The 84,525-nt window shown below is 54.2% G+C and carries 64 protein-coding genes and 1 pseudogene; 39 read left to right on the top strand and 26 right to left on the bottom strand.

Annotated features, from left to right (window positions below; all coding sequences use genetic code 11):
* Positions 1-612: 612 nt before the first annotated feature.
* From CLV58_RS22900 to CLV58_RS22890, 3 genes are all read left to right on the top strand, one after another.
* Positions 613-1,083, top strand: coding sequence for a hypothetical protein (locus tag CLV58_RS22900; RefSeq protein WP_106140167.1), 471 nt, complete (start codon positions 613-615; stop codon positions 1,081-1,083).
* Between the two features lie 233 nt (positions 1,084-1,316).
* Complete coding sequence (gene thrA / locus CLV58_RS22895; protein WP_106140166.1) at positions 1,317-3,788, top strand: bifunctional aspartate kinase/homoserine dehydrogenase I; 2,472 nt, start codon at positions 1,317-1,319, stop codon at positions 3,786-3,788.
* A gap of 47 nt (positions 3,789-3,835) precedes the next feature.
* Entirely contained in the window at positions 3,836-4,432 is a 597-nt protein-coding gene (locus CLV58_RS22890) for a methyl-accepting chemotaxis protein (protein ID WP_106140165.1), read from the top strand.
* 135 nt (positions 4,433-4,567) lie between these two features.
* Here CLV58_RS22890 and CLV58_RS22885 read toward each other — a convergent pair whose 3' ends face one another.
* Positions 4,568-5,527, bottom strand: coding sequence for a glycoside hydrolase family 43 protein (locus CLV58_RS22885; protein WP_106140164.1), 960 nt, complete (start codon positions 5,525-5,527; stop codon positions 4,568-4,570).
* A 328-nt stretch (positions 5,528-5,855) separates the two neighbouring features.
* On the opposite strand from CLV58_RS22885, the gene CLV58_RS22880 reads away from it, so the two are divergent.
* From CLV58_RS22880 to CLV58_RS22870, 3 genes are all read left to right on the top strand, one after another.
* The gene (locus tag CLV58_RS22880) at positions 5,856-6,971 is read left to right on the top strand and encodes a retropepsin-like aspartic protease (RefSeq protein ID WP_170108771.1); all 1,116 of its coding nucleotides are present in this window, start codon (positions 5,856-5,858) and stop codon (positions 6,969-6,971) included.
* A 228-nt stretch (positions 6,972-7,199) separates the two neighbouring features.
* The gene (locus tag CLV58_RS22875) at positions 7,200-10,550 is read left to right on the top strand and encodes an efflux RND transporter permease subunit (protein ID WP_106140162.1); all 3,351 of its coding nucleotides are present in this window, start codon (positions 7,200-7,202) and stop codon (positions 10,548-10,550) included.
* Positions 10,519-11,673, top strand: coding sequence for an efflux RND transporter periplasmic adaptor subunit (locus CLV58_RS22870; protein WP_106140161.1), 1,155 nt, complete (start codon positions 10,519-10,521; stop codon positions 11,671-11,673). The genes CLV58_RS22875 and CLV58_RS22870 overlap by 32 nt, the downstream gene beginning before the upstream one ends.
* A gap of 104 nt (positions 11,674-11,777) precedes the next feature.
* On the opposite strand, the gene CLV58_RS22865 is transcribed toward CLV58_RS22870, so the two are convergent.
* Complete coding sequence (locus tag CLV58_RS22865) at positions 11,778-12,644, bottom strand: hypothetical protein (protein WP_106140160.1); 867 nt, start codon at positions 12,642-12,644, stop codon at positions 11,778-11,780.
* Positions 12,645-12,788: 144 nt separating this feature from the next.
* Between CLV58_RS22865 and CLV58_RS22860 the strand changes: the two genes are divergently transcribed.
* The 5 genes from CLV58_RS22860 (at position 12,789) to CLV58_RS22840 (ending at position 17,449) form a co-directional block, all read left to right on the top strand.
* Complete coding sequence (locus tag CLV58_RS22860; RefSeq protein WP_106140159.1) at positions 12,789-14,387, top strand: McrB family protein; 1,599 nt, start codon at positions 12,789-12,791, stop codon at positions 14,385-14,387.
* A gap of 254 nt (positions 14,388-14,641) precedes the next feature.
* Positions 14,642-15,673 (top strand): galactitol-1-phosphate 5-dehydrogenase, encoded by a 1,032-nt coding sequence (locus CLV58_RS22855; RefSeq protein WP_106140158.1) that lies wholly within the window; start codon positions 14,642-14,644, stop codon positions 15,671-15,673.
* A gap of 69 nt (positions 15,674-15,742) precedes the next feature.
* Positions 15,743-15,958 carry a hypothetical protein gene (locus CLV58_RS22850; RefSeq protein ID WP_106140157.1) on the top strand — a complete coding sequence of 72 codons (216 nt, stop codon included), beginning with the start codon at positions 15,743-15,745 and terminating at the stop codon, positions 15,956-15,958.
* A 2-nt stretch (positions 15,959-15,960) separates the two neighbouring features.
* Positions 15,961-16,371 (top strand): PIN domain-containing protein, encoded by a 411-nt coding sequence (locus tag CLV58_RS22845; RefSeq protein WP_170108770.1) that lies wholly within the window; start codon positions 15,961-15,963, stop codon positions 16,369-16,371.
* 1 nt (position 16,372) lies between these two features.
* On the top strand, positions 16,373-17,449 hold the full coding sequence (locus tag CLV58_RS22840; RefSeq protein WP_106140171.1) for a Gfo/Idh/MocA family protein: 1,077 nt from the start codon (positions 16,373-16,375) through the stop codon (positions 17,447-17,449).
* 74 nt (positions 17,450-17,523) lie between these two features.
* On the opposite strand, the gene CLV58_RS22835 is transcribed toward CLV58_RS22840, so the two are convergent.
* The 3 genes from CLV58_RS22835 to CLV58_RS22825 form a co-directional block, all read right to left on the bottom strand.
* Complete coding sequence (locus CLV58_RS22835) at positions 17,524-18,744, bottom strand: PQQ-dependent sugar dehydrogenase (RefSeq protein ID WP_106140155.1); 1,221 nt, start codon at positions 18,742-18,744, stop codon at positions 17,524-17,526.
* Positions 18,745-19,004: 260 nt separating this feature from the next.
* Complete coding sequence (locus CLV58_RS22830) at positions 19,005-20,306, bottom strand: RagB/SusD family nutrient uptake outer membrane protein (RefSeq protein ID WP_106140154.1); 1,302 nt, start codon at positions 20,304-20,306, stop codon at positions 19,005-19,007.
* A 30-nt stretch (positions 20,307-20,336) separates the two neighbouring features.
* Positions 20,337-23,558, bottom strand: a complete 3,222-nt coding sequence (locus tag CLV58_RS22825; RefSeq protein ID WP_106140153.1) for a SusC/RagA family TonB-linked outer membrane protein — start codon at positions 23,556-23,558, stop codon at positions 20,337-20,339.
* A 279-nt stretch (positions 23,559-23,837) separates the two neighbouring features.
* On the opposite strand from CLV58_RS22825, the gene CLV58_RS22820 reads away from it, so the two are divergent.
* The 7 genes from CLV58_RS22820 to CLV58_RS22790 all read left to right on the top strand — a co-directional run bounded on the left by CLV58_RS22820 (position 23,838) and on the right by CLV58_RS22790 (position 36,902).
* A complete protein-coding gene (locus tag CLV58_RS22820; RefSeq protein ID WP_106140152.1) occupies positions 23,838-26,069 on the top strand; it encodes a S9 family peptidase in 2,232 nt (743 codons plus the stop codon).
* Between the two features lie 221 nt (positions 26,070-26,290).
* Entirely contained in the window at positions 26,291-28,759 is a 2,469-nt protein-coding gene (locus CLV58_RS22815) for a zinc-dependent metalloprotease (RefSeq protein ID WP_106140151.1), read from the top strand.
* Between the two features lie 178 nt (positions 28,760-28,937).
* A complete protein-coding gene (locus tag CLV58_RS22810) occupies positions 28,938-29,576 on the top strand; it encodes a TetR/AcrR family transcriptional regulator (RefSeq protein ID WP_106140150.1) in 639 nt (212 codons plus the stop codon).
* 26 nt (positions 29,577-29,602) lie between these two features.
* Complete coding sequence (locus tag CLV58_RS22805) at positions 29,603-30,967, top strand: TolC family protein (RefSeq protein WP_106140149.1); 1,365 nt, start codon at positions 29,603-29,605, stop codon at positions 30,965-30,967.
* A gap of 12 nt (positions 30,968-30,979) precedes the next feature.
* The gene (locus CLV58_RS22800) at positions 30,980-32,056 is read left to right on the top strand and encodes an efflux RND transporter periplasmic adaptor subunit (RefSeq protein WP_106140148.1); all 1,077 of its coding nucleotides are present in this window, start codon (positions 30,980-30,982) and stop codon (positions 32,054-32,056) included.
* 115 nt (positions 32,057-32,171) lie between these two features.
* Entirely contained in the window at positions 32,172-35,321 is a 3,150-nt protein-coding gene (locus CLV58_RS22795) for an efflux RND transporter permease subunit (RefSeq protein ID WP_106140147.1), read from the top strand.
* 159 nt (positions 35,322-35,480) lie between these two features.
* Positions 35,481-36,902 (top strand): hypothetical protein, encoded by a 1,422-nt coding sequence (locus tag CLV58_RS22790; protein ID WP_106140146.1) that lies wholly within the window; start codon positions 35,481-35,483, stop codon positions 36,900-36,902.
* 75 nt (positions 36,903-36,977) lie between these two features.
* Here CLV58_RS22790 and CLV58_RS22785 read toward each other — a convergent pair whose 3' ends face one another.
* Positions 36,978-37,637 (bottom strand): hypothetical protein, encoded by a 660-nt coding sequence (locus CLV58_RS22785; protein ID WP_106140145.1) that lies wholly within the window; start codon positions 37,635-37,637, stop codon positions 36,978-36,980.
* A 302-nt stretch (positions 37,638-37,939) separates the two neighbouring features.
* On the bottom strand, positions 37,940-38,875 hold the full coding sequence (gene mdh, locus CLV58_RS22780) for a malate dehydrogenase (protein ID WP_106140144.1): 936 nt from the start codon (positions 38,873-38,875) through the stop codon (positions 37,940-37,942).
* Between the two features lie 223 nt (positions 38,876-39,098).
* On the opposite strand from mdh, the gene CLV58_RS22775 reads away from it, so the two are divergent.
* From CLV58_RS22775 to CLV58_RS22750, 6 genes are all read left to right on the top strand, one after another.
* Positions 39,099-39,557, top strand: a complete 459-nt coding sequence (locus CLV58_RS22775; protein ID WP_106140143.1) for a YkvA family protein — start codon at positions 39,099-39,101, stop codon at positions 39,555-39,557.
* A 69-nt stretch (positions 39,558-39,626) separates the two neighbouring features.
* Complete coding sequence (locus CLV58_RS22770) at positions 39,627-39,842, top strand: Sec-independent protein translocase subunit TatA/TatB (RefSeq protein ID WP_425443549.1); 216 nt, start codon at positions 39,627-39,629, stop codon at positions 39,840-39,842.
* Between the two features lie 193 nt (positions 39,843-40,035).
* A complete protein-coding gene (gatA, locus tag CLV58_RS22765) occupies positions 40,036-41,460 on the top strand; it encodes an Asp-tRNA(Asn)/Glu-tRNA(Gln) amidotransferase subunit GatA (RefSeq protein ID WP_106140141.1) in 1,425 nt (474 codons plus the stop codon).
* A 111-nt stretch (positions 41,461-41,571) separates the two neighbouring features.
* Complete coding sequence (locus tag CLV58_RS22760; RefSeq protein WP_106140140.1) at positions 41,572-43,170, top strand: lytic transglycosylase domain-containing protein; 1,599 nt, start codon at positions 41,572-41,574, stop codon at positions 43,168-43,170.
* A 58-nt stretch (positions 43,171-43,228) separates the two neighbouring features.
* Complete coding sequence (locus CLV58_RS22755) at positions 43,229-43,576, top strand: hypothetical protein (protein ID WP_146141512.1); 348 nt, start codon at positions 43,229-43,231, stop codon at positions 43,574-43,576.
* 2 nt (positions 43,577-43,578) lie between these two features.
* On the top strand, positions 43,579-44,874 hold the full coding sequence (locus tag CLV58_RS22750; protein WP_106140138.1) for a hypothetical protein: 1,296 nt from the start codon (positions 43,579-43,581) through the stop codon (positions 44,872-44,874).
* A 77-nt stretch (positions 44,875-44,951) separates the two neighbouring features.
* Here CLV58_RS22750 and CLV58_RS22745 read toward each other — a convergent pair whose 3' ends face one another.
* Together CLV58_RS22745 and CLV58_RS22740 are read right to left on the bottom strand one after the other, a co-directional pair.
* A complete protein-coding gene (locus CLV58_RS22745) occupies positions 44,952-46,556 on the bottom strand; it encodes a S8 family peptidase (protein ID WP_106140137.1) in 1,605 nt (534 codons plus the stop codon).
* Positions 46,557-46,632: 76 nt separating this feature from the next.
* Positions 46,633-47,655 (bottom strand): DUF3500 domain-containing protein, encoded by a 1,023-nt coding sequence (locus CLV58_RS22740; RefSeq protein WP_245882425.1) that lies wholly within the window; start codon positions 47,653-47,655, stop codon positions 46,633-46,635.
* Positions 47,656-47,865: 210 nt separating this feature from the next.
* Between CLV58_RS22740 and CLV58_RS22735 the strand changes: the two genes are divergently transcribed.
* Positions 47,866-48,912 carry an LBF_2804 family protein gene (locus tag CLV58_RS22735; RefSeq protein WP_106140135.1) on the top strand — a complete coding sequence of 349 codons (1,047 nt, stop codon included), beginning with the start codon at positions 47,866-47,868 and terminating at the stop codon, positions 48,910-48,912.
* Between the two features lie 203 nt (positions 48,913-49,115).
* Here CLV58_RS22735 and gldE read toward each other — a convergent pair whose 3' ends face one another.
* The 3 genes from gldE to mutY form a co-directional block, all read right to left on the bottom strand.
* Complete coding sequence (gldE, locus tag CLV58_RS22730; RefSeq protein ID WP_106140134.1) at positions 49,116-50,453, bottom strand: gliding motility-associated protein GldE; 1,338 nt, start codon at positions 50,451-50,453, stop codon at positions 49,116-49,118.
* 31 nt (positions 50,454-50,484) lie between these two features.
* Positions 50,485-51,021: a single-stranded DNA-binding protein gene (locus CLV58_RS22725; RefSeq protein WP_106140133.1), complete on the bottom strand. Its 537-nt coding sequence runs from the start codon at positions 51,019-51,021 to the stop codon at positions 50,485-50,487.
* A 72-nt stretch (positions 51,022-51,093) separates the two neighbouring features.
* A complete protein-coding gene (gene mutY, locus CLV58_RS22720; protein WP_106140132.1) occupies positions 51,094-52,182 on the bottom strand; it encodes an A/G-specific adenine glycosylase in 1,089 nt (362 codons plus the stop codon).
* A 142-nt stretch (positions 52,183-52,324) separates the two neighbouring features.
* Here mutY and CLV58_RS22715 point away from each other — a divergent pair, with 142 nt between their 5' ends.
* The 3 genes from CLV58_RS22715 to CLV58_RS22705 all read left to right on the top strand — a co-directional run bounded on the left by CLV58_RS22715 (position 52,325) and on the right by CLV58_RS22705 (position 55,419).
* Positions 52,325-52,627: an HU family DNA-binding protein gene (locus tag CLV58_RS22715; protein WP_106140131.1), complete on the top strand. Its 303-nt coding sequence runs from the start codon at positions 52,325-52,327 to the stop codon at positions 52,625-52,627.
* A 32-nt stretch (positions 52,628-52,659) separates the two neighbouring features.
* Positions 52,660-53,511 (top strand): tetratricopeptide repeat protein, encoded by an 852-nt coding sequence (locus CLV58_RS22710; RefSeq protein ID WP_106140130.1) that lies wholly within the window; start codon positions 52,660-52,662, stop codon positions 53,509-53,511.
* Positions 53,512-53,856: 345 nt separating this feature from the next.
* Positions 53,857-55,419 (top strand): Rne/Rng family ribonuclease, encoded by a 1,563-nt coding sequence (locus CLV58_RS22705; protein WP_211300894.1) that lies wholly within the window; start codon positions 53,857-53,859, stop codon positions 55,417-55,419.
* A gap of 92 nt (positions 55,420-55,511) precedes the next feature.
* Here the strand turns inward: CLV58_RS22705 and CLV58_RS22700 are convergent, their stop codons facing one another.
* Genes CLV58_RS22700 through CLV58_RS28495 form a run of 4 tightly spaced genes read right to left on the bottom strand, consistent with a single transcriptional unit; the run spans position 55,512 to position 57,218 of the window.
* The gene (locus tag CLV58_RS22700; protein WP_106140129.1) at positions 55,512-56,624 is read right to left on the bottom strand and encodes a lysophospholipid acyltransferase family protein; all 1,113 of its coding nucleotides are present in this window, start codon (positions 56,622-56,624) and stop codon (positions 55,512-55,514) included.
* 26 nt (positions 56,625-56,650) lie between these two features.
* Positions 56,651-56,812, bottom strand: a complete 162-nt coding sequence (locus CLV58_RS28505) for a hypothetical protein (protein WP_170108769.1) — start codon at positions 56,810-56,812, stop codon at positions 56,651-56,653.
* Between the two features lie 39 nt (positions 56,813-56,851).
* A complete protein-coding gene (locus CLV58_RS28500; RefSeq protein WP_170108768.1) occupies positions 56,852-57,010 on the bottom strand; it encodes a hypothetical protein in 159 nt (52 codons plus the stop codon).
* A gap of 46 nt (positions 57,011-57,056) precedes the next feature.
* On the bottom strand, positions 57,057-57,218 hold the full coding sequence (locus tag CLV58_RS28495) for a hypothetical protein (protein WP_170108767.1): 162 nt from the start codon (positions 57,216-57,218) through the stop codon (positions 57,057-57,059).
* Positions 57,219-57,553: 335 nt separating this feature from the next.
* Between CLV58_RS28495 and CLV58_RS22695 the strand changes: the two genes are divergently transcribed.
* Positions 57,554-58,411 (top strand): LytTR family DNA-binding domain-containing protein, encoded by an 858-nt coding sequence (locus tag CLV58_RS22695; protein WP_245882424.1) that lies wholly within the window; start codon positions 57,554-57,556, stop codon positions 58,409-58,411.
* 3 nt (positions 58,412-58,414) lie between these two features.
* On the opposite strand, the gene CLV58_RS22690 is transcribed toward CLV58_RS22695, so the two are convergent.
* A complete protein-coding gene (locus CLV58_RS22690; RefSeq protein WP_106140127.1) occupies positions 58,415-59,110 on the bottom strand; it encodes a LuxR C-terminal-related transcriptional regulator in 696 nt (231 codons plus the stop codon).
* A gap of 408 nt (positions 59,111-59,518) precedes the next feature.
* On the opposite strand from CLV58_RS22690, the gene CLV58_RS28820 reads away from it, so the two are divergent.
* Positions 59,519-59,734, top strand: a complete 216-nt coding sequence (locus CLV58_RS28820) for a hypothetical protein (protein WP_245882423.1) — start codon at positions 59,519-59,521, stop codon at positions 59,732-59,734.
* Positions 59,735-59,924: 190 nt separating this feature from the next.
* Here the strand turns inward: CLV58_RS28820 and dnaG are convergent, their stop codons facing one another.
* The 4 genes from dnaG to bamJ all read right to left on the bottom strand — a co-directional run bounded on the left by dnaG (position 59,925) and on the right by bamJ (position 65,314).
* The gene (dnaG, locus tag CLV58_RS22680; protein ID WP_106140125.1) at positions 59,925-61,988 is read right to left on the bottom strand and encodes a DNA primase; all 2,064 of its coding nucleotides are present in this window, start codon (positions 61,986-61,988) and stop codon (positions 59,925-59,927) included.
* A 63-nt stretch (positions 61,989-62,051) separates the two neighbouring features.
* Positions 62,052-62,291: a hypothetical protein gene (locus CLV58_RS22675; protein WP_106140124.1), complete on the bottom strand. Its 240-nt coding sequence runs from the start codon at positions 62,289-62,291 to the stop codon at positions 62,052-62,054.
* Positions 62,292-62,348: 57 nt separating this feature from the next.
* Positions 62,349-64,427, bottom strand: a complete 2,079-nt coding sequence (locus CLV58_RS22670) for a carboxy terminal-processing peptidase (protein WP_106140123.1) — start codon at positions 64,425-64,427, stop codon at positions 62,349-62,351.
* 113 nt (positions 64,428-64,540) lie between these two features.
* Complete coding sequence (gene bamJ, locus CLV58_RS22665; RefSeq protein ID WP_211300893.1) at positions 64,541-65,314, bottom strand: BamJ family beta-barrel-assembly machinery protein; 774 nt, start codon at positions 65,312-65,314, stop codon at positions 64,541-64,543.
* Positions 65,315-65,660: 346 nt separating this feature from the next.
* Between bamJ and atpA the strand changes: the two genes are divergently transcribed.
* The 4 genes from atpA to CLV58_RS22645 all read left to right on the top strand — a co-directional run bounded on the left by atpA (position 65,661) and on the right by CLV58_RS22645 (position 69,474).
* A complete protein-coding gene (atpA, locus tag CLV58_RS22660) occupies positions 65,661-67,235 on the top strand; it encodes a F0F1 ATP synthase subunit alpha (protein ID WP_106140122.1) in 1,575 nt (524 codons plus the stop codon).
* A gap of 109 nt (positions 67,236-67,344) precedes the next feature.
* Positions 67,345-68,229, top strand: coding sequence for an ATP synthase F1 subunit gamma (atpG, locus tag CLV58_RS22655; protein WP_106140121.1), 885 nt, complete (start codon positions 67,345-67,347; stop codon positions 68,227-68,229).
* 309 nt (positions 68,230-68,538) lie between these two features.
* Entirely contained in the window at positions 68,539-69,108 is a 570-nt protein-coding gene (locus CLV58_RS22650; protein ID WP_106140120.1) for a DUF4136 domain-containing protein, read from the top strand.
* Between the two features lie 102 nt (positions 69,109-69,210).
* Complete coding sequence (locus tag CLV58_RS22645) at positions 69,211-69,474, top strand: hypothetical protein (protein ID WP_106140119.1); 264 nt, start codon at positions 69,211-69,213, stop codon at positions 69,472-69,474.
* A 1-nt stretch (position 69,475) separates the two neighbouring features.
* Here CLV58_RS22645 and CLV58_RS22640 read toward each other — a convergent pair whose 3' ends face one another.
* Positions 69,476-70,810, bottom strand: coding sequence for a M23 family metallopeptidase (locus CLV58_RS22640; protein ID WP_342748945.1), 1,335 nt, complete (start codon positions 70,808-70,810; stop codon positions 69,476-69,478).
* 93 nt (positions 70,811-70,903) lie between these two features.
* On the bottom strand, positions 70,904-72,361 hold the full coding sequence (locus CLV58_RS22635) for an APC family permease (protein ID WP_106140118.1): 1,458 nt from the start codon (positions 72,359-72,361) through the stop codon (positions 70,904-70,906).
* A 497-nt stretch (positions 72,362-72,858) separates the two neighbouring features.
* On the opposite strand from CLV58_RS22635, the gene CLV58_RS22630 reads away from it, so the two are divergent.
* Positions 72,859-74,373 (top strand): alpha-amylase family glycosyl hydrolase, encoded by a 1,515-nt coding sequence (locus tag CLV58_RS22630; protein ID WP_170108766.1) that lies wholly within the window; start codon positions 72,859-72,861, stop codon positions 74,371-74,373.
* 161 nt (positions 74,374-74,534) lie between these two features.
* Here the strand turns inward: CLV58_RS22630 and treS are convergent, their stop codons facing one another.
* A complete protein-coding gene (gene treS / locus CLV58_RS22625) occupies positions 74,535-77,891 on the bottom strand; it encodes a maltose alpha-D-glucosyltransferase (protein ID WP_106140116.1) in 3,357 nt (1,118 codons plus the stop codon).
* Positions 77,892-78,156: 265 nt separating this feature from the next.
* Here treS and CLV58_RS22620 point away from each other — a divergent pair, with 265 nt between their 5' ends.
* From CLV58_RS22620 to CLV58_RS22605, 4 genes are all read left to right on the top strand, one after another.
* Complete coding sequence (locus CLV58_RS22620) at positions 78,157-80,376, top strand: bifunctional alpha,alpha-trehalose-phosphate synthase (UDP-forming)/trehalose-phosphatase (RefSeq protein ID WP_106140115.1); 2,220 nt, start codon at positions 78,157-78,159, stop codon at positions 80,374-80,376.
* Between the two features lie 344 nt (positions 80,377-80,720).
* Positions 80,721-81,398 (top strand): response regulator transcription factor, encoded by a 678-nt coding sequence (locus CLV58_RS22615; RefSeq protein WP_106140114.1) that lies wholly within the window; start codon positions 80,721-80,723, stop codon positions 81,396-81,398.
* Entirely contained in the window at positions 81,395-82,762 is a 1,368-nt protein-coding gene (locus CLV58_RS22610; RefSeq protein WP_106140113.1) for a sensor histidine kinase, read from the top strand. Before CLV58_RS22615 ends, CLV58_RS22610 begins: the two co-directional genes overlap by 4 nt.
* A 101-nt stretch (positions 82,763-82,863) precedes the next feature.
* Entirely contained in the window at positions 82,864-83,046 is a 183-nt protein-coding gene (locus CLV58_RS22605) for a hypothetical protein (RefSeq protein ID WP_106140112.1), read from the top strand.
* A gap of 10 nt (positions 83,047-83,056) precedes the next feature.
* On the opposite strand, the gene CLV58_RS22600 is transcribed toward CLV58_RS22605, so the two are convergent.
* Positions 83,057-83,926 carry a hypothetical protein gene (locus CLV58_RS22600; protein WP_106140111.1) on the bottom strand — a complete coding sequence of 290 codons (870 nt, stop codon included), beginning with the start codon at positions 83,924-83,926 and terminating at the stop codon, positions 83,057-83,059.
* A gap of 242 nt (positions 83,927-84,168) precedes the next feature.
* Positions 84,169-84,525 (bottom strand): annotated as a pseudogene (locus CLV58_RS22595) (hypothetical protein); the annotation flags it as partial.

Raw genomic sequence — 84,525 nt, 5'->3', positions numbered from 1 at the left:
GAGGCCGAAAGCGTGTCATCTGACTGAATTCACTCATTTTGTTGGGGGTTGTGTCACCAAATTTACTCGTTTTCAAAACCCCTACAAGATTAGCCCTGAAGGGGGAACGATTTAGTTGCGGAATGCTCCCCCTTCAGGGGGCTGGGCCGTTAAGTTCTGTTCCGCCCTACCCCCCAGCCCCCTAAAGGCTAATCTTGTAGGGGTTTCACGTCCTGTACTTAACTGGCTTTATGGACAGGCTTTTTTACCCCTAAATCCCCTGAAGGGGACTTTACTCGCACTTAGAAAAAGTCCGGCAGCGGCCGACCGCCCTTCAGGGGATTTAGGGGTAAAAAAGCTCCTTTGCGAAGTGCTCGGTTTTGAAGGCTCAAAACCCCTACAAGGTTAGCCCTTTAGGGGGCTGGGGGGTAGATGGACTAGAACTTAACAGCCCTGCCTTCGAATGGGACTTGTGCTGGTTGCCGGCCTGCATACTGGCTTCATCTGGTAGCTAGTACCGAGGCCGCTACGGGAGCCGTCGGAATCTATTTCTTTCGGGCATCTAAACACAGATAAAGTCACGAATCATCGTAGTTTAGCTCAGTCGATAATCGACAAAGCGCTCTGAAATTCATGAAACAGCCACACATCTACGTAACACTAGGCATCGTTTTCCTGCTTTCGGCCGTAACGTCAACCTATGCCTGCACCTGCGTCAGACCCAAGAACTGGACGCTCAAATACGAGCTGAGCAAGGCAACCATTGCCGTCAAAGGACGAATTATCAGTGGAACCGATTACAATGATCCCGATTTCCAATGGTCCTTGAAACTGTTCAAGCTCGTTGTTGACAGGCGCTACAAAGCACCCGCAGGCACACCTGATACCCTATCGATCCTCACAGGTCGGGATAGCGGCCTTTGTGGCTATGCGTTCAAACTTGGCCACGACTACATTGTCTATGCCACCGACTGGAATCCGACGGGTGCTATGCCTGACAAATCAAAGTCAGGTCCGAACGCAATCTTCCAGACGGATATCTGTACAGCCACGAAGGAATCCAATCGAAAAGAACTGGCTCAGTTAAGGCGACTGACCCGTTGAACGCTTCCAGTTTCGCCAGCGCGCCACGAAACAGACTTGCTGGTAACGGTATGGCGTCTGTCAGCTGTCAGTCTGCTACGGTTGAAAAGCGCGTTTAGCAACCGGTAAACTGTCGTAGACCCCTATCTTTGCTATCCAGTTACACGCATCAACGTCCTTCTGATTAGTTTGTGAAAAGTGGCCGATACCAGTCGCTCTTTCGCTCATTCACTCTTTCGCTCTTTATTTCCCTGATGCAGGTTCTCAAGTTTGGCGGCACCTCCGTAGGTTCCGTAGAAAGTATCAAGCAGGTTATTCAGATCATCGACAGCTATCGCCGGGACGACGGTTCGCAGCCGGGCGATCTGATTACGGTGGTGTTTTCGGCCATGGGTGGCGTTACCAATCAGTTGATTGAGATTGGGCGAATGGCCACAACCGGTAACACCGATTACATGGAGCTGGTCCGGCGGATTGAAGACCGGCACTTCAACGTAATCAAGGCGCTGATTCCGGTAAAGGAGCAGAGTAAGGTGTTTGCGCAGGTCCGGGGCGTTATCAACGAACTGGAAGACCTGCTGCGGGGTGTGTCGCTCATCCGCGAACTGTCGCCCCGCACCCTCGACCTGATTACCAGCTTCGGCGAACGCCTGTCGACCGCTGTTATTACCGAATGCATTCGTAGTCGCGGTATCTCAGCGCAGTTCCTCGACGCCCGCACGATCATCAAAACAGACGACCAGTTTGGACAGGCTGAAGTCAATTACCCACTGACGAATCAGCTGATTCAGGATCACTACGCCAACGTCAGCGCGTTACAGCTGGTAACCGGCTTCATCGGCTCGACGGACAAAAACGAAACGACCACACTGGGTCGGGGCGGGTCCGACTATACGGCCAGTATTCTGGGGGCGGCTTTGAACGCTGACATCATCGACATCTGGACCGACGTCGACGGTATGATGACGGCCGACCCGCGCAAGGTGACCAACGCCTTCAACATTCCGACCATCACCTACGCCGAAGCCATGGAGCTGAGCCACTTCGGCGCGAAAGTGATTTATCCGCCCAGCCTGCAACCGGCTTTCGCCCGCAACATACCGGTGCGGGTGCTGAACACCTTCAACCCGACGCACGAGGGTACGCTCGTCAGCCGGACGGCGGAACGGCGGCAGTATACGATTACGGGTATTTCGAGCATCGACGACATTTCGCTGGTCAACGTACAGGGGTCGGGCATGATCGGTGTTGCAGGGGTATCGGCCAAGCTGTTTGGCGTACTGGCCGCGCACAAAATCAGCGTTATCCTGATTTCGCAGGCATCGTCGGAACACTCGATCTGTTTCGCCATCGATCCACGCGGTGCCGAGAACGTAAAAGCGATTCTGGACACGGAGTTTGCCACCGAAATTGCGCACGGTCATATCGACAACATTTCCATCGAACGCGACCTGTCGGTCATCGCGACTGTAGGCGAGGGCATGCGCAAGTCATCGGGTATCGCCGGTAAGCTGTTTTCGGTACTGGGCAAAAACGGGGTCAACATCGTCGCCGTCGCCCAGGGATCGTCGGAGATCAACATCTCGGTGGTCATCAACAAAAACAACCTGTCGAAAGCCCTCAACGCGCTGCACAACATCTTTTTCCAGTCGGAAGCGCGGGTGCTGAACCTGTATCTGGTTGGAACGGGGCTGATCGGCAAAACGCTGCTGCAACAGGTTGCCAAACAGGCCGAATACCTGCGCACGGAGAAGCTGCTGAAAGTGTGTGTGGTGGGGATGACCAATACCCGCAAGATGCTCCTCGACCCGAAAGGCATCAACCTCGACGACTGGGCCGAACGGCAACTGGCGGAAGGCGTCACAACCTCACTGCCGGCCTTTGTCGAGAAAATCAAAGATTACAACCTGCCGAACTCGGTCTTCATCGACTGTACGTCGGACAAAGACGTGGTGCAGTTCTACGAGTCGCTGCTCGACGCAAACATTTCCGTCGTAACGCCGAATAAGGTAGCTAACTCCGGTTCGTATGCCGAGTACCGCCGGTTGCAGCGCACAGCCCTGAACCGGGGGGTTAAGTTCCTCTACGAAACGAACGTCGGCGCGGGTCTGCCCATCATCAATACGGTACAGGGTCTGATGACGGCGGGCGATCAGTTCCTGAAAATCGAAGCCATTCTGTCGGGTACGCTGTCGTTTATCTTCAACACCTTCACCGCCGGTACGTCCTTCGCCGACGTGGTACGCGAAGCCAAGGCAAAAGGCTATACCGAACCCGACCCGCGCGACGACCTGAGTGGGCAGGATGTGGCCCGTAAGATTCTGATTCTGGCCCGCGAAGCTGGTTTCCCGCTTGAACCGTCGGACGTCACGATCAACAACCTGCTGCCCCAGTCGTGTCTGGACGCGCCGACGGTGCCCGCCTTCTTCGACGAGCTGGAACGCAACAACGATTACTTCGAAAACCTGCTCGCATCGGCCGATGCGAAGGGCGGGAAGCTGCGTTTTGTGGCCAGTTTCGAAAACGACAAAGCGGTGATCGAGCTACGCGCCGTTGGGCCGGAGCATCCGTTCTATCAGCTTACCGGTGCCGATAATATCGTCTCGTTCACGACGGAACGATACAAAGACCGGCCCCTCGTCGTGAAAGGCCCCGGCGCTGGTGCCGAGGTGACCGCTTCCGGTGTTTTCGCCGACGTCGTCAGCATCGGCAGTTACCTGGCATAAAGTTTTTTGTCATATGATATTTCTATCCAAGTCTTATCTTTACCTATATGACACCAGATAAACGCCTTGACCAGTTGGAGCCGCTCGTTGCCGATGTTCTTCAAAAAGTAGATCGGCTGATCGAGGGACAGGGGAAATTAGTTGAACTAGTTACTGGTACACACGAACTAGCCACCAATGCCAACGAGCTAGCTACCAATGCCAACCAGATAGCCACTAACGCCCACGAGCTGGCTACCAACTCCTACGAACTAGCCACTAACTCCCATGAGCTGGCCACTAACTCCTACGAGCTGGCTACCAACTCCCACGAACTGGCTACCAATGCTTATACGCTGGCGGTTGATGTCCATGCATTAGCCACCGACAACAATAAGGTGGTTACGGATCTCGCAGCTGAGGTAAAGCAGGTGAAACGGACAGGGGAAATTACCGCCAACGGTCTGGCTACGTTAACCAATGTTGTACAGACTGGTTTTACTGACATTCATCAGCAGATGTCCGATGTTCGTCAGCAGGTGTCCGACGTTCGTCAGCAGGTATCCGATGTTCGTCAGCAGATGTCAGATATTCATCAGCAGATGTTCGACGTCAAATCCGGGCAAAATCTGATTCTTCGGTTATTACAGGAGAAATTGCCTTGATTGCAGTTGTCACTGACTATGTCGTTTGCTGACAATATCAGCAAATCAGTATTCCGTAGGCGTTGGGGCTACCAGTTGAAAAACTGGTAGCCCCAACGCCTTTTTCATACCAAAAAGAGTCTGGAAGTAAACACCTTATTCAACCACAATCGGGCCGGGCCGGAGGTGGGCAGAGGGTTTGTTACCGGCGATAAACGGCCACCCGTCGGCGGTGTATTGAACGCGGTCCATGCACATTTTTCGCAGGAATCGGTCCGTATCGGGTACGTACCGATCCGTCGCGTCAACGGCATGGTAGATGATCCAGTCCTGACCGGCCGCGTCGGTGACGATGCAGTTCTGGCCGGGCGAGTCCCACTCGGCACCCGGTTGCAGAATCACGTGCTGATCGGGAATGGGCTGAAAATTCGTCAGCGGGTTATCGGACCAGTAGACACTAATTGCGTAGCCCCCTGCCTCCCACGTATTGTCGCCCGACACCCACATGAAGTACCGCTTCGACTCCAGCCTGTATACCACAAACGCACCCTCACGCAGCGTTTCAAATTTGACACCCGGTCGTGGCGGTAACACGTCGACGGGATCACCGATAAACGTAAAGCCGTCCCGCGCTACTTCATAGGCCCGGATCGGTTCATGCGCTGAGCCGTAATACAGGTACTGTTTTCCCGTCTGCGGATCGGCAAAAAAATGCGGATCGATCATGGTGTACCCCCCACCCATCTGCGTTGTCAGGGGCTTACCGATGTCCACGAAGTTATCGGGCGTCTTCGATGTAGCCAGCGCCAGCTGCATGTCGTCGCCATTGTCGGGTTTGGCTGCGTAGTAAAGCCGGTATTCATCCTCGACCAGCACTACCTGCGGGCACCAGAATTCCCGACAGTGCCTGGCCCAGACCGGCGGTTCGACCAGCGCACCCACCGGCTCCGACCAGTTGACCAGATCGGTCGAATGGCTAAGCTGGATGTTGCACGTAGTCGGTGAGAATTTGTCGTGGGTGGCGTAGGCATAATACCCACCCGTCGGAGCGGCAATGACGGATGGGTCCGGGAAATCGGTAGGTAGGAGCGGATTTTGGTAACGGGTCTGTTTCATAGTCGGAAAACGGGATGTGCGACGGCCGGGAACGAGTAAGCGATATGCATCACTACCTTCACCAATGTTATAGTAAGCAATTTGCCCACACCACAGTTTTAACCGACCGTATTTTAGTATGCTACAGCAACGCAGTCCTCTTCTAACCAACACAACCTATTTGATTCGTTATCATCGTATTGATTTTGTCATTCCGAGCCTGCGAGGGATCTTCAGTGACGAACTTTTTGTGTCACCTAGGAAGATCCCTCGCAAGCTCGGGATGACAACGTGTGTCCTCAGCAGTTCAACAGCGTGTTGCAGCCGACATAGCACGATTATCCTGTGGTTGCTAGCCCTGCTACTGACGTGCTCCGCTCGCGCAACGCCAGTACGAACAGACTCGATTACCCACGATTACAAACAAGCCGTCGATTACTGCCTGTTTCGGCAGTACGACCGGGCAGAACCGGCCCTGCTGAGCATTATCCGACAAGTCAACCATCCGGCCCGGCAGGCGGCAATTTTTCTGCTGGCGGAAGAGGTATACCTGTGGCGTGGGCAGTATACGCGGTACGTCGCGCTGTCCGACTCGCTGGGGTATCGGGGCTACAACTACGAATTGGCCCAACGGATGCGCTCCCAGCCGGCGATGGTACTAACACTGCCCGACAGTGTCCACCAGTCGTTTAGGCTACAGAAGCGCGGGCACGTTGTCGTAACCTTGTTCGTCAACGGCCGGCCGAAACGCTTTCTGATCGACACCGGTGCGCAGCGAACCATGCTCTCGACCCGCCTGGCTGCGGAACTGGGGTTGTCTACACTTATCGACACCAAGGTTGATAACTCGCTGGGTCAGGCACTTCCCTCGTCAGTTGCGCTGCTGGATTCAATCCAGTTTGGGGCGTTACAGGTCAACCACATCCCGGTTTTTGTCCAGTCGCTGTGGGGTTTCAACGCCGACGGGGCACTGGGCTGGGACATTCTCCGTCAGTTTCGCATAACCATCGACTACGTTAACCGCACCATTACGCTGACAAATCCGACGGGGCCAGGTAGCCCGGTTCCGAATCTGCTGGGCGGTAGTCGACCATTGCTACAGGTGCAGAACAAGACGGGCGGTTACATGACCCTATTCTGCGACACGGGTGACAACGGACAAGTCACCCTAACACCACAGGGGAAGGCAAAACTAACCGACGGTCAACCCGGACACACGCTGAGTTTTGACCTCGGTTTTGGTGGACGCCTGCGTCTGCGCCGTACCAACGCCATGAAACAATTTACCATTCAGGCTGACGGGCACGCGCAGCAGCTACGCAAGCAATCCGCTGAACTTCCGGCCGAGCAGATCAGCAGCGTATTGATCGATGGTCGTATTGGCAGCGGTTTCTTTCGGCACGGTAGACTTACCCTCGATCCGGCCCGTAATCAGTACGACTACCAGCCTATACAGCGACCGTAAGCCAATAGCGGCATTCTCATTTTTCAGCACCGGATAAACGGCATTCGCACCTACTTTCTGCCTGATTAGCCCGGATAGTCAACCCGCTTTACTGCTAAAATTTGTAAATTTTAGGAGCGAAATGCGCTAAGTATGACGTATTGGCTAAAAAATTGGGTTTTGCCTCTTTGTCATTCCTGATTGGCCTTACGTCGGTCCTGTGACACGTTACTTCTGCTCAACAGCCCTATGGATTTAATCCGTTCTGCCTTACGGAAACCGATCACGATTCTGGTTCTGGTGGCGAGTTTATTCTTCTTCGGAATCAATGCCGTTCGCAACATCAAGATCGACATTTTTCCGAACCTCAATCTACCCGTTATCTACATCTCCCAACCGTTTGGGGGCTACACGCCCAACCAGATGGAGTCGTTTTTCGGGAAACAATACGTCAACCTGCTCCTGTATGTATCGGGGGTAAAAAGCATTGAAACCAAGAACATTCAGGGCCTGACGCTCATTAAGCTATCGTTCTACGAGGGCACCAACATGGCGCAGGCGGCCGCTGAGGTGTCGGCGTACTCCAACCGGGCACAGGCCATTTTTCCACCCGGCTCCCAACCGCCGTTCATTCTTCGTTTCGACGCATCGACGCTGCCGGTCGGTCAGTTGGTGTTGAGTAGCCCCAAACGGACGAACAACGAGTTACAGGACCTGGCCAACGTCTACGTCCGGGCGGGGTTCAGTTCGATTCCGGGGCTGGTAGCGCCTGCACCCTTCGGCGGTAACTCGCGGACCATCGTGATTCGGGCCGACCCCGAACTGATGCGCTCGCACAACCTGACCCCCGATCAGCTGGTGGCGGCCCTGCGCGTCAACAATCAGGCAACCCCGGCGGGCAACGTGCGTGTCGGCGACCTCAACTATTTCACACCAGCCAACACGACGATTCGAAACCTGCAGGACTTCGGCAATATTCCGCTTTACACCGGCGGGGTACAGAACCTGTATTTGAAAGACGTTGCCACGGTCGAGGATGGGGCCGACATTACGCAGGGCTATGTGCTGGTCAACGGGAAGCGGTCGGTCTACCTGCCCATCACCAAATCAGCCGATGCGTCGACCTGGGAGGTGGTGCAAAACCTGAAAGCGGCCCTCCCCAAGTTTCAGGCCTTGTTGCCCGAAGACGTGCAGTTGACCTACACCTTCGACCAGTCGGTTTACGTCATCAACTCGGTTGAAAGTCTGCTGACGGAGGGGGCTATCGGGGCTATCCTGACGGGGCTGATGGTCCTGCTTTTCCTGGGTGATCTACGCGGTGCGCTGATCGTGATTATCACCATTCCGACCTGTATCATTTCGGGCGTCCTGTTTCTGTCGCTGTTCGGGCAGACGATTAACATTATGACCCTGTCAGGACTGTCGCTGGCCATCGGTATTCTGGTCGATGAATCGACGGTGACGATCGAAAATATTCACCAGCACATGGACATGGGTAAGCCCAAAGCGCTGGCCATCTGGGACGCCTGTAAGGAAATTGCCTTCTCCAAACTACTGATTCTGTTCTGTATTCTGGCCGTTTTTGCCCCCGCCTTTACCATGACGGGTATTCCGGGCGCACTCTTTTTACCACTGGCGCTGGCAATCGGCTTCTCGATGATTACCTCCTACGTCATGGCCCAGACACTGGTACCGGTTCTGGCCAACTGGATGATGAAGGAACACAACCACGGACAGAGCGGCCATGCCAACGGTACGAATCTGAACGGCAAACTCGCCCCCAGCAACGGGCACGCAAACGGCCACGTCAACGGAAAGAACGGCGTCGTTACCATGACCGGAACGAATACCGACGACGATATTGTCGCGCAGAAGCAGCAACTGGCTCACCAGAAAGACCTGGACAACGACGGCAAGATCGGGCTGTTCGAGCGGGTGCGGATTCGCTTCGTCCGGTTCATCAACCGGGCGCTACCCTACCGCCGACCCATCGTGTTGCTGTACGTCGTTGGGGCGCTGGGACTGGCCGGTCTGCTGATCTCGCTGATCGGCCGCGACGTACTGCCCAAAGGCGACGCGGGCCAGTTTCAGGTTCGGCTCCGCTCGCCGGACGGCACCCGATTGGAAAAGACCGAAGCAACCATGCTCAAGGCGCTCAATGTACTGAACGGCATCGTTGGGAAGGAAAACATCGAAATCTCGTCGGCGATGGTAGGGATGCACGGGTCGCAGTTCTCGACCAGCCCGATCTATCTGTTCATGGCCGGACCGCAGGAAGGCGTCCTACAGGTCAGCCTGAAACACGACTACGACACCGACATGGACGCGTTGAAAGACGAGTTCCGGGCCCGGATGCATAAGGCGCTGCCCGACGTAAAAATGTCGTTCGAACCCATCGAGCTGACGGAGAAAATTCTGAGTCAGGGATCGCCGACGCCGATTGAGGTGCGGCTCTCCGGCAAGAACAAAAAGCAGAACGAGGAGTACGCCAACAAGGTCATCGCCAAACTACGGGAGATCCCCTACCTGCGCGACGTACAGATCGGCCAATCGACCAAATATCCGACCATCGACGTCACCATCGACCGGACGCGGGCCGCGCAGCTGGGTACCGACGTATCGAACATTTCCCGCTCGCTGATTGCGTCGACCTCGTCGTCGCGTTTTACCGAGAAAAACGTCTGGATTGACCCCAAGTCAGGACAGAGTTACAGCGTGCAGGTACAGATTCCGGAGAACCAGATGCGCAGCGTCGACGACCTGAGCGAGATTCCGGTATCGCCCAATAACAACCGGCCGGTACTGGGCGACGTAGCAACGATTCAGAAAGGCGTAACCTACGGCGAAAACGATAACCTCGGGGCCATTCCGGTCCTGTCGGTAACGGCGAACCTCAACGACATGGATCTGGGCACAGCCGCCCACGACGTACAGAACGCCATCAATTCGCTGGGTGAACTACCCCGTGGTCTGACCGTCAAACTGCAGGGGCTGAGCGAAGTGCTGATCGATACACTAAACAGTTTGCAAACCGGCCTGCTGACCGCCATCGTGGTTATCTTCCTGATGCTGGCAGCCAACTTCCAGTCGTTCAAAGTGTCGCTGGTGGTGTTGTGTACGGTACCGGCGGTACTCGTCGGCTCACTGGTGTTACTGATGCTGACCGGCTCGACGCTGAACCTGCAATCGTACATGGGCATGATTATGTCGGTCGGTGTGTCGATTTCCAACGCCGTACTGCTGGTCACCAATGCCGAGGAGCTTCGACTGAAAAGTGGGAACGCTTTACAGGCGGCCCGTGAAGCGGCATCGGTCCGGCTCCGTCCTATTCTGATGACCAGCGTAGCGATGGTCGTTGGGATGATTCCGATGGCATCCGGACTGGGCGAAGGCGGTTCGCAGGCGGCTCCGCTGGGCCGGGCCGTTATCGGCGGGCTGATTGCGTCTACCTTTGCGGCCCTATTCATCCTGCCACTGGTATTCGCCTGGGTACAGGAAAAAACCACCACCGAGTCGGTATCGCTCGATCCTGAAGACAAAAACAGTAAGTTCTATAGTCCCGCAACGTATGAATCGGCTACCCAAAAAGACATGGTTTAGTCTGCTGGCGGCAGGCAGTATTATTTTGTTCAGTTCGCTATCCGGCTGCCAGTCGTCTGAAGGAAAAGAAGAACGAGAAAAGAAAGCCGAATCAGCCAAAGCCGTCGAAGGAGCAGCCACCGTGGAAACGGCCGCTGTTGAAACCTTCGCCCTTCAGCGCGGCAAACTGGCCTCCGCCCTGCACATTCCGGGTGAACTGGTTGCTTACCGCGACGTCGATATCTACGCCCGCGTAACCGGCTACATCAAGAAACTGAATGCCGACGTCGGCTCGGAAGTGAAGCAGGGGCAGTTGCTGGCGCAGGCCGAAGCGCCCGAACTCAACGCTCAACTGGCGTCGGCCGAATCGAAACTGAAAGCGCAGGAAGCCCTGTCGATTGCCAGTCGGGCCAACTACGCGCGGGTGGCCGAAGCCGCCAAAAACCTGCCCGGCGCGGTCTCGAAGAACGATGTCGATCAGGCACTGGCCCGGCAAAACGCCGACCTTGCCCAACTGGCAGCGGCCAAATCGGCCTACCGCGAAGTTGCCGACCTGCGGCAGTACCTGCAAATCCGCGCGCCGTTCGACGGCATCATCAGCGCCCGTAACGCCAGCACCGGCGCGTACATCGGGCCAGCGGGCAAAGGCTCCGAATTCCCGCTGTTCGTCCTGACGGAGCAACGGCGGCTGCGTCTGGTGATCTCGGTACCGGAAGCCTACACCGGCTACGTGAACACGAACGACCGGGTTTCATTCAACGTCCGGGCCTTCCCTGACCGCAACTTCAGCGGACAGGTAAAACGCGAAGCCGGTGCGCTTGACAAGAAACTGCGTTCGGAACGGGTGGAAGTCGACGTACAAAACGACGACCGGAAACTGCTGCCGGGTATGGTCGCCGAAGTAAACGTCCCGCTACCGACGAGCAACAACGCGCTGATCGTGCCGAAGTCAGCCATCATCAATTCATCGACGGGCGTCTTCGTCATTCGGGTCAATCAGCAGAAAGCCGAATGGGTGCCGATCAAGCGTGGCCTGGAAGCCGACGAGAAAGTAGAAATTTTCGGCGCGCTCAAGGAAGGCGACAAGCTCGTCACCGAAGCCACCGAAGAAATCCGCGACGGCTCGCCGGTTAGCGTAAAGTAGAGACGCGATCGCACCGGCGACCCGGCCATCACGTCTCAGCACGCGTCAGCAACACCATCCGTCAACAACACCATCCGGTTCCTGAGACGCGAAGGATCGCGTCTCTACTCACACGAATACCCGAAGGTCTGGCGGTTCTTTTTGCTGATGGGGGTCGGGACGCTGGACTGATAGAGCAAGGCCGTCTGCTCGCGGGTGGTCAGTTTGTTGTCGGCGTCGTAGGTGAGGGCGAAGGTGCTGTTTTCGCGCATGGTGGCCCGGCTGCCGTCGCTGTTCAGGTTATACGACAGCAGCGCGGTAGGTGCCAGTTGGTGCCAGAATCGGCCCGGCACCGTTTCCATATCCGTGGCCAGTGCTACCACCGTCAGCAGCGGGCGATAGGCAAAGCGGATATAGGGCGACGGCCGCGTGTCGAACGTGAATGTTGCTTCCTGAGCGAGTGTCAGCCCGTCGCGCAGCGTAAATACATCGCGCTCCGCCGTCAGGTTTCCCGCAGCATCGTAGGTAAACGTGTACTCGCGCTGACGGGTCAGGGAATTGGCGGGTAACACCTGTCGGCTTTCGACGATACGCGTCAGCACACCGCCCGCGCCGTATTGCATGGTGAAGGTCGACTGTACCGTACCACCCCGCGCAAATGTCGCACTAACGGGTAGCGAACTCATGCCATAACTCATTGCAATCACGTCCTGGCCACTGACGGCGCGGGCGGGCAGGTTGTCGCTCAGCTCAATACCGAACGTAGCCGTCTGACTGGCCGTGCGGGTCGTTATCGTGTTGACTCCGTCCGTACCGTAGGTCGCCGACCAGCTGGTTTCGTCGGTCAGTTTACCGCTGGTTTCGACCAGTTGATCGGTTACGCTGCTCAACCGGCAGGTATCCGTGGCCACCGGGTTATCGGGATGGCAACCAGTACCGAGCACTACCCCCGTAATAAACAGCCCGAAGCAATGAAGTAAACGGTGTATCATAGTCATTTCTGGTAACAAACAAATATACGTCCAGCCACCACGACAACGACGGGCGTACGCGCGAAAAGTTGTAGTTTCGCTATCCCTGACACCGGCTAAATCGTTATAGCATACGGCCCATCCTATCCGTTGAATTTTCCATCTGTGTTACTCGATACCACCCAGCAGTTGCTCGTCGAACGTATCCGCGACATCGGTCACCCCGAAGCCGTCCGCCGTTTTTTCGGGTTACTGAAAGAACTGATCGACGTCGTCAATCTGCCCAACGGTGACAGCCGGCTGGCTTTTACGATTCGCAAAGATCAAAAAGCCATTACCGCCAACGTCAACTTTTTCTGGGCCTTGCGTCTGGTCAAACCCCACCGGGGCGAACCCGAATTCTGGCTAACGATCAAGAAGTCGGCGCAGGACCAGCTTACCGATTTTCCTGAAATCGATTTCAGCGGTGTCAGCCAAAAATCAGGCTACATAGCGGCAGTTATCGGTCAGTCGAGCGCGCACCTGCTTTATCAGCCGACCGTTCAGCAATGCTGGCTCGACTGCCTGCCCGAATTGGTCGAAACCGGCAAACGCGGTCCGCACTCGGCCCGGCACAACCCCGACGTCTACCGCGCGGCCGAAGACGAAGCCTTTCTCAGCGAACTGATCCGGCTGGCCGACGACCCGTCGCTGGGCGAACGCCACCCGAACGGGCATACCGTCGAAGAACCCGGTGCCGACTACGAAACACCTGCCCGCAACGTTCCCGACAATCAGCCGCACAACCTGATTCTGTACGGTCCGCCGGGTACGGGCAAGACCCACGCGCTGCAACCGTACCTGCGCGACGGGCGGGCCAGTCTGATTACGTTTCACCCGGCCTACGGCTACGAAGAGTTTGTCGAAGGCATTCGACCGGAAGTAGTAGGTAGTCAGGTCAGCTATAAAGTCAGAAAAGGTATTTTCCATAAAGCCTGCGTATCGGCGGTTCAGTTGGCCGGGTACGCTACACTAGCCGACTGCCTGAACGATTCGCCCGACAACCGGCAGCGCAAACTGACGCAGGCCCCCGCTCACTTCCTGCTGATCGATGAGATCAACCGGGCAAACATCGCCAGTGTGTTCGGCGAACTAATCACGCTGCTCGAAACCGACAAGCGGCTGGGAGCCGAACATGAACTCTGGCTGACGCTCCCCTACTCGCAGGAGCGTTTCGGTGTACCGGCGAACCTCTACATCGTCGGCACGATGAACACGACTGACCGGTCGATTGCCCTGCTGGACATTGCGTTGCGTCGCCGGTTTTCGTTCCGCGAACTCCGCCCCGACCCGTCGGTACTCCCCGTTGTCGAAACCGTCGATTTGGCGCAATTGCTGCGAACGCTCAACGAACGCATCGAATACCTGCTCGACCGCGATCATCAGCTCGGCCACGCCTACCTGCTCACCGTCTCGACGCATGCCGAGTTATGCGACGTCTTCCGCGACCGAATCATTCCGCTACTACAGGAATATTTTTTCAACGATTGGGCGCGGATACAGTTGGTGCTAGGTGACAACCGGACGTGGGGCAAAGAGCCGGATCAACGGCTGATCTGGGTGCGGAAGACGTATACCAGCACGGCCACCACCAACCTGTTCGGCGACATTCCCGACACGGTCGATGAGGTTGTCAGCTACGAAATCAACCCGCATTTGCTGGCGCATGAGTATGAACAGGTACCCCCCGCTGCTTTTGTCCGTATCTACCAAAAATCAGTGTAGCCTGACAGCGCTGTAGCATAGTACAAATGTAGCCTAGGCGTCCATATCCGGGTATCCGTCAGGGCAACTATTCGTGGCGGTAACTGTATTGGTCGCTCTCGCGCCCACCCGGACGTAGACGTCCAGGCTACAGAATAACGTGTAGCCCAGACCTCCAGGTCTGGTAGCCGTTAGGCTAACCGTTATCGTCGGCAACTTTTTAGCCGCTACCGCGGCTACCAGACGTAGACGTCTGGGCTACAAAACATACCCTTATGAAAGCACTCGTTCTGACCGAATACAATCACTTTGAACTACAGGACCTTGACCAGCCGACACCCGGCCCGAACGAGGTACTGGTACGCGTACAGGCTGTGGGCATCTGCGGCTCCGACGTGCACGGCATGGATGGCAGCAGCGGGCGACGGATTCCGCCGATGGTGATGGGCCACGAAGCGTCTGGGGTCATCGCCGAAGTGGGCAGCGACGTCCGCGACTGGGCCGTCGGCGACCGCGTCACCTTCGATTCGACCGTGTATGCACTCGATGACTGGTATAGTCGCCGGGGACAGTACAACCTCAGCGACGGCCGCGAAGTAGTGGGCGTGTCGACACCCGATTTCAAACGGCAGGGCGCGTTCGCCGAGTTCGTAACCGTACCGCAGCATATCCTGTACGCCATTCCCGATAATGTCAGTTTCACGCAGGCAGCTCTGGTCGAGCCGGTGGCGGTGGCGCTGCACGCACTGAGTCTGACACCCGTTCAGGTCAACGATTCGGCGGCTGTCGTTGGGGCAGGGATGATCGGCTTGTTTATCATTCAGGCGCTGAAACTGGCGGGCTGCTACCCCATCATCGCCATCGACCTCGACGACGACCGGCTTGCGCTGGCGCAGAAACTTGGTGCCACACACGTCATCAACGCCAAAACGGCCGACGTGCCGCAGCAGGTACAGGCGCTGACACACGGGCGCGGAACCGACGTTTCGTTTGAAGTCGTCGGTGCCGGACCAACCGTTAAAACGGCTATCGACTGCGTACGGAAAGGGGCAACAGTCACGCTGGTGGGCAATCTGGCACCAACTGTCGAACTACCCTTGCAGGCGGTCGTGACGCGGCAATTGCGGTTACAGGGGTCGTGCGCCATCAACGGCGAATACGAAGCTGCTCTGGCCCTGATTTCGTCAGGACGTATCAATGTCGAAGCCATCCTCAGCGCCGAAGTACCACTCGCTGAGGGTGCCGACTGGTTCAGACGTCTGTACGCCAAAGAAAAAGGCCTGATAAAAGTGGTATTGAAGCCCTGATATTGCATCGCTGTGCGATCACGTCTCTACCCGATAACCCGCTACTTTGCGTATCTTGTAAAAAAAAGTATGAACGCTATCAACATTCAGAACCAACCTGATCGATACGTCATCAGTATTGACAAAAACTCCGTAAGTAGTGAATTCATGATCGACTTGCTTGAGCGGCTCCAGCTAGAGCAACTCGCTCAGAAGATCGACTTCGACGATTCCATTCTGGAGATAGGTCAAGAAATCAATGCAACTTGGTGGCAACAGAACAAGCAGCGTTTTATTGGTGAATAATTGTGAGAAAGATCATCATCGACCACAACATTCTGTTCGCAGCTATTCACACGAAAACCTCACTGACCCGACGTCGGCTACTCGATAGTCCGTTTAGTTTCTATACCCCTAATTATCTGGTAACGGAGCTGTTCAAACATCGACAACGAATTGTTGAAAAATCAAAAGCGGCTGAAGAGGACGTATTTAACTACTTGAATCAGGTTATTCAGAAAATTCACTTCTTCAATGAGGAATTAATTAGCCTGGAAAACTTCTTTGAAGCCTATCACCTTTGCAAAGACGTTGACGAAAACGATACAGCCTATATCGCGCTAACCCTTGAGCTGAGAGGTGAACTGTGGACGCGTGACGAAGTATTAAAGGCTGGCTTGCGCCAACGAGGTTTCGACCGATTTTTCGATGAACATTGACATGTCCGCTCCCCTTCGTATTGCCATCATTGGCCCCGGCAAAGTTGCTCATTTGCATGCCAAAGGCGTGCTACAAACACCCGACACCGAACTTGTAGCCGTGTACGGCCGCAACGCCGACAAAGCCTCGGACTTTGCGCAGGTCTATGGCATCCCGTCTTATACAGACATTGCGGAGATGGTCAGTCGGGAACAGGTCGATTTATGTCTGGTCTGTACACCGCACCCCGCCCACCGTGAGCCGACGGTAGCCGCGCTGAACGCGGGCGCACACGTACTGGTCGAGAAACCGCTGGCGTCGTCGCTGGAAGACTGCGACGCTATGATCGAAGCAGCCCAGCGTAACGATCGGCAACTGGGTGTCATCAGTCAGCGCCGGTTTTACGCTCCCTGCCAGCGCATACGGCAGGCCATCGATGCGGGCGATTTAGGAAAACCCGCGCTGGGCGTCGTCCAGATGTACGGCTGGCGCGACGAAGCCTATTACCGAAGTGATCCATGGCGGGGTTCGTGGGCGGGCGAAGGCGGGGGTGTACTGGTCAATCAGGCACCGCACCAGCTCGATCTGCTGCTTTGGTACATGGGTGAGGTCGAATCGGTGTACGGCATCTGGCAAAACATCAACCACCCCTACATCGAAGTCGATGATACGGCGGTGGCCATCGTCCGGTTCAAAAACGGCACGCTGGGAAATATCATCGTCAGCAATAGTCAGCAGCCGGGTTTGTACGGCAAAGTACATATCCACGGCAGCAGTGGCGCGTCGGTCGGTGTACAAACCGACGGCGGGGCCATGTTCATCGCTGGTCGGTCGAGTATTGCCGAACCACCCGTCAACGACCTCTGGACCATACCCGGTCAGGAAAAGCGGCTGGCAGAATTTATCAACGAAGACACCGACTTTTTCAACCAGATCGACGCGACGAGTTATTTCTTCGGCCTGCAAATCGCCGACTTTCGCGATGCCATCCGTGACGGCCGCCCCCCACTCGTTACCGGCGAAGACGGCCGCCGGGTCGTGGCCTTGTTTCAGGCAATCTACGAATCGACACGAACGGGCAAAGTTGTTGGATACTAGAATGATTGAATGATTGAATAAGCTGACGCATGTAGCATTCAGTCATTCTATCACTCAATCATTCCGTCATTCAATCATTGCCCATATTTCACCCGATAGATGACGCCGTTATTGTCTTCGCTGAAGATAATCGATCCGTCGGGGAGCGTGGCCAAACCGACCGGTCGGCCAAACTGGGCCCGGTTGTTATCGACCAGGAAGCCGGTTACGAAATCGTCGACGCGGGTAGGCTTGCCGTTTTCGAAGTGTACCCGAACGACTTTGTAGCCCGACGGTTTTGTCCGATTCCACGAACCGCGCATCGTCACGAATGCATCGTTCTGATACTCAGCCGGGAACTGGCTTTTCGTGTAGAACTGCCAGGCTAACGGGGCCGCATGGGCTTCGTATTCCAGCAACGGCTCCGTCGATTTGGCAGCATACTCAGCATACGTGCCTTCGGCCGGACGGGGACGAGGATTGTATTTGCTTTTGCCGTAGATGTGCGGCCATCCGTAGTCAGCGCCCTGCTTGATCAGGTTGATTTCCTCGCCCTGCTCCTCATCGCCCAGCCAGTCGATACCGTGGTCAAAGCCGAACAGTTCGCCCGTTTGTGGATGCCAGCCAAAGCCGATCGTGTTGCGTAGTCCTTTCGCGAAAACAGTGCGGTTTGTCCCGTCCGGGTTGAGCCGTACGATCGTGGCGTGTTCGGGGTTAGGTTCTATACAGGCGTTGCACGTACTACCGATACTCAGGTAAAGCAGACCATCGGGACCAAACGCCATCGTCTTGTTCGGGTGCTGACCAGCATCAGGCAGATTGTCGACTAGAAGTCGGGGTTGGCTGAGCGTACCATCCGTTGTATTCATGTCGGCCACGTACAGCCGCCGGTCGGTGACGATGTACAACTGATTGCCCCGCATGGCCAGACCGTGTGCCTGCGTCAGCGTAGCTACCGTTTGTTTCGAGTCAGCAACGCCGTCATTGTTCGTATCCCGCAGCAGCATAACTGTACCGGCCGTCCGATCGGTTACGTATACATGACCTGCCGATGTCACTAGCAGTTGCCTGGGTTTTCCCAGTTGGTCAGCATACTTCGTGATAGTGAATCCCGTTGGTACCTTGAGCTGACTGATCCGCTCAGCCGTTGCTGCCACCAGTGCCGGCTCAAACACATTACCCGTTACCACGGCCGACGTAGGGTCCTGGTTGGTTTCTGGAATACCGACTTTGTTGACTTCGTCCTGCTTACAGGCGACAAGGGCCGCAACCAGCAATGCCCCGGACAGGAGGCCAGATAAACGTACGGTGCGCATAAAAGGAAAAGTTTACGTGTTGAGTTGATTAGCTGGCCTATGAATAGAGTATCAATCGACCAGACACATTAAAAACTGATTAATGAGCCAGTCAGTTTTCAGCTAGTCATTTTTACTTACTTAATGGGCATTCCATTACAACCAGAAGGGGCGCTACACATTGTAGCGCCCCTTCTGGTTGCAGTGAAGACTGTACGTATTGATCCGCTATTCACAGACCTAAAAGGTTTTTGAAAACCTTTTAGGTCTTCAAAAAAACGCTAGTTCGGATCGGTAGCGGGTGTACTGCTATTATTGTCGCGTTCGGTACGGGGGTACGGCATGAAATTACGATTGCGTTCACCCGTCGCGCTGGGACCGGACCGGCCAAACCGGCGGCTGTCCTCCAGCCGAAACCCCTGAAATGCCAGCTCGATCTGTCGGTTGCGGTAGATCTCCGTCAGCACGGCATCGGCGGTTACATCACCCGCATAAGCGGATAGGTTGGCCCCCACGCCCCAGGCGTCGGACGCGGCCGTTTTGGTCAGTACCCGATTCAGGTATAGAACGGCATTGGTCAGGTCGTTTTTACGGGCGTACGCTTCCGCCTGAATCAGCAGGATTTCGCCGGGCAAGTATACCGGAATCGGTGCCGAATTCGCCGTGTAGAAACCCGTACCGAGGTTTTGAGTACTCGCCGGATTCGAGCGAATGTAAAACGCAATTCGTCCGTCGCCCGTAGCCGGTGTCAGCCCGGCAGGTAGACCGAGTGCGGTGTTGGCCGGTTCAAATACGTTACGGTTACCGAAGGCATACTGAAAAATCGGGTTGCGCGTGTTGTCGTCGAAAGCGAAATACGACCGGCTGCTCAGACTGACTTTGGCCGCAGCGGCCAATGCTTTGTCGTAGTTTCCAGCCATCAGGCTATACCGGGCAATCAGCGCCTGTACCGTATTGGGCAGGTCGATACCGGTTACGATTTTCTGCGTGAATACGCTCGACACCGGCGCTGCGGCCAGTTGGGTAGCGGCAGTTTCCAGTTGAGCGACGGCTTCGGTCAACAGTTGCGCACGGGGCACAAACGGGGCATTCGTACCCGATGTCAGCGGTGCCTGTTCGAAAAACTGCGCCAGTGTACCCAGCGCCAGCGCCCGAAACACCGACGCGTACCCGATAACCCCACTGCGGACGCCAGCATCCGTTGCCGCGCCCGGATTTGCCAGTATAATATCGGCGTTCGACCGTACGAGCTGGCAGGTTGTCCAGAGGTTACGTACCACGGCGTTGGTGTTGCTCACGTTGCCCAGCCCTTTGCTCAGGTTATCTTCATCGACGTTACCCGCGTTGAGCACGACCAATTCACGGGTCGTCAGCCCACCGGCTGCAACGGCGTTGTAGAGGGCGCTAACCGAGTTGTTACCAGTGTACCGGTATTGCAGTCCGTTGCAGAGGGCAATCAGTCCATCGACCGAACTAACGGCCTGCTGCTGACTCACCGCACTGGGGTTGAGGTATTCCTGCGTACAGGCCTGCTGCGCCAGCAAAGCCCCGGTCAGGATTGTTAGGGAAAGAAGTCGTTTCATCTGTTTGCTAGCTGTTGTCAGGTCCGTGATTTAGAAAGTGGCCGACAGGCGGAGTTGATAGGTACGGGGAATGGGCACGTTACCAAAGTCGACGGCCCGTAGCAGGTCGGTCGTGCCGCCCGCATTGGTTTCAGGGTCGAAGCCACTGTATTTATCCCACGAATAAAGGTTACGGCCCACCAGCGACACGCTCAGATTACTGATGGCTTTCGTCAGCGGAGGCAGTTGGTAGCTCAGCGATACTTCGCGCAGCTTCGTGTACGACCCGTCGTCGATGCGCCACTGCTGCGTGTTGTAGATGCCGAAAATGTACCCACGGGGCAACTCACCGCGCAGTTCTTTCTCTGCATAGTCGCCGATCCCTACCCCCTGCCGGGTACGTTTGTCGGCGTTGAATACGTCGACACCCTGCACTGCGTCGAGCAACAGATGCAGCCCCAGTTTGCGGTACGAGACGTTCGTGCTGAACGAGCCCGTCCAGTTCGGATTCGGGTTGCCGATGATGATGTTTGCCGGGTTGTATCGCGTGTCGGGTTGTCCTTCGGCCGTGCGGGCCGGCACGTAATCAATCGACCCCGTCGGCTGCGACAGTGCCCGCTCCGATTGGGGGAAACCCGACGAGGTCAGCAGCAGTGAGCCATCGGCGTTGTAGGCGTATCCGGTTCCGTAGAATACACCGGCCGGTTGCCCTTCCAGCAGGTAAACCGGCGCGCCAGCCACGTTATCGATTGAGATGGCGGGCGTTCCCAGCGACAGAACCTTATTTCGGTTCCGGTTAAAAATCACCGTAAAGTCCCAGTTGATGTCGCGCGTTTTCACCGGCACCACGTCGAGTACCAGTTCAAGGCCCCGGTTTTCCATCGTACCGACGTTGTTGACAATACTGCTTCCCCCCGTCGACGGGGCCAGCGTCCGGTTGACGACCAGATCGTTGATTTTCTGATGATACAGCGTGACACCCAGACTGAGCCGGTTATTCAGGAATGCCAGATCGACCCCGCCTTCCAGTTCGGTCATGCGCTCCGGTCGCACCCGCTCGTTGGCCAGCGTCGTACCCGGCACAACCGTATTTTTCCCGAGGAACGGCACCGGTGTAAATTGGTAAAACCGGCTGTACGTCCCGACACCCGACAGGTTACCGGCTTCACCGTAAGACGTACGCAGTTTCACGCTACTGATCGCCGACGACAGTCCGGCATCTTTCCAGAAACCCAGGTCCGACAAGACGAACGAGCCGCTCAGTTTGGGATAAATCTGGTTGGTTTCGGAAGCCGAGAATTTTGATGACCGGTCGCGCCGGACGGCGGCCGTCAGAAAGGCGAGGTTCCGGTAGCCAACGGTAGCCTGCCCGAAGTAGCCGCTCAGGTTATACCGATCGAGGGCGTAGCTGCTCTGCACTGTTGTACTGGTGGCACCGTTGACAGTCTCGATAAACGGGGCCAGCCCACGTCCGCTGGAAATGGTGTAGTCCTGCCGGCTGTACTGGTAATTGAACCCGGCAATCACGTTCAGTTTAATGTCCGTTGTCAGTTGCCGTTCGTAGCTGGCGTTCAGGTCGGAGTTGAGCAGCAGTACCGAATTGTTGGCCGTCGCGGCAAAACCGTCCGGATACCGGGCGTCGGGCAAACCCGCCTGCGCCTGATAGGGGTACGGCCGGATGTAGTTCTGACCAATCTGCGCGTAGGTATCGACGCCCAGAATGTAGTCGATGCTCAATCCCTTGATCGGTGTCAGGTTTAGCTGTACGTCGCTGATCGTCCGGTTTACCGACTGCGTGAACTTCATATCCTCGATGGTCGACAGCGGATTCACGCGGGTCGGCTCGACGGCAAGCAGGTTCCCGCCCGCGTCGCGCTGCGTAATGTCATAGATGTTGTTGGTGATGTTGACCGCGTTGATCGGGCTGTAAAACACGTTACCGTTGGCTTTCTCGTTGGAAAAGCTGTTGATGTAGCTTAGCCCAGCCGAGAGTTTGGCCCAGTTGGTCAGCCGCTGATCGACGCGGGCGCGGAGATTGTAGCGGGTAAAATCAGTGCCCTTGATGATCCCCTGATTTTTGAGGTACCCCGCCGACACATAGTATTGCGTATTGTCGCGACCACCCGATACCGACACGGCATTGTCTGTACCGTAGCCTGTCCGGAAAATCTGGTCGAAATAGTTGTACCGCGTTACATCGACCAGGTTGGTCCTAACATATGCTCCCGCTCCATCACGAACGATTCGGGCAAATGTTTCGCCAGCCTGTGGTACATAAGCTCCAGGCTCCTTATTAATCATGTTATTGTATTGCTTGTCATCTAGCGCAGCAATAGGATTCAAACGAAGAGCCGCGAAACCAAACTGCTTACCGTACGTATTGATGGGAACGCCCCTACGCAATTCGTTGACGTTGACCGAAGTCGATACCGTGACGCGGGGGGCTCCCGACGTGCCACGCTTGGTCGTAATCAGCACCACGCCGTTAGCCGCCCGCGACCCGTACTGCGCTGCGGCAGCCGCCCCGTTGACGACGTTGATACTGGCAATGTCATTCGGGTTCAGATCCGACAGCCGATTCTGCCCCGCATTGGCCGAGCCGATGTCATTGGCCGATGCCAGTTGGGACACGTTCGTACTCTGGTTGCTGACGATCACCCCGTCGATCACGTACAGCGGGTCTGACGAGCCAGCCAGCGATTTTATACCCCGGAGCCGAATGCTGATCCCACCGGCCGGGTCGCCGGAGTTCTGCGTAATCTGCGCCCCCGGCACTTTGCCCTGTAACGAATTAATCAGGTTGGGCGAACCCGACTGTGTCAGGTCAGCACCACGAATAGTACTGATGGCATTCCCCAGTTCGCGCCGGGTCGTGGTAATTGTCGACCCCGTCACAACGACCTCATCCAGGTTGGCCACGTCTTCTTTTAGTTGCGCGTTGGTGGCGATGGTTTCGTCGCGACCCAGCGTAACCGACTGATTGACCACACCATAGCCTATGGCGGTGAACGTCAGCGTGTACGTACCGGGTGTAACGGTGGCGCTGAAACTGTAATTACCATCGGCATTCGACGCGGTACCGTTCAGGCCGGCAGCGGTACCGGTTAGCTGAACTGTCACGCCCGGCAAAGGTTGCCCGGTAGCGTCAGTGGTCCGGCCGGTAAAGGTGTACCGGGTACCTTGTCCATACGTAGTGGTGTGGAAGAAAAGGATCAGTCCGAGCAGCCAACACAGGCAGCAACGCGGACTAACGCGTGTGTAACGGTTGTTCATAGACGCACGTTTAAGAGTATAAAAACAGAATTATGCTTATATGAACGCGAAATATAGCTAGAAAAAATACGGATTAATAAACGATTAAGGCACGTATGTTTGGTTTTTCTGTAGAGACGCGATCGCACCGGCGACCCGGCCTTCGCGTCTCAGCACGCGTCAGCAACACCTGCCGGCGGTAGCCATCCGGCGGTGAGACGCGAAGGGTCGCCGGTCCGCCGGTGCGGTCTCTACATTGGTTTTCGTAGCTTTGATGATTCAATTCATTCGAATCATCACATGAACTATCGTATTTCAGTCGGTTGGCTGCTGAGTGCGTTGGCCCTGACCGTTCAGGTCGTGACAGCCCAGACAACGACGTCGGGCAAACAACGGTATACCAGTCTGCAACAGGCCCTGTTTGCCAGTGGTCAGCTGAGCGGTTCGTCGGGACCGCGTAACGTCAACTGGATCGACGGCGGCAACCGCTTCTCGTACATCGCCGACCAGAACACCATTAAATCACTGTCGCCCAAAGACCAGAAAGAAAGCCTGATTTTCGACGGTAGTCAGCTGCGGTTCCCCGGTACCAGCAAGCCGTTTACCTACGACGAATTTCAGTGGTCGAAAGACTCAAAGAACATCCTGTTTCAGGCCAACTTCCGGCCCGTATACCGCCGGTCGGGTATCTCCGATTACTACGTATATTCGGTGGCAGACAAAAGCCTGAAACTGGTCGCCAAAGATGCACAGACGGCCGAACTGGCCCCCGACGGCCGTAAGGTAGGCTACGAGCGCGGTGGCGACCTGTTCGTGTTCGACTTCGCAACGCAGCAGGAAACCCGCCTGACCAACGACGCGAAACCGGCTTTCTATAATGGTCGGTTCGGCTGGGCGTACGAGGAAGAATTTGGGCTGGCCCAAGCCTGGTACTGGTCGCCTGACAGCAAGTTCATTGCCTTCTGGCAGTCGGATGAACGGCAGGTGCCCATCTACCGCCTGACCGATTACGCCGGTTTCGACGAGACCTACGATTCGCTCCCCTACCCCCGCGTCGGCGACAAAAATCCAACCGTTCGCATCGGCGTGATCGAGCTGGCAAATCAGCACAAGGAGTGGATGAACGTTGACCTCGGCGACGGCTACATTCCCCGCATCTACTGGACCTCGCAGGAAGGGCAGCTGGCACTCGTTCACCTCAACCGGAAGCAGAATCATATGCGCCTGTTCATGACCAACGGACGCACGGGAGCTGCGAAACAGATTATGGAAGAAACGGCGACCAAATGGATCGACGTCTTCGATTTTTTCGCCAACATCAACCACCTGCTTTATTTCCCGGCGGGCGTGCAGGAATATTACTGGGTATCGGACCGCGACGGCTTCGCGCATCTGTACCGCTACGATTATTCGGGCAAGCTGCTTAACCCCGTTACGAGTGGCAAATGGGAAGTGACCTACGTACATCATATCGACCCGAAAACACGTAAGGTATATTTTACCTCGACCGAAGCCGCGCCCACCGAACGGCAACTGTTTTCGATCGATACCGACGGCAAAAACAAACGGCGGCTGACGACCGTACCGGGTAAGCACACGGTCGACTTTTCGCCCAACGGCCAGTATTTCATTGACCAGTATTCAAACGTACAGACGCCTACGCAAGTCGAACTCCGCGACGTATCAGGGAAGCTGATCAAGACGCTGGAGACTAACGAGTCGGTAAAACAGTACATTGCCGGTCATACCTACGCGCCCAAAGAACTCACCAGCTTTACCACCAGCGACGGACAGAAAATCGACATCTCGATCATCCGCCCCATCGATTTCGACCCGACGAAGAAGTACCCCGTTATGCTCGATATCTACGGCGGGCCGGGTGCGCAGTCGGTGTACAACGAATTCAACACGCAGGGCTGGCACCAGTGGCTGGCACAACAGGGCTACGTTATTGTCGGCGTAAACAACCGGGGATCGGGTGGCTACGGCCGCGATTTCGAGAAGATCGTGTATGAGCAACTGGGTAAGTACGAGAGTCTGGACTTTTCCGAAACGGCGGTTTATCTGGCTAAACAACCCTGGGTCGACGGGAAGCGCATCGCCATTCGGGGCCACTCGTATGGTGGTTACATGAGCAGTTACACCATGCTGACCCACCCCGGCGTATTCCGCGTGTCGCTTGTCGGTGCGCCCGTTACCGACTGGCGGTTGTACGACAGCATTTACACCGAGCGGTACATGGGCCTACTGCCTGAGAACGAAGAGAAATACAAAGCCAGCGCCGTAACGACCTACGCGAAAAACCTGGCCGGTAAGCTGTTCGTCGCGCACTCGACCATGGATGAAAACGTCCACGTCCGCAATACTTTCCAGTTGATGAAGGCGCTGGAAGATGCGGGCAAAGATGCCGACCTGCGCATTTATCCGCCGGGTACACACCGCGTCTCGTACAGTGCCACTAGCTACGTGTTGCTCCACCAGCAATACACCGATTATCTGGCTGAGCATTTAAAAGGCGAGCCAGCCAACTAAGGACAACGAGCGCCGGGAGTAATCCTGGCGCTCGCTATTTTCGGACAGGGGTACGGTGCCGATCGGCCTGGTTGCCTTAATAGCCAGTTACCTTTCTCTGTTCGCGTTTTCACTCAAAAACCAACAGTTTTTATCGATTTCAGCTCTATCACAAAACAATTGATGGGCAACACCGGCATTTTCAGCTTATCTTGGGAGTTCATACAACCGACCAACCTGGAATGCGCCGTTTCTATTTATTGCTGACCTGTTCGTTACTGACAGGGTCGACCCTCTTCGCGCAGGCCCCCACGCCAGCGCCAGCGTCCACGACGACAATCGACGCCTTTACCAAAGGTATGGAGCGTAACCCCGGTTTTCTGACCTATTACTGGGATGCCAAGAAAGGCAAAGTCTGGCTCGAAATCGACAAGTTCGACACCGAGTTGCTCTACTACCCTACCCTGGCCCAGGGGGTTGGCTCCAATGACATCGGTCTCGATCGGGGTAGGCTGGGTCAGGAACACATCGTAAAATTTCAGCGCAGTGGCAATAAGGTGCTGATGATCGAGCCCAACTACGCTTACCGCGCCCTGAGCAACGATCCACTCGAACGCCGGGCCGTCGAGCAGTCGTTTGCCCAGTCGGTACACGCAGGTTTCGAGATTGCAGCCGAAGAAAACGGGAACGTACTGGTCGATATAACGCCGTTTCTGCTTCAGGATGCCGTCGGAGCCGCGCAGGACATTGCCCGGACCCGGCAAGGCAACTACCGCTTCGACGCCACCCGCTCGGCCATGTACCTGCCGATGTCGAAGTCGTTTCCGCAGAATACTGAGTTTGAGACCATCATCACCCTGACCGGCGATCAGGCCGGGCCGTACCTGCGCGAGGTCGTACCGACGCCTGCCGCCGTGACCATGCATCAGCACCATTCGTTTGTGCAGCTGCCCGACAGTAACTACAAGCCCCGGCTGTTCGATCCGCGCATCGGCTACGGCGGTATCGAGTTTTTCGATTACGCGTCGCCCGTCAGTCAGCCGATCATGAAGCGGTATATTTCGCGGCACCGGCTGGAAAAGAAAGACCCGAACGCGGCCGTCAGCGAAGCCGTCAAACCCATCGTTTACTACCTCGACCCCGGTACGCCCGAACCCATCCGCTCGGCGTTGATGGAAGGTACCGCCTGGTGGAATCAAGCGTTTGAAGCGGCTGGCTACAAAAACGCGTTTCAGGTGAAACTGCTCCCGCCCGACGCTGACCCAATGGACGTGCGCTACAACCTGGTACAGTGGGTTCATCGGTCGACACGCGGCTGGAGCTACGGAGCCAGCATTGTCGACCCGCGCACGGGCGAGATCATCAAGGGGAAAGTAACCCTGGGGTCGCTACGGGTCCGGCAGGATTATCTGATTGCCCAGGCCCTGACCGGCAGCTTTGGCGCTGACACGACGCAAAAAATGGCTAACGACCCGATGATGACGATGTCGCTGGCCCGACTCCGGCAACTGGCGGCTCACGAAGTGGGGCATACGCTCGGCCTGCCGCACAACTACATTGCCAGTACGCAAAACAGAGCGTCGGTCATGGACTATCCGACCATGCTGGCAACAATCAAAGGCAACGCCATCGACCTGTCGGACGCTTATGCAACGGGTATCGGCGCTTACGACAAATGGAGCATCCGCTACGGCTACGAACAGTTTCCCAAGGGTACTAGCGAAAAGCAGCAGCTCAATAAACTGGTCACCGATATGCACAAGGCGGGGCTGACATTCCTGACCGATCAGGATGCACGGCCTGAGGGTTCGGTCCACCCGGCAACGCACCTGTGGGACAACGGTGCCAACGCCGTTGATGAGTTAAAACGGGTGATGGACGTTCGGGCGCTGGCCCTGCGCAATTTCAACGAAACGAAAATTCCAGTTGGTACACCCATGGCAACGCTGGAAGAAGTGCTTGTCCCCGTCTATATGTTTCACCGGTATCAGGTCGAGTCAGCGGCTAAAGTCATTGCCGGACAGACGTACACCAACGCGCTGCGGGGCGACGGTCAGCCCATCGTAGCAACCGTACCGGCGACAGAACAGAAGCGGGCACTGGACGCGCTGCTAACCACCCTGGCCCCCTCGGCGCTAGCCGTTCCCGATGCCGTACTGAAGCTGCTGCCACCCCGCCCCTTCCGTTATTCCCCCAATCAGCGTGAAGTATTCAAACGCCACACGGGGCTGGCTTTCGACGCGATGGCCCCCGCCGAAGCCGCTGCGGGTATGACCTACCGAATGCTGCTGAATCCAGAGCGTTGCGCCCGACTGGTGCGTCAGCATGCCCTCGACCCAAGCCTGATGGGGCTCGACGACATGCTGAACGCGCTCAGTAAGCAGGTGGCCACGACCACAACCGGTGCTACCTACCTACAGGCCATCAATCAGCAGAACGAGCGGTTGTACGTCGATGCACTTATCCGGCTGGCGAGCAATAAGGAAACCGATGGCAGTGTCAAAGCTGTCGTCCACAATGCATTGACAACTATGAGTCAACGGCTTACGACTGCGCCCAAGAGTAGCCAGTCGGCTTACTTACGCTGGGCGATCGGTCGCTACTTCGATGACCCCGATCAGATTTCCACGCCAGCGACTATGAGTCCGCCCGATGGCGCGCCGATCGACCCCGGTCAGGCGTGGCTCGATCCATCCTGCGACGTTCACTAAAATTGCATTTTTTAACGAATTAATTTTTCAGTAAAATATATCGAAGGCCAACCCGACTATGCTGTAGGGTTGGCCTTTCGTCATTTAAAGATACCGTTCATCACAAAGAAAAAATTTGCGAATTAGACGAAACTTATAAAATCTATCTTTGTTAGGTTTTTTGAAACAGGTTAGATGAATGAGTACAACCGAACGTAGAGTCCGTCAGAAAGCCGAAACGCGCCAGCGCATTCTGGACGCAGCCCGGCTGATCGCGCGGGACAAAGACTGGAATGCCGTGACGATACGCAGCATTGCCGATGCCATTGAGTATACGGCACCTATTGTATACGAGCATTTTGAAAACAAAGAAGACGTCCTGCACAGCATTGTCCGGCAGGGCCACGAAGAGATCAAGGCCGCCTTCGACAGCGTATTGGCCCAGCCTATGGACGCCAACGAAAAGCTGGTGCAGCTCTCAATGGTGCAGTGGAACTTCGCCACCAGTCAGCCGGAGGTATTCCGGTTGATGCACAACCCCGAGCGGATGGCCCAGCAGCGCGAGCAGATGCGCGACGAAATGCACGAAGCCCGCTGCCGGATGAACAGTCTGTTTAGCGAGCTGGGTGTACGGGAGCAACTAGTCCCGGAAGCCATTTTCAACTGGTTCTGTCTGATAACGGGCTATATCAACCTGATTACCAACGTAAAACCCGATGAAGCCGAACGGCATTTGAAAGCACTCAACGACCCGGCTATGGCCGCCCTGTTCAAGGATACGACATCGCTGTACGAGCGCGCCATCCGACGATTCCTACACAACCTCAGTTCCCTATAAGTCAGACGATTACAACCACCATACACATGAGAAAGCGTATTATTTTGTGTCTCCTTTTGGCGCTGCTGATGCCCACCGTCAGGGCGCAGCTAGCGCCCCCCAGCGATGGGTTTACGCTGGCTCAGTGCGTTGCCTACGCGCGGGCTAACAACCCGAACATCAAAATTGCCCGTATCAACGAGCAGATATCAGGTGTGCAGGTCAAGCAGGTTATCGGCCAAAACTTACCACAGGTTGGCATATCCGGGTCCGTAATTGACAACTACAAACTTCCCGTTCAATTATTGCCTGCCCAGTTTTTCGGGGGAGCGCCGGGCGAATTTGTACCACTGCGATTCGGAACCCAGTACAGTACGACCTTGACAGGACGGGTCGATCAAAAACTATTCGATCCAACGCTGGGTCTGGCACTGAAAGCGGCCAAACTACAGATCACTCTTCAATCCAAAGTGACGCTTCAAGCTGAGCAGACGCAGGCCTATAACGTGGCGCAGGCGTATTATCAGGCGCTGGTCATTGATCTGCAACGAAGGCTTATCACCCGTAATTTAGGTTCGTCGGATACACTGATGCGCCAGGAACTGGTAAGGCTGAAAAATGGAACAACGCGCGAAATTGATTTTGGCCGCATTCAACTGAATCGTAACAATCTGCAATCGCAGTTGGAGCAAACCAATCGAAACTTTAGCCAGGCATTGAACCGGTTGAAATTTCAGATGGGTATGCCCATCGACCAGCCTCTTTCCTTGCAGGCGCTTGAAATCGAGAATGAACTGCAAGTCGTCGAACTTGTCGAAACGAATGCAAACTTCGTCGAAAATCGCCCTGACTTTCAGCAGTTACTTATCAATACCCAGTTGGCCAATCTGAACCGGGAGGCCAACAACCGAGGCTATCTGCCTTCCTTCGGGTTGTATACTACATACGGCACCAACGCCCAGCGGGAATCATTCAACTTCCTGAATAATGGTTTACCCTGGTTTCAGAGCGGAGCCGTCGGTGTAACCATGAGTTGGAACCTTTTCGATGGTAATCAGCGCCGGTATCGCGATCAGGAGAACCGGCTGAATCTGGAAACCCTTCGGCTTCAGCAGATTCTGACCCGCGAGTCGGCCCAACTGAACCTGAGCAATGCGCAGGTGAGTTATCAGAACCTGGTCAGCGACATTCAGCGCGAACGGGATAACATTACGCTTGCTCAGCGGATTCTGACCGTAACTGAACTGGAATACAAGGAAGGCATCGCGACGTCGGTTACCCTCATCGATTCGAAAGACGCCCTGACGACTGCCCAGAACAACCTTGCCAATAAACTCATCAGCCTGTATCAGGCGCGGCTCGACTACGAAAACGCGCAGGGTACGATCATCGATTACGTGACAAAAAAATAAGACAAGCCACTCATGAAACGAATTCTCATAATACTCGGTGTCGTTGCGCTAATCGGGCTGATTGCGTTCCGGCTCATCGACAATAAAAAAGAAATCGACGCGGCCAAGACGCCGAAAGTAACGTTCCAGACGACGCCTGTCGTTGAAATTCAGCCGGTAACGTTCGAGAAACTGGACCAGAATCTGTCACTGCTCGGAACAGTCGAAGCCCGAAACGAAGGCAACATCATCGCCGAAACGCGGGGTAAGCTGACGGGTTTCAACCTGGTGCTGGGTTCGCAGGTCGGTAAAGGCCAGCGGGTTGGGTACATTCAGGACGAAGTACAGGGCATCGTCGTTCAGAATAGTCAGACGGCGGTCGACAACGCCAAACGCGAAATGGAACGCTACGAACGGCTGTATCAGGGCGGTGCCGTCACGCAGGAAGCGTACCAGAAACTGAAAGACCAGTACAACAATACGCTGATCAGCGAGAAGCAGCAGAAGCGGGTACTGGGCAATGGTGCAGTAGTAGCGCCGATCAGCGGCTATGTCTACGACAAGAAAGTAGAGAACGGCGAGTACGTACAGGTCGGGGCGGTGCTGGCATCAGTAATCAACCTGAGTCAGCTGAAACTGGTTGTGAACGTACCGGAGCAGGCCGTCTATCAGCTTAAAATTGGCGACCGGGCCAACGTGACGGCGCAGGCCTTTCCGGGTGTCGTCTTCACGGGTGCAGTACATTACATCAGCCCGAAGGGCGATGCACTGCACAACTATCCGGTGGAAGTGTACCTGAACAACAACGCGAAGAATCAGCTGAAAGCCGGTACGCTGGCCAACGCAAACTTCACCTTCAAGCAGGGCGTCAGTGGTCTGTTTATCCCGCGTCGGGCGCTGGTCGGCGGGGCCGACAGTGCAAGCGTATACGTGGTTCAGAACGACGTAGCCCGGCTGCGTCGGATCAAACTCGGTTACGACAACGGTGATCAGTACCAGGTACTCGACGGGCTGCAACAGGGCGAACCCATCGTCGTCAACGGGCAGCTCAACCTCAGCAACGGATCGAAAGTAACGGTCAGCAACAGTAAACAGGTTAGTAGTTTGTAGTTCGTAGTTTGTGGTTAGGCTGACGCAATCCCGGTAGCGAAAGCGAATGGTGTATCGTAAACGACCTGACTTAAACTCCGAACAACAAACCACGAACTACAAACTACAAACTCATATGTCAGTAACAGAGATTGCCATTAAACGACCGACGCTGGTTGTCGTGGCCTTTACCGTGCTGGGGCTGCTGGGGTTCATCTCGTACAAGAGCCTGAACTACACCCTGCTGCCCAAATTCGACGCGTCGGTGGTGACGATTCTGACGACGTATCCGGGCGCTGCGGCCGGTGAGGTAGAAAACTCCGTCACCCGGAAACTCGAAGACGCCGTATCGTCCATTGAAAACCTGAAAAACATCAGTTCCACCAGTCAGGAAGGGCTGTCCACCATTCAGGTAGAACTCAACGCCAGCGCCGACCCCAATCAGGCGCTGGAAGACGCGCAGCGAAAAATCAACGCCGTTCTGTCGCAGTTACCCGACGAAGTAAATTCGCCGACACTGCTCAAATTCTCGACCGACGACCTGCCTGTTCTGCGGATGGGCGTCCGGGCGAACCTCGAACCGACCAAACTCTACGACCTCGTCGACGATCAGATTCGAACCCAGTTGACCAAGGTCGACGGGGTCGGACAGGTATCGCTGACGGGTGGCCGCGAGCGCGAAATTCGCATCGGTATCGACCCGAACAAGCTGAAGAATTTCAACCTGTCGGTAGCGCAGGTCAGCCAGGCTATCAACGCGGCCAACCTCGACTACCCGACGGGTAAGATCGAAACAGACCGGGCGCAATACGCCATCCGGCTATCGGGTAAGTTTACCAGCATTGATCAGATACGGAACGCTGCGCTCAGAACCTCGCCCGACGGCACCAAGATTCTCCTGAGCGACGTAGCCACTATTACCGATGGCGCTGCCGACGCCACGACGATTAACCGGATCAACGGCCGCGAGTCGGTCGGGATAACGATTCAGAAGCAAACCGATGCCAACGCCGTCGAAATCAGTCAGCGGGTACGGGCTATTCTGGGCAACATTGAAAAGCAGTATGCCAACATCGGCCTGAAGTTCGAAGTTACCAGCGACTCATCGACATACACACTGGCTTCGGCCGAGGGAGTGATTTTCGACCTTGAATTTGCCGTTGTGCTGGTAGCACTGGTGATGCTGCTTTTCCTGCATAGCCTGCGGAATGCGTTCATCGTGATGGTCTCGGTACCGGCGTCGATTATTTCGGTGTTCGTACCAATGTACCTGCTGGGCTTTACGCTCAATCTGATGACACTGATGGCCCTTTCGCTGGTCGTCGGTATTCTGGTCGATGACTCGATTGTGGTCCTGGAAAACATTTATCGGCACCTGGAGATGGGCAAAAACCGTCGGCAGGCATCGCTCGACGGACGGAACGAGATTGGCTTTACGGCTGTCGCCATCACGATGGTCGACGTAGTGGTATTTCTGCCGCTGGTGTTCGTACAGGGCCTGATCGCCAACATCATCCGGGAGTTCTCGCTGGTCGTCGTATTCTCGACGCTGATGTCGCTGATCGTTTCGTTTACGATTACGCCCCTGCTGGCGTCGCGCTTCGCCAAAGAAACCGACCTCAACGGCCCCGGTCTTGGTAAGCGGTTCCTGAAAGCGTTCGAGCACCAGTTCGATTCGCTGAAAGACGGGTATGCCAAGCTGTTGCGCTGGGGCTTGTTCCACAAACGGTGGGTATACCTGACCGCTATCGTGCTGTTCGTCGGCTCGATCGGGCTGGTAGCCGGTGGCTTTATCGGAACGACGTTCTTCCCGCAGAGTGACCAGGGTGAATTCATCATTCAGGTCGAGGGTGAGCCATTCAACAGTCTGGCTGAAACCAACCGGATCTGTCAGACCATCGAGAAGCAGCTGATGGCCAATCCGCTGGTCACGAAGGTCAACAGCAACGTAGGCTACTCCAGCTCATCGCAGGGCGGTGGCCTGGGGTCGACGCCCTACCACAAGGCGGAGATTACGGTAACCATCGTCCCCAAGGATCAGCGGAGCATCACCATCGACCAGTTTGCGGCTGAACAGAAAGCGCAAATCATGAAAATCGCCGGGCTGAACGTTAAATCGGCACCGGTCGGGATTACGGGTGGTGCCAACGCGACGCCGATTCAGATTCTGCTCCAGGGCAATTCACAGGCAGACCTCGAAAAGTCGGCCGCAATTGTGAAGAAAATCGTGTCGTCGGTTAGTGGTACGACTGATGTCGAACTATCGGTCGATGATCCTAAACCAGAGCTGAAAGTCAACCTCGATCGCCGGAAGATGGCGCAGTATGGTGTATCGGTGGCAAACGTCGGGGCTACGCTGCAAACGGCTTTCTCGGGTAATACGGACAGTAAATACCGCATCGGCAACCGCGACTACGACATCCGCGTCGAGCTGGACCGGTTCAACCGGCAAAGTAAAAATGACGTTGGTAGCCTGACCGTCCCCGACGCACAGGGTAACCTGATCGAAGTCGACCAAATCGCCGATCTCACGCTGGGTACCGGCGCTACGCAGCTCTCACGCTACAACCGGGTCGGTTCGCTATCGGTCAACTCCAACGTCGTTGGTCGGCCGATTGGTACGGTCGGTGCCGAGATCGACGCTATTCTGAAAAAGACGGAGTTGCCAGGCGGTGTTACGTACGCCCTGAAGGGTGATCTGGAACGGCAGGCCGATGCCTTCGGTAGCCTGGGTATTGCGCTCGGACTAGCCATTACCTTCGTTTACCTGCTGATGGTGGCGCTGTATAACTCGTACTTCCGTCCGTTCGTCGTCCTGTTCTCGATTCCGATGGCCGTCATCGGTGCCTTCCTGGCGCTGGCCCTGACCCGTGAGTCGATTTCGTTCTTCGTAATGCTGGGTATGATTATGCTGATCGGTCTGGTCGCGAAAAACGCGATTCTGCTGGTCGACTTTGCCAACGCGCAGAAAGAGGAAGGTAAGAGCACAATCGAAGCACTGATTGAAGCCGGTCGTGAACGGATTCGTCCGATTCTGATGACAACGATCGCGATGGCTATCGGTCTGTTGCCCATGGCACTGGCTACCGGCGACGGCTCCGAATCGAAAAACGGACTGGCCTGGGTAATCATCGGCGGTCTGATCAGTTCGCTGCTGCTGACGCTGGTGCTCGTTCCGACGGTATACCTGACGTTTGAGAATGGATTCAATGCGGCAGGGCGCGTCTGGAACCGGATTTCCGGCAAGAAGAACAAACCCGTTACCCGCGAATCGGCCGAAGTATAGGCCGGTATGGTCGGCTCGTTATCAGAAGGGACTGCTCGTCGGGCAGTCCCTTTTTGTTTTTGAGAAACGTCTGTTCAGGCAGTATCCCGTCATTGCTCATCATCCGGGCTTACTTTTACCGACGCGTTTACCGCTTTACGCTCCGTTTAACCATCGCCTATGCTTTCATTTTCCAGAACAATAGGGTTGTGTATTTTACTGTTCATCAGCCAGATCAGTGTTGCGCAACGGGCCGTCAACCCGACGACTGACAGTCTGCCATCACGCGATCCGGCGATAGCGGCCACACCGGCGGGGGTCGACAAGAACGAACTCAAATACAGCCTCAACGCGTCGGGCACGCACTTCATCAAGGCTACCTTTCTGAATCAGGCCTGGCTACGAGTCAACCAGAGTAATCCCGGCTCGACGGTTATTCAGGAACCCAACACCAGCACGGTCGACATCGGACTGCGTCGGACCCGGATGCAGCTATTCGGTCAGCTCAGCGATCACGTCTTTATTTATTTTCAGTTCGGGCTGAACAACTTCAACTACCTCAACGGCGGCTTCAGCCCGACGGCCACGTCGAACCGGAAGGTTCAGCCGTTCTTTCACGACGCCGTGGGCGAATACCTGGTCTTCAAAAACCGAAACCTGCTCAACATCGGCTATGGCCTGACCATCGTCAACGGTCTGTCGCGGTTTAGCGGCCCCAGCGTGGCAACCATCATGAGTATGGACGTACCCGTTTTCGCCCAGGCGACCGTCGACCAGACGGACGAGTTTGCCCGTAAGTTAAGTCTGTACGCCCGTGGGCAGGTTGGTCGGCTCGACTACCGGATCGCTATGTCTGACCCCTTCCCGATCCAGACAAGCGGGGCGGCTTTGCCCAGCTACAGCCAGAATGCCCAGTTTGCGTTAAAGGGTCATCGGAAGCAGTATCAGGGCTTTTTCATGTGGCAGTTCTTCGACAGGGAAGCGCATCAGACACCCGGCTACAACACTGGTACGTATCTCGGTGCCCGCAAAATCGTCAATCTGGAAGCGGGTTTTATCACACAGCAGCAGGCAACGGCAACCACCGTTGGGGGCGATACGCTGTACCACCCGATGAACCTGTGGTCGGTAGCCTCGTTTCTCGACATGCCGCTCAACAAAACGAGGGGTACGGCCATCAATGCTTACCTCGGTTATTTCAGCACCAACTACGGCCCCAACTACCTACGATTCAACGGCATTATGAATCCGGCGAGTGGTATTGCGGCTGGTTTTCCGGCGGGCACGCAGGGCAACGCCTTTCCCATGTTCGGCACCGGCAGCGTCGTCTACGGACAGGTCGGTTATCTAATGAAACGGAATCTGTTTGGTAGCGGTCGCGGTACGCTGATGCCGTATGCCCAAGCACAGATTGCTACTTACGACCGCATTACGCAGCCGCTGGGCGTCTATAACCTCGGGGTCAACTACCTGATCAACGGCCATAACGCCAAGTTCACGCTGGACTATCAAAACCGCCCGTCTTATCGCGCCGACGGCAATCTGTTCACCCCGGCCGGTCGCCGTGGCCAGCTCACGTTACAGTATCAGTTGTTCATCTAGCTTCAGTAATCGTTCTCGCATCAACGAAAAAGCCCGTCAACTGCTGACGGGCTTTTTCGTTGGGCAGGCGGTGAACTAATCCCGGTAATCTTTGTCGTAAGGCAGTTGCCGCGACGCTTTCCGCATAATGGTCGTGATGATCGTACTGGTGTTGCTACCGAACCCACGCGACAGCGTCTTGTCGTATTTCCAGAGCAGGTCGCCCGTTTTACCGTCGTTGATGCTGATCGTCGTTTTACCCGTATTCGTCGGACCGGCAAACCCAACGGCCAGCGACATGGCAATGGCTGCTCCGTTCGACATGGGCTGCGTGCTTTCGAACGTTCCGGAAACAATACCATCGACGCCCAGCATTTTCGCCAGTTCTTCGGGCATAAAACTCGACAGCGTTTCGTAGGTCACCGCGTTTCGCTCCAGTAATGCGTTGGTCCGGTTGACGTCCTGCACGTCGACGATCAGGTCTTTGCTTTCTTTTCGCTTGAGGAAATACGAGTGAACAGCGCTCTGTACGTCAAGTCCTTCGCGTTTTTCCAGCGCGGCAACACCCGCCGGACCGCCGTTTTTCTCCACTTCTTTGGGTCGTAGCTGGAGTGTCGTTTTGAAGGGGAGTACCGCCAGCACCTTGTGATCTTTGGCCAGCGTTTTGAAATTGGCGTTGGTGTAAATCTCACGGGTCTGTGCCGTGCTCAGCGTGGTCACGGCTACGAGAGCCGCCAACAGGGTAAACGTTTTCATTGCTTTAGTGAAGTTACGTGCCCCCAAAGCTGCATCCGCTACCGCTGATTAGCAATAGCCACCCAGTGAACGAGCGGTAGTACTTCGTGAACGGTAGTTCAACGCGCGTTGGCCAAGCACTGCGCTGGGGCTGCAAATTACCTTTCTCTACGCCAGGAGCGGCTTTCGACTTGTTGAGCTTCCTCCATTTACAGCGCGCCGTTTTGGGTACGTCACCAAATGCCAGTAGGTATCAGCAAAAGAGCGGTAGGCGGATATTACATCTGCCCACCGCTCTTACCATGACCTGAGCATTGTAAACCTTACACGTTCAGCGTACTCAGTACACCGTTCATGCTCCGGACGGCATCAGCCGATTTGTTGAAGGCGGCCTGCTCCTCATCGTTCAGTTTATAATCGATGATTTCTTCCCAGCCATTGCGGCCCAGCACCACCGGCACGCCCAGACAGATATCCGACTGACCGTATTCGCCTTCGAGCAGGACGCAGGACGGAATGACCCGTTTCTGGTCGCGCAGGATACTCTCGACCATATACGCGCCGGCCGCACCGGGTGCGTACCAGGCCGACGTTCCGATCAGGCCCGTCAGGGTAGCCCCGCCCACCATCGTGTCGGCCGCTACTTTTTTCAGCGTTTCTTCGTCCAGGAAATTACTGACCGGCACACCGCCTTTCGTAGCCAGCCGGGTCAGCGGAATCATCGTCGTGTCGCCGTGACCACCGATTACGGACGCCTGAATATCGTTGGGCGAGCAGTTCATGGCGAGCGACAGATACGTTTTGAAGCGGGCCGAATCGAGTGCTCCGCCCAGACCGATTACACGATTTTTAGGCAATCCCGACGATTTCAGCGCCAGGTACGTCATGGTATCCATTGGGTTGGAGATAATGACGAAAATCGCGTCTGGCGAGTGTTTCAGGATGTTTTCGGTAACCCCTTTTACGATCCCGGCGTTGATACCAATCAGGTCTTCGCGGGTCATTCCAGGTTTGCGCGGCAGACCCGATGTTATGACGACAACATCCGAACCGGCTGTTTTTTCGTAATCATTAGTAGAGCCCGTCAGCTTAATGTCGCAGTCGAGCAGCGTTGACGCCTGGAGCATGTCGAGCGATTTACCCTCGCTAATGCCTTCCTTGATGTCCAGCAAAACGACTTCGTGTGCTAATTCCCGGCGGGCAATGTTGTCGGCGCAGGTAGCCCCAACGGCTCCGGCTCCTACCACAGTCACTTTCATACAGCAATCTGGATTAAAGGGTTAACGATTACGGGCAAAGTAAGGCGCTGCCCGCCGACAAACCAACTGAGTCGTGCGCAAACTTAGACGCCCTTTGGTGAGTTTGTAGATTATTTAAAGAATTATTTTGTTACGATGACGAACGAAACGAGTACCACTCACTGGACCGGCTTAAACAAAACACTCCGGCCGTTGTCTAACTGGTAACGATCATCACGACCAAATGGCAAATAAAAGTCTCATAACTCGTATCCTCACGTCACTGTTTTTTAAACGTGCCAACATCGGCGCGGTTCGGTATGCTCGTAACACCCGCAGCCTGTATCAGCTGATCCGCGAGGCACTGGACAAAAGTGGTGGCCTGTCGGGTAAGAACATTGGCGTCTTTCGCGAGCAACTCAGTATCGTAACCCGATTGCTGAAGGCATACGCGTCGGGCGATTACCGGCAACTCCCCTGGAAAACCCTGATTCGGGTCATTGCCGTACTGATTTACTTTGTGTCGCCAATCGATATTTTGCCCGACTTTCTGCCGGTTGTCGGGATAACCGACGATATTGCCCTGATGCTGTGGCTGTTTAGCGGCATAAAAGATGACATAGAGAAGTTTCGGCAATGGGAGCTGACGGCGCAGCCCACAGCCGAAACCGCCGGGCAGTCGCAGGTAATTAAGATTGGTTAATTCAGCCTAGTCTGCTAGGGTAGTTTAGCAGAGTTTTTTACTTTTGTACATAGTCAAATCCTAACGATCATGGTTTCAAGCATTTTTGCAGTATTGGGTTTGGGCAGTCAGGAGATGATCCTTATTTTCCTGGCACTGCTCCTGCTGTTCGGCGCGAAGAAGATCCCCGAACTCGCACGGGGTCTTGGTAAAGGCATCCGCGAGTTTAAGGACGCGACGAAAGATGTTCGGGAGAACATCGAAGACAGCCTTAAAGAAACGGATACGCACTCGCACTCGAAGTAGTCGGGTTCACAGCATAAAAACGGACAAGCAGCTCATTCCAAACCGGAGTGATCTGCTTGTCCGTTTTTATTTTATTCCGTTCTTTGCGTGAGTGTCAGCCGGTTTGTTCTGTTTGTAGTAGCCTGTCGTAGCAAAATAGCTACTCGACCAACGGACAAACGGCCGCTCTTCGTTAACCAATCGTTCGTTTGTTTTGACTGAATACCGCTCCTTTGCCGCCGTACAGACCGATCTGAAAGCCGGATCGATCACCTGCCGCCAGTTAGTCGATCACTATCTCGACCGCATCGCCGAACAGGCTCACCTCAACGTATTCACGCAGGTGTATACCGATGAAAGCCGGGTACAGGCCGAACAGGTCGACCGGAAACTGGCCAATGGTACGGCAGGGCGCTTGGCCGGTATGGTCATTGGATTGAAAGATGTTCTGAGCCATGCCGGGCATGGGTTACGGGCGGGTAGCCATATCCTCGACAATTTCACCGCTCAGTTTACCGGTACCGCCGTCGAACGACTGCTGGCCGAAGATGCCATCGTTATCGGCCGGCAGAACTGCGACGAATTTGCCATGGGTTCGTCGAATGAAAATTCAGCTTTTGGCCCCGTTCGGAACGCAGCTGACCCAACGCGGGTACCGGGCGGATCGAGTGGCGGATCAGCCGTAGCCGTGCAGGCTGGGTTGTGTCTGGCCAGTATCGGTTCAGACACCGGCGGCTCCGTCCGCCAGCCGGCAGCGTTCTGTGGCGTGGTGGGCCTGAAACCGACGTACGGGCGCATCAGCCGCTGGGGACTCGTTGCCTACGCATCGTCGTTCGATTGCATCGGTCCCATAGCCAACACCCTCGCCGACGTAGCCCTGCTGCTGGAAATCATGGCCGGTCCCGATGGGTTCGACAGCACCGTGTCGACACAGCCGGTTGGCGCGTATACGCAAGCCGTAACAGCCCCGGTCAAGCCGTTGCGCGTGGCGTATCTGCGCGAAGGCATCGATAGCGAAGGCGTCGATCCGGCCATCCGCGAAGCCACCCGGCAGAAACTGGATCAGCTCCGCGCGGCCGGCCATCAGGTCGACGCTGTCGACATCAGTCTGCTGAAATACCTGCTTCCTACCTACTACATCCTGACAACCGCCGAAGCATCGTCGAATCTGTCGCGTTTCGATGGGGTTCGTTACGGCTACCGCAGTCCCGATAGTACGGACCTGATTACGATGTACAAGCGCAGCCGGACGGAAGGCTTCGGCGCGGAAGTGCGTCGGCGGATTCTGCTTGGTACGTTTGTCCTCAGTGCCAGCTACTACGACGCGTATTACACAAAAGCACAACGCGTTCGCCGACTCATGCAGCAGGAAATGGAGCGGCTGTTTACCCAATACGACGTCCTGCTATCGCCGACTACGCCAACAACAGCTTACCGGCTCGGCGAAAAAACCAGCGATCCGCTCCAAATGTACTTAGGCGACATTTTCACCGTTCTGGCTAATGTAGTCGGCTATCCGGCCGTGTCGATTCCGAACGGGCATGACGGTAGCGAACCGGCCCTGCCCATTGGCCTGCAACTGATGACGCCCCCCTTCGCTGAGGAGCGCCTGCTAACTGTGGCCCAATCGTTGCAGTGAGCGCCTGATGAGTAAGTAAATGGCTATTGGCTATTTTAACTGAATACCCATTACCTGAACCGTCGATGTGGTTGCCTGCGGGCCATCGACCAGTCAACAACAGTAAATCGTATGCGTCTGAACCAGTATCTGCGGCAAGCGTTGCTAATTTGTAGCCTGACAGGCCTGTTTCTTACCTCCTACGCGCCCAGCCGGGCTCAAACCACCGACAGCACCGCTACCCGACGGGACACGGTTGCCGCCGTCCCGACCGTTCCCGATACGCTGCTGAAGCTACGGCTGGCCAAACTCCAGAAAGACATTCCGCTGAACTATCATAAAGCGGTTCAGGCGTACGTCGATTATTTTACGTTTCGCCGGGCCAGCACGACCAAACTGATGCTTGAGCGAATACCGCTGTTTTTTCCGCTTTACGAAAAAATGCTGGCGCAGTACGACATGCCCGACGAGTTGAAATACCTCTCGGTCGTTGAGTCATCGCTAAACCCACGGGCGGTGTCACATGCGGGGGCGGGTGGTCTGTGGCAGTTCATGCCCGGTACCGGCCGCGACATGAAACTGTACCAGGACGATTATGTCGACGAGCGTATGGACCCGGTAAAAGCCACCGAAGCGGCCTGCAAATACCTGCGCGATCTATATACCATTTTCGAGGACTGGGAATTAGCCATGGCCGCCTACAACTGCGGGCCGGGCGTCGTCAAACGAGCGATGCGCCGGACGGGCGGTACGACGTATTACGCCATCTACGACGCACTACCGAAGGAGACGCGCGGTTACGTACCGCAATTTGTGGCGTTTACGTACATCCTTAACCACGCAGCCGACCACGGCATCGTCGGCGAAAATTTCCAGTACCCCATCCCGACGGACACAATGCAGATTACGGGTTATTTCAATCTGGAAACGTTTGCCAAACACGGTCGTGTCCCGCTGGCCGAGTTGCAACGGATGAACCCGGCTGTCACGACAACCATTCTACCCGAGTACACCGATCACTATCCGTTGCGCGTTCCCCGGCAGCATGTTGCCTACGTACGCAGTCATCGCCAGGCCATCATGGATTCGGCCAGTCGCATGCCGGTCGTTATGGACCATATGCTGATGGCGAAGGGTGAAGACGTTCGCTATGGCAACGATTCGATGAGTGGCTGGAACCGGCTTGGTGCCAACGGGCTCGCACTTGCGTCGCCGACACCCATGACTGGTGAGGAAGAGCCCGGCACGGAGTCGGCGCGAAAAGCAGCCGTAGCGGCTAAACTCGCGGTGGCAGAACCAGCCGATGAGACCGACGAAGACATCGAAACGGTCGTGCTGAAGAAGCCGAAGAAACAAACGTACGTCGTCAAACGGAAAGACAATCTGGGCGATATAGCCGACCGGTATCATGTCGACCTGTACGACCTGAAACGCTGGAATCACCTCAAATCGAACACACTACAGCCGGGTCAGACGCTGACGATCCTGAAAGAAGCGGCTGAAACCCGCTCGGAGCGACTGGCGGAGCAGGGCACGGCCAAAGCACGTCATAAAGCGGAAGCTGTTGCCAAAACAAGACACATCAAACCCCGGTACCACCGCGTCCAGGATGGCGACACACTCTGGAATATTGCCCAGCGTTACGACGGTCTGACCATCGACCGGCTAAAGAAGCTTAACAACATCAAAACCACGTCGTTACGGCCGGGGCAGAAGCTGATCGTAGGGTAAGTGGGCCGTTCACGAACGTAAGCTTGCTGATACACAGTCTTTTCGTAGGTTTACGGTTATGCGCGACTTCACTAGCTCCTTACTCGTAGACTTATCAAGTTACCCCGCTACTCAGCCGGTCCTGTTGACCATACGTGGGGGCGATGGCGACGTTAACTACACGGTTTTCAAGGATTTTACGGGCCGGTACGCCTACGGCAACATCGTCAACTACGCACTTGGCCACCCGGCCGAGCTTCGGGGTAAATCGTTACTGACGGTTACGCTGGTTACGGATACCAATCCCTTTACGAACCGCACCAGCCTTTGGTTTGTGGTCAACGATCATCGGTTCGCCCCGTTCACTGCCGACGCCGATGCCGATAACGGTACCGTCAGTTACAGCATCACCCTTTCCTTCGTCTGACCATGCGCCACTCCTCCTTTCGCTGGCTGCCCGGACTGGTCGCCCTCCCCTTACTGGTCAACGCGCAGGATCTGCGGGTCGATGATCTACACGCGGTTTCGTCGCCCGCCACGACAATCCTCGGCGTTCAGCCCGCAGAAATTGCCCGGCCGAAAAGTTACAAGGCGCTCGAAACAGCCTTGCTGACGAATTTCAGTTCGGGTAGCTCCTGGCAAATTCCCGTTAATTACGCGCTGGAGGTTACGCCCTACTGGTTTAAGCCACGCGACATCAGCGTACGGCAGCTGATGAACCCGACGACGGGAGCCTCATTGAAACAGTCGTTTTCGATTTCGGTAGCTACCGGTCGCCGGGCTAGCCTGTTCGACTCGACCCGGACGATTCAGCAAGTAGGCTTCGGTCTGCGGGCAACGCTTTTCCCCGGTCAACTGACAACGGCTTTCGATACTGATCTGGCCGCCCTGACGAGTCGAATTGCTATCATTGCCCCAGCCCGCTACATTCTGGAAGCCGGTCGGGGCAAGACCTTTGCCAACGGTAACGCACTCCGGGCTTACCTGGATAAGGAATTCGGCATCGTCATCAACGATCGTATTACCGACAAAGCGTATATCCGCGATTTTACCCAGTTGCAAATCGACGTAGTCGAATCGGTATTGCTGGGCCGTTATCCCGAAAATAATGCCCAGTGTCAGCTACTGTTGGGGCAGATGATTCTGAAACTGAGCGACTACGACAAGACCTATAAACTGGCGGAACTGGCCAAAAAAGTAGAGCGACACTATTATTTCCGCAAAGGCTTCCGCATGGACGTCGCGGCTGCTTCGTCGGTCGAATTTCCAACCAACGACTTTGATTATTCGACGCTGGCCAAGTACGGTATCTGGGCTACGCCGGGTGGCAGCTGGATCTGGAACAATGTCAATCTAGAAGTACTGGGGTTGGTGCGGTTCATGAGCAATCAGGTCGTTACGGACCCGACGCGCAACTGGGACGTTGGCAGTCGGGTGGCGGCAAACTGGCGCCGGCTGTCACTGTCGATCGAATACATTCATCGGTTTCAGAACACGACGCTGCAACGGACTTCCCTGCCGACGGGCCAAACTGACCGGCTGCTGCGCAGCGATCAGGATTACCGGCTGGCGATGGGTTTCGAGTATCACCTGTCAGATCGTTTTGTGCTGGCATATGCGTTGGGCCGCAATTTCTCGCTGAACACGGAATTCAACGGTAATCTGATTTCCATCCTTAGCTTCAACGCTGGCTTAAGCGGTCCGACCGTAAAAATCGCCGACTAACCGGGACAAAAAATTGCCCCGACCGAAACCACCAGTACTGATAAATCGGTCGGGGCAACAAATGGGTTTCTTCCGGTTTACTTACCGGATTTTGACTTCTCCTCGGCCAGTGCCAGCTTCACCGCTTCGTACAGATTGACAACGCCACCCGTTTTCGACAGGGTCGCAAAGTCGACCATCGTGCTCGATTCCGGACGACGCACTTTCACATGGTACGGCGTGGCCGACGCCAGAATGATTCGCTTGATATCGGCATAGGTCAGCTTGGGAAAGTACGACTTGAGCACGGCAGCAACACCGGCTACAACGGGCGAGGCCATGCTGGTACCGTTGTTGTTCTCGTATTTGCTGCCTGGTACGGTCGAATAGATTTCTTTGCCCGGTGCAAACACGTCGACGTCGCGCTTACCGTAGTTCGAAAAGCTGGCGACCAGTTCGTTGTTGACGGGTTCTGCACTAGCTCCTACCGTAATTACGTTCGGTACCGCCGTTCCATCTTCAAAGCGCGGAGCCGGATAGTTCATCGCGGTATCGATGTCTTTTCCATCGTTACCAGCCGCGTGAATCAGCAACACCCCCTTCGAGTACGCGTAACGTTCGGCATCTTCCACCGCCTTACGCTGGGGCGAATAATCTTTGCCAAAACTCATGTTAATGATCTGCGCCCCATTATCGACGGCGTACCGGATCGCGTTGGCTATATCCTTATCGCGTTCGTCGCCATTGGGAACAGCCCGCACACCCATGATTTTTACGGCGTCAGCGATACCCATTACCCCCAGATTGTTGGTCCGGTCGGCACCGATAATACCGGCTACGTGCGTCCCGTGATCGGGATCGGGTCCGTTAATATCGGCATTACCGTAATTCCGCTGATTGACATCATCCGGGTTGTCGCCCACAATACTGCGGCTGTCGAAATCGGGGTTGTAGTTGTATTCGGCACGGGTTTTCAGCTGCTCGTCGTACTTACCCAGCTCCGATTTCATTACTTCAGCATCGGCAACGCCCTGCTGACGCAATACCTGTAGAATACCGCCAACCGGCCGGCGCAACTCGGCATTCGACAGCGTATCAAGTGCTTTAGCCAGCGTTGCCGTGTCGAGTTTAGGAACGTTCAACGCCTGTTTGATCGCGTCGACCGCCATCGCGTACTGCGTGTAAAAGCCGTGAATCCCTTCGTACTGCGACTTGTACTGCGCCTGGTTCTTGGTAACCTCATTCTTCGCTTTTACGTACAGATCGTACTCTTTCTGCTGGGCGGGCTTCAACGTCTTCCGGTCTTTGCCTTCGTATTGCGACCGTAGTTTGTTGTAAATCCGGGTAATCTCTACCGTCTCGTAGCTGACGTTCCGCCCATCTTTACCGCCGATAAAATTCCAGCCATGAATATCATCGACGTAGCCATTCTTATCATCGTCGATGCCGTTGCCGGGGATTTCGCGGGGATTTGTCCAGAGCACGCTTTTAAGATCGACGTGGCTCGTATCGATACCGCCGTCGATGACAGCGACAAGCACGGGGGTAGGTTTTCTATTGGCCAGTAGTTCGCGGTAGGCCCGATCGACACTGATACTCGCCGTACTGTCTGTTTTATCGCGCAGATACCACTGCGTTTCCTGCGCCGATGCCGTTGCCGCCATACACAGCCCGGCCGACGCCCATAGGATGATTTTCTTCATGCACAGAGAACGAAATTTTTGCGTAAAACAAGCCCACTCCCTGTTCACAATCTCGTAAAAAAGGTTAAAATCTTTCTTACGGCTTGCTATGCAGACTATTACGGTAGTGTTCCTCCAGCGCGTCCATGCCAAAATCGTTTGTCAGGTCGCGTACGACGGTATGAATGTGGTTGGCGTTTGTCTGTGTATTGTCGTATTCAATCAGTATGGTTGGGCCATGAATCCGGTAGTACCAGCCTTTGCCGGCCCCGACCGTTGGGGTCAGGTCGCCCGCCCAGGCAAAGCGCAGTTCGTCAAGTCCGGCTTTCGTTAGCTTATCCAACTGCTGTTTCGCCAGCGTAACCCGATAACGTCCCATGTACACCTTCAGCAAGTCCGTGAACAAGGCTCGTTGGGTTGGTGTCATATCGCCCATACGCAGACCATCCATTCGGTCGAGCGACAGTTTGCGTCGGTTGCCGGTTACGATATCCGGATAGGCCACAGCAGCTAACGTGGCCCGCCTGACCTGGGCCGTGTCGAGCGACGCCAGCAATGCGAAGGCATGCATCGTTTCTTCTTTTAGCACCTGCTTTCCCTTCTCCGGGCCATCGATTCGCACAACCGCCGGATTGCTGCCAAAGAAGATAGGGGTTTGTGCCAGCACGCGCCCTTCCCCGCTCGGCCCTGCTACAATCAGAAACTGCATCGCCAGATGATGTCCATCGACGCGCCAGCTCCAGGGCTCCTTGCCGGAAGGATCACCGAAAACTGAAAAAGCGTATTGATCCGGGTCGCGGTACGTATCATTTGCCGGGCGATTTTCGATTACACGCAGCACATTTTCCAACGCCATGATACCGCGTGCTTTGTCGTATCCTTCCTGGCTCAGACTACTTTTCAGCAGTTGCAATGCCGCCTGCTTCTGCGCAGCATTCATGGCGCGAAGGGGCACCCCCTTTCGGTCGCGGGGAATATAGTGCCAGTCGAAACGCTCTTCGTCGTCAAACCGAAACACGGCCTGCTTTCGCTGCTCCGCCGTCAATGACTGAAGAAAAGTCTTCGCATGCGTCTGTATATCGTCCCGCAGGTCGGTAGCCGCTTTTGCAGCGTTTGTCACCGACTGGCCCTGTGCTGGTATACCCCAACAAATCAGTGCGTTCACTACACCATAGACAACTAGTAGCCCTGTCGTACGCATAAGCAACCCTCCCACTTTTTAATCAACAACCAGCACTGTTTGCTAGTTAAAAGAAAATAAATCTCTGGCCTACCCACCATGTCTACACGGCCTCCGCAAGACTCTACCGGACTATTGGATCATCTGACCATGCGCTATCTGCGCCGGGCACTCGATGCAAGTCATCCGACCGATGAGCCTTACGTGATGAGCGACGTTGAGATTTTCCTTACCCAACGCGTTGTCTACGCAACACTCTTCACAACGGGATTCATCAGCGCGCTGACCGTACTCCTGTTTCAGTTCTCCCGTTTGTCCTGGCCCGACTTTTTCGCGAAGACCGACGTAGCCTTTGCTAACTCGACCGTTACGCTACCACTGATTACAATCCTGTACGCACTGTTGCTGCTTTATCTGGCGGTGTATTTGACTACGGCAGTGAATCGATTGGGAGCTAAAGCAATTGCGCAGATTTGTCAGTTTCCGCGCCTGCATGATCTCCGTTACGAATACCATACTGAGACGATGTTCCGGATGGCCCGTTCAAAGCGGCAACCATTTCGACTTGGCGTGGGAATCAGAGCGTACATGGCCTGGTCGCGGTCGGGGCTTCTGATTTACTTCGCAGTCAGTACCGTAATCGGCTTCATTGTCAGTACCCTCGTTAGTCAATGGCTATCGGCCTATTTATCGCCGTCGATTGCAGTCGGGATTGGGCTAATCCTGTACACGGGATGGCTCGTGTACCGTGCCTGGCGCGTACAGTTCGAACTGCGGATTCGTATTCTTGCTCCGCTGACCATCCGTAGTTTCGTCAATGAGTTACGCGAAGAATGGCATACCGATGAGCAATTTCAGGAGATCGTGACCGATGCACTCAACTTTGCCGGTATTCTATCCAGCCTGCACATATACGTTCACCTGCTATTGGCTGAAACCCTGACGGATCGTGTCAGTGCTGCCGTCCTCCCCCACGCTCCCGACGATTTTATGCCCAAAATGGCAGCGTTACCAGTTGCTATGCAACGCAGTGTCGAGCGGTTGTTGCTATTCAGCATGCTTATCGACGGCCATTTCACCGGCACAGAGCGTAAGCGGCTGAAGCAGTTACAGGATCAGAAACTGCTGACGTACACAATGAATGACATAAAGCAGCTCCGCGACGATTACATTGCGGGAAAAGGTTTGTGGCTATAGCGAAGAAGGAAATTAGACAAAGAAGAAAGATGGCTGAACCTGCGAAGACGCAGACTAATGAAGACAAACAAGAAAAGGAGGTAAAAGTCAGCTTGTCGCATCATTTCACCTCCCTTTCTTTGACAGTCAATGTTTTGACTCTGAACTTGTCTATACAGAGCAGAACCGTTCAGGCTTCTAGAATTGACACCGCAGCGACGAAATTAAGCCGGAGATTTGTCCAGCTTCGTGACCCGAACCGCGTTGATTCGCTTATCATCCGCGTCTGTTACGGTAAAATTAAACCCGGCGTATTCTGATTCATCACCCGTAGTGGGTAGTCGCCCAAACAGTTCGAGCAGCAAACCACCCAGCGACTCGCTGTCGCCCTGAATCGTTTCAAAGGTAGTCGCGTCGACATTCAACACCCGGCACACGTCCGTGAGCGGAGTCTTTCCTTCGAATACTACCGTCCGCTCGTCCTCACGCTGATAGCCTTCCGGCGTTTCATCGTCGAATTCGTCGTTGATATCCCCAAAGATTTCTTCGATAATGTCTTCGAGCGTCACCAGCCCGCGCGTACCGCCGTATTCGTCAACGACGATGGCCATGTGTACCCGCTTCTTCTGAAAGTCCTGTAGTAGATCGTCGACCTTCTTGTTTTCAGGAATAAAGAATACCGGCCGCATCAGCGACTGCCAGTTGAATGAGTCATCGGCGTGAATGTGCGGCAGCAAGTCTTTTATGTAGACGATACCTTCGACCGTATCGAGCGACTCGCCATATACCGGCACCCGTGAATAGCCCGATGCATTGATCTGCTCGATCAGTTCCGAAAATGTAAGATCATCGCAGACAGCGGAAATATCGAGCCGGGAGCGCATCACCTGCCGGGCAGTCAGGTTGCTAAAATTGACGATCCCTTTCAGAATCTCTTTTTCTTCGGTGGTCGCTTCGGACCCAGTCAGCTCTACGGCCTGACTTAACTCCTCCACCGATAGTTTGTACCCCCGTCGTTCGATACGCTTGTCAACCTGATTACTCAGATTCACCAGTAATACCGCCAAGGGCCGGAAAATGGTTAACCCGATTGAGGCTAGTGTAGCCGTCCGGCGGGCAACCCGCAGGTTGTTCTGGCTGGCATACACTTTCGGAACGATCTCGCCGAAAAGCACGATAGCCAATGTCGTCAGTGTGGTTACGCCAACCAGCAACCAGTTCGACTGATTCGTGTCGTGCATGTATTCCCAGGTCAGGAAACTGATGATAACGACAATGGCGAAGTTGACGATGTTATTGAAGATAACCAGCGATGCCAGCAGCCGTTTCGGCCGCTCCAACAAGGTGGCAATTTGCTGGTAGCCCGGCTCACCGCTTTGCCGGCAGCGACTCCGGTCGTCGGGTGAAAGCGAGAAAAAGGCGGCTTCAGAAGCGGAAACCAGACCAGCCAGCGTAATCAGCAGCAGAACAAGCGCCAGATACGGGCCAAATAACGTAAGATAGGTGCCCCAGCCTAAATCGGCTGAGAGCACCTGTCGAGAAAGCGGATCACCAGGGTCCATGTATTGTGAATCTTAGTAAGCAATGCGGGGCTTAGAACGGTAAGTCGTCATCGCCACCGTCGAAGGGCGCGGGTTCAGGCTGCCGCTGCGGACGCGTTTGCTGCACGGGTGCCTGCGGACGCGGAGCCGACTGCTGGGGGGCCGGTGCCGCCTGCTGACGGGGTGCTGCTTGCTGCGGTGCCGAAGCGGCCTGTTGCCGGGACGCTTCGTACTGATTATCGGCACCACCATCGCTGTTGGGGCTACCCAGCAGTTGCATGGTGTTAGCCCGTACGCGCAGCGAAGTCCGTTCTTTACCTTCTTTATCGGTCCAAAGTTCCGTCCGCAGGCGGCCTTCCACGTAGACGGAATTACCTTTCTTCAAGTACTTCTCGGCAACCTTGGCCTGTTCGTTCCAGAGTTCAACGCGGAACCATTCGGTCTGTTCGACCTTTTCGCCGTTGCGGTTAGTATATTTTTCCGTTGTAGCGACGTTGAACGTGGCAACCACGGCTCCACCGTCGAGATAACGTACTTCAGGATCGGCCCCCAGGTTGCCGATAATGGTCATTTTATTCAAGCTTGCCATATGCTGTTTTCGCTTGTTGTGTTGTAAAAATAAGGTGGATTAGAACAGATAAAGATACTGAATCTTACCTATTTATCCAAGCCATTCGTTCAAATACGTCGTAACCAGAACCGGCTTCGGCAACTGGTTTATTTCATCCATAGAATACTGTCCAAACCCCGTCGGCAATGGCATAGATACCGTGTCGGGCAGATCGACCAGGAAGAACTGGCCCCGAATTCGCTGGTGCGAGAGTAACTGCGTAAGCGGCACTGGATTACCCGTTAGCCTCCCCTGCTGCACCAGTTTAGCCAACTCATCGGGCAGATTCAGGTCAGTCAACGCCGTAATGGGTTCGTCGGTTTCCACCAGCCAGAAATCGTACAGATTTTGCCAAATATCACGCGCCGTTCGCTCGCGCATCACCAGCTTACCGTTCTGCCGCAACACCAGGTAATTGAAATACCGATTCCGGACGGGTTCTTTCTTTGCCTTCACGGGTAATCGCTGCTGTCGGCCCGTCTGGTACGCATTACACGACTGCTGAAGCGGACATAACAGACAATCGGGCGAAACGGGCGTACATTGAATAGCGCCAAATTCCATAATCGCCTGATTGTACGTTGCCGGATCACTGGCCGGTTGAATCAACTCGCTGGCCAGTTTAGCAAAGGTTTTCTTCGCCCCCGTCGTTGTTATGTCCTCCGTGATGCCGAACACGCGGGCCAGTACCCGATACACATTGCCGTCGACTACGGGTACCCGCTCGCCAAACGCGAAGGAGGCCACCGCAGCTGCGGTATACACGCCAATTCCTTTGAGCGATAGCAAACCATCGAACGTCGCCGGAAACTCTGCATTCAGTTGCTCGGTTATGTAGCGGGCAGTCTGGTGCAGATTCCGGGCACGCGAGTAGTAGCCCAGGCCCTGCCAAAGTCGCAGTAATTCGCGCTCATCGGCCAGCGCCAGATCGGTGACGGTTGGGTACGCTTCCACGAACCGCTCATAGTAAGGTCTACCCTGCGCCACCCGGGTTTGTTGCAGAATTACCTCCGAAAGCCAGATCCTGTAGGGGTCACGTGTGTGGCGCCATGGCAGGTCGCGTCGGTGCCGCTCGTACCACCCTTCGAGAGTAGGAGCAAATGCCGCTTTCACGGCGTTAGCGTCTGATTGCCAATCCAAAATAAAATGGAAAAATGCGGTCCTGGGAGTAAAAACGACCGGTCGTTACTTTTTAAATAAACCGGAAAGGCCTACATTTGCGGTCTCATTTTTGACACCTGAATTTTTCAACAACACAGTAAACGTTAAAGTTTAAGAAGTCGTGACGAAAGCAGACGTAATTGCAGAGATCGCCGATAAGACCGGAATTGATAAGGTTGAAGTGACAAACACACTCGAAACCTTCTTTACGGTGGTGAAAGACTCGCTGGCCGAGGGAGAGAACATTTATGTGAGAGGGTTCGGCAGTTTCATCAACAAAAAAAGAGCTAAGAAAGTAGCCCGTAACATTTCGCAAAACACCGCCATGGTGATCGATGAACATTTTATCCCCAGCTTCAAGCCGGCTAAGGTGTTTGTTGAGCAGGTTAAAACCAGCGAAAAAACCAAAGTTGCCGCTGAGTAATCAGCAAGTACACCCTGTTTCCCCAAAGCTTTATGAATAAATACGTGCTGTTAGTGGTCGTGCTGGCGTCGTTGCTGACGGTGGGGTTGTATACCCGGCCGAAGGTAGTTGTACGCAACGAAAGCAAGCAGCTTGGATCGGCCAGCATGGGCGAACGTACGTCAGCAGGCGCGCAGCCTACGACATCCGGTGCCACAGTCGACCGGTCTGAAATTCATGAAGCGCCGATGACGCCCGAACAACAGCAGCGCCTTAACAGCCTGCGGACGGCGTATCTGACGGCGGCTCCGGCCCAACAGGCTAAAGCCGCAGATCAACTTATTGACACATTCCGGAAAGCGAGTCGTTACGACAGTGCGGCTCACTACGCCGGTTTGGTAGCGAAAGCCCAGCCGACAGAGCAAAATCTGCTTCGGGCGGGTGACCAGTATTTTGAAGCCTATACCTTTGCCGTCGATGAAGCCAAAACGGCGGCCTTGGGTCAACAGACCCGGATGTTTTACCAGCAGTTGCTGGACAAAAATCCGAATCTGCTGGCAGCAAAAGCCAATATGGCCATGACCTACGTCAATACCGACAATCCAATGCAGGGTATCGCCTTGCTGCGGTCGGTGTTACAGCAGGACCCGAACAACGAACTCGCGTTGTTTAATCTGGGGATGCTGTCGATGCGGTCAGGGCAGTACGGCCGGGCGGTGGAGCGATTCCGTCAGATTCTGGTCAACAATCCAGCTAGCCGAAAGGCCAAGTTTTATTTAGGTGTCAGCCTGGCCGAGTCAGGTCAGAAATCAGAAGCAAAGCAGGTCCTTGCCGAGGTGAAAACCCAGGAGAAAGATCCGCAGATTTTAGCCGCGATTCACGAGTACGAAGATCGGCTGAAATAAAACGAATGCAGCGTGGTAGTTAGCACATGCATTGAATTCGGGGTTGGCCGGGTGGCCGACCGACTTACATATAACCATTAAACACTGTTTGCATTATGCCTTGCGGTAAAAAACGGAAGCGGCACAAGATTGCCACTCACAAGCGGAAGAAACGGCTCAGAAAAAACCGGCACAAGAAAAAGTAGTCTACGGTATACGGTCAGTCCGTGTTCGGCTGATTTCAGTTAACCGAAGGCTCACGACACCGTATACGGAGCACTTATTTGGAGAAGCCTCGGCCGGTCTGCAAAGCCCGAACGTGGCTTCTTTTTTTATATATAGCCATCCTAACCGTTCATTCATCTTGTGAGTAATGAATTAGTTATCAGTTCGACTCAAAAAGGTGATCGGATTGCACTCTTGCAAAACAAGAGACTGCTGGAGTATCACGAAGAAGAGTTAGACAGCAGCTTTACTGTTGGCGACTTATACCTGGGAACCGTCAAAAAACTGTCGTCGGGCCTCAACGCGGCTTTTGTCGACGTAGGGCACGAGAAAGACGGGTTCCTGCACTATCAGGACCTGGGTCCGAATATCAGTTCGCTCAACAAGTTTGTCAAAGACGTTATTGCAAAACGCGTCACCACGGGTCGGCTCGACAACGTTACCCTTGAGCCGGCTATCGATAAAATCGGGAAGATCGATAAGGTACTGACCAAAAACACCCCGATTCTGGTACAGGTGGTTAAAGAACCCATCTCGACCAAGGGTCCACGCCTATCCTGCGACATTTCCATTGCTGGTCGTTATCTGGTCCTGGTACCATTTGCCGACGGCGTCAATTTATCCAAGAAGATTACCGACCGAGCCGAGCGTAGCCGTCTGCAAAAGCTGATGCTATCGCTCAAGCCTAAACACTTCGGTATCATTGTCCGCACCGTTGCACAGGACAAGGATGTCGAAGAGCTCGACCGCGACTTGCAAAATTCGCTGGCCAAGTGGGACATGGCCATTAAAAGCTTATCAGAAGCCCGTCCAAGAGATCGGATACTGGGTGAAATGAACCGGGCGTCGTCGATTCTTCGCGACATGCTCAACGAGTCGTTCGAAAGTATTACGGTCGACACACGGGAGTCGTACGAAGAGATTCGGCAGTTCATCCATACGATCGCCCCTGAGAAAGAGAAGATTGTCAAGCTTCACAACGGCAAGACCAAAATATTTGAAGCGCTGGGTCTGGAGAAACAGCTGAAGTCCCTGTTTGGTCGCTCGGTGAGTTTGCCCGGTGGTGGTTACCTGATTATCGAGCATACCGAAGCGCTGCACGTCATCGACGTCAACAGTGGCAATAAGTCGAATTCCGAAGAAGACCAGGAAGCGACAGCCATCAGCGTCAATCAGGAAGCGGCCAAAGAGATTGCGCGTCAGCTTCGGTTACGCGATATGGGTGGTATTATCGTCGTCGACTTCATCGACATGAAGAAGCCGGAGAATAAAAAGCTCCTGCAGGATATCATGCGCGATGAGATGAAGCCAGATCGCTCGAAATTCACCATCCTACCGCTGACCAAATTCGGGCTGATGCAAATCACCCGGCAGCGTGTTCGTCCAGAAATGAACATTGTCACGCGGGAAGTTTGTCCGACCTGCGGTGGTAGTGGTACGATTCAGGCCAGCGTACTGGTTACTGACGTGATTGAGAGCAATCTCGATTACATTCTGACGAAGCAGAACGAGCGAGGTGTATCTATTGCCATGCACCCTTTCCTGTATGCCTACTACACGAAGGGCCTCTACTCGAAGCAATGGCAGTGGTACGTAAAGTACAAGACCCGAGTGAAGCTTATTAAAGACAGTTCGCTGGGCATCGTCAATTTCAAGTTCTTCAACAAAGCGGGTGAAGTGATCGAGACGGGCAGCGGTTCTTAACCTGCCACAGCCAAGCATTTTTTACCCATAGAAAAAAGGGACCCTCAACTGAAGGTCCCTTTTTTAGTTGTTGTATATAGACGGAAAAAAAATTAACACAAAATCTCCATATCGACCAGCTCATCGTACATCTCGTCGCCGATAAGTCCCTTTACCGATTCCACGGTGTCGATATTGAGTAACAAATCTCGCAGATCATCCGTAATCTCGTATGTCTGATACGAACGACGATCAAACAGGATCGGCGCTTGCTCAAGCTCGCAAAGCGAGTAACGCTCAGCGTTGAATACGGGGTGCATAATGACCGGTCTCGCCGTGCGATTAGCGGCATTGATCGGTTTCAGGAACGAATGAATATAGTTCCAGCCCTCCCATTGTCCCGGATAACGACTCAAATACAGCCAGAAAGCGTCGTAGAGTTGCTGCATAGCTGTCTGGCAGTACTGCTCGCGGTCGCTATGCTTCACAGGATAGATTGGGTCCAGACTTTGTAGAACATTCGTCATGTTCTCATCCCGGTAACTAACTACAGGTATGATCGGTACACCTGATGCGTGTGACAGGTAAGCGACGCCTTTCCGGGTCATTACCTGACGCTCGCCCATATTGACGGTCAGAAACTGGCTTTCGTCGCCCGGTTCCGGTGCCGTTTCCGGGCTTCCGTCGACATACACGATAATCGACTTACCAGCTTTCAACTCGCGCAATACGGTAAGTGCTGCTGAAGGGTGACCCGTTTCTACGATTCGGAAACCGCTGGCCATACCTCTCTCTTTGCGCAACGACTCTACGTGGTCACAGATACCATCGCCCTGCGACCGGTTTGCGTTATTCCCCATCAGCACGACACAGTCTACACCGTGCCGCAGCAGCACGCTGGTCAGTAGCCGGTAGGAGCCGAGGTGATACGTACAATAAATGCGTGGCCCTGCTCCGATCGATGTCAGTTCGTCCCCTTTTCTATCTACTAGATCACCCGCCGACAGGCAAGTCAGATCGAAGGTGGTAAACAGTTGTTGCAGCAGAATCTGCCGAAACAGCCCTTCGTGCTCGCTACGTGGGATAAACGGCATTATATTTTCCACGTTGGCCGAAAAGGTGGTGAACTTCATCAGGTACCCTCGCTCCTGACGCAAGTCGATCTGGTCGAAATGCGCTTTGCACCGAGCAAGTTCTTCCTTATATAGCGTCAGAGCAGCTGCCATAACCGTACGTAGTTGAATGGGATTTATTACAAAGAGATACTAGCCTTATTCAGCGCGGTAAAGTCTGCGGTGGGGCAGCAATCAGCGGGCTTGAGAAACTTGAGCAGGCTGGCTGATTCGTTTTTGGCGGCCGAGCTGATACCGTTCTTTACGGTGTTGATCGTTTTGATGGCAAAGTTCTTTTTCATGTCGTTGGTACTGTATCAGAGATTGATAGACTGAGTTACTTAGAGAGAGACTACAGGTTTAACCAGTGCGGTAAAGTCAGCAGTGGGGCAGCAATCGGCTGGCTTGAGAAACTTCAGCAGGTTAGCTGATTCAGCTTTGGCAGCAGATACTAGACTTTTTTTGGTGTTTATGCTCTTGATGGCGAATTGCTTGTTCATGATAGATCGAATAGATATGTCAGTTGGAATGATTAATGCGGACTGATTAGAGCGACAAAACTGGCTTGGTCAAGGCAGTAAAGTCAGCAGTGGGGCAGCAATCGGCGGGTTTGAGAAACTTCAGCAGGTTAGCTGATTCAGCTTTAGCAGCCGACAGAACATTACCTTTGGCGACATTGATGGCCTTGATCGAAAATTGCTTTTTCATGGCGATTGACTGATATAAAAGTGATGAGGTTACTTGCGTTGTCTTTTTTTGTCTCATTGACAATACAAAGGTACCCCACCCCCACAGGGCGCTCAATCGCAGAAAAGTCTCATTAATACGTTAGGTATTAGTCAATATTTACTAGTATCTTAGTTTAGATTTTTGATAAGGGCAGTATGACGACGATACAGCTAACCAGAAAATATTTACGGAACCCGATCTATAGTATCGGCGTCCTGCTGGTTATCGTACTGGCAATGGAAGGCGTTTCCTGGTCTTATATATACAGTTCCAAGCTTGCCAGACTTACACAGTACGGGGGCTTTTTGCCTTACATGTGGTTATTCGTTCGGAGCATCGTCTTACCGGAAGTAGTCACCGTGCTTGTGCTGCTTAGCCTGCTTAATCAACAGCATAAGCAGTTCGGGCTTACTTCACTCGAATTGAAGCCTGAGGTGATCCTTCGCTATCAGCTTAAGCTGCTTCCAACTGTATTACTAGCCTTCTTCATATTCAATCCGATTACGGAAACCGTCCGGTTCGTTTTTCAGAAATTCCCGGATTACTCGTTTCAGAACTACCTCAACTCGTTCCTCATCGGCACCTTTACGGGGGAAATGTACCTGCGGTACCTCATTCCAATCTTGCTCATCGCCTATGCATCTGTCAACATATCGCTTATATCAGATTACCTGCGCGAGCGGCAGAAGGCGCAACAGGCTGCCGAGTCAGAGTCAGCAATGATGGCACAGGTGATAGACCAACTGAGTAATCCGCCCGTGCAGGAAGCCGTTCAATCAGACAATCCATTGTACCTGCGCGGAAAAGACGCTAATGGTGAAATCACCTTCCTGTCGACAGAAGCTTATTTCTTCACGGTGGAAGAACGCCAATACTACGCTGAGCACCCCCGTGGCCGGTATCTGATCACGAAAACCCTCAACGAACTTGATCAGGAACTCGACCCCAGCGTTTTCTTTCGTATAAAGCGCGATTATATAGTCAACCGAGAGGCTGTACTTAACTATGCTTACTGGGAAAACGGCAAATATATAGTTCGACTCAACACGCCCGGCAATCACGAGGTTATTGTTCCCCGGGCCCGGATGCACGAATTCAAGGAATGGTTACAAGGTAACATTCCGCCCCGCTCGAACTCCGACGCTAACTCCTTCGAGGTATTCTCGTCTTGACACTCACAGGTATTTCCGGACAGAAATACCGTATTTGGGCAGTTGACGACAGCCTTCCAAGTCAAGTTTTTTAGCGATGTGCGCCTTATGATTGATCGCTGTACGATAGCTAATCCCCAGATTATCCGCTATTTCGTCTGTTGTCCCCCCATCGGCAACCATACGGAGCACTTCCCGTTCACGATTGGTCAGGCGGTTTAGCGCGGTTCGTGTCTCATCGGAGATTATATCTACCCCGTAATCCTTCAGTAAAGACATAAACCCGTTACTGTAGTAACAACCGCCACTGCTCACGGTGTGAAAACAGCGGTACAGCTCGTCCAGACTGTCGTTGGCATACAGAAAGCCAAAAAAGCCGATTTGCATTGCCTTTGCCACCATTCGGGCATCAGGTTTGCTTGTATACAGAATAAATTTGGTCTGGTAGTTGGTCGTTCGTAGTTCTTCTACGATGTCGAAACTTTGCCGCCCGGATATTTCCGATTCAAGTATCACGCAGTGTGGTCGCTTGACCCGAATCTGCTGAAGCGTATCTTCCATTTCGACGGCCCTACCCACTACATTGTACCCCTGCTCTTTCAGCAGCTGACTCAGGACCTCACAATTGAACAGTTCCGACTGCGCAACCAGTATGGAGAAGTCTCGACGGCGAATCGCAAAGTTTTTAGCAGACTCCTGATTTTTGATGGACAAGTTCATAGGTTTCAGTGGGCATATCGCGAATCAGACGATCGAATCTACTAGTCTATATGGGCAATCAACAAGCCAAAAGGTGCGAAATCACCCTTTTCCTGCGTGAAATCACTCAAATCAATTCGTTGATTTCACGCAGGAAAAGGGTGATTTCATGCGTATACGCTTGCGTTCGCTACGCACGCCTGTATACTTTTGATCAACGGAAAAAAAACGAGATTTTAAGTTAGGTATCGTATGAAAGGTCAAGAGCAATCAGTATCGGCTACTTACGAGGCATCAGCTGTAGAAGTGCAGAACTTGATTTTGGATTGGGTAGAAGCGACAGAGCAATTTCATAACCGGTATGCCAAATTAACGGAAGTTATCAATTCCCTTCGAGGTGGTTCGCGTCGGCAGGACTCAGCTACCCGTATGCGACTACGGCAGTTGATGACGCTGCGTCAGCACATGAGCGACGTACTGATGACGTTACTGATGGACATGAACAATCCCAAGATCGGTAAATTTCAGTCGTCACAGTCAGGTCAGCTTCACTCTCATGCCAGACTGCTGAGTGACCTGAACCAGGAAATCGACGCAGAACTGGTTAACGGCGCTTCGATGATTAAGACCGTAGCGCAAGCATAGTGTTCAATTTCCCCGCTATAAAGGTAAGGCTCTTCGAAATCGAAGAGCCTTTTTTGTACGCGTCTAGTAAAAAATTACTACAGGAAAGCCGGAAAAATTACTACGTATGGTCATTGGAAAGACAAACTTGGCTCTTTCGTTTACAGACGAGTTGAATCACACGCCTATTACATACTTCGTTGTTTACGCATTATCCCGAAATGACGGTACCAAGTAAACGTGAGATCTCCATATCCACTCGTTTCATACCCATAAATTCAAGCATCAACCGGTCTGCTTCATCGGGAGAGTTAGCTGGCTCGCGCATTTGGGCCTGTATCTGACTCATCCGTTGCTCAGCCAGCATTTTCTTGATCCGAAGGATATTCCGATAGGCAGCATCGGCCAGAATACCGATCTCCTCCTCGGATGGTACGAATATCTCGTGCTTCTGCCAACCATCGCTGATCTCATAGCGCGGTGTGGTCATATGGATAGCCTGCTCCTGTATGGCCTGCTCAGTACTGACGCGCCGATTCAGAAAATCGGCGGCTAGCAGAATGTCACCCTGTGCGTATGCCTCCCGATACAGCGTCAGGATCAGGTTGTACGGCGAGGTTTGAAAGTCAATATCATCCAGTTCACTCAATACGTACTGACAAAGCGTAATACCCGGTTCAAGCTCACGGGCCCCGTGATTCAGCAGTAATCGAATACACTCAGCCTCCTGAAGTGCTAAAGGTGTCTGTACCGTTTTCGCTTGCGCTGCCGGCCGGGCAGGCGCATCAGGTATGACAATATCTGGCAGGTCCGCGTCCGAATCGCTCAGGCTACTCAGCAACGCGTTGATATCATCGGTCGTAGCCGCTTGCTGCGGTGCCGGAGCAGCCTGCCGATTAGTAGCTTCTGTCCGATGTTGCTGCCGTTCGGCTTCCTTTTGCCCCTGCTCCTGCTGTTTGCGTAACAGCCGATTTATCTCCGAGATAACCGATTGTTCACTGACATGAAAAACCTGCGCAACCCGCTGCGACAAGGTTTGTCGTTTCAACAGATCGGGGATGCGGGTGATACTGGCGCACACGTCCGATATACCTTCTGCCCGCTTGAGTGGATCGTCGCCGGCTTCGGTTAACCATCGACTGGCTTTGAAATCGATGAAGTCCTGTGAATGCTGTTTTATGTACGCTTTGAATGCTTCCGCGCCGACCTTATGCACGTAGCTGTCGGGATCTTCCCCATCAGGCAGCAGCAGCAGGCGCAGGTTCAGCCCTTCCTCAAGCACCATGTCGAGACCACGCAGGGCCGCTTTGATACCGGCAGCGTCGCCATCATACAGGATCGTGATGTTAGGCGTAAAGCGAGCCACCAGCCGTATCTGCTCCGTCGTTAGCGACGTACCCGAGGATGCAACGACGTTCTTGATACCCGCCTGATGTAGCGAAATAACGTCCGTATACCCTTCCGTCAGAAAGCAAACATCTTCCTGCCGGATTGCCTGCTTAGCCTGGTAGATGCCGTACAGAACCTGGCTTTTGTGGTATACGGTAGTCTCTGGCGAGTTTAGGTATTTCGGCTGGTTCTTGTCGGTCTTGAGTATGCGGGCACCGAAGGCAATAACCCGCCCGGACACGTTATGGATCGGGAACATGACCCGCCCCCGGAAGCGATCGAAGGTTTTCGTTTTCCCGCCCCCATCGGCTTCCTTCCGCAGAATGAGCCCCGCCTTCTCCAGCATATCGGGGTTGTAGCCCCGTTTGATGGCGGCTTGTAGCAATCCGTCCCACTGATCAAGGCTATAGCCCAGTTCAAAGGCGTCGATAGTCGGGTTAGTAAACCCACGTTCCCGGAAGTAACTCAGGCCAATGCTCTTCCCCTCATCGGTCTGCTGCATCAGCTCCTGGAAGTACGTCTTGGCGAAGTTCAACGCAATCAGCAGGCTTTCCCGCTCATTCTGCCGCAGCAGTTCTTCCGGTGTTTGCTCCTGCTCCTCGATCTCGACACCGTATTTCTTGGCCAAGTACCGTAGCGCTTCCCCGTAACCGATATTTTCGATATCCATTACGAAGCGTACCGCATCCCCCGCCTTGCCGCAGCCAAAGCATTTGTAAATCTGCCGGACCGGATTAACGTTGAATGATGGCGTTTTCTCGTTGTGAAACGGACAGCAGGCAATGTAGTTACTGCCCCTTTTTTTCAGCGACACGAAGTCGTTAATAACCTCCAGAATATCACTGGCCTGCCGAATGCGCTCGACGGTTTCCTCAGGAATCCGCATGACTGGTATTTGTTGATGCTGCTACTCAAAGATACGTCGAAACGCGGAGAACGACGCCCGTTTTCAACGCATGAGGCTCAGCAACTCATCGCGCAGGGGTCGGTCGCTGCGCAAGTCGTAGACAATGCCTTGCCGGTCTAACTGGTCGACGAAGGCGGTGTATTGCTCTTTCTCCACGCTTAACACGTACCAATTCTCGTAAGGGTCATTGAAGAGTTCAACTTCGGTCAGCGCGGCTTTCCGCTGTAGCGCCCGGTATTGTTCGTAAGAGACATTGCCCTGCCGAATAAGGAAATACCACATAGTCGTAAAAAAAGCCCGACCTGCTGAGGCCGGGCTTCGTTGATGCTTACTGATTTATTATTTCGCTGCCAGAATGTAATCGGCTAATACCAGCCCAGCTTCGTTGAGGTAGGTATCTTTCTTCTTTTTCGATTCCGTTTTGGCAGGGGTCCCGGTTTCATCAGCCGGGGCTGACATTTGCGAAACCTTCACGGCTGCCGTCCGTTTCCGTTCGGCATCTTCCCGCTCTTTCCGGCGTTTCGATTCCAGTAATGACACAACCGTGTTTTCCTTGGCTTTCTTGAAGTCGGCCAAATCCTGCGCCAACTGCTTCAATTCCACATCGGATTTGAGTCGCTGATCGAAACGAGCACGCAGGCGAGCCAGAATCTTATCGTCGACGGCCTGGGATGCATCGTACCGAGTCGAGTTGATGTGGTCCCAGGGCAGTGCGCTTGGCTGCGAACTTTCTCCGTACTCTTCGGCCGAGAACGCAGACGGCAGTTCGACGTCGGGCGTTACACCCCGGTGCTGCGTGCTGCTCCCGTTGATCCGGTAAAACTTCTGAATTGTCATTTTTACCTGACCGACCTTTTCCGGCTCTTTAGGCAACCACTGATTCAAGTCAACCAGCGTCTGCACTGTTCCTTTACCATAGGTCTGACCGCCGATGATGATTCCACGTTTGTAATCCTGAATAGCGGCCGCGAAAATCTCCGACGCTGACGCGCTGAACCGGTTTACAAGGACGGCCATCGGGCCATCGTATACCACGGCACCACCATCTTTGTCTGAGTAGACCTCCGTCTCGCCGGTCGATTCTTTGACCTGTACGACCGGCCCTTTTGGAATAAACAAGCCGGTCAGATCGATAGCTTCGGTTAGCGAACCGCCCCCATTATCGCGCAGGTCGATTACGATACCCTGCACTTTTTCGGCTTTCAGTTCTTCGACAAACTTCTTCACATCGCTCGTCGTGCTGCTGAAGCCTTCTTCGCGTCGACGGGCACCTTCAAAATCCCGGTAAAACATCGGAATGTTGATAACGCCAATCTTGACCGTCTTCCCATTGTCAACGACGTCGATGACTTCTTTCTTGGCCCGCTGTTCTTCCAATTTAATCTTCTCGCGAACCAACCGGATTTCCTTCGGCGGTGCACCGGCAATGGCATTCGGTGAGATAACCTGTAGGCGTACGACCGTTCCTTTTGGACCTTTGATCAGCTTTACTACCTCATCAACCTGCCAGTTCATCGTGTTGACCATATGGCCGTTATCGCCCTGTGCAACGCCAGCGATTTTATCGTTCGCTTTCAACTGATTGCTCTTGAAAGCCGGACCACCGGGTAATACGTTGGTGATTTTGATGTAATCACCGTCTTCCTGCAACATGGCACCAATGCCTTCCAGCGACTGACTCATCTCCTGATTGAAGCGATCAGCATTGCTTGGCGACAGATAGTTGGTATGCGGGTCGAGTGCTTCGGCGAACGAGTTCATATACATCTGAAACACGTCGGCGCTCTTAACCCGGTTGATCGCTTTGTCGAGGTTGTTATACCGTTGTGTCATGAGCGCGCTCACGGCACTATCGCTACGATTACCGCCCAGTTTCAGATCGAGCGCCTGATTTTTCAGAATTTTGCGCCACAGGTCATTTTGTTCCTCAATCGATTTAGGCCAGCTCGCTTTCTCCCGGTCAGTGTTGAACGTTTCGTCAGCCGTAAACGTGAACGGCTTTTTCAGTTGCTCCTTGATGAACGCGCTGCGCTCCTGAAACCGCTTCCGAAATACATTATATATATCGTAAGCCGCAGTCAGGTCTCCATTTACCAGCGCGTCATCAATCTGATCGCGGTACTTCTCGAACGAAGTCACGTCGGACGCCAACAGGTAGGTCTTGCTGCCGTCAATCTCTTTCAGGTAGTTGTCCCACACAACCGCCGATAGTGAGTCGTTGAGCCGCACTTTCCGGTAGTGGTAGGTCGTCAGCAGTTTTGCTACCAGCGTTTCTACTTTTTCCTGCGAAATGGTTGGCTTCAGATCACCTTCAGCGTAGGTTACCGGCACAGTTCGCGTTATGACTTTGTCTGATGGCGAGTCCATTTGAAAACTCAGCATCAGCACGGGCACCAGGGTCACCAGATACTTCTTCATCTACACTACCCAGTTTAGTGGCGAAAGAGCGAAAGAGCGGCCCGCCGTTGCGGTGAAAGAGCGAAGTACCTGAATCGGCTGATCGCTCTGGCGCTCTTTCATTCTTTCGCTCTTTATTGTTTTACAATATCGAGCAATTCGACATCGAACACCAGCGTCGAGCCGGGTTTGATGTCGGCACCAGCCCCACGATCGCCGTACGCGATTTCAGCGGGGATAAACAACTTCCATTTGGAACCGACCGGCATCAGTTGCAGCGCTTCCGTCCAGCCTTTAATAACTTCGCTCACACCGAACTCGGCGGGTGTGCCGCGCTCTACCGAGCTGTCGAATACCTTGCCGTCGAGCAGCTTACCGGTATAGTGTACTTTAACCCGATCTGAAGCTGTTGGTTTCGCACCAGTCCCTTCTTTTTCAACGATGTACTGCAGGCCACTAGCCGTGGTGACAACGCCCGGTTTGGTTTTGTTTTCGGCCATGAATGCTTCTCCGATCTTCTTGTTTCCAGCGGAGGCTTTCTGTGCTTCGGCATTGCGGATGGCGTACTGCTTTTGCGCGTACGCATTCAGCACGGTACCGGCCTGCTCCTGCGTCAGGCGTGTCTTGCCACCACCCATGGCATCCTGTATACCTTTCGTCAGCAGCGTCTGATTCAGGTCATTCATACCCTGTTGCTTCAGGTTTTGCGCCATAAACAGACCAATACTATAGCTAATCGAATCCTGCGATGTTTTCAGGTCAGCACCAGCCGAAGCCGTTGCCGCCGACGAAGCAGGTTTAGCCGTAGCCGGCTTTTTAGGAGTAGGTTTCTTGGTTTGGGCGTTTGCCGGACCGGCGATAACAACAGCCGACGTCATACCAGCCAGCAACCATGCGTTGAACTTCATGTGAACGAATAAACGAGATCTAAACAGTAAATGGACACTAAAAACAAAACGTACAGTACCAAACGAAAAGTTTGGCATTCCCGCTTTTTGCAAAAATATTCAGCCAGTTTTAAGTCAATTTAACATATCAGACCTTTATTCCAAGCACATCGGCCCTATTCCGTTGCACTTGTCCTTTAAATCCTGTCTCGGCCGGCTTACTTTATCATAACGTTACCATTGGCTACATTATCCCGGAAAAGTCTAACATTCAGCACTGATTACAGCAGATCATCGTAGTTTTATCAAGTTTTTACCCTTACCTTTGCGGCCTAAAATCAATCGTTTAATCTCTTCATAATCATATATGGAATCCGTAAGACCCGACGAGATATCAGCTATCCTGCGCCAGCAACTGGCCGGAACACAAACCGAAGCTGAACTCGAAGAAGTCGGTACGGTGCTGCAAATCGGCGACGGCGTAGCGCGTATCTACGGCCTCTCGAAGGTGCAGGCCGGAGAATTGCTTTCTTTCGACAATGGGTTGCAGGCAATGGCCCTCAACCTCGAAGAAGATAACGTCGGAGCCGTATTGCTCGGCGATTATTCGGAAGTCAAAGAGGGTGACACCGTAAAGCGTACCGATCAGATTGCTTACGTCAACGTAGGCGATGGTATTCTGGGCCGGGTTGTCAACACGCTGGGTCAGCCCATCGATGGCATGGGCCCGATTCAGGGCGAGCTGTATCAGATGCCGCTGGAACGTAAAGCCCCCGGCGTTATCTTCCGTCAGCCTGTAACCGAGCCGCTGCAAACGGGTATCAAAGCAATCGACGCCATGATCCCGGTTGGTCGGGGTCAGCGCGAACTGATCATCGGTGACCGTCAGACGGGTAAGACTGCTGTCGCCATCGATACGATCATCAACCAGAAAGAGTTTTTCGACAAAGGGCAACCGGTATACTGTATCTACGTAGCCTGCGGTCAGAAAGCATCGACGGTTAAACAGGTGGAAGCTACGCTCCGCAAAGCCGGTGCCATGGATTACACCGTAATCGTAGCGGCTAACGCATCTGATCCTTCGCCGATGCAGTTCTTTGCGCCGTTTACGGGTGCTGCCATCGGTGAGTTCTTCCGCGACACGGGTCGTCCGGCCCTGGTCGTTTATGACGATCTGTCGAAACAGGCTGTTGCCTACCGTGAAGTATCGCTGCTGCTGCGTCGCCCACCAGGACGCGAAGCGTATCCCGGTGACGTATTCTACCTGCACAGCCGTCTGCTGGAGCGGGCCGCTAAAGTGACCGCCAACGACGATATCGCAGCCAGCATGAACGATCTGCCACCGAGCCTGAAAGGTCGGGTAAAAGGCGGTGGTTCGCTGACCGCGTTGCCGATCATCGAAACACAGGCGGGTGACGTATCGGCTTACATCCCGACGAACGTAATCTCGATCACCGACGGTCAGATCTTCCTGGAGTCGAACCTGTTCAACTCAGGTATTCGTCCGGCCATCAACGTAGGTATCTCGGTATCGCGGGTAGGTGGTAATGCACAGATCAAGTCGATGAAGAAGGTGGCCGGTACGCTGAAGCTGGACCAGGCTCAGTTCCGCGAACTGGAAGCCTTCGCGAAATTCGGTTCTGACCTCGACGCATCGACTAAGCTGACCATTGAGCGGGGCCGTCGTAACCAGGAAATGCTGAAGCAGCCACAGTACTCGCCGGTATCGGTTGAACAGCAGGTGGCTATCATCTACGCATCGACCAACGGTCTGCTCGACAAGGTACCCGTCAACAAGGTGAAAGCCTTCGAAAGCGAGTTTGCGATGGTGTTGAGCGCCCAGTACCCGAAAGTTCTTGACGACCTGCGCGCCGGTAAACTAACCGACGAAGCTACTGCTACATTGAAGAAAGTAGCCGCCGAACTTTCAGCTCAATACTAAAAAGTAGTTTACGGTTTACGGTTTTCAGCGTACGGTAGGCTGATGCAGGTCAATAATGCACCACTCGATCGTAAACCGAAAACCGTAAACTGAAAACCGTAAACAGACTATGGCTTCACTAAAAGAAGTACGGGCCCGTATCTCGTCGATCAATTCGACGCAGCAAATCACCAAAGCCATGAAAATGGTGGCGGCTGCCAAGTTGCGCCGGGCTCAGGATAATATCACGCAATTACGACCCTACGCCCAGAAGCTAAGTCAGATGCTGAGCACAGTATCGGCTGGCGCAGAAACGGCGTCGGAAAGCCCATACCATCAGATCCGGCAGGTCGACCGTGTACTGCTCATCGTCGTCACGTCTGATCGGGGGTTGTGTGGCGCGTTCAACACCAACGTAGTGAAGGGCGCGCTGACGCTCATCAGCGAGAAATACGCGGCACAGGCTCGTTCGGGCAACGTACATATCATGGCGATTGGCAAGAAGGGTGGCGAAGCGATGCAACGCCGTGGCTTCAAAGTCAATACCAACCACGTTGATGTATTTGGTGCGCTGAACTTCGGAAACGTACGGGCAGCCGCTGAAGAAGCGATGGATAGCTTTGTATCGGGCCAATATGATGTCGTTGAGATTGTTTACAACGAGTTTCGTAATGCTGCCGTACAGATCGTCCGGGCGGAACAGATGCTGCCGATCGTAGCGGCTGAAGCGCCGAAAGGATCAACCGCATCGGTCAACTACATTTTTGAGCCATCGGAGGAAGAGATTGTTACGGAACTGATTCCGAAGACGCTTAAGATTCAACTCTACAAAGCGGTGCTCGATTCGAACGCTTCGGAACACGGTGCCCGGATGACGGCAATGGACAAGGCTACCGAAAACGCTGGTGAACTGCTGAAACAGCTTCGCCTGGTGTACAACCGGACTCGTCAGGCTGCTATTACGACGGAGATTCTCGAAATCGTTGGTGGCGCCGAAGCGCTTGCCAATGGCTAACGAACCGTTGTTTTTCTATTTATTGCTGAAACCCAGTATCTTAACCGATGCTGGGTTTTTAGTTTGTTTATCCATCGGCAAAAGCCGGTATACTGCGTCGTAAATCAAGCGGATGCCAGGAAAGCATATTGCCCCATTAACACTTTTTAACGTTTTGGTAGTCAGTTAATTAATTACCGATTAAGCGCATCTTTGCCGTTAAATTATCGGAACGATTGCAACGCTCCACTCGTTATTTGGGTAAGCTATACAAACGACGGGTAGCTGTACGTTAGTTAGTCGACATAACCCCACAATGCCATAAATCTCATGAACATTAGCCGCATAATCAGCAGTTTATTCATCGTCGGTACGCTGGCGTCCTGCGCCCCGTCAGTAACGGTAAAGTACGACTATGACCCTAAAGTAAACGTCCGCCAGTTCAGCACGTTCCGCATCGAAGCCGATCGGCAGCGCAATGCCGACCCAATCGTAGGCAGTAACCTGAATCAGCGCCGAATCGCCGATGCCCTGGAGCAAACGCTACAGGCCCACGGCTACAAGCCTGTGCAGCAGGGCGAAGCTGACATGATCGTCCGCTTCTTCACCGACTCCCGCGACCGGCAGCAAATCCAATCGAACAATATGTATTCGCCTTACTCCTGGTGGTACGGCGGTATGGGTAACAACGTGTATTCACGCCAATACGAAGAAAACCGTGTCGTAGTGAACATCATCGATACCCGGACCAACGATATCGTTTGGCAGGGATGGGCAACCGGTCAGCTGAACAGCCGGAACAAAGAGCGGGATCGCGATCAGGCATTCCGTGAAACGGTAGCCAGCATTATGAAGAACTTCCCTGAGAGTGCAGGGCAGGATTACGGTGCAGCCCGGTAGAATCAACGTACGAAGAAAGTAAGACGAAGCCCCGATCCTGTCAGGATCGGGGCTTCTTTATGAAATGGCGTTTTCGTTATTTTGTATGATACGCTCTTCATCATGTCACCCGCCCGCCACGAAATTATCTACTCACTGCTTACCATTGTGTTTATACTCCTGGTAGGAATCGCGGGCTTGCTACGGGTAGCCTACAAGCGGCACCAACATCTGGCCGATCAGACGCTGGAACTGCGGCACAGCCTTGACCAGCAAAATAGTCAGATCAACAACCTGAAGGAACGACTAGAGAAATGCGACTCGCTTGAAAGTCGCCTATATAACGATACCAGTTGGTCGACATCCCCGGCTACAGCTACCTGGTAGCTTACTGTGCGCTCACCCATCCCGTCGTGCCGTTGGCCTGCCGCACCAGTTCGAACGCACCGAATACGCCCAACACGGCTAGCTGACTACCAGCTGCCAGTAGGCTAACGGGGGCTGCCGTTGGGTCGGCATTATCCAATAGTGGCTTTTGCGTCGCCAGGGCAACCTGCCGCAACGGGCGTCGTATCGACTCCATCGCCTTATTAGCTACATAACCTGTTGCACCGGTTGGCGTTACTACCCGAAGCCAGAAATCCGTACCGCCAGCGATTGTCAGTACTGTCCCTTTGGGCAGCGTTTGCAGGCTGCGCGCTTCGCTCGATGGTCCTGTCCGGATAGCCGTTCGTGCGTCGATCACCCGCACCGAGTCGCCTAGCCGGCTTGTTGCCAGCATCGGCTGCTTGGCGGGCCCACGTCCCAGCCGGATAAAGGGTAGCGGATTGGTTGCCCCCTCGTCGTAGGTGTAAATACCGTAGTGAAGATGCGGGGCCGTGGTGCGTGCGTTACCTGTGTTACCCACGAACCCGATTGTATCACCAACAGCCACGCGCTGACCATCCTTGACATGCCAGCTGTCGAGGTGGGCGTAATAGATACGAATCCTGCGTTCAGCGTCGTTGACAAAAGCCACGTTTCCGCCCAACCGATTGAGACCAACGCCCGAAACAATACCATTGGCTGATGCCAGCGCGGGCGTACCCTTCGGTGCGAAAATATCGATACCCTCGTGCTTCCGCCGGCCACCATCACGCGGAACGCCGAAATAGCTACTGATCTGGCGACTGTCTTTACCCTGCACCGGAAAGCTCAGGGCGGGTTCACGCGTTATGGAGATGGTGTACTGCCCCGAACGCAGCAATTCAGGCTGCACCCGAATCAGGTAATTTTGATTCCGCCGGGGCTCCCAGTTCAGCACGTTGGTATCCGCTTTCGAGGCTGTTACCAGGCTGGTTTTCCCCTGTTCATCGAGCGAAAACACGTCAATAAATACCTGAGCGTCCTGCGTTCCTACCGTTTCCACTTTTATCAGAAAGCGGTCACCCCGTTCTCCTTTCAGCTTATATCCGGTAGCCAGGGGCTTACTAGCGGAGAAATAACCGCTCTCCCGGTACGGCACAGTGATGGTCAGCGAATCGCCCAGTGCCCGCTCGCCGGCCCGAAGCCAGTCGGTACCGAGGGCTGTTCGGTCGAGTTTGGCATCCTTCAGCGACTGACTGTATTGCTCGTGGGGCGACGAGGGTTTAAAAAGGCTGGTTGCGGGGCCAATACCCGTACATGCCGCCAAGCCAACCAGCAGCAATACGAAGCCATAACCGGCAATCTTCATCAAGGCCATAGTATACGTAAAACGAATTCAGTACAGGGCGTATTTCAACAGTGGTCAGGTTGACGGGCCGAAATACGCCTATACAACTCGTTACTCCTATACCTAATTACTGCTTCGTGTCGTCAACCAGTAGATCGGTATACCCAGCCCGGCAATCAGCAAGCCCATACCCGTATTGAACGTCTTGGTGTACAGCAGGATAGCGCATATCGTCAGACCGGCAAGCATGTAAATGGCCGGCACCAGCGGATAGCCGAAGGCCCGGTAGGGTCGGGCTGCGTTTGGTTCTTTGCGCCGGAGCCGGAACAAGCCACCAATCGTAACGATATAAAACAGTAATGAGGCAAACGTGCAGTAATCAAGCAGGTCACCGTATTTCCCCGACAGGCACAGGATCGATGCCCAGATACATTGTAGCCACAGGGCGCGGGCGGGCACCGCATTTTCGTTCAGATGTGATGCCTGTTTTAGAAACAACCCGTCTTTTGCCATGGCGTAGTACAGCCGTGCCCCCGCCAGAATCAGCCCATTATTGCAGCCGAAGGTCGAGATCATAATCAGCCCGGCCATAAACGCGACAGCAATGTTCCCGAACAAGGTCGAGACGGCGGCCGTAGCAACGCGGTCGGCTTCGGCAAACTGGATACCCCGGCCAATGATGTCAGTCGCGGTGGGCGATCCTTTCAGCGGAAGCAGCGACAGGTACGATACGTTGGCCAGAAAGTAGATCGTCGTTACGATCAGGGTACCGAGAAACAGGGCCAGTGGAATATTACGGCGGGGGTCTTTAATCTCACCCGCAATGAAGGTGACATTGTTCCAGGAGTCGGCGGAAAATAATGAGCCAACCATCGACGTACCGAAGGCCAGTACCAGGGCCAGCCCGGTCAAGGGTAATGTGACCCCATCGGCAGACGTCGTACTGGCATCCCAGGCGTCACGCAGGTTGGTCGTCAGCAACCCGCTGTTCAGGCCAACGGCGATCCCGACAACGATCAGCCCCAGCAGCGCAATCAGTTTGGCCGATGTAAAGACGTTCTGAATGAGCTTACCGCTTTGCACCCCCCGGCTGTTCAGCCAAGTCAGCAGCACAACGCTGGCAATGGCATACAGCGAGCCCAGCGTAATCTTGATCGAACCCAATGTCACCAGCACATTTTCCGGACCGAGGGCGGGCATGAATACGGCCGAATACTTGGTGAAGGCAACCGCCACGGCGGCAATAGTTCCGGTCTGAATAACGGCGAATACGGTCCAGCCATAGACAAATCCCGTCAGTCGGTTGTAAGCTCGCTGAATATATACGTACTGCCCCCCGGCCTTGGGCATCATTCCGGCCAGCTCACCGTAGCTAAGCGCAGCCGCCACGGTCAGCACACCCGTCAGCACCCAAAGTGCCAGCAGCCAGCCCGCCGATCCCAGGTTACGGGCCATGTCGGCCGAGACGATAAACACGCCGGACCCAATCATGGTACCGGAAACGATGAGCGTTGAGTCGAGTAAACTCAGGGAACGATTAAATTCTGTTTTTTCGTCAGGAAGGAGCGGTTCAGGCGTCATATTTTGGTCGATCAACCTACAAATAGCATGTCAATCGCCGGAAAAGCAAACGACATCGGTTGTTCGGCGATTTGCCGGAGAGGTAAGTGGCCGAAATAGGCTCGATTCATTGCCAGACCTAATCGATTTACAAAACCGTATAGGTGGCGGCTGTTCTCTAAGGAGTTTTTAAGTTTTGGTTAAGTCGATTCTAAGGGAAGGAGCCGTTCTTTGACACACAAGGATTTATCACTCAGTGTATTCTGCTTACTCCGTCCACAGTCAGCCTACCTGTAGCAGTTTCTGTTCAGCTACAGCACGGTAATGGGATCGTATTCCTTTGATACCTCAACGGGCGGGAAGAATGGCACGCCCAGACTTTGCACGTAATGAGCCAATATACCGCACAAAAACGCCTACTTGGCGTACCATTTTCGACCGATAAACAAGTCATCACTGGCGCATGTCCGCCCGTCGCGAAATCGCTAACGACTTCGGTCAACCACCACGCGCCCCTATTGCCTCTTGCGAACGACGGTAGCGGTTACTGGCAGCTTACGACTGATCGGGTAAAGCCCGGTGACAACTACACGAACAACACGAAACGGGTAGACCCGGTCTCACAGCTACAGCCGCAGGGCGTATATGGCCCGTCGCAGGCGTTCGATAGCACCGTCGCTTACTGGGAGGATTCAAGCTGGATAAATCCACCCATCGACGAATACATCATCTACGAAATTGATGTTCATACGTTTACGCCGGGGGGCACGCTAAACGCGCTAGTTGACAAACTGGACCATGTGAAGCAACTAGGTACCAACGCCATTCTGCTTCGACCGGTTACACCGTTTGCCAGCGCGCCGGATCAGACACCGGCCAGCAATTTTTTGTTTGTCGTTCAGGATTCATACGGCGGCCCCGATCAGTTGCAGCACCTTATCAACGTCTGCCATTACGAGGGTCTGGCCGTTATCTTGGATTTGCCGTATGAAGAGCTTGACTGGTCGACTACGTTCCCGGATAAGGAGCGATCCGAAACAGCGCACCGGCAGCATCTCGTTCAGGATGCGCTGATGTGGTTTCGGGATTTTCACGTTGATGCCTTGGTTCTGGCGGGTATCCATGGCCTGCCCGACACCGATTGCCTGCTACGTGCCATCCGGGAGCAGACGAGTGCGCTAACTGCGCAAACAGGCCGTCAGCATTATCTACTCACCGAACAGGATCTGACGCTTGTGTCGCGTGGCGCTACCGCATCCAAACGGCGCGAAAAGGCGAACACCTCTTCCGCCAGTGCTGGTCAGATTCAGCCTTCGACAGCTCTCGCCCGGAATGACTGTTTGTGCGACGGCACCTTTTCGACTATTCTTCGGGATTTATTCGAGCGGGAAGCGGATTCGGCAACCGACAATGCCTTTACCAAACTCTTGCAAACCTACCACAATACAGATACTACGGCGACCAGTCAGTCTGACTATGAACTGTTGAAGCTGCGGGCGGGTGCTGTTCTGGTAGACCCCTGTATCCCTACGCTGTTTATGGGCGAAGAATGGGGTGCGTTTCACCGATTTCGCAACGCGACGCATGGCGACCCCGCCCTTGCCGACGTTGCCCCTGACCAGATCGAACGGACAGCGGCCAACAAGCCGATAACCGAATTACCCTGGAAAACGCTGAACGAGTCGCAAAGGCAAACACTGTACCGCTACTACCAGTCGCTCACGGCGCTGCGCCGACAGCATCCGGCCCTGTACCATCTCAACCCGAACCAGCTCACCGTAACTTACCAGCCGGAAAACCATACGGTACTGCTGCATCGGTGGCATAAAACAGACCACGTACTATGCCTGCTGAATTTTTCCACCGACAAGCAGACAGTTACTCTACCCGAGTTTGGTGCTCCGTTACAGAAGTTACTCGACTCAGCCGATCCAGCCTGGGCCGGTCCCGGCGCATCACCCGAATCGCTGACCGATAGCAGCCAGATCTCCGTACAGCCTGAGTCGATTGTGGTGTACACAACCCGGCATTAATAGGTGAACGATTATTCCTGATTATAAGCTATTCAACGCTTTAGGGATAGGCTGTTGTCAATAGCTTTTATCATTCCGAGCCCGTGAGGTATCTTCGGTAAGTAGCAGGTACACCAGCCTACGCCGAAGATTCCTCGTGGGCTCGGAATGACAAAACCACGCTAAATTACGTCAGTTGCCAGAACGGATTCCGGATTGCGAAGCTCCGCCTGTTTCAGAATTGATTGTATCAGTTGCAGCGGGACGCGTACCCAGTCGGGGCGGCTGTTCAGCTCGTGATTCAGATCCGATACGGCTCTTTCAAGCAGATACGTTTCCAGCATCATCTGCAGGTCGCCGGGCTGACTAGGGATGAATGAACTTCCCGCAACCGTTTTCAGGTACGCTTCCATAAAGAAGTTGCTCATGTACCGCGACCAGAATTCGGCATACGGAAGCAGTGAAGTCAAACCGGTAGTAGTCACCTGGTTCGTCAACAGAAAGCCCTCGTAGCCTACGTAATAGAACGATCGGATCATGGACGCTACGTCGCGCAGGGGCGACCGCTTCAGCCGACGTTCGCTGTAGCTTCGGTTTGTGTCACCCCCAAAGTCCTGGATAGCAATGTCGTTGCCAGTCAGCAGAATCTTTTCCAGTTGTAAATCGCCGTGAATACGAATTTTCGTTGTGTCCAGCTTCCTGCTGTAGATTCGCTTAAACAGGGTCAATAAGTCGTTTCTCCGGGTTAGTAGTTGCTCGACACCCAACCGCACGTCGTCAGGCAGTGATGGTAGCGTTCGTTTCTGAGCCTGATAACTTTCCCGAACCAGCGACTGGAAGCCTGCGAACAGCGAGCGCTGGTAATGCAGCGAGAACTCTTCCGGGGTAAAGTCTTTATGCGTGCTGTTAGAAGCCAGCGCCAGGTGCATTTGCCCAATGCGTTCGCCCAAAAGATTGGCCTGCTGAGCGGCCCGATGCCCTACTAATTCCTGGGTCTCGATCGGCAGGTCAGGAAATGAAAGAGGCTGGGTTAACGGGCGCAGTGGTGCTGCTAGTGCAGCGGCTAACTGCGCCGGATCACGGGCCAGAATTCGCTCGATGAAGTTGTTGATCCGCTCCAGTACATACTGTTTACCATCGCCGTGTCGAGCCACCATCTTCTGCATAACACCCAGTGTAATCGGCCCGCCCTCAGCCTTCATCTCCATCGATCCGGCAACGGGAGAAACACTGTCAAACCCAGCCTGCGCAGTCAGGAACCGCGTCATTTCCGTATCCGGATTAACAGACAGATCGATTTTTCTGTACACCTTCAGCAGATAGCAGTGGTCGTAGGCAACAGCCGCATAATCAGGGCCGGATGCGGTCAGCTTTGGTTTTATACCACTGTGCTCCTGAACATACGCCGTCAGGTCCGGTTCGCTCTGAACGACCAGAGTAGCATCGCCACCTCGGTCGTCACCGGCTAGTTGTTGCAGCAACGCCTGCTGAACGTCGGCAAGGTACAAGCCATCGCACAGCGCGCCCGGTTCAGCACCCAGCTCCAGCGTAGCCAATACGGCTTGCGGGCAACTTTGTGTCAGCTTACCCGCCTGAGCTTCGTCGGCAAACGCCACGATCAATTGAAAGATATCGGGCAATCCTTTACTATACGCGACCTCCAGCAACAGCACCTGCGCTGGCGCGATCGCTAGTGGTGCGTGATGCAGTACCGAAACGCCTTGCATGGCTTCTTTCTTTTCCTGAAACCAGTCGGCGCTGCGTAAGTAGCCGGGCAGTATCTCGGCTTCAAGCTGCTGCCGGGGCCCACCGCTCAGTAGCTGATCCCAGTGCGCTAGCTGGATGATGGGTAACTGACGCGAAGTCACGGCAGTTTTACTGGCTTTTTCCAGCACAAACCACTGATGATCGTGCGGGGCCAGGGTAAAGAAATACGTCTCGTTCGCCAAAACTGCCGGGAAGGCATTCTGACTAAACACTTCGATCGGCACGTAGCCCCCAAACCCGGTCAACTCGATTTCGGCGGGCTGGGCGAACTTGGATAAGTTAATGATAATCAGCAGTGTCTCCTCCTCGTAGGTACGCGTAAAGGCCAGCACCTTTGGATTGTCGATGTCCAGAAACCGCAAGTCGCCCCGACCGAAGGCTTTGTATTTCTTCCGAAGCGTAATCATCCGCTTCATAAACCAGAACAGCGACGACGTATTCCGGCGCTGATTCTCGACATTAACCGATTCGTAGTGGTATTCCGGGTCGAGAATGGTCGGCAGATAGAGCTTGTGCGGATTCGCAGCCGAGAAACCCGCGTTCCGATCCGGCGACCATTGCATCGGTGTCCGAACGCCATCGCGGTCGCCCAGATACACGTTATCGCCCATCCCGATTTCATCACCATAATAAATGACCGGCGTACCGCGCAGCGAAAAAAGCAGACTATTCATGAGCTCGATTTTCTGCCGGTTATTGCCCAGCAGCGGAGCCAGCCGATGACGAATGCCGAGGTTGATGCGGGCACGGGGGTCGCGGGCGTAGGTTTTGTACATATAATCCCGCTCTTCGTCGGTCACCATTTCCAGTGTCAGCTCATCGTGGTTCCGCAGGAAAATGGCCCACTGACAACTCTCGGGAATAGTTGGCGTTTGATCGAAGATGTCGGTGATCGGGTACCGGTCTTCCATCTGTAGCGCCATAAACAAACGGGGCATCACCGGGAAATGGTAGTTCATGTGGCATTCGTCGCCATCGCCGAAGTACGAGGCCGAATCTTCGGGCCACATATTGGCTTCAGCCAGAAACGCGACACCCGGATGGTAGGTATCGACGTGGCTGCGCAGTTTTTTCAGGAACGCATGCGTTTCAGGTAGATTCTCCCCGTTCGTTCCCTCCCGTTCGAACAGATACGGTACGGCATCCAGCCGAAACCCGTCGACGCCTAGTTCGCACCAGTAATCGATAAGCCGGAACACCTCCGCCTGCACAAGCGGATTGTCGTAATTAAGGTCGGGCTGGTGATGAAAAAAGCGGTGCCAGTAGTACTGCTGCGCTGCATGGTCCCAGGTCCAGTTCGAGCTTTCAAAATCCTGAAAAATAATCCGTACGTCTTTGTACTGCGTCGGATCATCAGTCCAGACGTAGTAATCACGTTCGGGCGAACCCTTTGGCGCAAGGCGGGCCCGCTGGAACCAGGGGTGCTGATCGGAGCTGTGATTGATTACCAGTTCCGTAATGACTTTCAGATTCCGTTGATGGGCTTCGTGGATCAGGGTTTTAAACTGCTCGATGGTGCCGTATGCCGGGTTGATGGCGTAGTAATCGGCAATGTCGTACCCGTCGTCGCGCAGGGGCGACGGGTAAAACGGGAGTAGCCAGATTGCCGTAATGCCCAGTTCCTGGAGGTAATCCAGCTTGTTGAGCAGACCCTGAAAGTCGCCGATACCGTCGCCGTTCCCGTCGCAGAATGCTTTTATGTGCAGTTCGTAAATAATGGCGTCTTTGTACCAATAAAGCTTGTCCTGCTGTTCACTTGTGTTGCTTGTCATACCGTGTTGAGTAATGGCTGTTGTATCCACTCCCGTCGGCCCAATGTACTGACCGGAGTAGACGAGACTAATTCCGGCAACTTAAACCCCGGATATAAGGATATGCTTAGAAACTCCTTAGAAAAGCGCTAAGAATTGGCTGATGGTGGCAATTCACCCGGACGGCTACTTCTCTAATGAGTTTCTAAGGTTTACCTAAGCCCCCTCTAAGCCGGAAAGGCTAGTTTGCTGAAATACACTGCGCGTTCAGCAACGCATATCGTTAATGCAACCATTTGACTCTTCATTTAATCGACTACTCATTGTTTCTTATCGCTTACCGTTCACGGTACAACAAACCGACGACGGTACTGAACTACGACAGAATTCCGGCGGACTCGTTTCGGCCGTACTCTCGATGGCGGAGCAGATGGGACAGCGACAGGGCGATTCAACGGCTAAAATCCACTGGGTTGGTTTCGGCGATGCGTCATTGCAATCGGCCGATCCGGCTACGCTGGAAAATGATGCCTTTGTAGCCCATCCGGTTTTTATCGAGGAGGCAGTACACAATGGCTTTTACTACGGATTCAGCAACGACCTGATCTGGCCCCTCTTTCATTATTTCCCGTCCTATGCATCGTTTAAAGAAACTGACTTCCAAAGCTATCAGCAAGCCAACACGCGGTTTCTGGAGACATTGACGGCGTTGATTCAACCCGGCGATCTGGTCTGGATTCACGATTTCCAACTGATGCTACTGCCCGATATGGTCCGGCAGGCGATTCCCAGCGCCACAATCGGATACTTCTTTCATATTCCGTTTCCTACGTACGAGATCGTAAAGCTGCTGCCACGCACCTGGCGACAGGCCCTACTGAAAGGCATCCTGGGTGCTGACGTCGTCGGATTTCATACCACCGATTATGTACAGCATTTTCTACAAAGCGTTTCGGATGTACTGGAGCTACCGATTATCGGCCCGCGCATCGTGCTACCCGACCGATCGGTTATGGTCGGCGACTTCCCGATCAGCGTCGACTTTTTTAAATTCAACACCAGTGCGCAGGAAGCAGACGTGGTCAATACCCGGCAGCAATACCAGCAGTTGCTCCGGCAAAACAAGATCATCTTTTCCGTCGATCGGCTCGATTACACAAAGGGAATCATCTACCGGCTTCAGGGCTTCGAGTGGTTTATGGCCCACCATCCAGACTGGCAGGGCCGGGTAACCTTGGTCATGACAGTGGTTCCGTCGCGCGATAAGATTGGGCAGTACCAGGAACTCAAACGCGAAATCGAAGAAACCGTCGGACGGATCAATGGTCGATTCGGTACGATTGGCTGGCGTCCGATCATCTATTCGTACTCGTCGTTGTCGTTTACGGAGCTATTGGCCCTGTACACGGCCTGCGACGTGGCCCTTATTACGCCCATTCGGGACGGGATGAATTTGGTCTGTAAAGAGTTTGTAGCCAGTCGTCACGATCACAAGGGCGTGCTGATTCTGAGCGAGTTTGCCGGAGCCGCGCAGGAGTTGACAGATGCGCTGATTATCAACCCGACGGATACGCAGGAAGTGGCCGATGCCATACAGCAGGGACTGGAAATGCCTGAGTCGGAGCAGCAACAACGCATGATCGCCATGCGGGAACACCTGCAAAACAATACCGTCTTTCGATGGAGTCACAATTTTTTGACGGCGTTTGCGGATGTATCCCGGTATAAACCTGAGCTGGAAACCGACCTGCCGGTACCGACATTCGTCAATGCCTTTGAGGGTGCCAGTCAACGTCTGCTCCTGCTGGATTTCGACGGCACCCTCGCTCCGCTTGTGGACGACCCGGCCGACGCCTGTCCGTCCGAATCGCTTAAACAGACCCTGGCCCACCTGGCCGAAAGTAGTGATCTGGTGGTCATCAGCGGCCGCAACCGGGCCTTCCTGGAGAAAACGTTCGCGGGCATCTCCGTTTTTCTGGTCGCTGAACATGGTGCTTTTCTGAAAAAACCGGATCAGCCCTGGGAGTTGCTCGACTTGTCGGCCGATGACTGGGTTGGCAACGTCCGGTCGATCATGGCCCCGTTCGTGGAACGCTTTACCGGTTCGTTCATCGAAGCCAAAGAAACTGCATTAGCCTGGCATTACCGGATGGTGGCGGACAAGGATAGTGATGCCCAGGCGATGGAACTGGCCAATCAACTGCGGGATACTTCATTCTCCATCCCCCTGTCGGTTATTCAAGGCAACAAAGTGGTGGAAGTGAAGGCGGCCCGGTACAGCAAAGGAACCGTCGCGCTGACGATTCTGGAGCAGAAACCCTACGATTTCATTGTCAGTATTGGTGACGACACGACCGATGAAGATATGTTTCGACTCTTACCCAACTGGGTGTATACGGCGAAGGTAGGCGCTGGTCAATCGTTTGCCCGCTATCGGCTGGCTCGTCAGCAGGACGTGGAAACCCTGCTACAGCGCATCAGTGACGTATTAATCACTAACGAGTAAGTAGAGGCTCCGGCGTTTCGTTTACGCCGGAAGCATCTCTTATCTCGGTACAGCAAACGGGGCCCGAGACCTTTACTGAGAACACCACTGCGCTAAAGACGTTTATTCCTATAGCTGTTCTACACTGCACACCTCTGTCGACCATCAGAGCTGTCACTATTTAGCTGAATTTACCCCCCGCCCCCTGAAGGGGGAGAAAATCGCGTATGAACTTCTCCCCCTTCAGGGGGCGGGGGGTAAATCCAGACAAAGAAAATCTGGCGATTACCAGGGGCGATTCAAGACTTAACGTTACTGCCGTCGACCGGGGTGCAGTCAGTGGAACAGCGTAACCTTCCGCTACTATGAAACTTTTGGTCGTTGAAGACGAGACTAAAACGCTACAGGCCATTCAGCAGGGGCTGGAAGAAAGTCAGTTTGAGGTAGATATTGCCTATGACGGACTAATTGCCAAACGGCTGGCCCTGAAAAACAATTATGCCGCGATCATTACCGACCTGATTATACCGGGCCTGAACGGCTACGAACTTTGCCGTCAGCTACGGGCAAGCGGGCTCACGACGCCAATTTTGATGCTGACCGCTCTGGGCGAGACCGAAGACAAAATTCTGGGATTCGATGCCGGAGCCGACCAATACCTGACGAAACCGTTTCAGTTTTCTGAACTGTTGGCGCGGGTGCGCTCGCTGACCAAACGGGGTACGCAGGTAGCCATGACGGCGCAAACCCTGCGGTACGGTGGTGTAGAGATGAATCTGGATGCCAAAACGGTCACGCGCGACGATCAGCCTGTCGACCTGACGGCCCGCGAGTTTGCACTGCTGGAATTTTTGATGCGGAATCAGGGGCGGGTGCTGTCGAAACCAGAAATTGCCGAACACGTCTGGGATCAGAATTTCGATTCAGGCACAAACGTCGTAGAAGTGTACATCAATTACCTGCGCAAGAAAATCGACCGGAACAGCGACCAGAAACTCATTCATACCCAGTTTGGTATGGGGTACGTGTTTAAAGCAGAATGACCATCCGCCAGCGACTTACCTTTCGGTTTACCGGTCTGGTATCCAGCATCCTGCTGCTGGCGTTTGTGAGTATCTATGCATTCTGCTGGTATTTCATCTCGTCGGATTTTTATCGTCGGCTCGATCAGCGCGTCAATATGGTTGGTGACATATTGATTCGCCACGGCCTGCACAAATCGCTTATTCAGCAGGTAAGTCGCAGCGGGAAAGGGCAACGAACAAATCAGAAGCTTATCGTTTTCGATAACCAGAACCGGGTTGTACTGGAAACGAACAAGAGTCTATCCCTGACTATTCCAGTGTCAGTACTGACGACAATCCGGCAGGACGAGCGGATCGATTTTAGGCAGGAGAGCTACTACTTATCCGGTAGCCGCTTTACAACCGCTGCCGGGCAGCTGGTCGTGGTGGCGAGCGACGAAAACACGTACGGCGACGCGTTTTTACGACGGCTCCTGTGGGCCTTGCTGGGGCTGTTGTTGCTGATTGTCGGCATAACGGCCTTCTCGGGCTGGTTTTTCGCGGGCGACTCCCTGCGACCGATGCAGCAGATCGACCGGGTTGTCAACGCCATTTTTCCGCACAATCAGGACGAGCGTTTGCCGATCACCAACGAAGACGACGAGATTAACCGACTGTCCCGAACAATCAATCGGCTGCTAGACCGCGTAGGCGAATCGTTTCGGTTACAGCGGTTGTTTGTTGCCAATGTATCGCACGAGCTGAAAAATCCGCTTACCCAGATCAGCTCGCAACTGGAAGTCAGCCTGCTCAATCAGCGCGACCCGGACAGCTACCGACGTACCATCCGCTCGGTGCTCGAAGACGTCGGCAAGCTTACAACGCTGACACACGAGTTGCTTCAACTCTCGAAAATCAATCAGGACGAATCATCCGACCTGCTGACCGACACAGTACGTATCGACGAACTTGTTTGGGACGTGCGCGATCAGGTCATGGGTTTACATCCACAGTACATAGTCAGTATCGAACTGGGCGTATTGCCCGACGATGTAGATCAGCTGACGATTCAGGGCAACAAACCGCTTCTGGAAACTGCGCTGAAAAACCTGACCGAGAATGCCTGTAAATTTTCGGACGATGGGCGAGCGCTGGTACGCATGCAGTTTGGTCAGAACGCAATTCGTATCCAGATCGAGAATGTAGGGCAACCAATTCCTGCCGATGACCTGCCGTATATCTTCGAACCCTTCTACCGCAGCCGTCAACGGTCGGCAATACGCGGGTACGGTGTTGGCCTGTCGCTTGTCAGGCGCATCGTTCAGTTACATGGCGGGCAGATCAGCGTCACGTCGACAATCAATCGGCTTACCGTTTTTACGATTGAGTTGCCCAGACCGTAATCGCTTTCTAAGCAGACTCTAAGGAGTTTATCAGCGAATCCTAAGACACAGGTAGCACCTTTGGCTATTCCCCCGTTTCAGTACCTAGCCCGCTAACTGCCATGTTTCCTCCTCCGTTTTTTCCGGCTGATACCGTTTCCGCGACGAGCCAGCAGCACAGTCCGAAACGCCGGGACGACCAGCCCCCCCGAAGGCCGGATTGGCTGGTCATCTTTATGGGTGTCCTGTTCCTGCTATCCCTGCTGCTACTCTGGCTTGTCGACATCCCACAGACCATACAGTAGGTGTCTGTCGCTATTTGAATGTTCCCAGCAGCGTAAGACCACCCATCCCGAATTGGCTATACGGAAACAGTTGCCAGGAAATCTTGCGGGGCAGCGCCCGGTTGTAGAGCTGAACGGCCCGGTGAAAATGGTCGCCCGTATTCGGCATGGTATACCAGATAACCGTGCCGATCAATACCGACGTCAGTCCACCATACAGTAGCCCCTGCCCTGTCGGCATATTGACAGAAGTTGGAATGGGGGGTTGTGGGGCAAAACTGGTTGTCGGCGTCTGATTTGGGTTCGGCACTTGCACGGAAAGCGGTGGTGAATCGCCCCCCGTAACTTTTATCGACAGATCGGACATACACGTCCACTGCGTAACGCCCGCCGAATTTTTGGAACCGATCCAGGCAGAGCAGGTCTTGCTGATTGTCGCCGGAGCTGGCGTTGTTATCAGTTGGGCGGGGGTGGCATACCAGGCCTGCCGTTTCGCGTTCAGCGCCTGCTGGTAGTCGCGCGCCTGCACACCACCGGCGATCATGGCAATCAGCCCGCCTACCGTGAAGATACCGGCAAACACGCGTGCGGTCGACCGGCTTTCAACCGCATTGGTATACAGCTGATATTCTCGGTTGACGTCCGGATCGTTAAGTGCCCGCATCCGGGGCCACAGTTCCTGCGCCGGGTTCTGCACGTCGACCCCATCGTACGAATAGATACGGGCTAAACTGGTCGTCACGTACGAGCGATTTCCGTAGGTGTAGGGATATTCCCGAATCTCGATTGGTTTCAGCGTATCGGCCTGAGGGTTGGGCAGCGCCAGCCCCGGAATAACCGTTTCCGATTGAGCCCAGCCTGCCAGCGGACAGAACAGGAGTAGTGCCAGAAGTTGCTTCATAACCGTATCGTTGCGCGTATAGCACTCATGTTGATAGACGCGACAACGTACTAAAAAAGGGAATTGGCGGCCTGCTAATTTACTCAGCGAGCCTGTCCGGCTTTTTTCAGCCAGTCGACGACGCGCGGCACGGGTAGCGCATCGACCTGATGCCCCCGTCATTTATCACCACTAATGGCATAATGGCAACGTGAAATTTTGGCCCTGTTCGGTTGAACCGAAAGCCCCATTGTTACAAACGGCTATTTATCACTCGAAAGAGCGCGAACAAAGTCTTCACTCACACCAACGGTTTGTGCTATCTGTCCAACTGTTAGAAGGCCGAGACTCAGAAGATTCTTAGCTGTTTCCGTTTTGACAGCTAAATTCTCTGATTCCTTAGCCTCTTTTATTTTTCGTTTCTCCGCGTTGACCGCTTCCGCATTGGCCGCTGTCACACGGGCAAAGTAGGCCCGCTCTTCGGGGCTCATCTTCCGGGTGTCTAATTCGTCAATCGCCCGTTTAAGAACGTGTTGGGGAATTAAGTTTGGTAATGATCTTCGATACGCTGTAACATGATCTGGCTGTTGGCCAGATATAGCCAACTGGCCGAAGAAGAT

The sequence above is a fragment of the Spirosoma oryzae genome, from assembly GCF_003002825.1.
GTDB lineage: Bacteria > Bacteroidota > Bacteroidia > Cytophagales > Spirosomataceae > Spirosoma > Spirosoma oryzae.
Note: the sequence above shows the minus strand (reverse complement) of the source record. Positions and strands in the feature narration are given on the sequence as shown.

What these genes read in the sequence shown, in the direction of transcription:
- CLV58_RS22900 (WP_106140167.1), top strand. Translation starts at nt 613, where the DNA reads ATGAAACAGCCACACATCTACGTAACACTAGGCATCGTTTTCCTGCTT.
- thrA (WP_106140166.1), top strand. Translation starts at nt 1,317, where the DNA reads ATGCAGGTTCTCAAGTTTGGCGGCACCTCCGTAGGTTCCGTAGAAAGT.
- CLV58_RS22890 (WP_106140165.1), top strand. Translation starts at nt 3,836, where the DNA reads ATGACACCAGATAAACGCCTTGACCAGTTGGAGCCGCTCGTTGCCGAT.
- CLV58_RS22885 (WP_106140164.1), bottom strand. Translation starts at nt 5,527, where the DNA reads ATGAAACAGACCCGTTACCAAAATCCGCTCCTACCTACCGATTTCCCG.
- CLV58_RS22875 (WP_106140162.1), top strand. Translation starts at nt 7,200, where the DNA reads ATGGATTTAATCCGTTCTGCCTTACGGAAACCGATCACGATTCTGGTT.
- CLV58_RS22870 (WP_106140161.1), top strand. Translation starts at nt 10,519, where the DNA reads ATGAATCGGCTACCCAAAAAGACATGGTTTAGTCTGCTGGCGGCAGGC.
- CLV58_RS22865 (WP_106140160.1), bottom strand. Translation starts at nt 12,644, where the DNA reads ATGATACACCGTTTACTTCATTGCTTCGGGCTGTTTATTACGGGGGTA.
- CLV58_RS22855 (WP_106140158.1), top strand. Translation starts at nt 14,642, where the DNA reads ATGAAAGCACTCGTTCTGACCGAATACAATCACTTTGAACTACAGGAC.
- CLV58_RS22850 (WP_106140157.1), top strand. Translation starts at nt 15,743, where the DNA reads ATGAACGCTATCAACATTCAGAACCAACCTGATCGATACGTCATCAGT.
- CLV58_RS22840 (WP_106140171.1), top strand. Translation starts at nt 16,373, where the DNA reads ATGTCCGCTCCCCTTCGTATTGCCATCATTGGCCCCGGCAAAGTTGCT.
- CLV58_RS22835 (WP_106140155.1), bottom strand. Translation starts at nt 18,744, where the DNA reads ATGCGCACCGTACGTTTATCTGGCCTCCTGTCCGGGGCATTGCTGGTT.
- CLV58_RS22830 (WP_106140154.1), bottom strand. Translation starts at nt 20,306, where the DNA reads ATGAAACGACTTCTTTCCCTAACAATCCTGACCGGGGCTTTGCTGGCG.
- CLV58_RS22825 (WP_106140153.1), bottom strand. Translation starts at nt 23,558, where the DNA reads ATGAACAACCGTTACACACGCGTTAGTCCGCGTTGCTGCCTGTGTTGG.
- CLV58_RS22820 (WP_106140152.1), top strand. Translation starts at nt 23,838, where the DNA reads ATGAACTATCGTATTTCAGTCGGTTGGCTGCTGAGTGCGTTGGCCCTG.
- CLV58_RS22815 (WP_106140151.1), top strand. Translation starts at nt 26,291, where the DNA reads ATGCGCCGTTTCTATTTATTGCTGACCTGTTCGTTACTGACAGGGTCG.
- CLV58_RS22810 (WP_106140150.1), top strand. Translation starts at nt 28,938, where the DNA reads ATGAGTACAACCGAACGTAGAGTCCGTCAGAAAGCCGAAACGCGCCAG.
- CLV58_RS22805 (WP_106140149.1), top strand. Translation starts at nt 29,603, where the DNA reads ATGAGAAAGCGTATTATTTTGTGTCTCCTTTTGGCGCTGCTGATGCCC.
- CLV58_RS22800 (WP_106140148.1), top strand. Translation starts at nt 30,980, where the DNA reads ATGAAACGAATTCTCATAATACTCGGTGTCGTTGCGCTAATCGGGCTG.
- CLV58_RS22795 (WP_106140147.1), top strand. Translation starts at nt 32,172, where the DNA reads ATGTCAGTAACAGAGATTGCCATTAAACGACCGACGCTGGTTGTCGTG.
- CLV58_RS22790 (WP_106140146.1), top strand. Translation starts at nt 35,481, where the DNA reads ATGCTTTCATTTTCCAGAACAATAGGGTTGTGTATTTTACTGTTCATC.
- CLV58_RS22785 (WP_106140145.1), bottom strand. Translation starts at nt 37,637, where the DNA reads ATGAAAACGTTTACCCTGTTGGCGGCTCTCGTAGCCGTGACCACGCTG.
- mdh (WP_106140144.1), bottom strand. Translation starts at nt 38,875, where the DNA reads ATGAAAGTGACTGTGGTAGGAGCCGGAGCCGTTGGGGCTACCTGCGCC.
- CLV58_RS22775 (WP_106140143.1), top strand. Translation starts at nt 39,099, where the DNA reads ATGGCAAATAAAAGTCTCATAACTCGTATCCTCACGTCACTGTTTTTT.
- CLV58_RS22770 (WP_425443549.1), top strand. Translation starts at nt 39,627, where the DNA reads ATGGTTTCAAGCATTTTTGCAGTATTGGGTTTGGGCAGTCAGGAGATG.
- CLV58_RS22760 (WP_106140140.1), top strand. Translation starts at nt 41,572, where the DNA reads ATGCGTCTGAACCAGTATCTGCGGCAAGCGTTGCTAATTTGTAGCCTG.
- CLV58_RS22755 (WP_146141512.1), top strand. Translation starts at nt 43,229, where the DNA reads ATGCGCGACTTCACTAGCTCCTTACTCGTAGACTTATCAAGTTACCCC.
- CLV58_RS22750 (WP_106140138.1), top strand. Translation starts at nt 43,579, where the DNA reads ATGCGCCACTCCTCCTTTCGCTGGCTGCCCGGACTGGTCGCCCTCCCC.
- CLV58_RS22745 (WP_106140137.1), bottom strand. Translation starts at nt 46,556, where the DNA reads ATGAAGAAAATCATCCTATGGGCGTCGGCCGGGCTGTGTATGGCGGCA.
- CLV58_RS22735 (WP_106140135.1), top strand. Translation starts at nt 47,866, where the DNA reads ATGCGCTATCTGCGCCGGGCACTCGATGCAAGTCATCCGACCGATGAG.
- gldE (WP_106140134.1), bottom strand. Translation starts at nt 50,453, where the DNA reads ATGGACCCTGGTGATCCGCTTTCTCGACAGGTGCTCTCAGCCGATTTA.
- CLV58_RS22725 (WP_106140133.1), bottom strand. Translation starts at nt 51,021, where the DNA reads ATGGCAAGCTTGAATAAAATGACCATTATCGGCAACCTGGGGGCCGAT.
- CLV58_RS22710 (WP_106140130.1), top strand. Translation starts at nt 52,660, where the DNA reads ATGAATAAATACGTGCTGTTAGTGGTCGTGCTGGCGTCGTTGCTGACG.
- CLV58_RS22700 (WP_106140129.1), bottom strand. Translation starts at nt 56,624, where the DNA reads ATGGCAGCTGCTCTGACGCTATATAAGGAAGAACTTGCTCGGTGCAAA.
- CLV58_RS28505 (WP_170108769.1), bottom strand. Translation starts at nt 56,812, where the DNA reads ATGAAAAAGAACTTTGCCATCAAAACGATCAACACCGTAAAGAACGGT.
- CLV58_RS28500 (WP_170108768.1), bottom strand. Translation starts at nt 57,010, where the DNA reads ATGAACAAGCAATTCGCCATCAAGAGCATAAACACCAAAAAAAGTCTA.
- CLV58_RS28495 (WP_170108767.1), bottom strand. Translation starts at nt 57,218, where the DNA reads ATGAAAAAGCAATTTTCGATCAAGGCCATCAATGTCGCCAAAGGTAAT.
- CLV58_RS22695 (WP_245882424.1), top strand. Translation starts at nt 57,554, where the DNA reads ATGTGGTTATTCGTTCGGAGCATCGTCTTACCGGAAGTAGTCACCGTG.
- CLV58_RS22690 (WP_106140127.1), bottom strand. Translation starts at nt 59,110, where the DNA reads ATGAACTTGTCCATCAAAAATCAGGAGTCTGCTAAAAACTTTGCGATT.
- CLV58_RS28820 (WP_245882423.1), top strand. Translation starts at nt 59,519, where the DNA reads ATGCGACTACGGCAGTTGATGACGCTGCGTCAGCACATGAGCGACGTA.
- dnaG (WP_106140125.1), bottom strand. Translation starts at nt 61,988, where the DNA reads ATGCGGATTCCTGAGGAAACCGTCGAGCGCATTCGGCAGGCCAGTGAT.
- CLV58_RS22675 (WP_106140124.1), bottom strand. Translation starts at nt 62,291, where the DNA reads ATGTGGTATTTCCTTATTCGGCAGGGCAATGTCTCTTACGAACAATAC.
- CLV58_RS22670 (WP_106140123.1), bottom strand. Translation starts at nt 64,427, where the DNA reads ATGAAGAAGTATCTGGTGACCCTGGTGCCCGTGCTGATGCTGAGTTTT.
- bamJ (WP_211300893.1), bottom strand. Translation starts at nt 65,314, where the DNA reads ATGAAGTTCAACGCATGGTTGCTGGCTGGTATGACGTCGGCTGTTGTT.
- atpA (WP_106140122.1), top strand. Translation starts at nt 65,661, where the DNA reads ATGGAATCCGTAAGACCCGACGAGATATCAGCTATCCTGCGCCAGCAA.
- atpG (WP_106140121.1), top strand. Translation starts at nt 67,345, where the DNA reads ATGGCTTCACTAAAAGAAGTACGGGCCCGTATCTCGTCGATCAATTCG.
- CLV58_RS22650 (WP_106140120.1), top strand. Translation starts at nt 68,539, where the DNA reads ATGAACATTAGCCGCATAATCAGCAGTTTATTCATCGTCGGTACGCTG.
- CLV58_RS22645 (WP_106140119.1), top strand. Translation starts at nt 69,211, where the DNA reads ATGTCACCCGCCCGCCACGAAATTATCTACTCACTGCTTACCATTGTG.
- CLV58_RS22640 (WP_342748945.1), bottom strand. Translation starts at nt 70,810, where the DNA reads ATGGCCTTGATGAAGATTGCCGGTTATGGCTTCGTATTGCTGCTGGTT.
- CLV58_RS22635 (WP_106140118.1), bottom strand. Translation starts at nt 72,361, where the DNA reads ATGACGCCTGAACCGCTCCTTCCTGACGAAAAAACAGAATTTAATCGT.
- treS (WP_106140116.1), bottom strand. Translation starts at nt 77,891, where the DNA reads ATGACAAGCAACACAAGTGAACAGCAGGACAAGCTTTATTGGTACAAA.
- CLV58_RS22620 (WP_106140115.1), top strand. Translation starts at nt 78,157, where the DNA reads ATGCAACCATTTGACTCTTCATTTAATCGACTACTCATTGTTTCTTAT.
- CLV58_RS22615 (WP_106140114.1), top strand. Translation starts at nt 80,721, where the DNA reads ATGAAACTTTTGGTCGTTGAAGACGAGACTAAAACGCTACAGGCCATT.
- CLV58_RS22610 (WP_106140113.1), top strand. Translation starts at nt 81,395, where the DNA reads ATGACCATCCGCCAGCGACTTACCTTTCGGTTTACCGGTCTGGTATCC.
- CLV58_RS22605 (WP_106140112.1), top strand. Translation starts at nt 82,864, where the DNA reads ATGTTTCCTCCTCCGTTTTTTCCGGCTGATACCGTTTCCGCGACGAGC.
- CLV58_RS22600 (WP_106140111.1), bottom strand. Translation starts at nt 83,926, where the DNA reads ATGAAGCAACTTCTGGCACTACTCCTGTTCTGTCCGCTGGCAGGCTGG.